This is a genomic window from Nonomuraea sp. SBT364, from assembly GCF_001083785.1.
GTDB lineage: Bacteria > Actinomycetota > Actinomycetes > Streptosporangiales > Streptosporangiaceae > Nonomuraea.
Genome location: NZ_LAVL01000019.1, coordinates 1 through 90,562 on the forward strand (window position 1 = coordinate 1; position 90,562 = coordinate 90,562).

A 90,562-nucleotide genomic window follows, 5' to 3' on the forward strand; every position below is an offset into this window, starting at 1 on the left:
CACCTTCTGATCGAGCACCCCGGCTCCCACCGCCCCCCGGTACGCGGTCAGCCGCCGCACCGCCTCCGTCGCGGACGCGTCCTCACGCAGCGGGTCCGGCCCCAGCGAGGCGAACAGGGCGGCCACGCCCCGCGAGTCGAGGGACTCGCAGCGGGAGGGCGCGATGAGGTCGTACGCGACCGTACCCGTGGCCAGCCGCAGCCGGGTGCCGCCCCGGGGCGCTGACGCCGGCTCGTCGTGGCGCAGGAAGAGGCCCCGCATGCCGAGGTGCACGTGGATCGCCGGAAGCCCGTCCTCGAAGTGGTAGAGCAGATGCTTGCCGACGGCCTCCACCCGGGCTAGCGTCCCCCCGTCGTAGGGCCGCGCGGGGAAGCGTCCCTGCGGGCTGGAGGCACGCACGACGTAACCGGCGAGGGCCTCGTGCTGCTCGCGGGCGTGGCGGTGGATCAGGTGGCCTTCGGGCATACTCCGGGCTTTACCCGCGAACCGGGCCGCCGCGCCGGTGAGCCGCAGGTCGAGCGCCGTCGGGTACGCGCTGTCGTTCACCCTGCCGACCAGCAGCGGCTCGGCGGGCGGATCCTCCGTACAGCCCCTAGCCGCGTGGCGCGTACATGATCACCAGGACGCCGGCCACGCAGATCAGCGCGCCGATGACGTCCCAGCGGTCGGGCCGGAATCCGTCGGCGACCATGCCCCACGCCAGGGACCCGGCGACGAAGACGCCCCCGTAGGCAGCCAGGATGCGACCGAAGTTGGCGTCCGGCTGCAACGTGGCGACGAAACCGTACAAGCCCAGCGCTACGACGCCGGCGCCGATCCAGAGCAGGCCGCGCTGCTCACGTACGCCTTGCCAGATCAGCCACGCGCCGCCGATCTCGGCGAGCGCGGCCAGGGCGAACAGCAGCAGGGAGCGGACGATCGTCATGACCGTCAGTACAGCGCATCACAGGCCACTCGCGAGCGGCGGGGTGAACCGGCCGGCCCGGCGGTAGAAGCCCGGACGGGAGCCTTCGGGAAGGGCAATCAGCAGCGTATACCGCCTCTATACCGTCGATGCCTATTTTCGGTAGCGCTTCGACGCGCACGACGGGAGTTTCTCCACCTGATAAGTCGTGTCACCCCTCCGAAATGGAATGACATGCTGAAAAAACGCTTAGCAAGCGCGGCTGTGCTCCTGACCGTCGTGGCCGGTGGTCTGGTCGCGACATCCGTTCCCGCCTCGGCGGCCCCTAACTACCAACTGCCCTTTCCCTGCGGTCAGAAGTGGCGGCTGAACACCTGGGACGCCTCGCACGCCCCCTCCCTGGACATGGTTCGCGAGCCGCAATCGGAAACCGAAGGTTCGTTGCTGGTCGCCCCGGCCTCCGGCACGGTGAACCAGTCGTACGAACACAGCGATGCCGGCCACATGGTTCAGATCGACCATGGCGGCGGTCACTTCACCACGTTCATCCACCTACAGTCGCGTGACGTGCGCGCGGGCGACAGAGTCACGCAGGGGCAGACCATCGGGCGGGTCGGGCACACCGGCCGCACCGCGAACGGAACGCCGCATCTGCACTACGAGCAGGGCTACGACGCCAACGGCGACGGGAGCGCTTCCTGGGGTTTCGAGGGCGCTGAGCGCGTCAAGGCCGTGTTCGACGGCAAGGCGTACGGGCCCGCTCCCGGCGGTGAGTGGCGCAACGTCGAGAGCCGGAACGGCTGCAAGCGAAGGGTCGGCAACAGTGTCACTGGTGACTCGTTCACCGATCTGCTGGCCGTGGATGCCGGTGGCACGATGCGGTTGTACAGCAACAACTTCGCGCGTGACGACGGTCAGCCGTGGGGCAGTGCGCCGCGTGAGGTGGGCCATGGCTGGGGCGGTTCGACTCGGATCATCCCGGCTGATGTGACCGGTGATGGGTTCACCGATCTGCTGGCCGTGGACGCTGCTGGCACGATGCGGCTGTATAGCAACAACTTCGTACGTGACGACGGTCAGCCGTGGGGCAGTGCGCCGCGTGAGGTGGGTCACGGCTGGGGCGGTTCGACTCGGATCATCCCGGCTGACGTCACTGGTGATGGGTTCACCGATCTGCTGGCCGTGGACGCTGCTGGCACGATGCGGCTGTACAGCAACAACTTCGCGCGTGACGACGGTCAGCCCTGGGCGAGTGCGCCGCGTGAGGTGGGCCATGGTTGGAGCGGTTCGACTCGGATCATCCCGGCTGATGTGACCGGTGATGGGTTCACCGATCTGCTGGCCGTGGATGCCGGTGGCACGATGCGGCTCTACAGCAACAACTTCGCGCGGGACGACGGTCAGCCGTGGGCAGCGCGCCGCGTGAGGTCGGCCACGGCTGGAGCAGTACGACTCGGATCATCCCGGCTGATGTGACCGGTGATGGGTTCACCGATCTGCTGGCCGTGGATGCCGGTGGCACGATGCGGTTGTACAGCAACAACTTCGTACGCGACGACGGTCAGCCGTGGGGCAGCGCGCCGCGTGAGGTGGGCCACGGCTGGGGCGGTTCGACTCGGATCATCCCGGCTGATGTGACCGGTGATGGGTTCACCGATCTGCTGGCCGTGGATGCCGGTGGCACGATGCGGCTCTACAGCAACAACTTCGTACGCGACGACGGTCAGCCCTGGGGCAGTGCCCCGCGCGAGGTCGGCCACGGCTGGGCCGACAACGTCCGCATCCTGGCTTGACCCCCATCACCGGGCCCTTCCTCATCGTTCATGGAGTAGCCATGCGACATGCCCTCACCCGATCCCTGACCGGATTACTCCTGTCCCTGTGCCTCTCGGTGCCCATCGCCGTGATGTCTTCGGCTCCCGCCCAGGCAGCGGACACCGTGCCATGCGACAAGAACGGAACCACCTCCGCCGATGCCGCCATCGCGACGCAGCTGAACAGGCAACTGACCGGTCGCATGCGGGACTCGATGACGGCTTATCGGGTGTCCTGCGCCCGCGTCATCATCGCCACCGTCAAGAGTCGTGGCCTGCCGATTCGGGCCGCACAGATCGCCATCACCACCACCATCGTCGAAACCACCATCCGCAACCTGACCTACGGCGCCGACGACAGCGTCGGGCTCTTCCAGCAGCGTCCCTCACAGGGCTGGGGAACGGTCGAGCAGATCCTGAACCCCGTCTACGCGACGAACAAGTTCCTCAGCAAGATGCTCCAGTTCGACTGGCGAGACGATCCCATCGGACAGATCTGCCAGCAGGTGCAGGTCTCCGCCTTTCCCGAGAAGTACGCCGAAGAGGCTGGGGACGGCGTGGCCATCGCGAACGCCGTTTGGTCCATGTCGGAACCTGCGGAACTCCCCAGCAACAGCGTGACGGGTGATTCGTTCACCGATCTGCTGGCCGTGGACGCCGGTGGCACGATGCGGCTCTACAGCAACAACTTCGCGCGTGACGACGGTCGGCCGTGGGCGAGTGCGCCGCGCGAGGTCGGTCACGGCTGGGGCGGTTCGACCAGGATCATCCCGGCTGACGTCACTGGTGACGGGTTCACCGATCTGCTGGCCGTGGATGCCGGTGGCACGATGCGGCTCTACAGCAACAACTTCGCCCGTGACGACGGCCAGCCGTGGGGCAGTGCGCCGCGTGAGGTGGGCCATGGCTGGAGTAGTACGACCAGGATCATCCCGGCTGACGTGACCGGTGACGGGTTCACCGATCTGCTGGCCGTGGACGCTGCTGGCACGATGCGGCTCTACAGCAACAACTTCGCCCGTGACGACGGCCAGCCGTGGGGCAGTGCGCCGCGTGAGGTGGGCCACGGTTGGAGCGGTACGACTCGGATCATCCCGGCTGATGTGACCGGTGACGGGTTCACGGATCTGCTGGCGGTGGATGCCGGTGGCACGATGCGGTTGTACAGCAACAACTTCATGCGGGACGACGGTCAGCCGTGGGGCAGTGCGCCGCGTGAGGTGGGCCACGGTTGGAGCAGTACGACTCGGATCATCCCGGCTGATGTGACCGGTGATGGGTTCACCGATCTGCTGGCCGTGGATGCCGGTGGCACGATGCGGCTCTACAGCAACAACTTCGTACGCGACGACGGTCAGCCGTGGGGCAGCGCGCCGCGTGAGGTCGGCCACGGCTGGAGCGGTTCGGTCCGCATCCTGGCTTGAGCTCACCCCCGCCGGTGCCGGCCGCCCACCACCGGGCGGCCGGCACCGGCGGGCCCACTACCAGCACAGCCGATGGAGGCCACGCCCACCATGCGGCGCGTGCGGATCGAGACCGACCGGCCCGTGGCCTTCCCTGCACCCCCGGCCGGCACGGCAGAAAGGACCCGCTGTCCGTGTCGGGGAGGCGTACGGCGTGGTCAGGGCCGGGCGCGGCGGGCCAGGGCCTGCCCCGCGGGCAGGTCGCCGACGAAGGCCCGCAGAAAGCCGAAGAGCTGTTCAAGATCGTGCCCTTCCGCCGCGGCGTCGAGCGACCGGTAGAGGTCTTCCTCGATCTCGATGATCTCCTGGTTCAGCCCTGCTCCTTCCGCGGTGAGCGACAACTCGATGTGGCGGCGGTCGTGGGCTGCCACATCGCGCTTGACCAGGCCGGCGGCGACCAGCCGGTCGACGAGCCGGCTCGGGCTGGTGCCGCTCTCGCAGACCAGCAGTTCGCCGAGGCCGTTGAGTGTCAGCGGGCCCCGCTGCTGCAGGACGCGGATGACCTCGGCCTGGGACGGCGTGATGCCGAGCGGCCGCAGGGCCTGGCCGAGCAGCCGGTTGCCTTCCCGTTGCGCGGCCAGGATCAGGTAGCGGAGTTCTTCAGCGGGCCGCAACGGCCACCGCCGGGTCGTCGACTCTTTCGGTCAGGAACGCCTCGACGGCGCGGGCGTAGGTTTCGGGGTGGGTGAAGCGGAACATGTGGCCGGTCCGTTCCAGCACGATCTCGCGGGCCTCGGGGATGCCGGCTCGCATGACCTGCGCCGCTTCCTCGCCGATGAGCTCGTCGTGTGACGGCGTGATGATCAGAGTGGGTACGCCGACCCTGTCGAGCTGTTCGGTGTAGTCGGCGGCCAGTGCCGCGGTGACCCGGGCGCCGAACGATGCGGCGGGGGTGTTGGCCAGGAACAGCCGGCGGCTGTCGGCCTCGCTCCAGGGGATCTGGCCCTCGCGGTCGTGGGGCGAGGCGAGCCGGTGGGCGTGCGCGCGCAGCACCAGGTGCCGGTAGAGGTCTCCCCGCAGCCTGCCCATGATCCGCATGGCGGACTTCCAGAGCGGCGAGGAGATCGGGTTGGCGGCGAAACCGCCGGACATCACCAGGCCGCGCAGCCCGGCCGGTCGGCGGACGGCCAGCGCCAGCGCGATGTTGGCCCCGAAGGAGTCGCCGACCAGCACGTACTCGTCCAGGTCCGCGACCTGGGCCGCGGCGGCGTCGGCGTAGGCCTCCATGTCGTCCACGCCTTCGGGGAGCCGGAAGGTGCGCCGGGGCCGGTGGGCCAGAGGAGTGAGCTGCTCAAGGTCCCACGGGGCACCGGAGAAGCAGGGGACGAAGACCAGCGTCGGTTCACTTGTCATGAGGATTAAATTACACGACATATATGTCGTGTCAACTAATCTGGCCGAGACTCGCGGTGCGGCAGCGGTGTCGGCTCGCCGGCGAGCGGGCGACTCGCCGCCGCGTCCTTCCGCGCCGCCGCGATGATGAGCGCCCCGGCGACGACCCCCGCGAAGAACGGGGACGGCACGAGAAGGACGCCGCCCAGCGCGCACCACGCGGCGAGGCCCCAGCCGGCCCAGGCCGGCACGGCCACCGCGCGTCCGGCCAGATGCCAGATCAGGCAGCCCAGCAGGATCAGAGGCACGCCGAAGCCTCCGGGGCCACCCCAGAACGTGACCTTGTTCTGCAGGGACTCGACAGTCGGGGCGGACCCCTCGGCGAGCACGAGCGGGACGGCTGCCCACATCCCCCGGCTCGCCCAGGCGGTGACGTCCCCCCAGGCGATGACGGCCAGCAGGATCAGATGCCCCGCGCCCAGCACGACCATGATCCCGCTCGCCCAGCGGAGCAGCGGCTTTCTGGAGTTCAACGAGACTTCCCCTTTCTGGCGAAACGCTGATCTATACGGTGCCGTACAAATCATGTGTACGGTAACGTACAACTTGAACGCGATCAACGGAGGTGGCCCGATTCCCGCCGTTCCCCGCACGACCCGAGCCCGCTGGATCGAGGCGGGCCTCGAAGCCCTCGCTCGCGGCGGGCCCGACGCGGTCCGCGTCGAGACGCTCGCCGCCACGCTCGGCGTGACCAAAGGCGGGTTCTACGGATACTTCGACGGCCGTCCCGCGTTGCTGGCGGAGATGCTCGACGAGTGGGAGCGCCGCTGCACCCGCGAGCTCATCGCCCAGGCCGACGCCGAGGGTGGCGACGCCGCGGCGCGGATCCGCCGCGTCGGTCAGCTCAGCTTCTCGGAGGACTTCCACCGGGTCGACCTCGCGGTCCGGGCCTGGGCGCACCACGACGAGGCCGTCGCGGCGCGCCTGCGGCGGATCGACAACGAACGCATGGACTTCCTGCGCACGATGTTCGGCGCCTTCGTCACCGACCCGGACGAGGTCGAGGCGCGCAGCATCCTGGCGTTCTCGCTGGCCATCGGCCGGAACTTCATGGTCGTGGACCACCCCGGGCGCACCAAGCGCGAAGCCGTCCAACTGGCGGGCGAATACCTCCTGCGCCCGTGACGTCCGGCGGACTCGCCGGAGCCGATTGTCGGAGCCGGTGGCTAGGGTTCGGGGCCATGATCGCTTGTATGTGCGAGGGGTCCCGATGAACCCCTGGCGGGAGGTCCTCGACCGCATCGAGGCGCGCGACGAAGAGCACCTGACGACCTTCCTGGACGGGCTGAACGACCTGGGGCGGAAGGCGGTCGCCGCACAGCTTCCCGCGCATCTGGCCGAGGAGCTCCGGGGCGGATTCGAGGCCCGATTAAAGATCGAGGCGCTGGCGGCCGGATACCGGCTGGCGGGGGCGGCCTGCCTGACGGGGGCCGAGCAGGTGGCGACCTGGCTGAACCGCCGGGAGCTGAGGGAGCCGCGCGACCCCGAGCGGGACGCCGGCCGCATCGTATCCCTGCTGCGGCGCCGGAGCCTGGAATGGCGGCGCGACCTGGCCGCCCGGCTGGCGGGCCGGCTGAGACCGCCGACCGGCAGGGCCTCACGGCGCAGCGACGGCCTGCCGGGCTGGGAGCTGGTCGCCGCACTGGTGTCCGAGACGGGCGCCGAGCCGCCGCTGAGCGACGCGTTCGTCGCTGGATGGGTCTGGCGGCAGGTATGGCGGCGGCGCGTCCACGGCAATCGCCTCGCGGCTGATCCGCTGCTCGACGCCCTGCTGCCGCGCCTGTTCGAGGCACAGGGCGTGGCCGCTCCCCTGGCCATGGAGCTGCGCTGGGACCTGGGGCGGAGCACCGTCGGCGAGCTGGCGGAACTGGCGGGCGGAGGCCGGGTGCCGCGAGAGACGCTCATCGCCGGCTGCGCCCGGCGGTTCATGACCGGCGGCCAGGCCGAGGACATCACCCCGTTCGTACGGTTGTGGCGGCTGCTGCGGCCGGCACCGGCGGACATCCCCGTCCTGGACTTCGTGCGCCTGCTGCCGTCGGCCGGCCCGTCACTGGCGCAGCTCGCGGTGGACGAGCTGCAGCGGGCCGAGGCCGCGGACCTGCTGGACGACGAGCTGTTCGCCGAGGCCGTCGGGGCGCTGGCGTACCGGCGGGAGAAGGGCCTCCTGCGTGCCGCCGTGCAGTGGCTGGCGCGCACTCCCGCGCCGAGGTGCGCCGGCGCGATGCCCGCGCTCGCCGCCGTGTTCGACGTGGACACCCCTGCCCTGCGCGAGCGCGCGGTACGGCTGGCGGTCAAGCTGGCCCCGTACGCGGACGCCTCCGGCCGCGAATCGATCCGCGAGGCCGCGACCAGGCTGCCCGGCGCCTTACGCGAACGCGTCGCCGCTGCCTACGGCCCGATCGACGAGCCGGAGACAGAGCCGGGGCGGCCGGTCGCCGCCGTTCTGCCGGTGCCCGCGCTGCCCGGGCTCGCACCGCCGTTCACCTCACCGGCCGAGCTGGTCGCGGAGCTGCGGGCGCTGGGCTGGATCGACGAGCCGCTGCGCTGCGAGCGCGTCCTGGCCGGGCTGGTCGAGCTGACCCATGGCGATCGCGACGCGATGACCTCGGCGCTGCGGCAGTGGTGGGAGGAGACCCGATCGCTGCCGGGCGACCCCGACGTTCGTGTGTTCGACCGCAGCGCTCATGACCGCGGGGCCCGTGCTCTGCTGGCCCGCTGCGCGCTGGCGATCGTGGCGCCCGAGCAGAGCCGGCGGGTGAGCGCGTCGCCAGCCGGGACGCGTACGCACCTCGGCTCCGAGGACTGGCCGCCCCAGCGTCTCCTCCGGCACCGTCTGGAGGAGGTGATCGCGCTCTTCGAGCGCGGGGAGACGATTCCCGCGCTGCTCGCCACGCCGACCGCCCCCACCGGTCAGGTGGATGCCGCGACCTTGGTGGCGCGCATGGAACGGCTGGCGGGCAACGAGCCGCTGCCCGCCGACTTCAAGCAGGCGCTGCTGCGCCTGCCCCGGAACACCGATCCCGATCTGCTGGCGCGAGCGGAGAAACTGCCCTCGCAGGCGGGCCGGGAGCTGGCCGCCTGGCTACGTGACGGCGGCCGGCCGGATCCCGTCGTGGACTGGGTGGTGGTGCAGAACAGGCAGGCGTACCACAGGCCCGACCGCCGGCTGCTGCCCAAGGTCGTGCCGCCTAAGGGCCTGCCGGACTGGCTGGAGGAGCTGTGGGTCCTCGACTCCCCTTACGTCTATCTGTCCTATCAGCACGACGTCCTGTGGTGGCCGGTGATGATGCCGTCTCACCGCGAGATCGTGGCCGCCTGGCTCCTACGTTCCTGGCCCGGCCTGTCCAGCTCGAACGACCCCAGGATGGAGACCCTGGCGGCCCTGGTCCACGGCGACGGTCCGGTCGGTGCGGCCACCGCGGTCGTGCTCGCGAGCGGGCTGGGCCATCGGCGGGACGAGCAGCGGGCGGCGGCGGCCGACGCGGCGCTCACCCTGGCCGCGCGCGGGCAGTTCCCCGCCGCCGCGTTCGGCGCGGCCGTCGTGAAGCTGATCCGGCTGGAGTTCGTCGTGCTCAAGCGGATCGCCGCGGCACTCGGCGAGCTGACGGAGGCCGGCGCGCACGCGGAGGTGTGGCAGGCGCTCGCCGTCGCCCTTCCTGACCTGATGCCCTCCGATGGCGAACGGCCGCGCGCCGGGCTGGGCGAGCTGCTGGGCGTCGCCGCGCGGGCGGCCACGCTCGCGGGCGCGAGAGGCGAGATCGCCGGGCTGGCGGGGATGGCCGCGCGCAAGGGCTCGAGCCTCGTGCTGCACGAGGCTCGCCGTCTGTACGAGGTGCTGTCCGGGTAGCGGCCCCCGCCGATCTCAGCCCGCCCGCAACGGCCCGTAGTGGGCGAACGCCTCACCGGTGGTGAACGCCCAGTACCGGTCGCCGGTGGACCAGTGCCACCACTCGGTGGGGTAGTTGACGAATCCGGCGCCGGCCATCGCGTCGCGCAGCCGCCCCCGGTTGGCGGCGGCCTCCGGCGAGATGTTGTCCGCGTCGGTGTAGCAGGCTTCCTGTGTGTCCTCCGGGGTGGCGTTGACCTCTGTGCCCATCCAGCACAGACGCCCGTCCGGGCCACGCAGCGTCAGGTCGACCGCGCCTCCCGTCGTATGCGGAGCCACCTCCGGCGGTGAGATGTACCGGCTCGCCTCACGGTGCGCCCGCGCCGCCGGCCAGTGCGGACACTGCTCGCGCAGGAAGGCGACCCGGTCCGCGAAGTAGGCCGCCTGCAGTTCCGGTGGCCGGTATCCCTCGACCACCACGAGCCGGTAACCCGGGGGCAGAGACGACTGGGCATGCCGCAATCGCCGCAGCACGCCGAGCCGTACCCGGGCGTACGCGCCTTCGGAGTCGGCCTGCCGGCCGTCCACCTCGATCTCGGCGGCCTCGCGCACGTCCGCCAGCGGCTCGTGGCATTCGCGCACCGGCAACGCCGAGATGCGTTCATCAGCCAGCAGCACGATGTCAGCCACGAGGTCCTCCAGCACGTTCAATTCGGGCACCGGCCAACACCTTGCTCCCCTGCCCTGCAGAATCCCTGTATTTCCGCTGTAACAGGGATCCTTACTGCGTTGATATAGGGGGCGCGATCCGGCCACACTGATTGTCAACTCGGTGTGGTGTACGCCTTGACGGGGAATGCGGGGATTTGCATGGAGTTTCGCCTGCTGGGGTCACCCGAGGTGTGGCTCGATGGTCGGCAGCTCGAACTGTCAGCCAACAAGCTGACGGCCCTTCTCGCGACCGGGCTGTTACAGGCCAACCGGGTGGTGTCGATCTCACATTTCGTCGACGCGCTGTGGGGCAACGCGCCACCGGCCACCGCTGGGGCGCTCGTCCACACGTACGTGTCGAACCTGCGCAAGGTGCTGCACGGCGGTGAACGCGAGATCATCGTCACCCGCCCGCCCGGCTACCTGTTCGAGGTCGATCGCGAGCGCATCGACGTCAACCGGTTCGAGGCGCTGGCGGCCCAGGGCCAGCGGGCCGCCGCCGCCGGACGCCACGAGGAGGCGGCGCGGCTGCTGCGGTCCGCCCTGGAGATCTGGCGTGGGCCCGCGCTGAACGGCCTGATGACACCCGTGCTGCGCCAGGCCGCCGACGGGCTGGAGGAACTGCGCCTCTACGTTCTCGAAGAACGCATCAAGGCGGAGTTACGGCACGGCCTGCCCGGCCCGCTGGCGGCCGAGCTGGCCACGCTCGTCAAGAAATACCCCCTGCGCGAGGGCCTGCGCGCCCAGCAGATGCTGGCCCTGTTCCGGCTGGGCCGGCAGGCCGACGCGCTCGACGTCTACCGGCAGGCCCGCGAGGCGCTGCAGTCGGAGCTGGGCATCGATCCCGGCCAGGAGCTGCGCCGGATGCACCAGGCGATCCTGACCGCCGACCCGGCGCTGGACGTGCCCGCTCCAGCGGAGCCCGTCGTCGTGACGGTGGACACCGAGCCCGCGGCCGTTCAGCCGCAGGACCCGATCGCGGCCGTTCCGCCGCAGGACCCGACCCCGGCCGCGCCCCAGGTGCCGCGTCAGTTGCCGCCGGCCATCGGCGGCCTGGTGGGCCGCGACGGCGAGCTGGACAGTCTGCGTGCCACCCTCATGAACGCGGTGACGGCCGGCCGGCAGGTCTGCTGCGCGATCTCCGGGAAGGCCGGCAGCGGCAAGACCACCCTGGCGATCGCCGCCGCGCACGCGGTGCGTGAGTCCTTCGTGGACGGGCAACTGTACGCCACCTTCCGCGGCGGCGGCCCCGAGGAGACCCGCGAGGTCCTCGGCGCGTTCCTGCGCGCGCTCGGCGAACCGGCATCCCGGCTGTCCGGCCCCGTGGAGGAGCTCAGCGGCCTGTTCCGCAGCCGGATCGCCGGGCGGCGCATCCTCATCCTGCTGGACAACGCCGGGCCGGAGGAGCAGGTCCGGCCGTTGCTGCCCGCCCACGGCGGCGTCGCCACGCTGCTGACCAGCCGGGCGGCCCTGGCCGGCCTGGACCTCGACGCGAACCTCGGACTGGACGTGCTGGAGCCGGACTCCGCGCTGCGACTGCTCGCCCAGCTCGTGGGCGGGGCACGGGTGGCGGCCGAGCCCGAGGCCGCCGCGGAGATCGTCCGGCTGACCGGTGGGCTGCCCCTGGCCGTGCGGGCGGTCGGCGCCCGGCTGGCGCTGCGGCAGCGGTGGCCGCTGAGCGTGCTGGCCGTCCGCCTGCGCGACGAGCGCCGCCGCCTGGACGAGCTGACTGCCGGCGACCTGGAGGTCCGGGCCAGCCTGCACCTCAGCTACGCGAACCTGCCCGACCCGCTCCGGCTGGCCTTTCGCCGGCTCGGCACGATCGCCGTGGGCGAGTTCCCGCCGTGGCTGCTGGCCCCGCTCCTCGACGCCACCGAGGCCAAAGCCGAGCATCTCGTCGAGCGGCTGGCCGACGCGCAGCTCGTGGACGCGACCGGCGTGGGTCCCGACGGGCGGGCGCGCTACGGCATGCACGATCTCATCCGGCTCTTCGCCAAGGAACGCGCCGACGCGGAGGAGCCGGTCGCCGAGCAGAGCCAGGCGATCGAACGGCTGGTGCGGTACCTGCTGGGCGTCATCGCCGACCTGGACTCCGGAGCGCCTGACCAGGCCGCCGACCTGCAGTCGTGGCTGGAGCAGGAGCGGTGGTTGCTGGTGCAGACCGTGGAGCGGGCCGGCCGGTTGGGCCTGCACCGGCCGGCCTGGCGGTTGAGCGCGGCGCTGCTGCCTTCGTTCCGGCTGCACAACACGTTCGACGCGTGGTGGCGGACCCATGCGGCCGCGCTCGACGCCGCCCGGTCGGCGGGTGACCGGGCGGGCGAGGCGAGCCTGCTGCGCGGTCTCGCCCTGCTCCGCTACGAGCAGGACCGTCTCGACGAGGCCGCCGAGTACCACGGCCAGGCGCTGGTGATCTTCCGGGAGCAGGACGATCTGCGGGGGCAGGCCGACTGCCTGCTCGGGATGGCCGCCGTGCACCGGGAGCGGGGCCGGTTCCGGCACGCGCTCGAACTCTTCGAGCAGGCCGGCGGCATGTGCGCCGAACTGGACGACCCGTCCGGTCTGGCCGAGTGCAAATACGGCATCGGGTATGTCAACCGGGAGGTGGGCGACTTCTCCGCCGCTGACGCGGCACTGGAGGAAGCGCTGGCGGCCTACCGCCGGATCGGCGACGCCCGCGGGGAGGGCCTCGTCCTTCGCTCGATGGCGATGGTGCACCGGGCGCGTGGCGACCTCGACCGGGCCGAGCCTCTCGCCGTGAAGGCGATCGCCGTGCTCCGGGAGAGCCAGGACCGGTTGCTCATCGCGTACGGGCTGCAGTGCCTGGCGAAGATCCAGGTCAGGCGGGGCGAGTTCGCGCCGGCGGCCGGAGCCCTGCGTGAGGCGCTCGCGGTGTGCGTCGCCTTCGGCGACCGCTTCGGCACGGCCCTGACCACCCGCACCATCGGCGAGTTGCACCTGGCCAGGGACGAGCTGGATCTGGCCGCGACCCACCTCGACGCGGCGCGTGAGCAGTGGGCCGCGATGGGCTTGGAGCTGTTCCGGGCTCGCACCGACCGGGACCGGGCAGAGGTCCACCGCCGGTGCGGCGAGCTCGGCCAGGCCGACGAACTGCGCGCGACGGCGGTCGAGACCTTCCGCCGCTACGGCAGCCGCGAGCAGGACGAACTGGCCGCGCCGCCCGGAGAGCCGGGTCGTGACCTCGAAGAACGCCACGTGAGGTCGCATCATTAGAGCCGGACCCCACCGCCCTACAGGCGTGCTGCAGCCAAGCTGAAGAGGCCGCATCGACCGTGGTCGGCAGGCGCGACAAGCGCCCGCTCACACCACGGAGGATCTGATGCGTCACCTCGCAGCCGGCTCGCCCGCCTCGCGCCCCGTTCCCACGCGCAAGCCTCGGCTTCGCGCAGCGGTCGTCGTCCTGACCGCCGGTGCCCTCACCGCACTCATGCCGGCGGGGGTCGCGGTCGCCGCCCCGACCGATCCGCCGGACTTATCCCCGCAGCAGATCGCCGCGCTGGCCGCGTTGCCCTGCGTGTCCGGCGGCCCGACGGCGGCCGACGGCGCCATGGCCGCCGCGCTCAACCCGCTGCTGAGCCGCAAGATGCGCGGCTACATGACGGCGTACAACACCTCCTGCGCGCGGGCCGTGGTGCAGGCGGTCCGCAACCGGGGGCTCAACCCGCGGGCCGCCGCCATCGCCATCGCCACCGTGATCGTCGAGACCAGCATCGCCAACCTCGACGGCGGCGACCTCGACTCGGTCGGGCTCTTCCAGCAGCGCGACACCTGGGGCAGCCACGCCGAACGGACCAATCCGATGACCGCCACCAACATGTTCCTCGACACGATGCAGCGCTTCTATCCCAACGGGTCGTGGAACAACGCGCCCATCGGCGAGGTCGCGGCGGATGTGCAGCGCCCGGCCGCCGAATACCGGGGCCGCTACGCCGAACAGGCCGGCGACGCGGTCATCATCGCCAACCGGCTGTGGTCGAAGACCGCCTCGGACACCGCGGGCGTCTATCGGCCGTCCAACGCCACTTTCTACCTGCGTGACAACAACTGGGCCGGTCCCGCCGACATCACGGTCCAGTTCGGCAACATCGATGACAAGCCTCTGGTGGGTGACTGGGACGGCAACGGCACCAGCACCGTCGGCGTCTACCGCCCGGACACCCGCTACTTCTACCTGCGCAACTCCAACACCCCCGGCGACGCCGAGATCGGCTTCCACTTCGGCAACCCCGGCGACATCCCCATCGCGGGCGACTGGGACGGCGACGGAGACGAGACCGTCGGCGTCTACCGGCCCAGCAACTCCACCTTCTACCTGCGCAACAACAACTGGGCCGGCCCCGCCGACCGCACCATCCACTTCGGCAACAACAACCAGGACCAGCCCGTCGTCGGCGACTGGGACGGCGACGGAGACGACTCCGTCAGCGTCTACCGCCCCGCCACCGCCAGCTTCTACCTCATCAACTCCGACGTCAGCACCGCCAACCCCCGCATCATCCAGTACGGCAGCCACGACGACCGGCCCCTGACCGGCAACTGGAACAGCGACCGCTACACCACCATCGGCGTCTACCGCCCCGACACCCGCTACTTCTACCTCCGCAACGACAACACCCCCGGCGACGCCGAAATCGGCTTCCACTTCGGCAACCCCGGCGACATCCCCATCGCCGGCAACTGGCGCTGACGCACTCCTGATTCTCAGTACGAAAGGGATTTCACCATGTCGACGACACACCTTCTCCGAACCCGCAGGACGGCGAGCCGCGTCGCCGCCGTCATGCTCAGCGTGGCCATGGCCCTGGGCGCCACCGCCGCACTGGATCTGGCCTTGCCCCAGGTGGCGGCGGCGAACGCCGCGCCGAGCCGCGGTGTCATCGCGGCCACCGCCGCTTCCCAGGTGGGCACCACCGGTACCAGCGCCCAGTGCCAGAAATATGGTCCGTTATGCGATGACTGGTGTGCGATGTTCGCCACCTGGGTGTGGGAGCAGGCCGGAGTGTCCGGCTCGCCACGCGGCATCTACGTGGCGACCGCGATCGGCCAGTGGGGCGTCGAGCGGAGCCTGTTCAAGCGCCGGCCCGCCGGCTCGCGCGGCACCCCGCTGCCCGGCGACATCGCGGTGTACGGCGAGCCCGGCTCGGGCACGGGCGGGCACGTCTCCATCGTCCACACGGTCAACGGCGACGGCACCATCACCACGATCGACGGCAACGACAACAACCGTGTGACCAGGAAGATCATCAACCCCGTCACCGCGAGAGCGGGCCGGCGCGACGTGCTGATCTCCGGCTACGTGACACCGCCCGGCGCCGTCTCGGCCGTCTCCGCCACCGCGGGCGTCTATCGGCCGTCCAACGCCACTTTCTACCTGCGTGACAACAACTGGGCCGGTCCCGCCGACATCACGGTCCAGTTCGGCAACATCGATGACAAGCCTCTGGTGGGTGACTGGGACGGCAACGGCACCAGCACCGTCGGCGTCTACCGCCCGGACACCCGCTACTTCTACCTGCGCAACTCCAACACCCCCGGCGACGCCGAGATCGGCTTCCACTTCGGCAACCCCGGCGACATCCCCATCGCGGGCGACTGGGACGGCGACGGAGACGAGACCGTCGGCGTCTACCGGCCCAGCAACTCCACCTTCTACCTGCGCAACAACAACTGGGCCGGCCCCGCCGACCGCACCATCCACTTCGGCAACAACAACCAGGACCAGCCCGTCGTCGGCGACTGGGACGGCGACGGAGACGACTCCGTCAGCGTCTACCGCCCCGCCACCGCCAGCTTCTACCTCATCAACTCCGACGTCAGCACCGCCAACCCCCGCATCATCCAGTACGGCAGCCACGACGACCGGCCCCTGACCGGCAACTGGAACAGCGACCGCTACACCACCATCGGCGTCTACCGCCCCGACACCCGCTACTTCTACCTCCGCAACGACAACACCCCCGGCGACGCCGAAATCGGCTTCCACTTCGGCAACCCCGGCGACATCCCCATCGCCGGCAACTGGCGCTGACCTGATCGAGCCGAGAGGGTCCCTCCGCAGGCGGCGGAGGGACCCTCTCGGCTCGGCGTCGTCAGCCGACGACAGGCTCGGGGCAGCGCGTCGAGGAGGTCAGGCTTCGAGGGGCTCCTGCCGCAGAACCATGAGCGAGCCTTCCAGGGCCGCGACCATGGCGAAGGGGAACCGGTCGACCTCGAGGCAGAGCGCGACGTCATCCGGATGGGACCCTTGACGCAGTCCCGCCGCCAGGTCGGAGGCGGCGCGCGAGTCGGCGGCGCGGCGGCCGAACTCGGCGACGTCCGCCCCCGGCTCGATGACCCTCCGGGCGATGTACTGAGCGCACGCCAGATCTTCCTCGGCCTGCCCGTCGTCGCCGGTGACCACGAAGGTGACGCTGTCCGCCTTGCGCGTCCGCAGGAGGCGAGCCGTCGCCTCCGCCACCACGAAGCCGGCGCACAGCACCAGCGGCGCGTCCTTGACGGCGAGGGCGCCGACCGTCCCCGCCGTGGTCTTCTGCACGACGGTCCGTCCGCTGAGGTCGATGGAGCGCAGCAGGCCCGGCGAGTTGACGGCGTCGAACCCGGGCGCGGGCGGACCGTCCTTGAGCGTCACCCAGTCCGGATGGCGTGCCTTGAGCGCCAGGGCCTCGTCCAGCGACGCGGCGAGAACGATCTTCTCCGCCCCCTGGCCGAAGGCCCACGCGGCCACGGTGAAAGCACGCATGACGTCGACGACGACCGCCACGGACGGGGTTCCGGTCAGATCGGCGATACCGAGAAAACGAGCGTCCATTCGGTCATGATCGCATATGACGGACCTGGTGAGATCCTCCCGGGCGGCGCATCAGGCCCAGCGCCCGGTGAACAACTCCTCACCCGGCGGGTCGCCGGGGAGCCGGCCCGGGGCGCCGGACCGCAGCCCGTCGAGCGTGATCGCGACCAGGCGCGCGCGTGCCCGCACGGCCACGGGGAGCAGGTCGTCCCTGCCCTGTTTGCGGAGCTGATCCACCAGCGGGGAACGGCCGAGCTGCTCGATCAGCAGCGAGATGTCGACGGCGGTGACGTCGGGACGCAGCACGCCGGCGTCGTGCGCGCGCCGCACCAGGGCGTCGAGCAGGTCGTCACCGCGGCGGGACTCCACGCACGCGCCGACGAACCCGGCCAGCCCCGCCCACGGGTCGGGGTCGGCCAGGCCCTGCTCGGCCGCCTCGTTCCAGTGTTCCAGGGACAGGACGAGGAGCCGCTGGAACAGCTCTTCCTTGGTCCGGTAGCGCCGGTAGAGGCTGCCGATGCCGACCCCCGCCCTGGCGGCGATGGCGGCGACGGAGGCATGCGCCCCGTCCTCGGCGAGGACGGCCCGGGCGGCTTCGAGGAGCGCGCGGTCGTTGCGTTCCGCGCGGCCGGTGCGTGTGGTCATCACCGCGCATCCTAGCAAGTTGCGGAGTGTTTCACTCCGGTGTAGCGTCCACCATACCGGAGCGAATCGCTCCGCAATGAAGGAGGACACATGGACGCGAACACCGAGACGGCGGCGATCGAGCAGGTCGTGCGTGACGCCGAGAAGCTGCAGAACGACGTGGACGGGTTCACCGGCCTGCTGACCGGGGACGTGTCACTCGTCAACTTCACCGGCATCCGGCTGCAGGGCCGCGACCAGGTGGGCGAAGTCATGGCCAAGGCGCTGGAGACCCCGCTGAAGGACGTCCTCACCAGGAACGAGCTGCTGGGCGTCACGTTCCCGCGGGAAGACGTGGCCGTCGCCAGCCTGGTCAAGCACGTCAACGACGGCCGGCGCGGGGCACTGACGTTCGTGCTCGTCAAGGACGACGGCAGGTGGCTGATCGCCCTGGCCCAGACGACGCCGATCAGCTAGCCCGCTGGACGGCGGCCGGGTCAGCGGTTGCGCAGCTCGGCCGCCACCGCGCGTTCCCGCAGCCGATCCGCCTCCGCCCGGGCCGCCTCCAGCTGGGCCCGCACGTCCTCCAGCCGCGCCCGCTCCAGGCGCAGGTCGAGCAGCACCTGGTCGCGCTCGCGCCCGGCCGCCGCCGTCTCCTCCCGGGCGCGCGCACTCTCCCGCCGCGCCCGCTCGGCGTCCTCCGCGGCCTGTACGGCCTGCGCGCGGGCCTCATCGGTACGCGCCTGAGCCGCCTCCACCCGCTCGGCCAGCTCCTGGACGGCCTGATCCCTGGCCCGCTCGGTCAGCTCGACGCGTCGTGCCGCCTCTTCGGCCCGCCGCTCGGCCAGCTCCGCGCGCCGCCCGGCCTCCTCGGCGGCCTGCAACGCCTGCCGCTCGGTGCTGGACGCCTCGCGCAGCGCGGCCAGCGCCTGCTCCCGGGCCCGTTCGGCGTCGGCCAGCGCGGTGTCGCGCTCCGCCTCGGCATCCTCCAGGCGCACCCGCATGTCGGCCGTCTGCCGCCGGGCGTGCTCGGTCGCCTCGCGCGCCAGGCGTACCTGCTCGAAGGCCTGTTCACGCTCGGTGCGCGCGATCGCCACCCGCGTGTAGGCCTCCGCCTGCACGGCGCTCAGCCGCGCCTCCACCCCCGCCGGGCTCAGCTCCTCGGCCAGTGCCCGCGCCAGCGGCTCGATGGCCGCCGCGAGCCCGTACTCCATCCGATCGTAGAGCTGCTCGGCCCGGGCCAGCGCCCCCTCCAGGCCGGGCGTCGCCCGCCGCAATTCCCGCTCGCGCTTGGCTCTGGCCTGGCAGTCGCCGTCGGGGCAGTACTCCTTGGGCCGGCCTCTCCCCCGCCGCTGCTCGATCGCCGCCCCGCACTGCTTGCAGGGGGTCACGGTGACGGCTTCGCCGGGGGTGTCGGGGAGGAGCACGAAGGCACTTTAACAATTTTCTGTTTTCTGGAAATAAAATTACGGAAAACTGCGGCTTGACCCTCACGCGACGTGAGTCCGTACGGTCGGGAGCATGAGAGACAAGAAGATCGGCTCCCCGCTCACCGCCGAGGAGAAGCGCGAGGTCTGGGGCGAGTGGGCCGACCACGAAGAGGAGTACCTGGACGAGGTGGCCCAGCGGTGGGGCGACTCGGAGGCGTACGCGCAGTCGGCGAAGCGGGTCGCCGCCTACGGCAAGGAGCACTGGGAGCGGATCAACCGTGACAACGCGGCGATCGAGGCGCGGATCCGCGAGCTGATGGACACCGGCACCGACCCGTCGGGCGAGGCCGCGATGGACGTGGCCGAGGCGCAGCGGCAGCACATCTCCCGCTGGTTCTACGACACCACGCACGACTTCCACGTGCTGAAGAGTCAGCTGTACGTGGACGATCCCCGGTTCCGCGCGGGCATCGAGGCCGGCACCCGGCCGGGCGCGGCGGAGTGGCTGCGGCAGGCGATCACGGCCAACGCCGCGCGTGCCGCGAAGGGATAGCCCTCAGGGGCGGCGCCAGCCTCGGCCGATCATCCGGATCAGCGCCGGGTCCACGACCAGATGACGGAAGGGCCGGATCGCGGCCATGTACGCCCTGCCGAACAGTCCGTTCGGCTTGACCAGCACGGCCATCTGCCCTCGGTGACCGCCCGATCCGTCCGGGACCCAGCCGATGTGCATGACCGTGTGCACCGTCCGGTTGGCCATCTCGGCCGCCCACTCGGTGCCGGTCAGGTAGACCGACGTGAGAGGCACCGCGCGCGGGTCCGGGCCGCGCGGGCCGTCACGCAGGTCGGCGGGCAGCCGGTGGCGCAGCGACTCCACCCGCGCGCCGACACGGGAGTCGGGCCCGTCCCAGCCGAACAGCTCGCCGAGCTTCCAGCGCAGGGCGAACAGCCCGCGGCTGAGCCCGGAGAAGCGGCCTTCGCCGCCGGCCATCTGGGCGACCAGCCGTGCGAGGTCGCCGGGGCCGCCGGGCGTCGGCAGCGCCCACACGTCCTCCAGCCGGAAGTCGTGGGCCACGGTGTGGATACGCCACGGGACCGAGGTGTGCGCGGTGTCGGGAAGTCTCATGAGCGGGCGGCCTCCCATTCGGCCATCAGGGCGAACAGCGCGAACCTGTCGAGTCCGGGCTGCCCGGGGTGGATCTCGCGGTAGCGCTGATAGACGTTGACCACGACCCGTTCGGCGTCCAGCCACCCGGCGTACTGCGCCAGGTCGATCCCGGACACCGCCTCCCGCAGGTCCAGGCCCTTGGCGTGGGCGGTGTCGGCCTGCTCCACGACGTGGGAGAGGTAGTCCCGTACGGCGCGGATGCCCGCGGCGTCGGTCACCGGGCCGTGGCCCGGCACGACCGTCGGCGCGTCCAGGGCGATCATCGTGTCGCAGGCGGCGATCCAGTTGGCGATGGGCCCGCTCCACACGATCGGTGTGCAGCCGGTGAACAGCAGGTCGCCGGCGAACAGCACGCCCGCGTCGGGAACGTGCACCACGGTGTCGGCCTCGGTGTGCGCGGGGCCGAGGTTGAGCAGGCGCACCTCGCGGCCGCCCACCTCGACGCTCAGCCGCCGGTCGAAGGTCTGATCGGGGGCGCGCAGGCGGATGCCGCCGAAGTCGTAGCCGCCGAAGCGCTCGCGCAGGTATCGCGTGAGCGTCGGCCCGAGGTCCATCACCTGCAGGGCGGCCGTCAGCTCCGGCGCCATCTCGGTGCGCATCTCGTGCGCGGTGCCCTCGGCGGCGATGACACGCACCGTGCCGGCCAGCAGTTGCCCGCCGTGCGTGTGGTCGCCGTTGGCGTGGGTGAGCACGGCGTGGCTCAGCGGATGCCGGTCGGTGACCGGCCGCATGCCGTCCAGCATCCCGGCGGTGAGCCGCAGGTCGTACAGCGTGTCGACCAGCAGCGACGCGCCGTCGCCGGCGACCAGCCCGGCGTTGCTGCGGCCGAAGCCGCCGTCGGGCAGGAGCCACGCCCAGACGCCGTCGCCGATCCGGTGCAGCCCCTCGGTGTACGGCACGGCGGAGCGGGCCGGGTTGACGCGCGGCGGGCGCGGGGTGGCGGCGGGGTCGGGCCTGAGCGCCAGCGGGTGCGGAGCGGTGCCGGCCCGCACGGTCTGGCGCACCTCCCCCAGCCCTTCGGCCTGCAGCCGCACCACGTCGCCGTCCTTGAGCCAGCCGCGGAACGCGCCGAGGTCGCCGAGGTCGAGGTGCTCGATCAGGCAGCAGCCGGGCACGGTGCCGGAGCCGAAGACGTCCCCGGGCAGCAGGTCCACGCCGCGGGAGGCGTACGAGACGACCTCGCCGAAGGACCAGTCCATGGTGTCCGTCCGGCCTTCACCGATGACCTCGCCGTTGACCTCCGCGCGGACGCGGAGCGCGAGCTTGCCGTCCGGGCCGAAGGGCAGCTCGTCGGGGGTGACCAGCCACGGCCCGAGCGTGGTCGCGCCGTCCTTGCCCTTGGCCTGGCCGATCTTGAGCTGGCTCTCCAGGCCCTGCAGGTCGCGGGCGCTCCAGTCGCACATCAGGGTGTAGCCGGCGATGTGGTCCGCGGCCCGTTCGGGGGTCAGGTCGCGGCCCGCGGTGCCGATCACCGCGGCGATCTCCAGCTCGAAGTCGAACCAGGCGCTGCCGGGCGAGACCGGCACGTCGTCGTGAGGGCCGATGACGGTGGCGGGTGCGGCGAAGTAGAAGGCCGGGATCTGGTACCAGGTCGGCTCCAGCTCGCCCGTGCCGCCCATGGCTCTGAGGCAGCCGCGCATGTGGTCGAGGAAGCACAGGCAGTCTCGGAAGGACGGGGGCCTGGGGATCGGCGCCTTGAGCGTGACGCCGGCCAGTGCCGTGACCTCGCCGGGCTCGGCCAGCGCCCGCTCCCCCGCCTGCCGCAGCCCGGGGCCGAGCAGTCCGGCCAGGGTGATGCCGGGCGGGAAGGCGTGGATGAGGTCACCGTCGAGGACACCGGCGCGATCGCCGTCAGCGGCGGCATAGGACACGAAACGCACATCGTCCTCCTGTGTTAGCTAACATAGAATACGATTGCTAGCACAGAAGGAGGGTGTGTGACAACACGACGAGAGCAGACCAGTCACGAGAGCCGTGAGCTGATCCTCGCCGCGGCCGCGCGGTTGTTCGCCGAGAAGGGCTACCGGCAGACGACCTTCGTCGACGTGGCGGAGCGCTCCGGGATCAGCAGGGGCTCGATCCCGTGGCACTTCGGCAGCAAGGAGGGCCTGCTGCTGGCCGTGCTCGAACGTTCGGTGGAGGCGATCCGCGCGGGTCTCTCCGACGAGGCGCCGGACGTGGCGGCCGGGTTCGAGCAGCTGACGCGCGGCGTGGGGGCCCTGTTCGGCGCGCCGACCACCAAGCTGTTCGTCACGCTCCTGGTCGAGGCGCTGGAGCCGGACTCCCCCATCCGGGGCCGCTACGCCGAGATCCACGCCGTGCTGCGTGAGCACTGCAGGCGGTCCCTGGAACGGCTGCCGCTGCCGCCGGGACTGTCGGCCGAGGCGCTGGCCGTCATGATCATCGGCGCGGGCATCGGCATCCACCAGCAGTGGCTGCTGGCGCCGGACCGGGTCGACGCCGACGCGGCGCTGGCCGCGCTGCGCACGCTGGTGGCCGGGCTGCTGCCACCCGGCGCCCCGGGGCGGTGATCGGCCACCTCGCGGATCAGCCGCCGGTCGTGCTCTCGCGGACGATCAGCCGGTGGGGCACCACGATCTCGGCGGGGTTGGCGGCCCGGCCGTTGATCGACTCCATCAGCGTCTCCACGGCGGCGCGCGCGATCTCGCCCTTGTCGGGGGCGACCGTGGTGAGGCTGGGCGTACTGTACTGGCCCTCCTCGATGTCGTCGAGGCCCACCACGGCGACGTCGCCGGGCACGCGCCGGCCCGCCCTGGTCAGGGCCCGCATGGCGCCGAGCGCCAGCAGGTCGTTGTAGCAGAACACGGCATCGGGCGGCTCCGGCAGCGCGAGCAGCCGCTCCATCGCCTGCGCGCCGAGCCGCCGGTGGAAGTGCGGCGTGGCGACGATGAGCTCCTCGTCCACCGGCAGGCCCGCGTGGGCGTGCGCCTGGCGGTAGCCGATGGTGCGCAGCTGGGCCGTCTCCCCCGTCGCGTACGGCTGGTCGCCGATCGCGGCCACCCGGCGCCGGCCCAGCCCCAGCAGGTGCGCGGTGGCCTCGCGGGCGGCGGCCACGTTGTCGATGGCCACGTGGTGGAAGCTGCCGTTGAAGATGTGCTCGCCGAGCAGCACGATCGGGATCCGGTTGGCGCGCCCGCGCAGTTCCTCGGCCGTGACGGCGAGCGGGCTGAGCAGCAGCCCGTCGAACAACGTGGCCCGTGAGTCCCGCCCGAGCAGCTCACGCTCCCGCTCGACGGCGCCGTCGGTCTGGTCGATCATGACCACGTAACCGTGCGCGCGGGCCGCCGTGATCACCTCGCGGGCGAGCTCGGCGAAGTACGGCACGTCCAGCTCCGGGACGACCAGGGCGATCATCCCGGTACGGCCCTGTTTGAGGTTGCGGGCGATCAGGTTGGGACGGTAGTCGAGCTCGTCCAGCACGGCCTGCACCCGGGTGCGCAACTCGTCGGAGACCGGCGCGTAACCGTTGACCACATTGGAGACGGTGCGGATCGATACGTTCGCCCGCTTGGCGACGTCACGCAAGGTAGGACCGGGCATGCGTCTCTTGTACCTCCCGCCGTGGGGACTGGGAAGATCCCAAACCCGCTCTTGCATCGTTGCAGACAAGTATGCATGATGTCTGCATCGTTGCAGAGCTGCCATGCCGAGGAGTCCCAAGATGTCCACACCCCCGCTCGCCCGTCGCGGCTTCCTCAAGGGAGCCCTCGGCATGGGCGCGCTCGCCGCCACCGGCTCGCTCGCGGCGTGCGCCCCGGGCGGCCCCGCCGCTCAGCCGAGCAAGCTGGCCGCGCCGACCGCCTCGGCGTCGTCGGCCAAGGGCGAGATCACGATCTGGAACCGCTCGGGCGACCTGTTCAAGGTGTTCGACGCGGCGATCGGCAAGTTCCGCGAGGCCCACCCGGGCGTCACGGTCCACCACCAGGCCGTGGACGTCGACGCCAAGCTGGCCAACACGCTGATCAGCGGTACCGGCGTGCCCGACGGCAGCTTCTGGGACGACGCCAAGATCGGCGGGCAGGCCGAGCACCTCTACGACCTGACCGACCTCATCGCCCCCTACCGCGACCGGGCCGCGCCGTACAAGCTGTCCGTCAACACCGTCGACGGCAAGATCTACGGCGTGCCGTGGGACCTGGATCCCGGGCTGCTCTGGTACCGCGAGGACATCCTGGAGGACGCGGGCGTCGACCCCGCGGGCCTGACCACGTACGACGAACTGCTGGCGGCGGCCAGGACCGTCAAGGAGAAGGACCCGAAGACCAGGCCCATCCACCTGGACAAGAACCCGTTCCTCGGCCAGCTCTGGCTGGAGATGCTCGCCAACCAGCAGGGCACCAGCCTCACCGACGCCCAGGGCAAGCTGCGGCTCGACTCCGAGGAGTACCGGCGGATCTTCACCTGGATCGGGACCGCGGTCGAGGACGGCCTGGTCACCCACGCCCCCTACCTCGAGCCCGCCGACGTCAACACCCTCGACAGCGGCCAGCAGGTGTTCGTGCCCTGGGCGATCTGGTGGTCGTTCGCGCCGCAGCAGTTGCTCAAGGCCACCAAGGGCAAGTGGCGGGCCGCGCCGCTGCCGGCCTGGACGCCCGGCGGCGCGCGCAGCGGCGCGATGGGCGGCAGCAGCTTCGTCATCCCCGCCAAGGCCAAGAACCCCGAGCTCGCCTGGCTGCTGTACGAGTTCCTGTGCTTCACCGAGCCCGGCATCTCCGCCGTGTACGGGCCCAACGACGTCTACCCCGGCGGCCTGTCCACCTCGGTGCCCAGCTTCAAGCCCGCGCTGGACCCGGCCAAGCCGCTGTTCGAGCCGATCGACGCGCTCGGCGGCCAGGACCTGTGGAAGGTCGCCGTCGACGCCGCCGCCACCATCCCGGCCGCCGCGCCGATCCCCTGGTGGTGGGCCCAGTCGGTGGACTACCTCGGCAACAACGTGCAGCGCCTGATGGAAGGCAAGATGTCGCCCGACCAGGTGATCGCCGAGTCGGCCGAGAAGATCCAGCGCAACCTGATCGACCGCTCATGAGGTCTGCGCGGCTGTCGCCGTACCTGTTCGTCGCCCCGTTCTTCGTGGTCTTCGCCGCGTTCGGCGTCTACCCGCTGATCTACGCGCTGCAGCTCAGCTTCATGCGCTGGCGGGGCGCGGGCGCGGCCCACTGGGTCGGCGCGGACAACTACCTGTACCTGCTGACCAGCCCCGAGTTCTGGTCGTCGCTCGGCAACAGCGCGATCATGTGGCTGCTCATCGTGCCCATCCAGGTCGTGGCCGGGCTGGGCGGCGCGGTGCTGCTGGCCAACGCCAGGCTGCGGCTGCGCGGGCTGTACCGGGTGGCGTTCATCGCGCCGTTCGTGACGCCGCTGGTGGCCATGGCGCAGGTGTGGATCGTGGTGTTCGACGAGGACTACGGCCTGGTCAACTACCTGTTCAACCTGGTCGGCCTGCCCGACGTGGGGTGGCTGACGACCACGCTCTGGTCCAAGCCGACGCTGGCGCTGCTGTTCCTGTGGAAGACCACCGGGTTCGCGATCATCATCCTGCTCGCGGGCCTGCAGGCCGTCCCCGGCGCCGTGTACGAGGCCGCCGCCCTCGACGGCGCGTCCCGGTGGCGGCAGTTCTGGTCGATCACCGTGCCGCTGGTGCGCAGGAGCATGGCGTTCCTGGTGGTCGTGCAGACGCTGGCCGTCTTCCAGATGTTCGCCGAGCCGTTCGTGACCACGGAGGGCGGCCCGTACGGCTCCACCACCACCGCGGGCCTCTACCTGTACGAGCACATCGCCGCCTCCGACCTGGGCACCGGCGCCGCGAACTCGTTCCTGCTGGTCCTGCTGGTCTTCGGCCTGTCGCTGGGCGCGGTCAGGCTGTTGCGGCCGAAAGACGAGGTGTCATGAACCGGACCAGACCGGGCGTCGCGCAGTACGTGCTGCTGACGGTGCTCGCCCTCGCGTTCCTGTATCCGATCTGGTGGGCGATCAGCTCCTCCTTCAAGCCGGCGGCCGAGATCATCAGCAGCCCGCTGTCGATCGGCGCGCTGACGCTGGACAACTACCGGGCGATGTTCGCCGACGTGCCGATCGGCACCGGGTTCGCCAACACGGCGCTGGTGCTGGCGGTCAAGGGGGCGATGACGATGTTCTTCTGCCCGCTGGCCGGCTACGCGTTCGCCAAGTACACATTTCCCGGCAAGAACGCGCTGTTCGGCGTGGTGATGCTGACCCTGATGCTGCCGACGCTGGTGCTGATCATCCCGCTGCTGCTGGAGATGAGCGCGCTCGGCTGGGTCAACACCTACCAGGCGCTGATCCTGCCGGGCAGCATCGACGCGTTCAGCATCTTCTGGATGCGGCAGACCATCGCCGCCATCCCGGACGAGCTCATCGACGCCGGGCGGGTGGACGGGGCCGGCGAGTTCGGCATCTTCGCCAAGGTCGTGCTCCCGGTGATCCGGCCGGGGCTGGCCGCGCTGGCCGTGCTCACCACCATGAACGTCTACAACGACTTCGTCTGGCCGGTGGTCGCCGTCAACGACACCTCGCACCAGACCCTCCAGGTGGTGCTGGCCACGCTGGCGCAGAACATCACCGGCAACCGGATCGGCGCCGACTTCGCCACCGTGTGGGGCGAGCTGCTGGCCGCCGGCAGCATCGCCATGCTGCCGCTGCTGGTGATCTTCGTCCTGCTGCAGCGCCACTTCATCAACGGCATCCTCGCGGGCAGCGTCAAGGGCTGACCCCGATCTGAAACGGAGCATCATGACGCCGCATGCGGAATATCCCCGGCCCCACTTCGACCGGTCGCACACCTGGTCGAGCCTGAACGGTGACTGGGACTTCCGGCCCGACACCGAGCGGGACTGGAACGCCACCATCACCGTGCCCTTCGCCTGGGAGACCCCGGCCTCGGGCATCGAGGCGCACTGGCTGCCCCTGGCCTGGTACCGGCGCCGGATCACCGTCCCGCCGGGCTGGGCGGGGCAGCGCGTGGTGCTGCACTTCGGCGCCGTGCACCACGAGGCCACCGTCTGGGTGAACGACGTCGAGGTGGCCACGCACCGGGGCGGCTACACGCCGTTCGAGGCCGACGTCACCGACGCGCTGCGCGAGGGCGAGCAGGAGGTCGTGGTACGTGTCTCCGCGCCGCTCGACAAGCGCGAACTCGCGCACGGCAAGCAGCGCAGCATCCCGCGCGACGACTTCGACGGCGTGTGCTTCACCCCGTCGTCGGGGATCTGGCAGAGCGTGTGGCTGGAGGCGCGGCCCGCCACGCACCTGGCCGCGCTGGCGCTGCGCCCCACCCCCGGACTGGACGGCATCGAGGTGACGGCCCGCGTCGAGGGCCCGTCGGAGGCGACGCTGCGGCTGACCGTCCGCGAGACGGGCGCGACGGCCGAGATCCCGGTCGCCGGTACGGGCCGGACCGTGCTTCCCGTGGCCGGGCCGCGGCTCTGGTCGCCCGAGGACCCGTACCTCTACCACGTGGACGCCGAGCTGGTCTCCGCCTGCGGCACCGACCGGGTCGCCGCCTACACCGGGCTGCGCCGCGTCGAGGCGATCGGCGAGGACCTCTACCTCAACGGCCGCCGCCTGTTCGTGCGCGGCGTGCTCGACCAGGGCTACTGGCCGCGCACCGGCATCACCGCCCCCGACGACGCCGCGCTGCGCCACGACCTCGAACTGGCCGCGGCGGCGGGTTACAACCTGGTGCGCAAGCACCTCAAGCTGGAGGATCCGCGCTTCGTCCACCACGCCGACCTGCTCGGCATGCTGGTGTGGGCGGAGCCCGCCGCGACGGGCCGTTTCTCCCCCGAGTCGGTGGCCGCGTTCGAGGAGCAGATCGCGCCCATGGTCGAACGCGACGGCAACTCCCCCGCGGTCGTCATCTGGGGCCTGTACAACGAGGAGTGGGGCCTGGACTGGGACATCCCGGGCGACCCGGCCAAGCAGGAGGCGACCGCGCGCGCGTACGACCTGCTCAAGGCGATCGACCCGACCAGGCCCGCCGTGGACAACTCGGGCTGGGCGCACGTCAAGACGGACCTGCTCGACTGGCACTACTACGACGAGTCCGCCGCCTCCTGGGGGCGCACGGTCGCCGCGCTGCTCGACGGCGAGCAGGACGACTTCCCCGTCCGGCTCGGTCCCGACTTCGTGGTGCGCAAGAAGCTGGCGGGCGTCCCGGCGCAGCCGCTGCGCGGCCTGCCGAACCTCAACAGCGAGTACGGCGGCGGCTTCACCTGTGTCGAACGCGCCTGGCACCTGCGCTGGCAGACCCAGGAACTGCGCCGCCACGACAGGCTGGCCGGCTACGTCTACACCGAGCTGTACGACGTCGAGCACGAGTCGGCGGGGCTGCTGGACTTCGAGCGACGGGCCAAGGACCTGGCCGGGGTGGACCCGGCGGACGTGAACGCCGTGACCGCGCTCGTCCTGGACGTCGTCCCCGTCGCACCGGGCCGTGACCTGCTCAGCGCGGAGCGGGAGGTCACCGTGCCCGTCCGCGTCTCGCACCACGGGACCGAGCCGGTCAGCGGGCATCTGCACGCGGCCTGGACCCCGGTGTTCGGCCGGGCCCCGGCGCTGCCCGGCGTCGAGGGCCCGCGGATCGAGGCCAAGCCGTTCCTGCTCAGCGGCCCCGCCGAGGTCCGCGCCGCGCTGCCGGCCGGCTGGACGAGCGGGCGGCTGCACCTCGCCCTGGTCAGCGGCGGCGCCGTGCTCGCCCGCTCGGCCGTGGACGTGGACACCCACACCGGGTTCGTCATCGGCGACGACCGCCCCTGACCCGTCAGGCGCCGCAGCAGTTGACGGCGGCGCGGCTTCGCTCCCGGCTCTCGGCCAGGTCGAGCAGCAGGGCGGCGGCGTCCGCGCGTGTCAGGGCCCGCGGGCGCGGCAGCAGGTCCGGGGTGCAGACGGTGCGGCCGGCCGGCGGCTTGTCGGTCAGCCGGTTGAGCCGGGCGACCGTCCAGTCCAGGCCGGTGGCCCGGACCTGCGCCTCCATCGCGCGCACGTCCGCGTAGGAGGTGGCGAACAGCCGGTTGAGCAGCCAGATCGCCACACGGGGACGGTCACCGACGATCGGGTAGGCGCTGGTGACGACCAGCCTGCGCACCCCGCCCGCCGCCATGGCCGTGGTGACCGCGCGCAGCACCTCCTCGGCCCGGTGCGGGTCCGCCCGATCGCCGCCGTTGACGATGGCGATCACCGCGTCGGCGCCGTCGATCACCTCGCCGGCGACGCGGGGATCGCGCCCGTCGCCGGTGACCGTCCGGCGCACCGGCACGCCGGCGGGCAGCGCGCCCGGCCTGCGGGTGGACGCCGTGATCTCGTGACCCCGCCGGGCGGCCTCGGCGAGCAGGTGAGCACCGGTCCGGCTGGTGGCCCCCACCACGGCGATCCTCATGGCGCGGCCTTCCCGTCGAGGTGGTGGAGCAGGGCGAGGAGATGGGAGCGCAGGTCGGCCACCTGGCCGGCGTCGAGCGGGGACAGGTGCTCCCGCTCCAGGTCGAGCACGGCCCGGCGGCCTGCGGCGACGGCCTCCGCGCCACGGGCGGTGAGGGTCAGCTGGAGGGCGCGGGTGTCGCCGGGATGGCCGGCGCGTTCGAGCAGCCCGGCCTGTTCCAGGGCGCGGACGAGCTTGGAGACGTGCATCGGCTCCAGCCCGGCGAAGTCGGCGAGCTGCCGTTGCGAGGGCTGCCGCCCGCCCTGCGACAGGCCGTACAGCGAGGCCAGCACGGCGTACTGGGTGTTGGTCAGGCCGTGCGGCTCCAGCGCCCGGTCGAGCGCGGCACGCATGCGCACCGCGACCTGCCAGACGAGCCAACCGGTCGAGGGTGTGGCTTCCATGACTCGATAGTAAACACAGATATTATAAACTTGGCAACTGTCCTCTGGAGGTTATCCGTAACGAACGCGGCGGGTTGCCACGATGATGTGGAGGCCGGGCTTCACTAGCTTCGACGGGTGCTCAAAACTGCCCTCATCGCCATGTTTCTCGCCCTGACCCCGAACGTTTCCACGTCGGTCGACGCCTATGTCGAGCAGTACCGCGCGGCCACGGGCCTGCCCGGGGTCGCGGTGGCGATCACCAAGGGGAACGAGATCGTCCACGCGCGCGGATACGGCCGTACCGCCGAGGGCGAGCCCGTCACGGCCGCGACCCCCATGGCGGTGGCCTCGGTCAGCAAGTCCTTCACCGCCCTGGCCGTCATGCGCCTGGCCGACGAGGGCAAGGTCGCCCTCGACCAGCCCGTGCGCCGCTACCTGCCCGAGTTCACGATGGCCGACCCGCGCGCCGCGAAGATCACCGTGCGGCAACTGCTCGACCAGACCTCGGGGATGGCCGACTCGGCCTTCCGCGAGAAGAGCCTGCCGCAGCCGGAAACGCTGCGGGGCGCCGTCGCCCGGCTCAGGACGGCCGAGCTCGCCACGGACCCCGGCACCGCCTACAGCTACCACAACACCAACTCCCAGGTCGCCGCGCGGCTCGTCGAAGTGGTCAGCGGCCGGCCCTTCGCGGCCTACCTCGACACGTACGTGTTCGAGCCCCTCGGCATGGACCACAGCACGACCATCGACACCGAGCGTGACCTGCCCGGCAGCGCCGGCGGCCATCTGTACGCCCTCGGCCGGGCCGTCGCCCTGCCCGAACCCGCCGGGTTCGGGAACGGCTCGGGCGGGGTGATCAGCACCGCCGGCGACATGGCCAGATGGCTCATCGCGCAGAACGCCGGCCTGCCGGGCCTGCTGTCCCCGCAGGCCGTCCGGGAGATGCGCACCCCGTCGAAGCCGAACGAGGACTACGCGCTCGGCTGGCAGATCAGCGAGACCGGACGCGGCACCCCCGTGCTGGAGCACGGCGGTGACCTGTTCACCTCCACCGCCCACCAGTTGCTGATGCCGGACTCCGGCTACGGCGTCGCCGTCATGGCCAACACCGGCATGGCCTTCTCCGACGCGCACACCCTCATGACCGGCATCGTCGCCATCATCGAAGGCGGCACCCCGGAGCAGCCCGGCGTGGGGTCCACGGTGCTCACCGACGCGCTGTTCGTCCTGCTCACCCTGGTGACCGTCGCGCTCGCCGCGCGTGGCGTCGTACGGGCCCCGCGGTGGGCCGCGCGCCGCACCGGACGGCGGCTGTGGCGGGCGGCGCCCTACCTGGCGCCGCTCGTGCTGTGCCTGACCATCGCGCCGATCCACCGGGTGCTGGCGCGCGGGCGCGATGCGGCCTGGATCCAGCTCGCCTACCTCTACCCGACGTTCATGCTCTGGCTGGTGACGGCCGCAGCCGCCGGCCTCCTGGTGGTCGCCGCACGCCTCTGGGGCGCCGTGCGTCAAAAGCGGAACGAAAGCGCGCCCGCGTAGCGTCCGGGACATTCGATCTCGCTCGATCTGGGGGTATTTTCATGAAGCCGACGATCAGACGCATCGCCGCGGGGGCCGCCGTGAGCGCGGTGATGCTGGCGGCGCTGTCCGTCCCCGCCGCCGCCGAACCGAACCCGAGCGGCTGCCCGAAGGGCAACTTCTGCCTCTGGTACGAGGGGCAGGACAAGCCGTTCTGGTCCAGTGCCGGCAACATGACCGAACCGGTCGGCACGTGGAACGGGGACACCGACATCAGGGCGTTCAACAACGGCAACCCGCAGACGGGCGTCGACCACGTGCGCATCTACTGGCACTACAAGTACTTCGGCACGCCGGATCGCGGGGGCGAGACCCTGAAGGTCACGTGCCTGCACTACAACCCCGGCCCCGGCACGTACAAGACCACGATCGGCACCGGCTCGTCCGAGAAGGTGGTCCACATCCACAAGGCGGTCTGGGGGCCTGAGTGCTGACCCGCTGATCCCGCCCATGCGGCGCCGAGGCGTAGCCTGAAGGTCGCACGATGTCACAAATCGGTCGGCTCGCTCGTCTTGTTGTAGGGGATTCATGGTTCCCCGGATCGGAAGGGAACTGCGATGACACGAGCGACGGAATTCGAGGAACTGCGGCCGCTGCTGTTCTCGATCTCGTACCGGATCCTGGGCAGCGTGACCGAGGCCGAGGACGCCGTCCAGGAGACCTGGCTGCGTTTCGAGACCTCCACCACCCGGCCCACGTCGACCAAGGCCTTCCTCTCCGCGACGATCACCAGGATCTCGATCGACGTGCTGCGCTCGGCCCGGATGAGCCGTGAGGAGTACATCGGCGACTGGTTCCCCGAGCCGCTGCTCACCGATCCCTACGAGGACCCGGAACGTTCCGTGGAGCTGGCCGACTCGGTGTCGATGGCGGCGCTGCTGCTGCTGGAGCGGCTCAGCCCGCTCGAACGCGCGGTCTTCGTGCTCCGGGAGGTGTTCCGGTTCGACTTCGCGGAGGTCGCCTCGGCGGTGGGCCGCTCGGAGGCGGCCTGCCGCCAGCTCGCGTCCCGGGCCCGCCGCCACATGCAGGACGGCCGGCCCCGGTTCGAGGCCGACCGCAGGAAGCGCGAGGAGCTCGCCGGGCGGTTCTTCCAGGCGCTCCAGAAGGGCGACGTCGACAGGCTGCGCGAGCTGCTGTCCGCCGACGCCCTCCTGGTCAACGACGACGGCGGCAAGATCGGCGGCAAGTTCCCCGTCTGCGGCGCCGAGAAGGTCGTCCAGCTCCTGGCCACCGCCGTGCACCCGTTCGCCTTGGTCGGCGCGGTGCTGGAGACGCACGAGGTCAACGGCCAGCCGGGGGCGATCCTCCGCGACCGCGAGGGCAACGTCATCAACGCCTGGGCGCTCGACATCCTCGACGGGCGTATCCAGACCATCCGTTCGGTGATGAACCCCGACAAGCTCGGGCACCTGGGCCCCGTCGCGGACGTATGGGCGGTCGTCCGCGAGAAGAACCGGGCCCGCCGCCGGCAGGCCTGACCCTCGAACCGGCGGCCAGGCCCACGGCGGTGACGCCGTGGGCCTGGCCTTTTCCGTGGGACATGGACCTTCAGCGGGTCAGGGACCGGTCGCGCTCCTCGTCCAGGGCGACCTTCTCCCCGCCGTACGCGGCGGACATCCGGACCCGCAGCCTGCCGAGCGGACCGCGCATGCGGGCGGGCGGGACGGCGGAGCCGTTGGGCGCGCTGAGCACCGGCACGGCCTCCTTGCCACGCAGGTGCGCCTCGATGTCCTCGTCCAGCGGCACGTGCGCTTCGGTGAACGCGCCGCCGGGCAGACGCTTGATCACGCCGGTGGGCACACCGTGCCCGACGAGTTCGGCGTCGGAGCGCTGCAGGCCGAGGCAGATCCGGTAGGTGATGACGTAGGCCAGCACCGGCCCGGCGATCACCAGGACGCGCCCGGCGTAAGTGGTGGTGTTCAGGCTGATGTGGAAGGTGGCGGCCAGCTCGTCGTTGGCCCCCAGCAGCCACAGCACGCCGTAGAAGACGACGGTGGTCATGCCGATCGAGGTGCGGTGCGGGTTGTTGCGCGGACGCTCCAGGACGTGGTGCTCACGCTTGTCGCCGGTGATCCACCGTTCGACGAACGGGTAGAGCACCATTCCGGTGAGGACGACGCCCAGCGGCACCAGCGCCGGGATGACCACGCTCAACGGCACCGTGCCCGATTCGGCGGTGCCGAAGAGGTTGACCTCCCAGGCGGGCATCAGGCGCAGCGCCCCCTCCAGGAAGCCCAGGTAGAAGTCGGGCTGGGAGCCGGCCGAGATGTCGGCCGGGCTGTAGGGGCCGTACAGCCACACGGGGTTGATCTGCGCGAAGGTGGCCAGCCCGGCCACCGCGGCCAGCGTGAACAGGAAGAACGCGCTGGTCTTGGCCATGAACGACGGGTAGAGCGGGGCGCCCATCACGTTCGTGCGCGTACGTCCCTTGCCTGGCATCTGGGTGTGCTTCTGCACCCACATCAGCACCAGGTGCACCGAGATCAGCGCCAGCAGCGCCCCCGGGATCAGCAGGACGTGCAGCGAGTAGAACCGGGAGACGACGTCCTCGCCCGGATACTCCCCGCCGAACAGCAGGAAGGTCGCGAACGTGCCGACCAGCGGCAGCGACATGAGCACGCCCTCGGTCACCCGCAGGCCGGCCCCCGACAGCAGGTCGTCCGGCAGCGAGTAGCCCGTCAGCCCCGCCAGCAGGGCCAGCGCGAGCATCGTGACGCCGATGATCCAGGTGAGCTCGCGCGGCTTGCGGTAGGCGCCGGTGAAGAACACCCGCAGCGCGTGCACCATCATGCCGCCGATGAACAGCAGCGCCGACCAGTGGTGGATCTGCCTGATGAGCAGCCCGCCGCGCACGTCGAAGCTGATCTCCAGCGTCGAGGCGTACGCCTGCGACATCTGCACGCCCTTCAGCGGCGCGTAGACGCCGTCGTAGACCACGTGGCCCATGCTCGGCTTGAACCAGAACGTCAGGAACGTGCCGGTGAGCAGCAGGATGACGAACGAGTAGAGCGCGATCTCGCCCAGCAGGAAGGACCAGTGATCGGGGAAGATCTTGCGTAGGTTGCGGTTCAGGAAACGGGCCGCTCCGAGGCGGTCGTCCAGGAACGATGATGTCCGGGCAATGCTGCCGGGGACCGCCTTCGGTCCGGTTTGCATGGGTGCGACTCCCTCTCTGTCCGCGTTCCCCACTAAGACGCCTGAAAGCGGTGGATTGTGACATTGCCGACGTCTCGGGCAGCGGACGGCATGTCACAACTGGTGAGGGTCAAGCGTCTTATGTGTGACTGACGCACGTCCGAACCACGGCGAGGTGAACCATGGCGACGCCCTCACACATCGGCCCCGGCTCCTGGCGAATCGTCCTGGAGGCGACCGAGGCGACGCTGACCACGAGCACGCGCAAGGGCCCCAGGCTCCTGTTCGCGCTGCCGCGCCTCGACGGCGCCTTCTACCTGCGACCCCACGCGGGTCTCGCGGGATTCGCGCTGCAGCTCCCCCTGCCGTCGCGCCGCGCCGAGCCGCCGGTGCTGCACTGGGAGTCGGCGGAGCTCGATCGCGACGGGCACGCCTGGCTGCGGTTCGGACGTCAGGAGGTGCGCTCGCCCGTCTCGGTCCTGTGCGCCGAGATCCCCGGTGAGCGCCCCTACGTGAAGATCGTCCTGGAGACGGTCTTCTCACCGTCGAGCCTGCGGCTGCCCGCCTGGTTCCTGCCACGGCCGGTGACGTTGCGGCTGTTCACCGAGATCCGCCCGGAGTGGTGAGACCACTCCCGGCCTGTCATCCAGAAAGAAACGGAAACACATCATGAGCAAGGTTTGGTTCGTCACCGGTTCGTCCCGCGGCCTGGGCCGCAACTTCGTCGAGGCGGCCCTGTCCCGCGGCGACCGGGTGGCCGCGACCGCCAGGAACACCGCCGGCTTCGACGACCTGGTCGCCGCCTACGGCGACGCGGTGCTCCCGCTGGAGATGGACGTCACCGACAAGGCCGCCGTCTTCGAGAGCGTCAAGCGGGCCGCCGAGCACTTCGGCCGCCTGGACGTCGTCGTGAACAACGCCGGCTACGCCCAGGTCGGCGCGATCGAGGAGTTGACCGAGCAGCAGCTGCGCGACCAGATGGAGACGAACGTGTTCGGCGCCGTCTGGGTGGTCCAGGCCGCGCTGCCCTACCTGCGTGAGCAGGGAGCCGGGCACATCATCCAGCTGTCCTCGGCCGCGGGCCTCATCGCGATGCCCCTCGGCGGCGCCTACCACGCCTCCAAGTGGGCTCTGGAGGGCCTGAACGAGGCCCTCGCCGGCGAGGTCGCCGAGTTCGGCGTCAAGGTGACCATCATCGAGCCCGGCGGCTTCGCCACCCGCTCCGGCAAGAACCCCGACCCGCTCAACAACGGCTTCATGGCCGAGCCCGACCCGGCCTACGACGGCCTGCGCCGGCGGCTCGGCGCGATGGCCGGCAAGCAGCCCGCCGGCGACCCGGCCGCGGCTGCCCAGGCGCTGCTCAAGCTGGTGGACTCCGACAACCCGCCGCTGCGGGTGCTCTTCGGCCAGGGCTTCTACCCGATGATCCAGAAGGCCTACGCCGACCGGCTCAAGACCTGGACCGACTGGCAGGACATCTCCAAGGAGGCGCACGGCAACCTCGGGCAGACCGCCTGAGCCACGTCCCGAACAGCTTTCGATCACCGAAAGGTCATCCATGACGAACAGCGTCGCCGACGAACTCGCCGATCTGGAGCTGCCGGTCGAGCGGGGCTGCCCGTTCGCCCCGCCCGACGCCTACGAGCGGTTGCGCGAGCAGGCGCCGATCAGCAAGGTCCGCCTGGTGAACGGCACCGAGGCATGGTGGGTGTCCGGGCACGAGGAGGCCCGCGCGATCCTCGCCGACCGCCGCTTCTCCTCCGACCGGCGCAAGGACGGCTTCCCGCTCTACAACCTCGACGCCGCGACCCTGCGGCAGCTCCGCGACCAGCCGCCGCTGATGCTCGGCATGGACGGCATGGAGCACGCGGCGGCCCGCCGCCCGGTGATCAGCGAGTTCACCGTGAAGCGGCTGGCCGCGCTGCGGCCGCAGGTGCAGGGCATCGTCGACCGGTTCGTGGACGACCTGCTCGCGACCGACGAGCGCCCGGTCGACCTCGTGCGGGCGTTGTCCCTGCCGGTCCCGTCGCTGGTGATCTGCGAGATGCTCGGCGTGCCCTACACCGACCACGACTTCTTCCAGAGTCGCACAGCCGTGGCGGTGCGGCGGGGCTCGTCGCCGGAGGAGCGCATGCGCGCCTTCGCCGAGCTGCGCGCCTACCTTGACGACCTGGTCACCCGCAAGGCGTCCGAGCCGGGTGACGACCTGTTCAGCCGGCAGATCGCCCGGCAGCGCGAGGAGGGCGGCGTCGACCACCAGGCCCTGGTGAGCCTGGCCTTCCTGCTGCTGACCGCCGGGCACGAGACCACCGCGAACATGATCTCGCTCGGCGTGCTCGCCCTGCTCAGCCACCCGGAGCAACTGGCTCTCATCAAGGCCGACCCGGGCAAGACGCCGATGGCCGTGGAGGAACTGCTGCGCTTCTTCGCCATCGCCGACGGGGTCACCGCCCGGGCGGCCACCGAGGACGTGGAGATCGGCGGGGCGAGCATCAAGGCCGGCGAGGGCGTCATCGTCTCCGGGCTGTCGGCCAGCTGGGACCCCTCCGTGTTCAAGAACCCGGGCGAACTGGACATCGAACGCGAGGCTCGCCATCACCTCGCCTTCGGGTTCGGCCCGCACCAGTGTCTCGGCCAGAACCTGGCCCGGATGGAGCTGCAGATCGTCTTCGACACGCTGTTCCGCCGCATCCCCACCCTGCGGCTCGCCGCCCCGGTCGACGACCTGCCGTTCAAGACGGACGCCATCATCTACGGCGCCGCCGAACTCCCGGTCACCTGGTGAGGGAGTGATCGGGAGCCCTCGGACAGGGCGAAGCCCGCGTCCCGGGGATGTCAAAGTGGCCGCGGCGGCTCCGACCTTCCCGTGACGGCAGCGGAGCGAAGGAGAGCCGGATGAGCAGAGTCGTGCTGGACGTGTCGGTGTCCCTGGACGGGTTCACGACCGGCCCGGACGTCGGTGAGGCGGAGCCGATGGGCATCGGCGGCGAACGACTGCACGAGTGGATGGGAGCGGGCGGGGCCGACGCCGGCGTCCGCGAAGCCGTGGACGCGTCGGTGGGAGCCGTCGTCATCGGACGGCGCACCTTCGACCTCGGCCTGCGCCCGTGGGACGGCACGCCCTGGCCCGGTGTGCCGAGTTTCGTGGTCACGCACCGGACCAGGGAGAACCTTCTCGCCGGCAACGGCGGGACGTTCGTCTTCGACGGGCTGGCGGCCGCTCCTCAGGGCGGGCCTGCTCGACGAGGTGCGCATCCACCTCGTCCCCGTGCTCCTGGGCGCGGGCACGCCGCTGTTCGCCGGCGAGCGGGCCGAGCTGGTCCCGGAGGGCGAGCCCGTCCAGGGGACGGTGACGCACCTGCGTTACCTCGTCGGCCGATGAGGCGTCACCACGCGATGGGGCCGAGGCGGTCGACGAAGATGCCGGTGGGCCCGTCGGGGCCGATCGTCGCGAGCCCGACGATCGAGTCGGTGCCCTCGGTGACGGTCAGCCGGCCGGTGTGGTTGTTCATGTCGGTGGCGGCGTAGGTGCGGTTCGCGACCTCTCCGGGCGTGGCGCAGTTGAACTTGATCTCGGGGAGCGCCTTGGCGTACCGGACGGTGATCATGTTCAGCGCCGTCTTGGACGTGCTGTAGGCGAGCTCGTGCAGCTTCGCGGAAGGCTGCTCAGGGTCCATCACCACCGCGAAGGAACCGACGGCGCTGGACACCATCACCACCCGCGGATGCTCGGCCGCCCGCAGCAGGGGCAGGAACGCGTGCGTGACCCTGATCGGCCCGTACACGTTGGTGTCGTAGACGGCGTGGATCTCGTCGGCCGTCGCGTCCGCCGGCGCGACCACGTTCCCGGGCGCGCCGGCGTTGTTGATCAGCACGTCCAGCCGGTCGGTGTGCTCCTTGACGAGCCGTACGGCGCCGGCCACCGACTCGTCGGAGGTCACGTCCAGCGGGACCATGACCACGTTGGCGCCTCCGGCCGTCAGCTTGCCGGCGGCGGCCCGTCCCCGGCCTTCGTCACGCGAGCCGAGGAAGATCGTCCACCCCAGTTCGCCGAGCCGCCGGGCGGCCTCGAAGCCGAGTCCCTTGTTGCCACCGGTGATCAACACCGACGTGGTACGGGCATCCATGGTGCACTCCTTTTACCGTTGTAGCTGGTCGAGCATGAGATGCCGGCGGCCCGGCCCCTGTGACAGGCCCGCCCGTATGACGTACGCCACACGCTGCGGTGTCACAAAGTCGCAGGGCCGGGCATCTTGTGGACGAGGCACTCGAATGCGAACAGACAGGAGTTATCCATGGCAGGCGTCGCGGACCACCCGGATCTCGCCACCGAGGTGTTCGTCGCCCACCGCAACCTGCTGTTCACGGTCGCCTACGAGATGCTCGGCTCGGCCGCCGACGCCGAGGACGTCCTGCAGGAGACCTGGCTGCGCTGGTCGGGCGTGGACCTCGACGGCGTGCTCGACCACCGCGCGTACCTGGTCAAGATCACCACCCGGCAGGCGCTCATGCGGCTGCGCGCGCTCGGCCGCCGCAAGGAGTCCTACGTCGGCCCCTGGTTGCCCGAGCCGCTGCTGACCGCGCCGGACGTGGCCGAGGACGTCGAGCTGGCCGAGAGCGTGTCGATGGCGATGCTGCTGGTGCTGGAGACGCTGACGCCGACCGAGCGGGCGGTGTTCGTGCTGCGCGAGGTGTTCGACCTGCACTACGACGAGATCGCCGACGCCGTCGGGAAGAGCTCCGCCGCGGTCCGCCAGATCGCCCACCGGGCGCGTTCCCACGTCGCCGCGCGCCGGCCTCGCGGGGTCACCTCCCCGGCCGAGACCCGGGGCGCGCTCGCGGCGTTCCAGCGGGCGGTCGAAACGGGCGATCTGCAGGGCCTGCTCGACATCCTCGCCCCCGACGTCGTCGCTCTGAGCGACGGCGGCGGGGTGAAGCAGGCCATGCCGCGGCCCGTCGAGGGGGCAGCCAGGCTGGGCCGCCGGCTCGTCAACGCCCTGACCAGATTCGGCGCCGCGATGTCGCTGGAGCCGGCGCAGATCAACGGCGGTCCCGCGCTGCTCGTGCGGCTCGACGGCGAGCTCGACGGCGTCCTGGCCGTCCAGGTCGAGGACGGCCTGATCACCAGCCTCTACTACGTGCGCAACCCCGAGAAGCTGTCGCGCGTGCAGCGGGAGACCGCCATGGGCCACTGACGCGCACGTACGGCCACCCTGCCCCGAAGCGCCTAGACGATCTCAAGGTTGGCCATCATGCCCATGTCCTCGTGTTCGGCGTTGTGGCAGTGGAACAGGTATCGGCCTCGGTAGCCGTCGAAACGGGTGATGATCTCCGCCGCTTCGCCCGGCCGCAGGGAGATGGTGTCCTTGAGGCCGGCGTCGTGGGGCAGCGGCGGGCGGCCGCTGCGCGAGAGCACTCGGAAGCCGACCAGGTGCAGGTGGATGGGATGGTGGACGTCGGCGATCAGCCGCCACACCTCGACGTCGCCGAACCTGGCGGTGACGTCGGTGCGGGCGGGGTCGAACGGCAGCCCGCCGATCAGCCAGCCGTGACCGCCGTGCATGCGCCCGGTGCGGAAGGAGAAGTCGCGCACCCGGACGGCGTCCGAGCGGCGCCAGTCAGGCAGATCGGACGACAGCACACGCGGGACGCGGCTGTCGTCGGTGACCTTGCGCCCCACTCGGAAGGCCATCACGTCGCGGGCGCGCCCGGAGCCGATCCGGTTCAGGAGCCTGACGCGGCCGCCGACCGGGACGCCGGAGAAGTCGACGATCACGTCGTATCGCTCGGCGGGCGCGATCGGCAGCAGCCGGTGGGTGACCGGCGCGGCGAGCAGCCCCTGGTCCGCGCCGACCTGGACGAGATCGAGCCGGCGGCCGTCGTCGGTGACCGCTTCGAGCTCGTAGTGCCGGGCGTTGGAGGCGTTGAGGACGCGCAGCCGGTAGCGGGCCGCGTCGACCTCGTGCACGGGCCACGGCGCACCGTTGACCAGGATCACGTCCCCGAGGACCCCGGCGAGATAGGGCTCGCGCACGCCCGGCCGCTCCCTCAGGGCGGGGTCGAGCGCCGGGTAGTCGAGGCCGCCGTCGGCGGCGAACGCCCGATCGGCGATCATCAGCGGCAGTTCGCGCGGCCCCGAGGGCAGGCCGAGCTCGTCCTCGGCGTCGTCGCGGACGATGTGCAGCCCGGCCAGGCCGCGCCAGATCGCCGGGGCGGTGAAGTCCATCCGGTGGTCGTGGTACCACAGCAGCGTCGGCCGCTGGTCCAGGGGGAAGGTGTAGTCGCGCGTCAGCCTGCTCACCAACGCCCGCGGATCGTGCATGCCGTGCCCTCCCGCGTGTGCGGCGGTCTCCGGCCAGCCTTCGGGCAGCACGAGGTCGGTCGGGTAGCCGTCGGAGGCCGCCGGGGTCCGGCCGCCGTGCAGGTGGACGACGGTCGGCAGGGGCAGTTCGTTGCGGTGCGTCACCGTGACCGGGCGGCCCCGGCGCGACTCGATCGTCGGCCCGGGGAAGGTGCCCTCGTACGTCCACAACGGCGTCCTGACGCCGGGCAGGATCTCCGCGCTCGCCTCACGCTGGGTGATCTCGTAACGGTCGGCGCCACCCGAGGTGCCGACCGGCTTCAGCACGGACGGGATCGGCAGCGGCACCCGGAACGGCGGCGGCAGCGGCAGGGCGCTGCGCAGCTCGGCACCCGTGACCGGCGGCCGCCGGGCCAGCGCGGCCGAGGCCGACAGCCCGGTGGCCGCCACCAGCCCGAGCGCCCCGCCGATGCCCAGCACCCGCCGCCTGCTCATGCCACGCTCACGCATCGCGGGCCTCCCCGCGCACGACGGGCCGGCGCCAGACGGCGACGAACTGCACGACGAGCGCGGCGACGGTCATCACGCCCAGCGGTACGTGCAGCCACAACGCGCCGTCCAGGCCGGCGAAATACTGCACCGTCTCGGCCGCCACCACCGCCGCCGTGCCCAGGAACGGCCAGACCTGACGCAACCGTACCCAGACCACGATCGCCACGATGAGCTGCGAATAGCCGATCGAGGTGACCACGTCGGCGCCGACGGCGTGCCAGTGCAGGCTGTCGTAGTCGCCGGTCAGATACACCCCGGCGAACACCGGCTGGCCGACGATCGCCACCAGGTGGGCGCTGACCACGGCCCGCAGCGTCCACCCCGAAGGTCTCGTCGCAGGCGTGGCCACGATCCCTGCTAGCTCAGTCTTCATTGCCGTGACATTATGGCTTCAAGGTTATCTTGTCTAAGATTTATATTGCTATGACGTTATGCTCATGGAGGCATGATGGAGCTGAACTCGCTCAGGCAGTTCCTGGTGGTGGCCCGGCTGGAGCACCTCAGCCGGGCGGCGGACGAGCTTCATGTCGCCCAGCCGTCGCTGAGCCGTACCATCAACCGGCTGGAGACCGAGCTCGGCACGCCGCTGTTCGACCGGAGCGGCCGGCTCCGGCTGAACGACCTGGGCAAGCTCTTCCGCGATCACGTCGAGCGTTCCCTCGGCGAGCTCGACGCGGGCCGGCGCGCCGTCGCCGAGGCGGCCGGCGAGGGCCTGGGCGCCGTGCGCCTGGCCTCGGAGACCTTCCTCACCCTCACCGGCCCGCTGGCGGCCTACAAGCGAGCCCATCCCGCCGTCGAGATCCAGCTCCACTGGTCGCCGGCCGAGGACATGGCCCGCCGCCTGCGGGCCCAGGACGTCGACCTGTGTGTCGCCTCGCAGCCGATCCACGCCGACGGCCTGGAGTCCGTCCAGTTGTTCGAGGAGGCCGTGGGGGTGGGCACGCCACTCGATCACCCGCTGGCGGGCCGTACTTCCGTCAGCATCGACGAGCTCGCCGGCCAGCCCTTCGTCACCGCCCGCAAGGGGCACTGGATACGCCGGCTGCATGATCGGCTCTTCGCCGCGAGGGGCCTCACACCGAAGATCGTCTGCGAGAGCGACGAACCCACCGCCATCGCGAGCCTGATCAGCGCCGGGCTCGGCATCGGTCTGGTCCCCGCCTTCGCCCGCCGCGGCACCGCCCGCGTCCCCGGCGCCTGGATCGCCGTCGACAGCCCCGACTGCCGCCGCACGGTCACCCTGTACTGGGGTGCCGGCAGCCACCTGACCCCGGCCGCCCGCCTGATGCGCACCACGATCACCGGCTGGGACTGGAGCGCCGGCTCCGACCTCACAGCCCTCCCGCCCACGCTCGGCTCGCCGTCCTCGGCAGCGGCTCCACCCGGCGCCTGAAGGGGACGCCCGGGAAGTCGCCGAAGGGCCTCGTTCCGGCGGGACTAGCGGTTGTAGAGCCTTCGCGCCCACAGGTAGCCGATCGCCGCGATGACCGCGCTCCAGGCGACCGCCTGCGCCAGGCTGGAGCCGGCCGGGCGGCCGTCGAGCAGGGCGCGCAGGGTCTCGATGACGGGGGTGAACGGCTGGTTCTCGGCGAACCACCGCAGCCCGGCCGGCATCGACTCGGTCGGGACGAAGCCGCTGCCCAGGAAGGGCAGCATCATCAGCGGCATCGGCAGGTTGCTGGCCGTGGCGACGCTCTTGGAGACCAGGGCGAGCGCGACCGACAGCCAGGTGATGGCGAAGGTGAACAGGGCCAGCACGCCGGCCACGCCGAGCCAGTCCAGCGGAGAGGCGGCCGGGCGGAAGCCGATCAGCAGGGCCGCCAGCGTCGCCACCGCGATCGCGATGAACGTCTGCACCATCGCGCCGAGCACGTGCCCGGTGAGGACCGAGACGCGGGCGATGGCCATGGTCTTGAACCTGGCGATGATGCCCTCGGTCATGTCGGTGGCCACCGAGATCGCGGTGCCCTGGGCGGCGGTCGCGACGGTCATGATCATGATGCCGGGGGTGAGGTAACCGACGTAGGCGGCGCGGTCGCCGCCGAGGCCCGCGCCCATGGTGCCGCCCAGGACGTAGACGAACAGCAGCAGGAACACCACGGGGAGGGCGGCGAACATGATGATCAGCGACGGGTAGCGCCAGATGTGCCTGACCTGGCGGCGCAGCATCGTCGCCGAGTCGGTGATCGCTCTCATCGGGAGGGCTCCTTGGTCAGGGTGAGGAAGACGTCGTCCAGGTCGGGGCCGTGCACGGTGAGCTCGGCTACCTCGACGGCCTGGCTGTCCAGCCGTTCCAGAAGGTTCTTCAGCGTCCTGACGCCGCCCGTGCCGGGGATCTGGACGGTCAGCGTCGCGTCGTTGCGCGAGGTGGCGCCGACGTGCGGGGCCGCCCTGCGATAGCCGTCGGCGTCGGCGAAGCGCACGGAGATGTGGCCGCCGGGGACCAGCCGCTTGAGCTCCTGCGGGGTGCCCTCGGCCACCAGTTCGCCCTGGCTGAGCAGGGCGATGCGGTCGGCGAGTTCGTCGGCCTCCTCCAGGTACTGGGTCGTCAGGAAGATGGTCACGCCGTCCTGCTCGACCAGGTCCCTGACGATCTGCCACATGGTGCGGCGGCTGCGCGGATCCAGTCCGGTGGTCGGCTCGTCGAGGAAGATGAGCCTGGGGGTGCCGACCATGGTCATGGCGAGGTCGAGCCGGCGGCGCATGCCACCCGAGTAGGCGGCGGCCGGCTTGCGCGCGGCGTCGGTGAGGTCGAAGCGCTCCAGCAGTTCGCGGATGCGCGCGCGGCCCGCCGTTCGGCCGAGGTGGAGCAGGTCGGCCATGAGCCGCAGGTTCTCCTCGCCGGTGAGCAGGGAGTCCACGGCGGAGAACTGGCCGGTGACGCCGATCGCGGCGCGTACCTTGTCGGGCTCCTCGGCCAGGTCGTGCCCGGCCACCCGGATCTCGCCGGCGTCGGCCTTGACCAGGGTGGACAGGATCTGCACGGTGGTCGTCTTGCCGGCGCCGTTGGGGCCGAGCAGGGAGAAGACCGTGCCCTGCGGGATGGTGAGGTCGATGCCGTCCAGGACGCGGTGCGAGCCGTACGACTTGCGCAGGCCGGTCACGGAGATGGCGGGGTTCGTGCCGGTCGGCATCGCGCTCAACCCCGGTCCCAGGTGACGGGCAGGGCGGTCACGCCGTAGACCAGCGTGGGGTCGGTGCGCAGCGGCACCTCGTCCGCCGGTACGGCGAGCCGCAGCGTCGGGAACCGGGCGAGCAGCGCGGGGAAGGCGACGCGCATCTCGACGCGGGCCAGTTGCTGGCCGAGGCACTGGTGGATGCCGTGGCCGAAGGCCAGGTGCCCGGTGGCCGAGCGGCGCAGGTCGAGCGTGTCGGGGTCGGGGAACTTCGCCGGGTCCCGGTTGGCGGCGTTGACCGCGACGATGACCGTGTCGCCGGCCTTGAGCCGCCTGCCGCCGAGCTCGACGTCCTCCAGGACCCCGCGCATGCCGAGCGAGGCGATGGACAGGTAGCGCAGCAGCTCCTCCACGGACTTGTCGGCCAGGCCGGGGTCGTGGCGCAGGGCGGCGAGCTGCGCCGGGTTCCGCAGCAGGGCGAAGGTGCCGAGCGCGAGCATGTTGGCGGTGGTGTCGAGCCCGGCGCCGAGCAGGAAGGCGGCCACGCCGCCGAGTTCCTCGTCGGTCAGGTCACCCCCCGTGGCCAGGTCGCTGAGCAGGTCGTCGGTCGGCTCGGCGCGCTTGGCGACGGCGAGGTCGCGCAGGTACGCGCTGAGCTGGGCGAAGGCCTCGTACTGCGCCTGGGCGGCCTCGCCTTCCGACAGCGTCCGCGTCTGCTCCTGGAACCGCTCGCGGTCCTCGTACGGCACGCCGAGCAGCTCGCAGATCATGAGGGCGGGGACGGGCTGGGCGAAGATCTGGACGAGGTCGGCGGGCGGCCCCTGCCGCTCCATCGCGTCGAGCCGCTCGCGGGTGATCTCGGCGACCCGTTCGGTGAGCAGGTTCATCCGCCGGACGGTGAACTTGCCCATCAGCAGCTTGCGGAACCGGGTGTGCTGGGGCGCGTCCATGCCGCTCAGGTCGCCGGCGGGCGCGGGCGGCAGGTGCCCGCCCATCTGCGGGTGGTACTGGGTCTCGTAGCGGGAGCTGAAGCGCGGGTCGGCGAGGATCTGCCGGACCAGCGCGTAATCGGTGATCAGCCAGACGCCGGGAGCGCCTTCGGGCGCGGCCAGGCGGGCGACCGGCTGCCCGGCGCGCAGGGCGGTGACCTCGGGGGCCGGGTCGAAGGGACAGCCGGGCGCGCGGTCCAGGGACGGGGAGACCGTGTCGCGATAGTACGTGTTTGACATGTCATGAAAGCTACGTTGCCTTCAAAATAATTGTCAATCAACTGCCTAATGAAATAGCAGGTCAGCGCCGCAATATTGATGCGTTGACGATGGAGCTGAATGCTCCGAAACGTTGCAACTGGTTGGCGGCGAACGCAATAATGCCGGCATGCCAGGAGGAAGGTTGACCCAGCAGGACCGTCAGCGCATCTCGGCCGGGCTCGCCCAGGGGCTCTCCTATGCCGAGATCGCCAAGCGGCTCGACCGTCCCACCTCGACGATCAGCCGGGAGGTGGGCCGCAACGGCGGCCCCGGCGACTACCGGCCCGACCGGGCGCACCGGGCGGCGGAGCGGCGGGCGCGACGTGGCTCGCCCACTCCCCCGCCCCGGCCGCCCGGCGACATGGCGGGCATGGGGGGCATGGTGGGGAAGGTGGAAGGCGATGTCATCGAGATGGCGGTCGGGATGGGACTGCCGAGGATGATGGCGCGGGTGCTCATCGCCCTGTGGGTGAGCGACGACGGCAGGCTCACCGCGGCCGAGCTGGCACGCCGGCTCGGCGTCAGCCCGGCCTCGGTCTCCACGGCCGTGGCCTATCTGACCCAGCAGGGGCTGATCAGGCGCGAGCGCGATCCGCGGCGGCGGCGCGACATCTACGTGGTCGACGAGGACGCCTGGTACCACTCGGTGGTGACCAGCGCCCGGCAGTCGCTGGAGGCCGCGGAGATCACCAAGGCGTCGGCGGAGACGTTCGGGCTCGGCACGCCCGTGGGGCGCAGGCTGGCCCGGGGCGCGGCGTTCCTGGAGCAGATCAGCCTCGAGATGCTGGAGTCGACCGAACGCTGGCGCCATCTCCTGTCGTGACCAGCCTGTCCCGCCGGGCCGGTCGGCCCGGCCCGGCGGGACGGCGCTTCTAGTCCGGGCCGCCGCGCGGCCGGAAGACCTGCCAGAGGAACCACAGGACGGTCCGGCCCTTGCTGCCGCGCGGGGTGTCCGCCTGCGGCTTCTTGCTGGCCGGGCTGTGGCCGGTGCCCTGGTCGGGGATCAGCTCCGACTCGCGGCGGGCGGCCTGACTGTACGACCTCAGCTCGTCGGGATCGTAGCGCCGCACTCCCATCTGCTCGTCGATCGAGCGTCTCTGCGCGTCGGACAGCCCCTTGCGCTGCTGGACCTGGTTGTTGTTCGACGGGTTGCGCTGGGCCTTGGGCGGGTTCGTCCGCTGTTGTGCCCGGCGTGTGGTGGGCCGGTGGTTCGGTCGCGCGCTGGCCGGTTTCGGCCGTCTGGTGACGGCTCGCCTGACCGCGGCCCTGGCCTTGGCGCGCGCCGCCGAGGCCCTGGCCCGCGCGGCGGCGGCTCTGGCCCGTGCCGCAGCCGCCCGCCGCTTGGCCGCCGCGGCGGCCGCCTTCTTGGCCTTCTCGATGGCCTTGCGCCTGGCCTCGGCCGCGGCCCGCTTCTTGGCCTGCGCGGCCGCCCGCTTCCTGGCCGCCTCCAGGGCCTTGCGCCGGGCGATCTCCGCCGCCTTGCGCCGCGCCGCCTCCAGGGCCTTGCGGCGGGCGATCTCGAGCGCCTTGCGCCGCGCCGCCGCGATGGCCGCCCGCCGGGCCGCCGCCTGCAAGGCGATCCGCAGCGCGATGCCGGCCGCGAACCAGAAGAGCTGCCCGTCTGGGTCGGTCATGGAGGCCGGGTTGTTGTTGGCGTAGGCGTACCCGTTCATCTGCTGCGGGTCGCCCTCGTCGATGACCGGGTCCACCGACAGGAACCGGCCGGTCGACGGGTCGTACTCGCGGGCGCCCAGATGCACGAGCTTGGTCGTCGGGTCCACGGTCCCGCCGACGAAGCCCCGTTCGCCCGGCCACCATGGCGGTGGCGCGCCCCGGTCGGTGCCGAACGGCGTCTGCCTGCGGATCGCCAGCGCGCCGCTGGCGGCGTCGACAGCGGCATGGGCGGTGCCGTGGTGGTCACCGGCGAAGAAGTACACCTTGCCCTCGGACGTACGGATCGCGACCGCGTCGCCGTTGACCGTGTAGTAGCGGGTGCCCGCCACGGTCTGGCCTGCGTGGTCGAGCCGCAGTTCCATGTCGTCGACGTACAGGGTGGTGTCCGTCGGCGTCTTGCGGATCAGCCGGTCGCCGTCGGCGTCGTAGACGAACGACGTGGTCTTGCCGGCCTCGGTCACCGACTCCAGGTTGCCCTCGGCGTCCCAGGTCAGCCGCTGCTCGGAGCCGCCGAGCCGGCGCACGGTCACGTTGCCCGCCGCGTCGTACTCGTAGGAGGACGCCGCCTCGGTCACCGCCCCGGTGGGCGTGACCGAGGCGAGCGCGTGCGGCCGGGCCCCGCCCGCCGCCGGGTAGGCGTAGTCGCGCACGCCTTCCGCGCGGCCGCCGAAGGCGTGGTGGGTCTCCTTCGTGCGGTTGCCGGTGGCGTCGTAGGCGTAGCTGGTGGCGTACGGCGCGGCGCCGCCGATCAGTTCGGAGCGCGGCTGCCCGGCGGCGCAGTCGTCGGTGGCCGTCCACGCCGAGGTCAGGCGGCGCAGGTGGTCGTAGGCGAAGCACTGGGTGTCGGCGTCGCGCCCCCGGTCGGCGATGCGGGTGACGTTGCCCGCGGCGTCGTAGGTGTAGCGCAGGTCCAGGTCGGAGGCGGTGGCGTTGTCCCGGTCCAGTTGCGACCTGATGAGCCTGCGGGTGCCCTCCTCGTGGGTGTAGGTCAGCCAGGTCTTGCGCGTGCCCGTGCTCAGCTCGTACTGCAGCGTCTCGCCCAGCTTGCCGTAGCGGGCGTCGGTGACGTACGAGGACAGGCCCTCGACCTGGCTGGGCTGGCGCAGCGCGTCGTAGCCGTAGGTGACGGTCTCTCCGGGGAGGCCGCCGGCCGCCGGGAACGTGATCGACTGGACCTGGTCGTCCTCGGTGTAGCGGGTGTTGAACGTGTACGTCCCGGCGAGCTTGCCCTCGCGCGCGGGGATCGTGACGCTCTGCCGCAGCGTGCGGTACTCACGGTCGATGGCCTCGATCCTGGCCGAGTACGCCTGGCCGTCCACGTACCGGACGGTCTCGGCCAGGTGCCCCTTGGCCAGGGCGTCGTGCCGCCACTCGGCCAGCAGCGGCCCGGTGGCCGAGCCCTCGCGGGTCGAGGTCTTGCGCCCGAGCGCGTCGTAGGCGTGCACCAGGGTGCGGCCGCGGGCGTCGGTGCTGGACACCTCCTCGCCGACGTCGTTGAACACGCGGGTGGTGACGCCCTTGTCCGGGTCCTCGGTCTTGAACTCGCGGCCCCGCAGGTCGTAGTGGTGGCGCCACACGTTGCCCGCGGAGTCGGTCACCGAGGTGAGCCGCCCCGCCCGGTCGTAGGCGTACCGGGTGGTGTCGTGCTCACCGGCCGGGGTGGCGCCCTTGTACTGGCGCAGCTCCACGATCCGGCCCTCGGCGTCGGAGCGGACGCTCGTGGCGGTCTCGCCGGGCGCCGGGGTCACGTGCGCGGCGTCGGCCGAGCGCCGGACGGAGGTCTTCCACTTCTCCGCGCCCTTGACGCGGAAGCTCTGGGAGACCAGCTCGCCGGTCCCGTCGTAGGCGGACACGACCTGCCCGGCGACGTCGTCGTCGGAGACCGCGAACACGTCCGTCCCCGGGTCGCCGGTGGCGTAGTAGCCCTCGTTGGCCTTGGCCACCTCGCCGATGGAGTTGTGGAAGGTGTCGGTGACGACCCGCCCGCCGCCGGGCGCGGGTTCCTGCGTCTGGCGCGGGCGCAGCAGGCCGTCGTAGAGCTCGTGGCTGACGATGTACTCGCCGTCGGCCGCGAACGTCCTGGTGGTGACGATGTTCGGGCCGTCGGTGCGGATCCGGTAGGCGTACTCGGTGCTGGGCGACTGCCCCGCCGACCTGCTGCGGTCGTGCTGCCACACCTTGGCCAGCCGGCCGAGCGGGTCGTGCTCCAGGTCGGTGCGGCGGCCGTTCTCGTCCTCCTCCGCGACCGGCTCGCCCCAGGCGGGTTCGACGTAGGTGACGTCGGCGTGCCCGAGCGGGTTGACGGTGCGTACCTCGGTCGCCTGCGCGCCCGACGCCGGCACGTACGACGTGGTGGTCGAGCCGCCCGACGCGTCGCTCTCCGCCGTCTCACGGCCGTACGCGTCGTAGGCGTGCGCCGTGGTCAGGACGTAGCGCGGGGTGCCCCCGTCGTAGCCGGCCAGCTCCTCCTCGCGGGTCACGTCGCCGCGCACCGGCGGCTGCCCGAACGCGCGGCCGTCGAAGTGGAAACGCTCGTCCTCCAGCACGTCGGCGGGCCGCTGGGGGGCGGCCGAGCACGGTCTGCCCACCTTCTCGACGCGGCTGGTGAAGTCCAGCATCCAGGCGGCCGGGTCGCGGGCGTAGGTGTAGCGGACGCAGGTGTCGTCGCCGGGGTCGGCCACGTCGCCCAGCTCGCTCACCTGGGTGACGAAGCCGTACTCGTCGTAGGCGCGCTCCTCGGCGGTGCGCCGCCAGGTGCCGTCCTCCTTCAGGTCGCGGGTGGTCATCTTCGCCGGCTGGAGCATGTAGGCCGTCTTGGTCACGCCCTCGAACGTGAACTCGGCCGTCTTGCGCCACCACGGCTCCTCGGCGGTCGCCGACAAGATCTTCCCGCCGTCGCCGTCGTGCACGATCGTCTCCAGGTCCGCGCCGGAGAGCTGGTCGTGGTCCTCGTACGCGCGGCCCTCGCTGTCGGTGACCTTGACGTCCTTGCGGGTCCCGTCGGCCAGCCGGTCGCCGTCCATGCCCCGGTGGAAGCGGTGCTCGGTCATCGTGCGCGGCCCGTCCTGGCCGTCGCCCTGCCGTACGCGGACGCGGGCGTAGCCGCGCCAGTCGGCCCAGGTGCGCTCCTTCGGCTTGACCAGCACGTTCTCGGCGTAGCGCCAGGCGGCTCCGTCGAGATACTCGTAGTCGGTGACCAGCCACGGTGACCGCGCGGTCCGGTCGACCTCCACCGTCTGCGCGACGACGTACTTGTGGAACCAGTCCAGGACCTCCATCTCGTCCTGCGGCGCCCACCGCTGCGGGTAGCAGCGCTTGGTGTTGCGGTCGGCCGCGGGCAGGCCGCCGGGCGCGCACTCCTCGGGCGCGTACGTGACCCGGGTCTCGCCGCCGGCCTCCGTGTTGATCGACTGGATGCGCCACCTGTACAGCGGCGCGCGGCCCTCGTCGGCGTCGACCCGGTTCTTCAGCTGCACCCCGGCGAACGTCACCGCCGGGAGCGTGACGGTGCCGCCGACGTGGCCGGTGTGCTGGATCGACGCCAGCCACAGCGCCGGGCTCAGCCCGTCGCCCGTGGCGGGGAAGGAGTGGGTCAGCGTCCAGGAGTCCACGTCCCGGTATCCGGTGCCGGAACGGACCTGCGTCGTCACCTTCGCCAGCCGCTTGCGCGTCCAGAACGTCGGCGACAGCCGGTCCTTGCACGTCTCGCCCGCGTTGCAGTTGCGGTCGAAGGGGACGTCCGGCCAGTGCTTGGCGGTGTCCTTGGTGAGCTGGCCGGGCTCACAGGTGACGCTGCCGCCGGGCACGCACCGCTCGGCCGTGGTGAACGCGACCCGCGCCGCCGGCGCGCCGGTGAACAGCTCGCCCGAGCGGTAGCCGTAGTCGACGCGGGTCAGGTGGCCGCCGCGCACGTACGGGGTCTCCAGGTCGGGTTTCTCGTTGCGGCCGTAGTGGTTGGTCTCGGTGGCGTACCAGTACGTGACGGCGTTGCCGTGCCGGTCCACCGCGTAGTCGAGGTTCCAGCGCCACGCCTGCTGGCACCAGGCGTTCGCGGGGGTGGCGTTGTGGCACGGCTCGCCCGACTCGTTGCCGAACACGGGCACCGTCCAGGCCGACTTCGTCTCCGCCTTGCCCGACGTCCAGCCGGGCAGCCGGTTCAGGCCGAAGTGGTACTGGGTGCCGTCGGTCGTGGTGAGGCGCCAGTGCTCGCCGTCGTTGTCGCCGTTGGCCGCGCCGGTGAGCAGCTCGATCCGGGTGCCGTCGTCACGCTTGGGCCGCCACTGCTTGGTCGCGGCGTCCTTGACCAGTTCCACGGCCGAGCCGTTCAGCATCAGCGTGGCGTTCTCGTGGTCCCAGCACAGGTCGCCGGTCTTGCGCCCGTCGGCCATGCACGACTTGTACCGCCGCTCGATGAAGCCGCCCGGGGTGAGGTCGAAGCCCTCCCCCGCCCACGACACCTGGTTGTTGGTGGCCGAGGTGCGCCCGTCCACGCTCTGCGCGGAGTAGTTCAGGCTGACCACGGGCTCCTCGCCGCCGATCGACGGCGGCACCCGCATCGGGTGGTTCCAGGTGAAGTCGCCCGACTGCGCGCCCACGCTCCAAGTCGCCGACGGCGACAGCGAGGTGGCGGAGTAGTCGCCGGAGCCTCCCGACGCGGTGGCGGTCAGCGCGAACAGTGACGTGCCGGACGCCGCGACGTCCACCTCGGCCCGCAGCACCCCGGCCTTGACGTCGTTCTCGGCCGGGAGAGGCTTCGGCTCGGGGCACGCCGCCGCCGGGCCGGCGGCTGTCAGCGCGCACTCCGGCAGCTCGACCAGCTTCAGCCGGGCGGCGTAGTCACCGCCGAACGCGTGCCGGAAGCCCGAATAGTCCAGCTCGACCCGGGCCGGGCCGCCGCGGGTCGCGCCCTTGCCCCGGGACAGGCGCAGCGCCACACCCGCCACGCCGGGGGTGCGGGCCCGGTCGAGCACCTCGACCTTGACCCGTTCCGGCGCGGGCTCGGCGCGCCGCGCCTCCGTGCCTGCCGGCGCGGAGATCCCCACCGGCAGCGCGCCGGCGGTGGCGCGGGCCTTGCCGCCCGGCGCCAGCTCGGCCACGCCGGGCTCCGGCCAGGACACGGCCGGGGCCGTCCTGAGCGCGCGCCCCGCCGTGGCGTCCTTGGCCGGGGGCAGCACGGGGACCGCGCGGCCGGGCACCGGCTCCTCCTCTTGCACGCCCGGCCGCTCCCGCGGAGCGGCCTGCGCGGGCATGGCGTACACCAGTGGCACCGTGACCGCCACCGCCATGGCCGCGCAGCCGCGCACGAACCAGCGGAACTTGCGCGGGAACCACTCGAAGATCAGGAAAGTCGAACGTTCGGGCTCCGGGAGCTCCTCGGGGTCGTACATCCTCACCGTCCAGGGTCGGGCATGGGAGTGCGGCCGGGGCCCGGCGGAGCCTGCGTACGGCTCCGCCGGAGAGGGGTCATTCGGCGGCGAGCCGGGCGACGGCCTCGTCGCTCAGCGCGCCCTGGTAGGTGCGTACGTCGTCGACGATCCCGGGCCAGTGCCCGCCGAACACCCCGCCGGCCGGGGCCCGGCCGAGCTGGAGCGGCCCGGTGGCGTTCCAGCCGCTGGAATGGCCGGTCTCGGTGCTGGTCACGAGCCGCCCGCCGACGTAGACGCGCAACTTCTTGGCCAGCGCGTCGTACACGCCCGCGACGTGGGTCCACTCCATCGCGTACGGGACGGCGTCGGAGCGGGTGCGGACCACGGCGGCTCCGTCGGCGTCGGCGTCCGCCATCCCGAACGTCCAGCGCGGGCCCTCGGCCGCGTACCCGAGCGAGAAGCCGCTCGCCCGGGTCCCGCTCTGGGCCACCGCGCTCGCGTCGGCGGCGGGCAGCGAGTCGAGCTGCACCCAGGCCGAGACGGTGAAGCTGTCGTCGGTGCGGACCGCCGCCCGCGCCGCCTGCGCGTGGCCGGAGGTTCCGTCGAGCGCGAGCGCGCCGTCGAGCCAGCCGCCCGTCCAGGCCGTCCCCGGACCGAGGGCGAGCGGGCCCGTCACGTTCGCCGTGTCGGCGGCGGCCGTGCCGGTCTCCTCGTCCAGCCGCCAGTGGCCGGTCAGCGTGGCGGCGTGGTTGACCAGTTTCACCACCTCGTCGGCGGCCAGCGCCCGGTCGTGCACCCGGACCTCGTCCACCTCGCCGGGCCACGGGTCGGTCTGCCTGCCCTGGTAGAGGGCCTGCCCGACCTGCACCGCCGTCGCCGGTCCCGCCCCGCCGTGGTATGGCACCGGCCCGGCGGCCGGCTGCCCGTTCACGTACAGGAACATCGAGCGGGACGCGGAGTCGTACACGCCGGCCAGGTGCGTCCACTCGCCCGCGACGGGGACGAACGCCGGGTTGCGCGCCCAGACGGTGAGCGACGTGCCCCCGGGGTGGTTCATCATGAACGCCCACGATCTGGTGCTGCCGTGATAGCCGAGCCAGACGCCGCTGTTGTCCTGCCCGCTCTGGCTGACGGCGGCCGCGTTGCCTGTGGGCAGTGACGACAGCCGCACCCACGCCGAGACGGCCAGGTTCGCCTCCGTCGGCGCGACGCCGGCGGAGGTGGTGGCGAACTGGCCCGCGCCGCCGAAGCGCAGCGCCTTGCCGGCCCTGCCCTCGCTCCACCCGGCGCCCGTCACGGCCGCCGGATGCGCGCCCGCCTCGTCACCGGCGGTCGCGCCGGAGCCCTCGTCGAGCCGCCAGTAGGCCGCCGGGCCGGTGCCGGCGCGCACGTTGAACACGTAGCTGCGGATCGGGCCCTGCTTGCCGGCGGCGTCCTTGCTGCGCACCGACAGCACGTTCGGCCCCTCCTCCAGCGGGGTGAGCCGGACCGTTGCCGAGCCGCCCGTCGCGTCGGCGGCCACCTCGGTGACCGGGCTGGTGTTCAGCCCGTACAGGAACGCGGTCACGTCGGGCACGCCGTCGGCGCCGAAGGTGAAGTCGCCGGCGCGGCCGAGCCCGTCGCCCCAGGCGTTCTCCGGGTACTGCGGCGAGCTCACCACGGGTTCGCGGCCCGGCGCGGTCATGTCCACGCCGATCTCGCACCAGGGGCTCCACGCGCTGCTGGCCCGCCCGTCCTCGCCGCGCACCCGCCACCGGATCACCGAGCCGTCGGCGTAGAGCCCGGCGGGCACCGTGGCGGTGAACGCGTTGCCCGACGAGGCTGCGGCCGTGACGAACTCGCCCAGCTTCGTCCCGGCGGCGTCGTACCACTCGAAGCGGCCCTTGACCGAGTTGTCGCCGTCGCGCAGCTTGGCCCACAGCTTCGGCGTCCCCGTCCCGACCAGCGGGCGGGCGTCCCCGGCGACGCAGCCGCCGCCCGGGTCCGACCAGGCGTCGGCGGCGACGGGCGCGGTGGGCACGGTGTTGTACTCGACGACCAGGGTGGGGTTGTTGCGGAACTTCTTCCAGCCGTACGTGTCGGTCTCGCTGGAGGCGCGCAGGCCCAGCGTGATGTTCGACCACTTCTTGGCCGAGGCCTGGACCGCAGCCTCGGTCGCGTCGAACTCCACGCCGCCCGCCGGGCAGGCGGTGCTCCAGCCCTTGGCGACCGTCTCGGTGTCGAGCTTCGTCGCCCAGGACGGCTGGTTGTTCCAGGTGGTCGACTTGCTGATCCCGCCGGTCAGCCAGAGCTCCACCGGCTTCTTCGTGCACGACCAGGCCCACGTCTCGTACGTGCGCAGGGTGGCCTTGATGATCTGCTTGCCGTGGATGGCGGTGCCGGTGTTCATCTGGAAGAACGACCGGTTCGTGCCGCCCGTCTGGTTCTCGTGCCCGACGCGCGCCACGTCGCTGGAGTTGAGGTAGTTGGTGGTCGGGTATCGCTTCCAGACCGCGGTCCAGGCACCGCGCGCCGCCGACACCGACGGGTCCAGGTAGACCGGGTAGCGCGTGGCCGGGTCGGCCAGCATGCGGCGGTCGGGGGTCAGGGTCAGCGCCCCGCCGCCCAGGTCCAGGCCCATCTTCTCGTGGCGGGAGCCGGGGTTCGGCCCCTCGCCCGGCCGGTTGGCCAGGGCCATCCGCCTGCCCTGCCGGTCGGCGGGCGAATCCCACATCAGCGGCGTCGGCGCGGCGAACACCTCCGCGCCCGACCGGTCCACGGCCGCCAGGCCGCCGCCGGGGCCCTGCCGCACCGAGACGCCTTCGGCCTTCAGCGCGAACCGCAGCCGGTCGAGGCGTCCGCTCAGCGCCGCCTGCCGGTTCTTCACGACCAGGACGTGCGAGAAGCCGTCCACGTCCGCCGTCACCTGGAGGTCGACGCCGGGCAGCACCTCGGCGTAGGTGGCGGTGGCGCCGTCCAGGGCGGGCTCGGGCAGCCGGTCGGGCCAGGTCAGCGCCAGCGACTTGGCCCCGCGGGCCACCCGGGCCATCGGGGCGTCGCCGCCGCCGGAGAAGCGCAGGTCCACGGCGGTGGCGCCGGGGGCGATGGAGCCGTCGGGCAGGCGGCGCAGGGTGGTGTCGACCGGCGCCCACCTGCCCTCCTGACGCACCCGGATCGGCCGGGCGTGCTGCTCCAGCACGAAACCGCCCTCCGGCGTGGCGTAGACGGTTCGGGTCTCGCCGCGCAGGGAGCCGACCTCGACGCGCTCCCCGCTCTGCCTGGCCGCCGCCAGGGCGCCCGGCTCGGTGGCGGTGTCCGGTGGCTCCTGCCGCTCCTGCCGCTCGGCGGCCGGCGTGCCGGCGTGCGCCGGGGGCACGACCACGGCGGACAAGAGAAAAGCAGCCGCTGCGGCGACTGCTTTGAACGATCTGCTGGTTAAGGGAATGGGGGGTGTACCGGCGAGTCGGCGGCGTGACGACGCACCTGCGCTCCTGACCCGAGCCATCATGCCTCCGAAGGCGCTCCGTAAAGCCGGGGATCAGCGCAAGTGTGTACGCGGCCGTACCGATGATCAAGAGGTTGATCACGGTATGTAAGGAATTTCCAGGAATGGCGGCTTTTTTGACAAATATCGCCAATCCTCCGCCTCGTCAGCCCAGCTTCTCCAGCTTGACGGCCTCTTTGAGGAAGACGATGCCGTCGATCGCACCGAGGTGTGCCGGGTTCAGGGGGAAGTAGGCGAAGTCGTGGGAGATGCGCGGGACGGGCTCCGCGACGGCTCCGGCCAGCCGGCGGGCGTCGACGATCGCGTGCTCCCACGGGAGCGTGGACAGGATGCCCTCGGCGGTGTCAGGCGGCGGGTTGTCGCCGCCGACCGTGCCGAAGGCCGAGGCCAGGAAGGCATACCGGTCGCCCAGGTGCGACGCGGCGATCGCCCCCGCGCTCCACCACTCCAGCACCTGGTCACCGAACGACATCAAGCTCTTGTGCCGCTGCAGATGGAGGTTGGCGGAGAAGACCAGGGCCGGGCCGTGCTCGGCGACGGCACGCAGGTTGGCGGCCATCATCGCGTCCCGCAGTGCCGACAGCCGGGTCCACCGGGCCGGGGACGCGTCGGCCATGCCGTGGTGGTAGCGGAGCAGGCCGAGGGCGGTGCGCCCGTACAGGGCCGCCCGTTCCCCGTCCCCGGCGCTCAGCCCCGGCGACTGCGTGTCGAGCAGCGCCAGCAGTTCGTCGGTGATCAGGCGCAGCCGCTGGGCGTCGGCGGAGCGGCCGATCGACAGCGACGGATCCATGGCGGTGGCCTCGTTCGACCACCGCTCGTCCGGGCCCAGCAGCGCGTCGAGGGTTTCCACCGTGCACGGGTGCGGGCTGTCCAGCAGGGCGTAGAGGGAGGTGAGCGCCTCGCGCGGGCTCGCCGCCCAATACTCCAGCGGGCCGTCGAAGCCGAAGAAGCGGATCTTGTCCTCATGTTCCTCGTTGTAGGCGCGCATCCAGCGCACGAGCTCGCGATTGGCCGCGAACTCGCCGAAGCCATGGCTGAAGCCGCGTTCCATGACGTCGTCGAGCGTGCCCGCCCCCGTCGAGACGTAGTCGTCCACCACGAGGCCCAGGAGACAGTCGCTCTCGGCGGCGAACGACCGGTAGCCCTCGTGCTCGACCAGATGCCGGAAGATCTCGTTGCGCACCTCCCCCAGCTCCCCCACGAAGTGCCTGGCCTCGCCCAGGCCGAGCAGCAGGGGCCGGGCGGGAAGCGACCGCAGGAACGCCGAGACGCCCGCGCCGTCCAGTGGCCGGGCCATGTCCTTGATGTCCATGTCATCAACGGTATCGTTGAACTTTCGGTGTAAACTTTCGCGCGGAAACCCCCACTTCCGGCGCGCCGGACCTTCAATCGGCGAGGTATCCATGAGGCCAGTGGACCTGGCGCGCGAGCACGGCCTGTCCACCCAGGCGATCAGGAACTACGAGGACGCCGGCATCCTGCCCGCCGCCGAACGCTCCGCCCACGGCTACCGCGCCTATTCGCCGCTGCACGCCCACGCACTGCGCGCGTTCCTCGCCCTCGTGCCCGGGCACGGCCACCGGACGGCCACGGCGATCATGCAGGCGGTCAACCGGGGCAACACAGCGGACGCGCTCGGGGTCATCGACGAGAGCCACGGCCGGCTCCTCGACGACCGGCGCACCCTCCAGGCCGTCGAAGCCGCGCTCCGCGACCTGGCGCCCGTCCCGCCGGAGCGCGGCGACACGTTCATCGGCCCCCTGGCCAGGAGGCTCGGCCTGCGCCCCGCCACCTTGCGCAAGTGGGAGCACGCCGGGCTCGTCCAGCCGCGCCGCGACCCGCGGACCGGCTACCGCGTCTACAGCGCGGCCGACGTACGGGACGTCCGGCTGGCCCACCAGCTCAGGCGGGGCGGCTACCTGCTGGAGCAGATCGCCCCGCTGATCGCCCAGGTCCGCTCCGCCGGAGGCGTCGGCCCCCTGGAGTCGACTCTGCGCGACTGGCAGGCCCGCCTGTCCGCCCGGGGCCGCGCCATGCTCACGGGCGCCGCCGGCCTGGACGCCTACCTCCACGTCCGCGACGGCCGGAAAACCGGTTGAGGCTTCCTGCCGCGTTCCCGTAGGTTTCCTGCGGCCTTTCCGCAGTGAAGACAGAGGACAACAACCGCGTGACCCCGCCTGCTCGCCAGATCTGACACCTTCTTCCGCTCTCCTTCAAGCCGGCGCCACCGCCGGCTCCGCCGGGCTGCCCGCGTGCGCCCGGTCCTTCAGCGATTGAGGCCGCGCGCGATCGGCCTCGTGTCAGATCTAGAGAGATCATGTCTTCACAACCTCATACCGTGCTGCCCTGGGTCGTCCGCCGGACCAGGCTGCCCCTGCTGTCGCTGCGGTGCGTGGACTGCCCCTCGGAGTCGGCCACCACCGGCGCCGGCAGGTTCCGCGTCAACGCCAACGGCAAGCTGCTGCACGTGTGGCTGCTGGTCCGCTGCGTGTCGTGCGATCGGACGAGCAAGCTCGCCGTGCACGAGCGGGTGCCGGTCAGAGCCATCGATCCGGCCACGCTCGACGGCTATCACGACAACGATCAGGAGCTGGTGGCGTCCAGGCTGCTGGATCCGCTGATCGCCCGCCGCAACCGCTTCAGCCTGGACTGGACGGGGGCCTGGGAGCTGCACACCCCGCAGGCACGGCTCGACGAGAGATGGCCGGTCCGGGTGGAGGTCGGCTTCGACGATCCGGTGCCGGTCCGCCCGGAGCGGCTCATCGCGCAAGGGCTCGGCTTCAGCAGGAACGAGGTGCTGCGCCGGATCAAGTGCGACGTTCCGCCGCGCCGCACGAGGAGCGCCGGGTTCACCTTCACGGTGATGGCCGTGGACTAGCGGGGACGCAACCCCCGGGTCAGCCGGGCGCCACGGCGATCAGGCATTGTTCGAGCGCCTGGGCGAGCCGGCAGAGATTGGGATTGTCGCGGGCGCTGCGCTGGATCCAGCGCAGCACCGCCAGCTCGTCGCCGGTCATCTCGGCGAACGGGAGGCGCAGGATCGGCTTGATCCGGGGGGAACGGGTCACCCGGGCATAGCGCGTCATCGCGCTGCCGAGACCCAGGACAGGCCCGAACGCGCCCAGCTCGGAGGCGTCGTGGCGCGCCAGGTGGGGCGCGAGCTCCAGCAGGTCGAGGACGGGCAGGCTGAGCAGGTAGGCATGCAGCCGGGGCCCGTCCCGCCACGCCGCCAGGGTCTGGACCACGAAGATCCGGTCCTGCTCGCGCTCGCGGCCGATGATCGCCGCCAGGTCGATGCCGCGCAGCGGGCGCAACGCCCGGCGCATCATGTCGCGCAGGCCCTCGCACCGGTAACAGGCGGCCAGTTGCTGCAGGTCCAGGCGGTTGTATCGGCCGGACAGCAGGTTGAAGAAGGCATGGCCGCGGATGCCGGGCGAGCGCCCGATCCGGGTGCGCAGCGGCTGCGGCAGGCGGGGCGAAAGCAGGGCTCGCACCAGCAGTTCCTGCGCGGTCCCGGCGATGATCTCCTCGGCGGTGTGCCCGGTGAGCGGGCCGCCTCGTGCCTGTAAGTGGTCGAGCAGGTCGTCGGCGGGGTCGGCGAGCCACAGCCGCCACCCGCACGCGCTCGCCTCGGGATCGAGGTCACCGGGGTTGCCGAGCAGCGCGGGCCAGGCCCGGCCGTCGGACAGTGCCTGCTCCCACAGCGCCGTCAGCTCCGCCCCGCGCGCGCCGCGGCATCGCCGCTCGGCCAGTTCCACGATCCCGGGGACCCGGCTGCGCAGGGCCGTCCGCACGACATCGGGCGGCCAGTCGGGTGAGTCCCCACGGGAGTTGGTCCAGGAGTGGAAGCGGCACAAGTACGCGTCGTCACGCTCCACGAGACGACGCAGGAACCACTCCTCCAGCTCCAGCGCCTTGAGGTGTTCGGCGACCCTGAGCGCCTTCCCGTCGGCGCCACGGTGCTGGGCCAGGAGCGCGCCGTCGGGATCGAGGCCCAGGTAGCCGTCACGGTCTCCCACGACCAGCAGGACCCGGGCCTTCAGCACGGGGTCGCCGGGGAGCAGGCCGCGAGCCGTCAGGTCGTGCAGCAGCACGACGGCCTCGGCGTCCGGGCGGTCCCAGCTCACCCTGAAGAGGCTGTCGATCTCCGCCGGGTCGCCCCGCGCGATGATGATCCTCATCGCGGCCGTGCGCACGGTGGCGTCGTACGAGAACGCCGCCGGGACCAGTTCCTCGCCGGCGGCTGGATCGGTGCCGCTCAGCTGGCCGGTACGCGCCAGCAGCTCCCACAGGACCGGGTCCCCGCGCCGGCGCCAGCCCCGCCACAGCCCTCGGATCGCGGCCCGGTTGCCGCGCCGGACCTGCCAGGCGATCCACCAGCGGGCGAATCGGGCCCCGGGGCCCTGACCGCAGGCGCGCGCGACGGTGTCATCGATCATCCGGGTCCAATCGCTCGCCGGTCGGCCACACCCTGATGATGATCCGGAACGATCCGGCAAGGCAACGGGGGCGGCCCGGAAGCCCGGCGACCGCCGCCTGCTGCGACGGTGGAAGGATGCAGGCATGCATGTCTTCGAGGCAGGTGATGCGCAGGCTCCTCCCCTCCTGTTGCTGCACGGTGGCGGCGTCGCGGGATGGATGTGGCGTCCGGCGACCGAGCGGCTCACGACGGACGTTCGCCTGATCATTCCTGACCTCCCCGGCCACGGCCGCAGCGCGGGCGAGGCGTACCGATCGCACGAGGAGACCGCTCGGGCCGTGGCGCGGCTTCTGGAGGAACGCGCGCCGCACGGCGCGAAGGTCGTGGGGTTCTCGCTGGGGGCGCAGCTCGCGATACTCCTCGCCGCCACCCGACCCGACCTGGTCACCAGCGCCGTCATCGTGAGCGCGCAGGCCCGGCCGCTCCGGTTCCCCCAGGCGACCCTCGGGCTCCTCGCCGCCACCGCACCGCTCGCACGACAGCGGTGGTTCGCGAGACTCCAGGCGAAGGAGCTGTTCATCCCGGACGACCTGCTGCCCGACTACCTTCGCGACAGCGCTCGTGTGAGCCGCGAGACCCTTCTCGCCGGCGTCAGCGAGAACATCCGCTTCACCCTCCCCCCGGGCTGGGCCCGTTTCGGGAAGCCGGCGCTGGTGATGGCGGGGAAGCGCGAGCGGAAGTTGATGCACGATTCCGCGCGCACCATCCACGACTCCCTGCCCGGCAGCCGGTTGACCATCGTGCCGGGATGCGGCCATGGCATCCCCCTGCAGCGCCCGGACCTGTTCGCCGGCATCCTGACCGGCGAGGTGTGAGAACGCCGGCCACGACGGCGCATCCTGCAACCCTGGGGTTGCGCCTCAGTAATCGACGTGCAACCATAGAGTTGCGTCCGATGACAGTAAAGGCGGGGGTTCTGATGAGCGAAGACCGGATCGAACGCGACACCTTGATCGAGGCGTCCCTGGAGCGGGTGTGGTCGCTGGTGTCCGTCCCGGGGTTCTGGGTGGCCGAGGAGGCGAGTGTGGCGGGCACCGTGGCCACGGAGGGAGCAACCCTTGTCGCGAAAAATCCCCATCTCGGGGAGGTCTCGGTGCGCGTGGAGAAGGTAGAGCCGCCGACCTACGTGGCCTACCGCTGGGCCAGCGCGTTCCCCGGGGAGGAGTTGCGCGCGGACAACAGCACCCTGGTGGAATTCACGCTGAGCACGGAAGGCGGCAAGACAAGGCTGCGCGTCGTCGAGAGCGGGTTCACGGCACTGCGCCTGCCCGATGACCAGCGCGACCAGACGGTGCGGTGCAACTCCGACGGCTGGCCCCAGGTGTTCGACGCCGTCAAGAACCGTGCCGAACAAGCCGGGTGACCGCAGAGGAACGCCGCGGTCCCGCCGAAGGGGTCGACAGCGTCCTGTCCGCGCTGGCCGACCCGACGCGACGTCAACTCCTTGATCTGCTCGCCGCGCAGGGCGAGGCGACCGCGACCACGCTCGCCGAAGGGCTGCCCGTCTCGCGGCAGGCGGTGGTCAAGCACCTCGCCGTCCTGGAGGCCGCCGGGCTCGTTTCCGGCGCCCGGGTGGGACGGGAGGTGCGCTACGCGGTGCGCCCCGCGGCGCTCGACGCGACGGCGCGGTGGATGTCCTCGCTCGCGGTCGAGTGGGATCGACGGTTGGCGATGATCAAGCGTCTCGCCGAGGCAGCCGAACGCGAAGAAGGCTGATCCCGCCGACCATGCCCCCTGCCGGCGCGTAGGCAGGTCTGGAAATGCGCTCATGGCACACCCCTGACCACAGGGGTGTGCTGAGCGTGCCATGAAGCCGAGCGGAGCACGGCGCGCGGCGCCGGCCTGTGCTGCCCGTCCCCATACCGGGTTCTCAAGAGAGGGGACCGTCCCTTGACCACCGTCACCACCCCGCCGCCGCGCTTCACCGGACGGCAGCGGTTGATCCTGCTGGTCCTGCTCGGCGCCGGATTCATGCTCTCCGTCGACTTCTCCATCCTGAACGTCGCGCTGCCCGAGGTGGGTGAGGGCGTCGGGCTCGAGCAGTCGAAGCTGCCCTGGATCGCCTCCGCCTACGCCTTGCCCGCGGCGGGCTTCACGCTCCTGTCCGGACGGCTGGCCGACCTGTTCGGCCGCCGCCGGCTCTTCCTCGCGGGCATGGTCCTGCTGGCCGTGGCCTCGCTGCTCGGCGGCTTCGCGACCAGTCCCGAGACCCTCCTGGCCGCCCGCGCCCTTCAGGGGTTGTCCACCGCCCTGTCCGTCCCGGCCTCGTTGTCCCTGCTCACCACCACGTTCCAGGAGGGCGCGGCGCGTGATCGGGTCCTGGGCCTGAACGGCGCGCTACTGTCCGGCGGTTTCACCATCGGCGCGCTCCTCGGCGGCACCCTGGTCAGCCTGCTGAGCTGGCGTACGGCGTTCTTCGTCAACGTGCCCGTGGCTGTGATCATCCTCGTCCTCACGCCGTTCCTGATCAGTGAGAGCAAGGCGCCCGGCCGGTTCAAGCTGGACGTGCCGGGCGCGATCACCGTGACCGGCGGCCTGCTGGCCGTCGTCTATGCCGTCGTCGAGCGGAGCGTGCCTGCCGGTGTCGCCGGCATCGTGCTGCTGGCCGCGTTCTGGCTGATCGAACTGCGTTCGGCCGCGCCGCTCGCCCCGCTCCGCATCCTCGGACGGCCGACCGTCAAGTGGGGGAACTACGCCGGTCTCGTGGTGTTCACCATGGAGACAGCGATGATCTTCCTGATGACGCTGTACCTCCAGAACGTCCTCGCCTTCGACCCGCTCGTCACCGGTCTGGTCTTCGGTGTCCCGGGCCTGGCGGCGGTGCTGGCGGGCCCCGTCGCCGGTCGCCTCATCAGCCGGTACGGCTACCGCACGGTGCTGCCGGCCGGCCTGGCCGTCCAAGGGCTGGCCACGGTCCCGCTGATCTTCGTCGGCTCCGACCGTCTGGGCCTGGCCCTGCTGATCCCCGCCCTGTTCATCGGCTTCTTCGGGCACGTGACGTCCATCGTGGCCTACACCGTCACCGCCACGTCCGGCCTGCCGGACGAGGAGCAGGGCCTGGCCACCGGCCTCACCACCATGACGCAGAACGTCGCCATCACGATCGGCATCCCGATCCTCAGTGCTGTCGCCGCCACGCGATCCGCGGAACTGACCGGGATCCATCTGGCGCTGTCCGTGAACGTGATCATCACGTTCGTCAGCGTCGTCCTCATCTGGGTCGGCCTGCGGCCACGCGCCGAGCAACCACCCACCCGTACCGCGGCGCCCGCTGCGGCAGTGAATCACTAGGAGAACATGCCATGGATCTGCAACTGGCCGGCAAGACGGCCGTCGTGACCGGCGGCAGCAAGGGCATCGGCCTGGCTCTCGTCCGCGTCCTGCTCGCCGAGGGGATGCGCGTGGTCACCGGCTCGCGCACGATCACGGCGGAGCTGAAGGAGACCGAGGCGGTGCCCGTGGCCGTCGATCTCTCCACCAGCCACGGGCCGGCCGAGCTCATCGGCAAGGCCGCCCTCGTGCTCGGCGGCATCGACCTGCTGGTCAACAACGTGGGAGTGGGCGATACCGACGACTTCGCCAAGGGCGCCCGGCTGAACTTGCTCGAACTGCCGGACGATGCCTGGGAACACACCTTCGACCTGCACTTCTACAGCGCGCTGCGGGCCAGCCGCGCCGCGCTTCCGTACCTGATCGAGCGCAGGGGCACGATCGTCAACGTCTCCTCGGTCGGGGCGCGGGCCGCCTCCGCCGGTCCCGCCGACTACAACGTCTCCAAGGCGGCGCTCGGCGCCCTGACCAAGCTGATCTCCGAGCAGTTCGGCGGGCAGGGCGTACGTGCCATCACCGTGTCACCCGGGCCGGTGGGCACCGGGGTGTGGACCGACCCGGACGGCTTCGTCGGCCGCCTCGCGAAGGCGCGGGGGCTCCCCCAGGACGTGCTCACGGAGCAGCTGATCAAGGAAAGCGGCGTGACCACCGGCCTCCTCACCGCACCCGAGGAGGTGGCGCGGCTGATCGCCTTCCTGGCCTCGCCCGTCAACATCACCGGCAGCGAACATCTCATCGACGGAGGCATGATCAAGCACGTGTGACCAAAGCCGGCAGTCCGATCGTCCCGCCCTCGTGCTCCCGGTCACCAGGTGACCGGGAGTACGGTCAGGCCGCCGGCCCCGGGGTTGTCAGAGTGAGGCGAGGCCCAGCAGGAGCGGGGCGGTGGAGGCGGCGGTCAGGACCGTGGGCATCACGGTCCCCTTGACGTCCTTGGCCAGCAGGTGCGTGACGGTCGCGCCCGCGAAGTACAGCACGACGCCGACGGCGGCGGCGATGCCCAGGGGACGGTAGAAGATCCCGGCCAGCAGCCCGAGCGCCCCCGCGATCTTCAGCACGGCCAGGAGAGGGAACCAGCGCAACGGCACCCCCAGCTGGGTCATGGTCGCCGTCACCCCCTTCTCCTTGGCCAGCAGGAGACCTGCCGAGGCGATCAGCAGCGGCGACAGCACGGAGACGACGACGAGATAGGCGATGAACATGGGGTTTCCTTCAACGGAGTCATGCATGGGAAGGCGGCGCGGCGCCGCCGGATTCATGCCTGCCACCCTGGCCGGACGGGCGACTCGCAGGGAGTCCGAGCTGAGGATGGCACTGACAGGGCCACGATGAGCGGCCACGCACCCCGCGGCAATCGGTGCCGTCGCCGTTCTGTCCGGACGCCCGTGGTCAGGAGCAGGTGGCCAGGACGATGGAGACGACGGTGCAGGTGGCCGAGGCGCGGTCGTTGGCCGGGTCGGGGTCGGCCGGGGCGCTGCCGGTGCGCGTGGCGGTGACGGTGACCTGGCCCAGCGACAGCAGCGACAGCGGCACCCGGAAGGTCTTGCCGGCGCCGGCTCCCACGGGGATGGCGCCGTAGACGCAGGTGATCGTGGTGCCCGCCGCGGTGCAGCCGGATGACAGGTTGGTCGCCGACGCGCCTGGCGGCAGGATCGCCTGCACCGTGGCGGAGGTGACCGCGTCCGGACCGATGTCGCGGGCGGTCAGCGTGTATCGCAGGTACGGCACCAGGACGTCCAGACGGGGCTGGGCGGCCAGGTCGACGTCGATGTCGGCGCCGGGCGGGGTGACGATGGTGGAGTTCTCGTCGTCGGTGTTGTTGGCCGGGGTGAGGTCGGGCTCGGCGGCGGCGACCGTGGAGGTGGCGGTCAGCGTGCCTGCCGAGGCCGGCGTCACGTTGATCCTGATCGTCGCCGTGGCGTCGGCGGCCAGGTTGCCGAGGGCGCAGGTCACCGTGGGCGGGGCGATCGCGCACGAGCCCTGCGACGGGGTGGCCGCATTGATGGCGCGGGTGACGCCGGACAAGGTGGTCGACGCGCTGACCTCGGTGGCCTGGCCGGGGCCGTTGTTGGTGACGGTCGCCGCGTAGTCGAACGCGGTGCCGGCGGGGACCGGGTCGGCCGAAACGGCCAGCCCCACGAGCAGGTCGGCGGTGGCCGGGGCGCCTGCGGCGGCGACGCCTTGCGCGTGGTCGCCGGCGGCCACGGTGGCGCGTACGGGCGTGACCCACCAGCCGGCCGAGGTCGTGACGGCCAGGAGCAGCGCCAGCGGAGCCGACAGGGCGCGGCGGGCGCGTGAGGTGCGGACGACGGAGTTCACCAGAACCCTTTCCCGGCCTCGGGAACAACTGATCGGTGGTTGAGGCTCCCGCGAAGCGAGAGGCATCCGGACAGGGGTGAACTACGTCACGTAACGGATATTGACCTTATGTAATCACGCCCGGTAGTGGCCTGGTCACTATCGACCGGGTGACAGCCTTCTGCTCAGCTCAGGCGGGTTCGCAGGAGGCAGAACTCGTTGCCTTCCGGGTCGGCCAGGACGTGCCAGGACTCCTCGCCGGTCTGCCCGACGTCGGCCGGGCGCGCCCCGAGCTCCAGGAGGCGTTCGAGTTCGGCGTCCTGGTCGCGGTCGGTGGCGTTGACGTCGATGTGCAGCCGCAGCTTGCCCGTCTTGGGCTCGGCCGTGGGACTGAAGACCAGGGTGGGCTGCAGTCCGCCGAACCCTTCCCGGGGCCCGATCGCCACCGCGCCGTCGTCTTCGATGTCGAGCACGACGAAGCCCAGCACCTCGCACCAGAACGCCGCCAGCCGCTGCGGGTCACGAGAATCGATCACCAGTTCGGAAATACGACAAGCCATAACCCGTACCCTAGCCGCCACGACGGCACGGCGGCATGATCACAGGCGAGCGGTCCACTCGTGGCCCGTGAGGACGTCGGCGCCCCTGGCCGGGAAGACGCGGTTGATCAGGAAGTCGTGCACGTCCGGCTCCCCGTCGGCGCAGGCGTCGCTGAGCACGGTCACGTGGTAGTCGCGGTCGGCGGCGTCGTAGAGCGTGGCGGCGACCATCGCCCCGGTCGCGACGCCGGTCAGCACGATCGAGTCGATGTGCTGGGCGCGCAGGAGGCGATCAAGGTCGGTCGCCGCGAACGCGCTGGCCCTGCGCTTGAGGACGACGGACTCGCCCGGCAACGGCTCGATGCGCGAATGCACGAGCGTCTCGGGAGACTCTTCGTGGAACAGCGTCCCGGCCCCATGCAGGCCCCTGATCAACTGGTTTCCCGCTGCCACGTCAAGTCCTGAGCTCCGGAGCCCGAAACGGATGAAGATCACCGGGATTCCAGCGGCCCTGGCCGCGGGAAGAACCTCTTCCACGACGGGGATCACCTTGGCGGCGAAGGGATAGTTGTCCACGATGCCCGCCTGCAGGTCGCCGACAATGAGCGCGGTGCTGGTCATAAGGTTTCCTTGTCTGTACGGCGCGCCACCGGCCATCCCCCATGGTCGTGCCGGTGGCGCTGTGTCGTCCATCTGGAGTGGCCGGTTCAGCCGGCGAGGCCGCCTTTCACGCCGACCTGACGTCCGATGTCGTCGATCTCGGCGGCAGTCAGGACCACGTGCATCAGCCCGGGAAAGCGCGCCTGCAGATCCTCTCGGCGCAAGGCCACGTAGCAGCGGGTCCCCTCCTGCCGGGTGCGCGTCAGGCCGGCGTCGCGCAGAACCCGCAGGTGATGGCTGAGCGTCGACTTGGCCACCGGCGCCCGCAGCTCTCCCCAGCCGCGTTCGTGTCCGTCGGCCAGCACCCGCACCAGCCCGACCCGGATCGGGTCGCTGAGGGCGGCCATCACCTCCGTCAAGGTGATCTCGGCCTGTTCGGGATGATGCGCCTGCCTCATCCCGCCATGTTACCTTATTCGATGTTTCACGAACATCGAACGTAGGAGTGCGCCTGTGACCGACCAATCCACCAGCCGCCTGCAGGGCAAGGCCGTGATCGTGACCGGAGCCGGCTCCGGGATCGGCCGCGCCACCGCGCTCGCCTGCGCCTCATGGCGCGCAGCCCCCGGCTCCCGGTGATCGGCAAGGCCTTGCGCTCCCTGCGAAACAGCAGCAAGTCCATCCGTGAACGGGAACGGGACATCGCCCACGCCCCGGCACCGAGCGGACGCACCTGACGCCGCAGGCTGTGCGCGGAGTTTCGACGGGGATCGGGTGGCTCCGATCCAGGGTGTTCTACCAGGGGATGGAGCCGAGGCGATCGATGAAGGTCCCGGTCGGCCCGTCGGGGGCGAGCGTCGCGAGCTCGATGATCGGATCGCTGCCCTCGGTGACCGTCAGCTCGCCTGTGTGGATGTTCATGTCGGTGGCGGTGAACTTGCCGTTGGCCACCTCGCCGGGGGTCACGGCGTTGAACTTGATGTCCGGCAGCGCCTGGGCGTACCGGACGGTGATCATGTTCAGCGCCGCCTTCGACGAGGTGTAGGCGAGTTCGTACATCTTCGAGACGGCTTGCGCGGGGTCGGTCACGACGGCGATGGATCCCCCGGCGCCGGTGACCATCACCACCCGCGGGTGGTCGGCCGCCTGCAGCAGCGGCAGGAACGCGTGCGTGACCCGGACCGGGCCGTACACATTGGTGTCGTAGACGGCGTGGATGTCCTTGGCCGTCGCCTCCGCCGGGTTGACACCGCCGCCTGGCGTGCCGGCGTTGTTGATCAGCACGTCGATCCGGTCGGTGTGCTCCCGGACCAGCCGCACGGCCCCGGCCACCGACTCCTCCGAGGTCACGTCCAGCGGAACCATGATGACGTGTGCGCCGTCGGCGGCCAGCTTCTGCGCGGCGGCCCTTCCCCGGCCCGTGTCGCGTGAGCCGAGGAAGACCGTCCAGCCCAGCTCCGCGAGCCTGCGCGCGGTCTCGTAGCCGAGGCCCTTGTTCGCTCCAGTGATCAATGCTGAGGTCATGTTCTCTCCTGACGTGGTTGCACTCATGGCCATGTGACGGTGCCGGCTGCCTTCGCTCGCGGCGGCCGGCGTCCTGACCATGCGGCGTCGGCACCCCGGCCTCTGTGACAGTGCGGCCCTATGACGTGTGTCACTGACCACGGGTGTCACACAACGGTGGGCGCCGGCGCCTTCTGCATGGAGGCTCGTGCCGCGGCCCAGGCACTCCTCAAGATCGTCGACTCCGACGACCCGCCCCCGCGCCGAGCCGGCTCACCACGAGACAGGAGCACTACATGAAGCACCGCATCGTCGTCCTCGGCGCCGGGTATGCCGGGGCCTACGTGGCCGGGAACCTGGCCCGCCGGCTGTCCCCGAAGGACACCGAGATCACTGTCGTCAACGCTGAGCCGGACCTCATCCAACGGCTGAGGCTGCACCAGCTCGCGGCGGGTCACGTGATCGAGGCGCCGAAGCTCGCCGACGTGTTCGCGGGCACGGGCATCCGGTTGCGCCTGGCCCGTGTCACCGCCGTCGACCCCGAGCGCCAGATCGTCACTTTCACCGACACCGGCGAGCTCGGCTACGACACGCTCGTGTACGCGCTCGGCAGCCACGTCGCCGACCACGGCGTCCCCGGTGTGGCCGAGCACGCCTTCCATGTCACCGCCCGGCCCGCGGCGCTGCGCCTGCGCGAGCGTCTGGACAGCCTGGAGGCTGAGCGTGGGCGTGTGGTGGTCGTGGGTGACGGGTTGACGGGCATCGAGACCGCCACCGAGATCGCCGAGGCCCGGCCGGGCCTGTCGGTGGCGCTGATCGCCCGCGGTGAGCTGGGCGCGCGGTTGTCCGCCGGAGCCCGCGGTCATCTGCGCCGGGCCTGCGACCGGCTGGGCGTCACCGTCCTGGAACACACCAGCGTGGAGGCCGTGGAAGCGACGCGGGTGCTGTGTGCCGGCGGCACCGCCCTGGCGTCCGACGCGACCGTGTGGACGGCCGGGTTCGCGGTCGACCCCATCGCCGCCGCCGGCGGGATGAAAGTCACCCAGAACGGTCAGATCATCGTCGATGACACCATGCGCTCGGTCTCACACCCGGACGTCTACGCCGCAGGCGACAGCGCCTACGCCATCGGCGACAACGGCCGGCCACTGCCGATGTCCTGCGCGTCGGCCGGCTCCACCGGCCGGCAGGCCACGGACGCGATCGTGGGCCGCCTGACCGGCCGCAAAATCGCCAAGAGCAAGCTGGACTACCCGGGCAACCACATCAGCCTCGGGCGGCGGGACGGGATCCTGCAGCCGGTCGACGACCAGGCGCTAGCGAGGCCCAAGTACGTGGGCGGCCGCAAGGCGGCGCGGATCAAGACGGGCATCCTCCAGATCTCGCTGTGGGCCACCTCGCACCCGACCTTCGGCCTGCCCACGCGCAGGCGCCGCCTGGCCGACACGCCGAATGCGTCCGCCAAGAAGGCGCTCGCGTAACCGTCCCTCCAGCTCGAAGCACTTCATCGTCAGCGTCCTCGGGGGTTGCCTTGCTCACCCGCACCGCCTTATCTTGGACCGGCCGTTCCAAGATAAGGGGTGAAGTGATGCCCGACGTCAAGCATTTCGAGCCCGACGCCGTGCTGGATCAGGTGGTGCGCCTGTTCTGGGAGCGTGGCGCCGAAGTCACCGGCATCGCCGAGATCGTGCGGGCCACCGGGCTGAGCCGCTCCAGCCTGTATGCGACCTTCGGCGGCAAGGAGCGGCTGCAGGCCGCCGCGCTGCGCCGCTACCTGGAACGGCAGTCCCGGCCGGTCTTCGACGCGCTGGCCGCCGACCAGCGGGGCCTGCCCGCCGTCGACGGCTTCTTCGAGCGGCTCGTGGCGGCACGCTGCACCGGTAAGCACGCCCGCTGGGGCTGCCTGGTCACCAACGCCCACACGGGTGCGGCCCGTGAGGTTCCCGAGATCCGGGAGGTCCTGGACGCGCACCACGGCGCGCTGCGCGCCGCGATGCGCGCCGCACTGCGAAGTGCGCGGGAGCTCGGCCAGACGCGTCCCGGCCTGGACCTGGACGCGTGCTCCGAGAACCTGGCCCTGCTGGCCTACGGCGTCAACCTGCGCTCGCGCGCCGGAGCCGAACCGGCCGAGCTGCTGGCCGGGGTGCGTGCCGTACTGGATGGATTCGCCCACACCGAGGAGAGATGATGATGGATTTCCGTGTGTACGACGAGAGCGACGCCCCCGAGGCGGCCCGCCCCATGCTGGAGGCGGCCAAGAAGCGCATGGGGTTCGTGACCACCCTGAACGGAGTGATGGCCGAGTCGCCCGAGTTGCTGGCCGGGTACAACGCGCTGGCCGAGCAGTTCGCCAAGTCTTCGCTGCCCGGGCCGGCCAAGCACGTCGTGTGGATCACCGCGAGCGTGGAGAACGGCTGCGAGTACTGCGTGGCCGCGCACTCGACCCTCGCGCTGCGCTCACGCGTCCCCGTGGAAGTGGTCGAAGCCCTGCGCGCCGGTGAGCCTTTGCGGGACGAGGCGCTGGAAGCCGCCCGCCGCCTCACCCTGGCCATGGTCGCCGGGCGCGGCTGGGTGGACGACGCCGAGATCGAGGCGTTCCTCGCCGCCGGCCACACCCGCCGCCACGTGCTGGACATCGTGCTCGGCGTCGGGATGAAGACGCTGTCGAACTACACCAACCACATCGCGCACACGCCGCTGGATCCCGCGTGGCAGGGGCAGGAGTGGACCCGCGAGCCCGCCGGCGCCTGAGCACACGCCCAGCAGCCTGCTGATCACCCGGCGGTCATGGACGAGCTGGAGAGCGCCCGGTCGAGGGCGTCCAGTGTGAGGTCGTCCAGCAGCCCGGCACGACCGCCGACGAGATGGCGTTCCACGATCTCGACCACCACCGTCTCGCTCCGGCGGACCTTTTCCATGATGCGCTCCCGCGGGGCGTCACCGCGCAGGTAGGTGACGTCGGCGAAGTACGGCAGCACCCACGGCAGCGAGTTGCGGGTGAAGGAGTCGCCGATGAGCAGGGTCCGGGGCCTGTACAGCGGCGCCCGGTCCGAGGTGTTGGCGGTGCCGAACGACACGGGTGACTCGCGGTCGTCCTGCCGGACCCGCCGCACTCCGTCCCGTACCAGCCGCCACCGGTCGATGGTCTCCTCGACAGGGATGCCCAGCAACCCGCCCAGGTCGCCGTTTCGCGGCACTTGCCCGACTTTCTCCAGCCGGGTGTCGCGGGACAGGCCGGGCTGGAGCGCCAGGGCCAGCTCGGTGCCGTACAGCCCGGCGGAGTGCTCGTCCCAGTGGCTGTCGGTCCGCCAGTACGCGGGCGCGCCGGAGCGCTCCAGCGGGCCCCGCAGGTCTACGTACCCGGGCAGCCGCGCCGCCCGCAGCGCGGCCCAGAACTCCCGCTTGCGCGTGAAGAGGCAGGTCCGGCCGGGGAAACGCGCCGGCAGCCGGTCCGGGCGAATCGTGGTCTTGTCCGGGGCCACGGTGAGCACGAACCGCCTGCCGGACCCCCGCACGATCCCGGCCAGCCGGTGCAGCCGTTCCAGCGTTTCGGCGATGGACCGGCGCGGACGGCACGCCTCGGTCACGTCGTCGCCGAAGTAGAGCCAGCCGTCACGTCCCTGGATCACCCGCGGATAGTCCGTGGCGCCCGCCGTGCCGTAGGACGGCGCCTCCTTGAACAGGAACTCCGACAGGGCGGCGTTCCCCCGGACCGCGTACTGCCGGAACGGCAGGTGAGCCGTCGCCCACGCTTCCACCTCCGGGACGATCTCCCAGCCGCGTGACACCGCCGGGAACTCCGGCAGGCGCCGGTTCTCGATCGCCGCCGCCCGCACGCCCGCGGTGTAGGCCAGCGCGGGCCCGGCGAAGAACAGCATCGCGGCCAGCAAGGTGGTGGGTGTCCTCATGAGTGACCTCGTCAGAACTGGTAGTAGAGGAAAGGGCTGAAGGTGCCGGCGGCGACGAGCAGTGCCGCGTAGGGAGCGGCCACCCACGTCACCGCGGCACGCCCCAGTCGTGCGAGCGCGGGTCGCCGCCCCTGTCGCGTGGCCGGCAGCAGCACCACGGTCAGCGCCAGCGCGAAGACGAGCAGCCGCTGGCCGGTGGCGGCGTACGCGGCGAACTCGTCCAGCGGGCCCGGCCGCCAGGTGAACATCGCCCGCAGCATGTCCCCCGCCTCGGCCATGCTCTTGGCCCGGAAGAACACCCAGCCCACCACGACCAGCAGGAACGTGACGCCGCGGCGCAGTGCCATACCCCAGGCGGTGCCGGGCGGACGATCCCAGCCCAGCAGCCGCTCCGCAACCAGCAGGGCCCCGTGGTACAGGCCCCACACCAGGAACGTCCACCCGGCGCCGTGCCACAGACCGCAGAGCACGAAGATGATCAGCAGGTTGCGGTAGGTCCTCGGCGCGCCGCCGCGGTTGCCGCCCAGGGGGATGTAGACGTAGTCACGGAACCAGCGGGACAGCGACATGTGCCAGCGCCGCCAGAAGTCGGTGACCGAGTACGACGAGTAAGGCCGGTCGAAGTTCTCCGGAAGCCGGAACCCGAACATCGTCCCCAGCCCGACGGCCATGTCCGAGTAGCCGGAGAAGTCGAAGTAGATCTGCAGCGTGTAGGCGAGCGCTCCCAGCCAGGCGGTCGGCGTGTTGATCTCGCCACCGGCGTGCGCGAAGGCGGCGTCCGCCACGGGCGCCAGCGAGTCGGCGACGATCACCTTCTTGGCCAGGCCCAGAGCGAAGCGGGGAAAGCCGGCGGCGAGGTCGCCCGATCGGTCCCGGGGCGCGGCCCCGAGCTGCCCGGCGAGCTCGTGGTAGCGGACGATCGGCCCGGCGATGAGCTGGGGAAACATGGCGATGTAGGTGATGAACCGGACAGGGTTGCGCTGAGCCGGGGTGCTGCGGCGGTAGACGTCCACCACGTACGACAGGTGATGGAAGGTGTAGAACGAGATCCCGATCGGCAGGGCCAGGCTCACGATCGGGCTGCGGCCCAGCCCCAGCGCGTCGGTCAGGGCGTCGATCTGCACGCTGGCGAAACCCGCGTACTTCCACACCGCGAGCACCGACAGATCCCAGCCGGCGGTCGCCAGCAGCACCGCGCGGCGCGCTCCCGGCCGATCCCGCAGCCGCGCCGAGTCGAGCGCGAGTCCGGCGCCGTAGTTGACGGCGATCGCCGACAGCAGCAGCAGCGTGGACGGCCCGGCTCCCCAGGCGTAGAAGAGCAGGCTCGCGCCGGCGACGACCGCGTCGCGGTGGCGCCGGGGCAGAATCCAGTAGATCAGCAGCACGGCAGGCATGAAGAGCCACAGGAACAATGGAGAAGCGAACGACATCGGTGTCCCGAGGATTTCCAGGAGTCATGAAGGACACGACGCAGTGCAGCAACCGGCCCATAAGGCGGTCGCCACCGGATGTGGTTATGCCGGTATTACCTCGCCGCTGTCAGGCTGCGGCGGGTGCGAACCCCGAAAGGACATGGGAGGCAGCGATGCGGATCCTGGTCGCAGAGGACGAGCGCGTGCTCGCCGACTCGATCGCGGCCGGCCTTCGCAAAGAGGCGCTGGCCGTGGACGTCGCCTACAACGGCGCGGCGGCCCTGGAACGCCTCGCCGGCCACGACTACGACGTCCTCGTCCTGGACCGCGACCTTCCCGGGCTGCACGGCGACGAGGTCTGCAGGAGGACGGTCGAGGCGGGCGGGCTGGTCCGGATCCTCATGCTGACCGCCGCCGGCACCGTGCGGGATCGCGTGGCGGGCCTGTCCCTCGGCGCCGACGACTACCTGCCCAAGCCGTTCGCCTTCGCGGAACTGCTGGCCCGGGTGCGCGCGCTCAGCCGCCGGGCGACCCCCGCCGAGCCGCCGATCCTGCACCACGCGGGCATCAGCCTCGACTCGACGCACCAGCAGGTCTTCCGCGGCGGCCGTTACGTCCCGCTGGCTCCCAAGGAGTACGGCGTGCTCGCCGTCCTGCTGCGGGCCCGCGGCACCGTGGTGTCGGCCGAGGACCTGCTGGACAAGGTGTGGGACGAGCGGATCGACCCGTTCACCAACACGGTCAGGACCACGATGGTGAAACTGCGCAGGAAACTCGGCGAGCCCGAGGTCATCAAGACCGTCCTGGGGGTTGGGTACCGGATCCCATGAGAACGACGATGCGGATGAGGTTCGCCCTGCTGTGCGGCGTCATGGCGTTCCTGATCGGCGCCTTGCTGCTGGCGGTGATCATGCTCATCGTCGGTCAGCGGCTGCAGGCGCCGGATCTGGGTGCCCCGGTGGTCGAAACCGGCGCCGGCGAGTTCGTGGTGATGATGGACCGGCGCCTGGTGGCCCGCGAATCGGCGCGGGTGAAGGGCTACCTGCACGACACCGTGCGCGACCTGCGTGGCTGGGGAGCGCTCGCCCTGCTCGGACCGACCGCGATCGCCACCGGAGCGGGGTGGTGGGCGGCCGGGCTGGTGCTTCGCCCCGCCAGGAAGGTGACGTTCGCCGCCCGGCGCGTGGCGCAGAGTCACGACCTGACCGACCGGATCGGCTACGACGGCCCGCCCGACGAGATCAAGGAGCTGGCCGACATCATCGACGGCATGCTCGCACGGCAGGCCCGCGTGCTGGACGGGCAGCGCCGCTTCATCGCCAACGCCTCGCACGAGCTGCGCACCCCGCTCGCCGTCAACCGCACGCTGGTGGACGTGGCGATGCACGGCTCCGACGTCACCCCGGAGCTCAGAGGTCTGGGCGAGTCGCTGCTCCTGGTCAACGCCAGACACCAGCGGCTGATCGACGGCCTGCTCGCGCTGGCCGAGGGTGAGCAGCGGATCCCCGATCCGAGCCGGTTCGACCTGGCCGACGTGGTGGAGCATGTCGTGAACCAGACAGGGCCGGAGGCCGCGGACCGGGGCGTCACCCTGCACCGCGCGCCGCACAGCGCGCCGACCGCGGGTGAACCGGCGCTGGTGGAACGGCTGGTGCAGAACCTCGTCGAGAACGCGATCAGGCACAACGTCCCTGATGGAGAGGTGTGGGTGTCCAGCCGGCGGTCCGCTGACACGGTGGAGCTGACGGTCGCGAACACCGGCCCCGTCGTGCCGCCGTACGAGATCGAGACGATCTTCCAGCCGTTCCGGCGGCTGAACGGCGATCGGCTGGACTCCGCGCACGGCAGTGGGCTCGGCCTGTCGATCGTCCGGGCCATCGCCGTCGCGCACGACGGCACCGTCGCCGCCCGGCCACGCGACCAAGGCGGCCTCACGGTCACGGTGCGCCTGCCGTACGAGGACGCGCCCGGGCCGCAGTCGCCCGCCTAGACATCAATGCGACGCCACGCGACGTCACGGCTAACTCCCAGGTCGCAGCGGACGCTACAGCCATGGCGTCGAGCCGAGCTTGTCGTGACGCCATAGTGATGCCATAGTGGCGTCATGGACCTTTCGCCATACGTCGATCAGCTCCGCCGCGAGCTCGCCCTTGCCGCCGGGGCGGGCGGCGAGGAAGCTCGCGCGCTGGCCGAGCGCCTGGCCGCGACGCTGGAGTCGGCCGCCCGGCTCGCCCTGCTGGAGGCCCTGTCCGCCGCCGCGGACGAGATCACCCAGGAGCTCGCACCCGGCTCGGTCGAGGTACGCCTGCGCGGCCGCGACCCCGGCTTCGTCGTGACGCCACCGGCCGGCCGGCCGTTCGGGGAAGAGGGCGAGATCGAGCGCTACGAGCGGCCGCCCGCCCCTCCCCCACCCCCGGACGTCGACGAGGGCGGGACCTCCCGGATCTCGCTCCGGGTCCCCGAGCACCTCAAGCCGCGCATCGAGGAGGCGGCCGCCCGGGACGGGCTGTCGGTCAACGCCTGGCTGGTCCGCGCCGTCGCCGCCGCGCTCGACCCGGGTGACGCCGCCCGCCGCCCCGCCCGGCGCGCCACCCAGCAGACCGGTAATCGCTACAGCGGCTGGGTGCGCTGATGGCCACGCCAACTCGTAAGAAGAGGACCGCAATGCCGACCTTCGACAGTCCGGAACCGATTCTCGCCCTCGTCGACGTGGCGGTCGCGCACATCTGGATCAACGCGAGCGACCGCGCCGACACCGTCGTCGAGATCCGGCCGGGCGACCAGCACAACGAGGCCGACGTGGAGGCCGCCGAGCACATCCACGTCGAGTACACCGACGGCAGGCTCGTGGTGCGGGCGGCCACGGACCGGACCGCTTCGGCGTCCGCCTGGGGCCTCTCGCTGGACAAACTGGTGGAGTCGCCCTCCAACTGGGCGCGCTCACTGCTGCACGGCTGGAGTGGTTCGGTCGACGTGTCGATCGACCTGCCGACCGGCTCCCGCGTCGACGCGAGGACGGCGGCGGGGCTCCGCTGCCGGGGCGCGCTCGCCGAGGTGAGCTTCACCACCTCCTACGGCGACATCCAGGTGGAGCAGGCCCGCCGGCTACGGCTGAAATCCACCCACGGCGACATCTCGGTCACCCGCTCGACCGGGCATGCCGAGGTCACCAACACCAACGGTGACATCCGCATCGGCGAGATCGACGGCACGGCGGTGGTCAAGACGGCGCACGGCGAGATCCGGCTGCGCGAGGTGACCGGCGAGCTGCGCCTGAGCTCAGCCCACGGCGACAGCGTCGTCGATCGCGCCCTGGGCGACATCGCCGTCAAGACCGCCTACGGCAGCGTCCGGATCGGCGACGTGGCGTCCGGCTCGGTCGTCATGGAGACCACCGGCGGCGGGCTGGAGCTCGGGGTCCGGGAGGGCTCCGCCGCATGGCTGGACCTGAGCTCGAAGTACGGCACCGTCGACGTCTCCCTGGACCCCGCGGACGACCCCGGTCCATCCGGTCCGGTCGTCGAGGTGCGGGCGCACACCGTCCACGGCGACATCGACATCCACCGTTCCTGACAACCGAAGGAGTTCCCATGGCAGACGCGATCGTGGCCTAGGGACTGGTCAAGAAGTACGGCGACGTGGTGGCCCTCGACGGGATGGAGCTGGCCGTCCCCGAAGGGACGGTGTTCGGGCTCCTCGGCCCGAACGGGGCCGGCAAGACCACCACCGTGCGCATCCTGACCACGCTGCTGAAGCCCGACGCCGGGCACGCCAGGGTGGCCGGGCTGGACGTCGTCCGCGACGCGCACCGGCTGCGCGCCCACATCGGGGCGTCGGGCCAGTACGCCGCCGTCGACGACCACCTCACCGGCGCCGAGAACCTGGAGATGGTCGGCCGCCTCTACCACCTGGGCATCAAACGCGCCAAGCAGCGCGCCCGGGAACTGCTGGAGCGCTTCGACCTGACGGAGGCGGCCGACCGCCCGGTGCAGGGCTACTCCGGAGGCATGCGACGGCGGCTCGACCTGGCCGGCGCGCTGGTCGTCAACCCGCCGGTGCTGTTCCTCGACGAGCCCACGACCGGTCTCGACCCACGGGCCAGGGCGAGCCTGTGGGACGTCATCGCCGAGCTCGTCACGACGGGCACGACGGTGCTCCTCACCACTCAATACATGGAGGAGGCCGACCGGCTCGCCGACCGCATCGGAGTGGTCGACCACGGCCACGTGATCGCGCTCGGCACCGCCGACGAGCTCAAGGACCAGGTGGGCGGCGACCGGATCGAGCTGTCGGTGACGAGCGCGACCGACCTGGAGACGGCCAGGCGGACGCTGGCGCCCCTGGCCGTCGGCGACATGCAGATCGACGCCACCGCCCTGCGGGTCACGGTCCCGGTCACCAGCGGCGCCGCCGCGCTGACCACGGCCCTCGGCCACCTGGCAGCCGAGCGGATCACCGTACGCGACGCCGGGCTGCGCCGGCCGACCCTGGACGACGTGTTCCTGACCCTCACGGGACGTGAGGCCGACGAGAAGACCCAGGAGACCGTGCGATGAACACCCTGCAGATGGCAGTCGCTGACGGCCTGACCATCACCAAGCGCAACGCGCTGAAGATCAAGCGAGCACCCGACATGCTCGGCGGCGTGGTGCTGCTGCCGATCGTGCTCGTGCTGCTGTTCGCGTACGTCTTCGGCAGCATGATCGAACTGCCCGGCCTGTCCTACACGGAGTACCTGCTCCCGGGCATCTTCGTCATGACGATCACCACCAGTGCGCAGATCACCGGCTACACCCTCACGCTGGACCTGCAGAAGGGCGTCTTCGACCGGTTCCGCACCCTGCCGATGTCGCCTTCGGCGGTGCTGACCGGCCAGACCTTCAGCGACCTCATCACGAACGTGACCAGCATCGTGACCATGGCGCTCGTCGGGCTGCTCGTCGGATGGCGCATCCACACCTCGCCGCTCGAAGCGGCCCTGGGGTTCCTGGTGCTGCTGCTGTTCGCGTACGCCTTCTCCTGGGTGACGGCGACGGTCGCGCTGGCCCTGCGCACGCCGGAGGTCTTCAACAACGTGGCCACCATCGTGTCGCTGCCGCTGATCTTCCTGTCCAACGCCTTCGTCGACAGCGCGCGCCTGCCCGGGCCGCTGAAGGTGGTCGCCGAGTGGAGCCCGATCTCCACGCTCATCCAGGGCACGCGCGAGCTGTTCGGCAACACCAGCCCGGCCATGCCCGTGCCCGGCGCCTGGCCGCTGCAGCACGCGGTGGCCGCGTCGATCCTGTGGTCGCTGGTGCTCCTCGTCGTGTTCGTGCCGCTGGCCACGCGGCTGTACAAGAGGGCCGTCAGTCAGTGAGCACGCGCCAGGCGGGGGCGGCACGCGTCTCCGACGACGATCGCGACACGTCCGTCCAACTGCTGCAGGACAGTTTCGCCGACGGCCGCCTCACCGCCGCTGAGCTGGAGCGGCGACTCGAAGGCGCGCTCACCGCGCGCTCCCGCGACGACCTGCTCGCGATGGTCTCCGACCTGCCGGTCGACGTGGTCCACCTGACGCCCGGAAGCGGACGTATCCGGAGAGAGGGCGACTGGCGGGTCCCCCGCCTGCTGCGGATCGACTCCGTGTACGACAGGGTACGCCTCGACCTGTCCCGCGCCCTCGTCCGCCACTCCCAGGTGGACATCGAGCTCCGGCTCACCTACGGCTCCGCCACGATCGTCCTGCCGGCCGGCGCGAGCGCGGACGTCGACGGGGTGCGGACCGAATGGGGCGGCATGACCAGCAAGGCAGCCGCTTACGCACGGCCCGGCGAGCTGCACGTCCGCGTCGCCGGGGAGCTCACCCACGGCCGCCTGACCGTCCGCAACTCCCGCAGGTAGACGGCCGTCAGAACCAGAGCCCGCAGTGGTGGGCGACCTTCATGTTGATCGGTCGTACGGCCTCCGGAGCGAGTACGAGCGCGCGGTCGGCGGGGCCGAGACGCGGCCAGGCGGCGCTGCCCGCCCCGTTGGGGTCGCCGGTCCGGACGAACCGGGTCCAGTAGCCGGCCATCCGATCGGCCAGGCGGCGCTGGCCGGCGCTGAGCCCCGGGCTGTCGGGGAAGTCGAACAGGTAGAAGGTCTCGGCCCCGTGCGCGGTGGCGGGCCGGACGTGGGCGGGCAGGGGCTGTCCGCCCGGGGTGGGCGCCGACGGGTCGGCGAAGACGTAGGCGTAGGTGGGCGCCTTCCGGGCGTGTTCGCGGCCCGACTTCCACGAGGGGCAGATCCAGCCGCTGTCGGTGAAGACCCGGCCGGCCGCCGCGGTGGGCGAGGGGAACCGCCGGGCCCGGTAGTGCCGTCCGACGCGGGGCGCGGCCGCGCCGAAGGCGGTCTTCAGCAGGGCCGCGTACCGGGCGGCGGTGACACCCTGCGGGTAGACGGCCAGGGTGAACTCCACGTGCTCGTCACGGGTGTTGCCCTGCAGCAGCGGCACGGCGGCCTGCCGGCCGGCGGCGAACACCCGGGCCGGCTCGTGCGGGACGAGCTCGGTCCCGTAGGCGAGCAGCGGGAACCGGGCGGTGTACGGCAGCAGCTCCGCCGCGCTCTTCCGTCGCAGGCACGCCACGTCGGCGCAGGCCAGCTGCCCGGCCAGCGCCTTGCCGGCCCCCTGGATCGTCTCGATCGGATGCCAGGACGAGATCGCCGGCATGCCCTCGCCCATCGCCCCGGCGGGGTGGCTGGTCCGGCACGATCCGCTCTGCACGATCGCCCGGTGGAACAGGCCCCGGGCGGCCGGTGAGGTCATGAGCGTGCAGGCGCTCATCGCGCCGGCCGAGGCCCCGGCGAGCGTGACCTCGCCGGGGTCGCCGCCGAACGCGGCGATGTTGGCGCGCACCCAGCGCAGCGCCGCCACCTGGTCCCGCAGGCCGAAGTTGCTGCTGTGGCCGAGCTCGGGGTGGGCGAAGAAGCCGAACACGCCGAGCCGGTAGCTGACCGTCACGACCACGATGTCCCCGTCCCTGACCAGCCGTGCCGGGTCGTAGATCGAGCCCGCGCCGGTGATGAAGCCGCCGCCGGGGACCCAGACCATGACCGGCCGCTTCTTGCCGGGCCTGGCGGGCGTGGTCACCTCCAGGGTCAGGCAGTCCTCGCTTTGCGGGATGCCCGCCGGCATGTCGGGCGCCTCCGGCTGGACGCACGCCGGCCCGGCCTTCGTCGCGTCGCGGATGCCGGTCCAGGGGGTCGCGGGCCGGGGCGGCCGCCAGCGCCACTCCCCCGTCGGCGGGGCGGCGTACGGGATGCCGCGAAAGCGGTGGACGCCGTCCTGGTCCATGCCCCGCACCTGCCCCGACGCCGTCTCGTCGACCGGGCCGGAGATCTCCCGGGCATGGGCGGGTGGGCTGCCCATCATGAGCATCGATACCGCGAGAAGGGTGCAGGCGGCCTTCATGTGTCTCCCGTCGCCAAGTTTATGGTGCGATCGAACCATAACACTCGTATTGGTTCGATCGCACCACGTTCCTCAGGGCCTGGGCGCCTAGATGGGATAGCCGTAGTTGCCGCCGAAAATCGGGCGGATATCGCTGGGCGGCCGGTTGGCCGTGCCGATCAAGTGCTCGCCTGGAGCATGGCGAAGTCGGCATGGGCCTGCTCCACGGCCTCGGGATACGCCTGCCGCTTCTGGTGCTCGGCCAGCGCCCGGTAGATGCTCGCCAAGCTAGGGTGCTGTCCCTTGCGCTTGCCGGTGGGGATGATCAGGTCCGGGCGGATGTCTTTCACCGACTCGCCGTTCGCGTGGCGGCGCAGCACGGTGTGCAGCATGTCGTCGGTGATCACCGACGGGCGTCCACCGTGGTTTCCCTTGCGCGCGGCGGCATTCAAGCCTTCCAGGGTGGCCTCGCGGATGTTCTCGCGTTCGGTCTCGGCCATCGCGGCGAAGAATGCGAACAGCACCCGCCCGGTGCCGGACGGGTCGTAGATCCCGGTCAGCGGCCCGGCGAGCAGCTCCAGGGCGATGCCGTGCGCGGTGAGATGGTCGGCCGGCGCGGTCAGCTCGGCCGAGTCCCGGCCCAGCCGCTTCATCTCGTACACGGTTCGTACACGGTGAGGATGACCCGGCAGTGCGGGGCGTGCGCCTTGATCTCGCGGCAGGCCTCCAGGGCGGCTTCGAACTTCGGGCGGACCCGCACGCGGGTGGATACCTTCTCGGCGAAGATCTTCTCGCGCGGGATGCCGTGTGCGGCCAGCGCGTCCAGCTGAAACTGAAGTTCCTGGGTGAGGTGGGAGCAGCGGGCGTAGGCGACGCGGATGTCCGTGGCCGGGGTGTCCGGCCGCCACAGCCGCCCCGGCCCGCGGTCGGTCGGGGTCGGCACGCACAGTAGCTTCGCCAGCCGGGGGACTTTGGTGAACCGCCCGGTGTGGTAGGTCGCGGCAACGGTGCCGGAGCGCGATCGACACGGCGAGCCGGGCTCGACCAGGCAGCGCGGGCACGGGTGCCGCTCGATCTCATCGGCGTCGGACGTGGCGGTGATTTCCCGGCTTACTCACCCTGGAATCGTCTCACGAACATCTCGCAGAACACCCTGTACCTCGGTTCACGTGAGAACGGGTTCCGAGATGAAATCGGGCCTCGTCGTTCCCCGTCAACGCCTTGTTGATCTTGATCTCAGAATGGATCGTTTCTGCGAGCCGCAGTCCCGTCACCGCTGTCACGCAGAGCTGCTTTGCGGCTGGCGGTGCGGGCCGAGTTGACGAAGATCGTGGGCCGATAATACCCTTTTACTATTCTACTAGGAAAAGGGTATTGCGGTGATCAAGCTTCGCCTCGACCCAAGCTCTGGTGTGGCGACATATCTGCAACTGGTGCATCAGGTCAAACACGCCTTGCGGCTCGGTGTGCTCATGCCGGGCGATCGGCTGCCGACGATCAAAGAGGTCGTCAGCGACCTCGCGATCAACCCGAACACAGTGGCCAAGGCCTACCGCGAACTGGAGCACGAGGGCCTCGTCGTCGGTCGGCCCGGGCTGGGCACGTTCGTGCAGCGGTCCCTGGGCGGCGGATCCACGGCCGATCACACCCGGCTCTGCCGCGACCTCGCCCGGTGGGTACACGACTGCCGCGAAGCGGGGCTCGACCAAGGAGATATGGAGGCGCTGTTCGCCTCGGTGCTCGCCGACTCCGCCCAGGAGGGGATCGCATGACAGCGGATCGGACAGTGAGGATGTTCGGCGGATCCGGTGAGCTCACCGCCCCCGAACAGAGCCCGACAGCTCTGGAGGCCATAGGGCTCGCCAAGCGGTATCGGGGCACATGGGCGTTGCGCGACTGCACGATGTCCGTCCCCGCCGGCCGGGTCATCGCACTCGTCGGACCGAACGGCGCGGGCAAGTCCACGTTCCTGCACCTGGTCGCCGGGCTGATCACCCCCACCCGGGGCAGCGTGCGCGTCTTCGGCGAACCGGTCGGCCAGCGGGCGGAGGCCCTCGCGCGGGTGGCGTTCCTGGCCCAGGACAAACCCCTCTACGACAGCTTCACCGTCGCCGAGATGCTCCGCTTCGGACACCATCTCAATCCGGGATGGGACGACGCCCTGGCCCGACAGCGGCTGGCGGAACTGGACATCCCGCTGAACCGCAAGGTCGGCAAGCTTTCCGGAGGCCAGCAGGCACAGGTCGCGCTGACCATCGCCGTGGCCAAGCAGCCGGATCTGCTGGTCATGGACGAGCCGCTGGCCAACCTCGACCCCGTGGCCCGGCACGACGTCATGCGCTCCCTGATGGCGGCGGTGGCCGAGACTCAGATGACCGTGGTGCTGTCCTCCCATGTGGTGTCCGACCTGACCAACGCCTGCGACTGGCTGGTGGTGCTCAACCGCGGCCAGGTCCAGATCAGCGGCGAGGTCGACGAACTGCTCGCCACCCACCGGATGCTGTCCGGTCCGGCCGAACTGGCCGACGGGGTGGCGGCCCGGATGCCGATGATCAGCGACAGCCGCAGCGAACGGCAGGCCGACCTGCTGGCCCGCACCGGCCCGGGAACGCCGTTGCTCGACCCGCGGTGGAAAGCGTCCAGCGTGAGCCTGGAAGAGCTGGTGCTGGCCTACCTGCGCCGCCCCGACACCACCTCACTGCCTCATCCGACCTTGACCATTTCTGACCGCTAAGGAGACCTGGAAGTGTTGTGGCTTACCTGGCGGCAGCACCGTATGCAGGTGCTCGTCACCACGGCGCTGCTGGCCGTCCTCGGCGCGGTTCTGCTCATCAGCGGTCTGGGCGCGGCCGATTTCGCCGCCCAGAGCGCTCCGGCGGCCGACTGCGTGGCGGACACGCCCGAGTGCGGCGCTTACCGCGGGGAGATGAACGAGCGCATACGGCTGGTGGGTGAACTCCTCGGCTGGCTTCCGCTGCTGGCCCCGGCGATGATCGGCGCCTTCTGGGGCGCTCCGCTCCTGGCCCGGGAGTTCGAGCAGGGCACGCACCAGCTGACCTGGACCCAGTCGGTGACGCGGCGGCGCTGGTTGGCGGCCAAGATCGTCGGGCTCGGTGCCGCGGTCACGCTCGGCGGGCTGGTGCTGGCCGGCATCGTGGAGCCGTGGCTGGCCGCCTTCGACGTCCCCCCCTACAACGTTGACCGCTTCGACATGAGTTGGTTCCGCCTTGTCGGCATCATGCCGGCGGCGTGGTGGCTGTCCGCGTTCGTGCTCGGCATGGCCGCCGGCGCGCTGTTCCGGCGGACTCTGCCGGCGATGGCGGTGACCCTGGCGGTGTGCGCGTTGGCATTCTTCGGACTCCTCAGGTCGCCGTCCTCCTACGCGCCGCCGGAACGAGCCGTGCAGGCCGAGGTCATCGACGAACTCGAACCGGAAGGCTCCCTACATGTGACCAGCTACTGGATCGACAGGAGCGGCGTGAAGTACACCTCTCAGGAGGCAGAGCTCGCGCTCGCCGGCCCCTGCGGGACAGACGAGACGACCAAGAAGTACGCCAAGTGCTCTTTCAGCCACGGCTATCGACGAGTGGCAGAATTCCACCGCGCGAGCAGGTTCTGGCAGTTCCAATGGACCGAAGCGGGAATCCTGCTCATCCCCGCTCTCGCATTGGGCGGTGTCGCCGTCCGGCGCACCCTTCGGCCCCGCATCTGAAACCAATTATCGCCTCATCACGGTGACGGGACGGCCTGGCGCAGGACCGTCACCGCCTTCTGCAAGGCGTCCAGTAGAGGGCGAGCAGTGGATCATGTAGGACCGAGAGCAACGAGTTCTGCGTGGCGCAGGTCGGCCCGCTGCCTGCCCGTCCTGATCAAACTGCCCGACTTCTCCGTCAAGGGCCTCCGCTCCCGAACGTGTCCCCAACCGCCAGGTAGAGGTCGTGGTCATATTCCAACGAGACTTCTCGATAAGCGCTGATCCGCAGGTCAGCGGGGTTCGTCTCGGGTGGTCCAGCTGTGTTTGGTGATGAGCTCGGCCCGGGCGGTCTGCTGATCGCCGATGAGACCGGCTTCGTCAAGAAAGGCACCCGCTCGGCCGGGGCGCAGCGGCAATACAACGGCACCGCGGGTCGGATCGAGAACCACCAGATCGGGGTGTTCCTGGCCTACACCACCCCACGTGGCCGGGCCCTGCTGGATCGGCGGCTCTACCTGCCCGAGCACCGCAGATCCGAACCATGATCGCGAAGTGCCACTGGAGTACTAAGAGGCGCTCCAGCGGGGGTCGCGGCCGAGGTAACGCAGGAGGACCGCCACGTCGTCGTCGCCCTGCTCGAGGGCCAGGGCGGCGGCGTACGCGCCGCGGGGGCGCAGCGGCTCGACGATCTCCCTGGCGACCTTGAGGAGGGGGCGGACCAACTCGGGCGTGAGCGGCGACGGCCGGCCCGTTGCCAGGGCGATGTCCCAGGCGTGGACCGCTGCGTCCAGCCCGCACGCCGCCGAGCCGGACCACGGGGACATCTTGTGCGGCGGTGCCCGTGATCACGCGGCAGCCGGGGCTTGCCCTGTTCACGTGCCGACCGCAGGCGCGGCCAGCCGATCCGCTCGCCCCGGATCAGGCCACCGATCTGCTCATCGTCGAGGCCCAGGTCGAAGATGATGTCCAGCAGGTCGTCCAGCAGCGCCTGCCGGTCCTCCCCGGCCTTGCCTCGCTCGGCCAGCGCGTCCCGCATCTTGCGTTCAGCCTTGCTCTCCCGCGCCGAGACCGCCTGATCGAACAGCTGCACGACCTCGTCGAGCACATCGGTCGCCGACTGCGCCGGTAGCGTGAGCAGGATCGGATAGCGGCGCTGCGGATCGCGCCGCTCCAGCGCCTGCGCGGTCAACCGGCGCCCGACCGTGGCCAGGAACCGGCGCCGCTCAGCGGGCAGCACCGACAGATCTAGGCTGTCCGCATCCGTCGAGCGCAGGAATTCCAGCTTGGCGACCTCGGCCTTCACCGCGGCTGGGGACGTCTCGACCGGGCCGGTGGACAGCCACCGCAGCCGGGTCGTGCGGATCTCGGGGTCGGTCACCAGCAGCCCGTCCAGCGTGGTGCACCGCTGCTCGGTGAACTCATGCGCGAGCCGGTCGAACGTCTCCCGCTGCGCCTCGGCGCGGGCGTGGGCGACCCTCTCGACCGCGGTCACCGGGCCGGGGCGGATCACCCGCGCCGAGATCAGGTACTCGCACGCCAGTCGGAACAGCAGCGTCGGCGAGTCGTGCTTCAACGCCCGCGCCAGCAGGAACTCGTCCAGCTCCTTGAGCTCCAGCGTGGTCGGCAGCCGCCACCCCAGGTACTTCGCCACCAGCCGCAGATGCTCGGTTCGCGTCTTCGCCCGCCGCCCGTAGGACCGCAGTTCGGCTGGGTCGACGGCAAGCTGGTCGGCCAGCCTGGCCACCGCCACCGGCGGCGCCGCCGACACTTTGTCCGGCACGAATCCGAACCACGGCAACGTGGACAGGGCTACGGCCAGCCCCGCCGATCGGCCGGACCTCGGCCCCGGCCGGGATCGACGAACGCGACATCAGCTGATGTCAGGGGTGAAGAGCCGGAATAGCTCGTCTCGACCGATCTCCGGGAATCCCCGCAGCCGCTCCAGCTCCTCATCCGCGAACACCTGCGTCGCCAAGAACGACCTCCAGCCAGCCCCACAGACACCAAGCTCAGAAGCCTACTCAGCTATATCCGCCCGAATTTCGGCCTTTACTACTGGGACCCCTAGATGTGTGCCGCTCCGGTGTCCCGGGTGATCCCTAGGAACGAACACGCCGACGAAACCCCAGCTCAGGCATGGTTCGGCGGCTCGTCGCGCGCGTCCCGACCGGCGCTCCCGCTTGCTCGTCGCGCCCTAGGGAGTGGCCCGACACGGTCACACATAGGGATTTTTCCCAATGTGTGACCGTGCGGTCGGCGCATACGGTCGCTGTCATGAGTTCGCGCCCGGACCGAGCCGGGCGCTGTCGAGGGGAATCGGTGAACGACTCGTGACGCTGGGCGATGCCCGCCGGCCGTCTTGGTGGTGATGAACAGCCGGCCGGTCACCAGCCGCCGGGATCGGCCCGCCTGGCCGCCGGTCAAGCTCGGCTCCGCGTCCGGCGAACTCCACTGTCGCCAACGGGTCGCGCATCCGCCTGCCGATCAGATTTTCCACTAAGGAGCCGACTGTGATCACCTTGTGCGCTGCCTCGATCAGGGCGGAGGCATCGTGAAGGAGGAACGCCGGACCCCGGACGGTTCGCATCTGGCCCCCCGGTCGATGTTCTCCCGGCGGCTGGAGGACCGGCTCACCCATTGGTCGTCGCGGACGGGCATCGCCGTGGAGGTGTGGGCCCTGCCCAGTCAGCCGCTGCCCGGCGAGGTCGCCGATCTCGTCCAGGCCGTCATCGTGGACACCCTTGATCACGTGGAGCGGCACGTGCCGACCGCGCGTTCCCTCAGCGTCGCACTCACCGTGGCGCCCAGCGGGCTACGGCTGACGCTCGGCGTCGAGCACGCCGCGACCGCCGGCACCAGGCTCGACGCGGTGCTGCTCCGGCGGCGGGTCATGGTGGCCGAGCTGGGCGGCTCCCTCGCCGTCAACACCGTAGACCCTCCCGCCTTCCTGCCCGGCGAGCCCCTGGGCGGCACCACGGTCGGCGCCTGGCTTCCCGCCGAAGCCCTCCGCCGATGAGGGCGGCAGGTCCCGAGCACCACGCGGGATACTCAAGGAGAACTGAGTAGCCGGGCTCTCGCGGCACGCGCCGCCCGGGCAGCAGGCTGAAACGCATGAAATGGTGGCTGCTTCTCGCATCCCTGCTCGTCACGCTGCTCACCGCCTGGCTGGTCCTGTACGCGGACGTGCCCCTGTCCACGTTGCTGTCGCTGGGCGCCGGGGCGATCGCCCTGCTCTGGCTGGTCGTCGTGCTGACCGTCCCCTGGAACCTGCTCTTCGCGGCCCGCCAGGTGGTCCACGACATCGAGGTGTCCAGGGAGGCCGGCATCGACGTGACCCAGCGGCGCGAGGACGAGGCCAGGAGCATCGCCCGGCGCATGCTCGTGCTCGCGATCTCCGGCCACGTCGTGTCCGCAGTGGTGATCGCGGTCGTCACGTACTTCTCCGGGGCCCAGGTGGGCTACTACTTCGCCGGGTTCTACCTGCTGGCGACCTGTTTCCGGCCGGCCGGGGCGTACACGTCGCACCTGCGCGACCGGGTCAGGACGCTGGGGGTGGAGGTCCGCTACCCGCGCGTGGACGTGCTCGCCCTGCGCGAGCAGGTGAAGGCGCTGGACACCGCGGCGGAGCGGCTGCGGCGGGACGTCGACGAGGTCGCGGCCGGCCTGGCCGGCGCCCGCCGGGAGCTGGAGACGGCCGACCACGACCTGGGCCGCAGGATCACGCTGATGGCCCGCCGCTTCGACGAGACGGTGGACGGGCTGGCCGACAACCAGGAAGTGATCACCGGCCTGAAGGCGTTCCTGCGGCTGGTCAGGTCCGACCCCGCGTAGCACGATGGCGTCCAGGGTTCAGGATCGGCCGCAGGTCCCGGCGCAGAACTCGACCTCCGGGTGGAGCGGCGACGGCTCGTCCAGCAGCGGCTGCCGCTTGCCCCGCAGGTGCTGATCGAGGAAGGCCGCCACGTACGCGCGGGTGAGCTCGGTGGAGCGCGCCGCGGGCAGGACGCCGCGGACGGGCCTGATGCCGAGGGCGCCCGCCAGCACCGGGGCGTCGGTGAAGGACTGGTGCTCCGCGCCCGTCAGCACGATCCAGCGTTTCCACCCGGTGAGCAGCTTCCAGTCCCGGTCCCACGAACCGTCGCGGCCGCCCGGCAGGTGCTCCGGCGTGCCGAGGAACATGAACGGCCGGGAGAACCCGCTCCTGGGGATCCTGGCGTAGGTGGTGCCGTCCATGTCGATCCCGGCGCGTACCCGGGGGTCCTTCACCATGGCCGCCATGGCCGCGGCCCCGCCGATCGACTGGCCCACCATCGCGATCCTGGCGCGGTCGGCCAGGCCGGCGTCTTCCAGGTGGTCGAGCACGAAGGAGACGTCGGCGGCCCGGCCACGGACCACGGCGGTGCCGAAGCCCGGGTCCGTGTCGCTGTCGCAGGCCAGGCACTCCGCCACCCGCCCGCCGGGGAAGGTCGTGGCGTAGCTCTCGTGGGTGTGGTCGATCCCCGCCACCAGGTACCCCCGGCTGGCCAGGTCCTCCGCCAGCGACGTGAGCATGCTGACCGGCTTGGTGAAACCGGGTGACAGCACCACCAGCGGCAGCTTCCGCCCCGAGGGCTCGGCGTCCGCGACGGCGTTCGTCCGCGTCCTGCTCAGCGTGTCGTACGGCACGCCCGCGATCCTGCCGCCCTTCAGGTTGAGCTCCGACTCCTTCGGTGTCATGTACGGCGCCCGCTCCCCGTCCCGCTGCTTCGTGGGATACCACAGGGTGACCTTGAGCTCCCGGGCTTCGGCGCCGGAGTCCCAGGGATCGGGGCGGGAGGCGTCCTTCAGATGCAGGGCGGTGGTGCCGACCGGGTGGGGGCCTGTCTCTTATACACATTCTCCGAGCCCACTAGTCTTGATTAGATCTTGTATTCCGTCTTCTGCTTGAAAAAAAAAAATAAAAAATTACAGAGATAGA

The 90,562-nt window shown here is 71.2% G+C and carries 86 protein-coding genes and 3 pseudogenes; 49 read left to right on the plus strand and 40 right to left on the minus strand.

What is annotated here, in order from left to right; translation table 11 throughout:
- Together ADY59_RS12050 and ADY59_RS12055 are read right to left on the minus strand one after the other, a co-directional pair.
- Positions 1–546 (minus strand): Fpg/Nei family DNA glycosylase (locus tag ADY59_RS12050; RefSeq protein ID WP_331459482.1); only part of this gene is annotated, 546 nt, incomplete at its 3' end.
- A gap of 46 nt (positions 547–592) precedes the next feature.
- A complete protein-coding gene (locus ADY59_RS12055; protein WP_049561532.1) occupies positions 593–925 on the minus strand; it encodes a YnfA family protein in 333 nt (110 codons plus the stop codon).
- A gap of 213 nt (positions 926–1,138) precedes the next feature.
- On the opposite strand from ADY59_RS12055, the gene ADY59_RS47485 reads away from it, so the two are divergent.
- Genes ADY59_RS47485 through ADY59_RS47495 form a run of 3 tightly spaced genes read left to right on the plus strand, consistent with a single transcriptional unit; the run spans position 1,139 to position 4,142 of the window.
- Positions 1,139–2,380, plus strand: a complete 1,242-nt coding sequence (locus ADY59_RS47485; protein WP_082310041.1) for a peptidoglycan DD-metalloendopeptidase family protein — start codon at positions 1,139–1,141, stop codon at positions 2,378–2,380.
- Positions 2,377–2,697: an FG-GAP-like repeat-containing protein gene (locus ADY59_RS47490; RefSeq protein ID WP_053174683.1), complete on the plus strand. Its 321-nt coding sequence runs from the start codon at positions 2,377–2,379 to the stop codon at positions 2,695–2,697. Before ADY59_RS47485 ends, ADY59_RS47490 begins: the two co-directional genes overlap by 4 nt.
- A 41-nt stretch (positions 2,698–2,738) precedes the next feature.
- A complete protein-coding gene (locus tag ADY59_RS47495; RefSeq protein WP_053174686.1) occupies positions 2,739–4,142 on the plus strand; it encodes an FG-GAP-like repeat-containing protein in 1,404 nt (467 codons plus the stop codon).
- A gap of 197 nt (positions 4,143–4,339) precedes the next feature.
- Here the strand turns inward: ADY59_RS47495 and ADY59_RS12070 are convergent, their stop codons facing one another.
- The 3 genes from ADY59_RS12070 to ADY59_RS12080 are packed head-to-tail and all read right to left on the minus strand — an operon-like array spanning position 4,340 to position 6,046.
- Entirely contained in the window at positions 4,340–4,795 is a 456-nt protein-coding gene (locus ADY59_RS12070) for a MarR family winged helix-turn-helix transcriptional regulator (RefSeq protein WP_049561535.1), read from the minus strand.
- Entirely contained in the window at positions 4,782–5,534 is a 753-nt protein-coding gene (locus ADY59_RS12075) for an alpha/beta fold hydrolase (protein ID WP_063780637.1), read from the minus strand. Before ADY59_RS12075 ends, ADY59_RS12070 begins: the two co-directional genes overlap by 14 nt.
- Positions 5,535–5,569: 35 nt before the next feature.
- On the minus strand, positions 5,570–6,046 hold the full coding sequence (locus ADY59_RS12080; protein ID WP_197093566.1) for a DUF6463 family protein: 477 nt from the start codon (positions 6,044–6,046) through the stop codon (positions 5,570–5,572).
- Positions 6,047–6,119: 73 nt separating this feature from the next.
- Between ADY59_RS12080 and ADY59_RS12085 the strand changes: the two genes are divergently transcribed.
- Entirely contained in the window at positions 6,120–6,698 is a 579-nt protein-coding gene (locus tag ADY59_RS12085) for a TetR/AcrR family transcriptional regulator (RefSeq protein ID WP_231618673.1), read from the plus strand.
- 85 nt (positions 6,699–6,783) lie between these two features.
- Positions 6,784–9,420 carry a DUF7825 domain-containing protein gene (locus ADY59_RS12090; protein WP_049561542.1) on the plus strand — a complete coding sequence of 879 codons (2,637 nt, stop codon included), beginning with the start codon at positions 6,784–6,786 and terminating at the stop codon, positions 9,418–9,420.
- 15 nt (positions 9,421–9,435) lie between these two features.
- Here ADY59_RS12090 and ADY59_RS12095 read toward each other — a convergent pair whose 3' ends face one another.
- On the minus strand, positions 9,436–10,119 hold the full coding sequence (locus tag ADY59_RS12095) for a M15 family metallopeptidase (RefSeq protein WP_231618674.1): 684 nt from the start codon (positions 10,117–10,119) through the stop codon (positions 9,436–9,438).
- A gap of 150 nt (positions 10,120–10,269) precedes the next feature.
- Between ADY59_RS12095 and ADY59_RS12100 the strand changes: the two genes are divergently transcribed.
- From ADY59_RS12100 to ADY59_RS53305, 3 genes are all read left to right on the plus strand, one after another.
- Complete coding sequence (locus tag ADY59_RS12100; RefSeq protein WP_049561544.1) at positions 10,270–13,341, plus strand: AfsR/SARP family transcriptional regulator; 3,072 nt, start codon at positions 10,270–10,272, stop codon at positions 13,339–13,341.
- 106 nt (positions 13,342–13,447) lie between these two features.
- Complete coding sequence (locus ADY59_RS51250; RefSeq protein WP_197093567.1) at positions 13,448–14,815, plus strand: hypothetical protein; 1,368 nt, start codon at positions 13,448–13,450, stop codon at positions 14,813–14,815.
- Positions 14,816–14,851: 36 nt separating this feature from the next.
- Complete coding sequence (locus ADY59_RS53305) at positions 14,852–16,156, plus strand: CHAP domain-containing protein (protein ID WP_082310042.1); 1,305 nt, start codon at positions 14,852–14,854, stop codon at positions 16,154–16,156.
- 99 nt (positions 16,157–16,255) lie between these two features.
- On the opposite strand, the gene ADY59_RS12120 is transcribed toward ADY59_RS53305, so the two are convergent.
- Together ADY59_RS12120 and ADY59_RS12125 are read right to left on the minus strand one after the other, a co-directional pair.
- The gene (locus ADY59_RS12120; RefSeq protein ID WP_049561552.1) at positions 16,256–16,936 is read right to left on the minus strand and encodes a 2-phosphosulfolactate phosphatase; all 681 of its coding nucleotides are present in this window, start codon (positions 16,934–16,936) and stop codon (positions 16,256–16,258) included.
- Between the two features lie 51 nt (positions 16,937–16,987).
- Positions 16,988–17,560 (minus strand): TetR/AcrR family transcriptional regulator, encoded by a 573-nt coding sequence (locus tag ADY59_RS12125; protein ID WP_049561553.1) that lies wholly within the window; start codon positions 17,558–17,560, stop codon positions 16,988–16,990.
- A gap of 90 nt (positions 17,561–17,650) precedes the next feature.
- Between ADY59_RS12125 and ADY59_RS12130 the strand changes: the two genes are divergently transcribed.
- A complete protein-coding gene (locus ADY59_RS12130) occupies positions 17,651–18,016 on the plus strand; it encodes an SgcJ/EcaC family oxidoreductase (RefSeq protein WP_049561556.1) in 366 nt (121 codons plus the stop codon).
- Between the two features lie 20 nt (positions 18,017–18,036).
- On the opposite strand, the gene ADY59_RS12135 is transcribed toward ADY59_RS12130, so the two are convergent.
- Complete coding sequence (locus tag ADY59_RS12135; RefSeq protein ID WP_049561559.1) at positions 18,037–18,966, minus strand: hypothetical protein; 930 nt, start codon at positions 18,964–18,966, stop codon at positions 18,037–18,039.
- A gap of 94 nt (positions 18,967–19,060) precedes the next feature.
- Between ADY59_RS12135 and ADY59_RS12140 the strand changes: the two genes are divergently transcribed.
- Positions 19,061–19,522, plus strand: coding sequence for a TipAS antibiotic-recognition domain-containing protein (locus tag ADY59_RS12140; RefSeq protein ID WP_049561561.1), 462 nt, complete (start codon positions 19,061–19,063; stop codon positions 19,520–19,522).
- 3 nt (positions 19,523–19,525) lie between these two features.
- On the opposite strand, the gene ADY59_RS12145 is transcribed toward ADY59_RS12140, so the two are convergent.
- Both ADY59_RS12145 and ADY59_RS12150 read right to left on the minus strand, forming a co-directional pair.
- The gene (locus ADY59_RS12145; RefSeq protein WP_049561708.1) at positions 19,526–20,095 is read right to left on the minus strand and encodes a DUF2867 domain-containing protein; all 570 of its coding nucleotides are present in this window, start codon (positions 20,093–20,095) and stop codon (positions 19,526–19,528) included.
- Positions 20,092–22,017 carry a fumarylacetoacetate hydrolase family protein gene (locus ADY59_RS12150; RefSeq protein ID WP_049561564.1) on the minus strand — a complete coding sequence of 642 codons (1,926 nt, stop codon included), beginning with the start codon at positions 22,015–22,017 and terminating at the stop codon, positions 20,092–20,094. Before ADY59_RS12150 ends, ADY59_RS12145 begins: the two co-directional genes overlap by 4 nt.
- Before the next feature lie 57 nt (positions 22,018–22,074).
- On the opposite strand from ADY59_RS12150, the gene ADY59_RS12155 reads away from it, so the two are divergent.
- Positions 22,075–22,668: a TetR/AcrR family transcriptional regulator gene (locus ADY59_RS12155; protein WP_049561567.1), complete on the plus strand. Its 594-nt coding sequence runs from the start codon at positions 22,075–22,077 to the stop codon at positions 22,666–22,668.
- A 16-nt stretch (positions 22,669–22,684) separates the two neighbouring features.
- Here the strand turns inward: ADY59_RS12155 and ADY59_RS12160 are convergent, their stop codons facing one another.
- Positions 22,685–23,698 (minus strand): LacI family DNA-binding transcriptional regulator, encoded by a 1,014-nt coding sequence (locus tag ADY59_RS12160; protein WP_049561569.1) that lies wholly within the window; start codon positions 23,696–23,698, stop codon positions 22,685–22,687.
- A 121-nt stretch (positions 23,699–23,819) separates the two neighbouring features.
- Here ADY59_RS12160 and ADY59_RS12165 point away from each other — a divergent pair, with 121 nt between their 5' ends.
- The 4 genes from ADY59_RS12165 to ADY59_RS12180 are packed head-to-tail and all read left to right on the plus strand — an operon-like array spanning position 23,820 to position 28,933.
- Positions 23,820–25,184 (plus strand): ABC transporter substrate-binding protein, encoded by a 1,365-nt coding sequence (locus tag ADY59_RS12165; RefSeq protein WP_049561571.1) that lies wholly within the window; start codon positions 23,820–23,822, stop codon positions 25,182–25,184.
- Positions 25,181–26,047: a carbohydrate ABC transporter permease gene (locus tag ADY59_RS12170; protein WP_049561577.1), complete on the plus strand. Its 867-nt coding sequence runs from the start codon at positions 25,181–25,183 to the stop codon at positions 26,045–26,047. The genes ADY59_RS12165 and ADY59_RS12170 overlap by 4 nt, the downstream gene beginning before the upstream one ends.
- The gene (locus ADY59_RS12175) at positions 26,044–26,886 is read left to right on the plus strand and encodes a carbohydrate ABC transporter permease (protein ID WP_049561580.1); all 843 of its coding nucleotides are present in this window, start codon (positions 26,044–26,046) and stop codon (positions 26,884–26,886) included. The genes ADY59_RS12170 and ADY59_RS12175 overlap by 4 nt, the downstream gene beginning before the upstream one ends.
- 22 nt (positions 26,887–26,908) lie before the next feature.
- A complete protein-coding gene (locus tag ADY59_RS12180; RefSeq protein ID WP_049561583.1) occupies positions 26,909–28,933 on the plus strand; it encodes a glycoside hydrolase family 2 protein in 2,025 nt (674 codons plus the stop codon).
- A 4-nt stretch (positions 28,934–28,937) separates the two neighbouring features.
- On the opposite strand, the gene ADY59_RS12185 is transcribed toward ADY59_RS12180, so the two are convergent.
- Both ADY59_RS12185 and ADY59_RS12190 read right to left on the minus strand, forming a co-directional pair.
- Complete coding sequence (locus ADY59_RS12185) at positions 28,938–29,552, minus strand: NAD(P)-dependent oxidoreductase (protein WP_049561586.1); 615 nt, start codon at positions 29,550–29,552, stop codon at positions 28,938–28,940.
- Entirely contained in the window at positions 29,549–29,995 is a 447-nt protein-coding gene (locus ADY59_RS12190) for a MarR family winged helix-turn-helix transcriptional regulator (protein WP_049561589.1), read from the minus strand. The genes ADY59_RS12185 and ADY59_RS12190 overlap by 4 nt, the downstream gene beginning before the upstream one ends.
- A gap of 117 nt (positions 29,996–30,112) precedes the next feature.
- Here ADY59_RS12190 and ADY59_RS12195 point away from each other — a divergent pair, with 117 nt between their 5' ends.
- The 3 genes from ADY59_RS12195 to ADY59_RS12205 all read left to right on the plus strand — a co-directional run bounded on the left by ADY59_RS12195 (position 30,113) and on the right by ADY59_RS12205 (position 33,033).
- On the plus strand, positions 30,113–31,516 hold the full coding sequence (locus tag ADY59_RS12195) for a serine hydrolase domain-containing protein (protein ID WP_063780639.1): 1,404 nt from the start codon (positions 30,113–30,115) through the stop codon (positions 31,514–31,516).
- A 41-nt stretch (positions 31,517–31,557) separates the two neighbouring features.
- Positions 31,558–31,989, plus strand: a complete 432-nt coding sequence (locus tag ADY59_RS12200; RefSeq protein ID WP_049561591.1) for a peptidase inhibitor family I36 protein — start codon at positions 31,558–31,560, stop codon at positions 31,987–31,989.
- 123 nt (positions 31,990–32,112) lie between these two features.
- On the plus strand, positions 32,113–33,033 hold the full coding sequence (locus tag ADY59_RS12205; RefSeq protein WP_049561594.1) for an RNA polymerase sigma-70 factor: 921 nt from the start codon (positions 32,113–32,115) through the stop codon (positions 33,031–33,033).
- 70 nt (positions 33,034–33,103) lie between these two features.
- On the opposite strand, the gene qcrB is transcribed toward ADY59_RS12205, so the two are convergent.
- Entirely contained in the window at positions 33,104–34,711 is a 1,608-nt protein-coding gene (gene qcrB, locus ADY59_RS12210; RefSeq protein WP_049561596.1) for a cytochrome bc1 complex cytochrome b subunit, read from the minus strand.
- 161 nt (positions 34,712–34,872) lie between these two features.
- On the opposite strand from qcrB, the gene ADY59_RS12215 reads away from it, so the two are divergent.
- The 4 genes from ADY59_RS12215 (at position 34,873) to ADY59_RS53310 (ending at position 38,072) form a co-directional block, all read left to right on the plus strand.
- On the plus strand, positions 34,873–35,316 hold the full coding sequence (locus ADY59_RS12215; protein WP_049561599.1) for a hypothetical protein: 444 nt from the start codon (positions 34,873–34,875) through the stop codon (positions 35,314–35,316).
- A 43-nt stretch (positions 35,317–35,359) separates the two neighbouring features.
- Positions 35,360–36,208 carry an SDR family NAD(P)-dependent oxidoreductase gene (locus tag ADY59_RS12220; protein WP_049561601.1) on the plus strand — a complete coding sequence of 283 codons (849 nt, stop codon included), beginning with the start codon at positions 35,360–35,362 and terminating at the stop codon, positions 36,206–36,208.
- A 40-nt stretch (positions 36,209–36,248) separates the two neighbouring features.
- Positions 36,249–37,475 (plus strand): cytochrome P450, encoded by a 1,227-nt coding sequence (locus ADY59_RS12225; RefSeq protein ID WP_049561603.1) that lies wholly within the window; start codon positions 36,249–36,251, stop codon positions 37,473–37,475.
- Positions 37,476–37,820: 345 nt separating this feature from the next.
- Positions 37,821–38,072, plus strand: a complete 252-nt coding sequence (locus tag ADY59_RS53310) for a dihydrofolate reductase family protein (protein ID WP_269433580.1) — start codon at positions 37,821–37,823, stop codon at positions 38,070–38,072.
- A gap of 4 nt (positions 38,073–38,076) precedes the next feature.
- Here the strand turns inward: ADY59_RS53310 and ADY59_RS12235 are convergent, their stop codons facing one another.
- Positions 38,077–38,817 carry an SDR family oxidoreductase gene (locus ADY59_RS12235; protein WP_049561605.1) on the minus strand — a complete coding sequence of 247 codons (741 nt, stop codon included), beginning with the start codon at positions 38,815–38,817 and terminating at the stop codon, positions 38,077–38,079.
- Between the two features lie 168 nt (positions 38,818–38,985).
- On the opposite strand from ADY59_RS12235, the gene ADY59_RS12240 reads away from it, so the two are divergent.
- Positions 38,986–39,885, plus strand: a complete 900-nt coding sequence (locus tag ADY59_RS12240) for an RNA polymerase sigma-70 factor (RefSeq protein WP_049561606.1) — start codon at positions 38,986–38,988, stop codon at positions 39,883–39,885.
- A gap of 32 nt (positions 39,886–39,917) precedes the next feature.
- Here the strand turns inward: ADY59_RS12240 and ADY59_RS12245 are convergent, their stop codons facing one another.
- The gene (locus tag ADY59_RS12245; RefSeq protein WP_049561609.1) at positions 39,918–41,501 is read right to left on the minus strand and encodes a multicopper oxidase family protein; all 1,584 of its coding nucleotides are present in this window, start codon (positions 41,499–41,501) and stop codon (positions 39,918–39,920) included.
- Positions 41,494–41,916: a hypothetical protein gene (locus ADY59_RS12250; RefSeq protein WP_063780640.1), complete on the minus strand. Its 423-nt coding sequence runs from the start codon at positions 41,914–41,916 to the stop codon at positions 41,494–41,496. The genes ADY59_RS12245 and ADY59_RS12250 overlap by 8 nt, the downstream gene beginning before the upstream one ends.
- Positions 41,917–41,988: 72 nt before the next feature.
- Here ADY59_RS12250 and ADY59_RS12255 point away from each other — a divergent pair, with 72 nt between their 5' ends.
- On the plus strand, positions 41,989–42,936 hold the full coding sequence (locus tag ADY59_RS12255) for a LysR family transcriptional regulator (RefSeq protein WP_231618675.1): 948 nt from the start codon (positions 41,989–41,991) through the stop codon (positions 42,934–42,936).
- Positions 42,937–42,980: 44 nt separating this feature from the next.
- On the opposite strand, the gene ADY59_RS12260 is transcribed toward ADY59_RS12255, so the two are convergent.
- The 3 genes from ADY59_RS12260 to ADY59_RS12270 are packed head-to-tail and all read right to left on the minus strand — an operon-like array spanning position 42,981 to position 45,888.
- Complete coding sequence (locus tag ADY59_RS12260; RefSeq protein WP_049561612.1) at positions 42,981–43,739, minus strand: ABC transporter permease; 759 nt, start codon at positions 43,737–43,739, stop codon at positions 42,981–42,983.
- Positions 43,736–44,677 carry an ATP-binding cassette domain-containing protein gene (locus tag ADY59_RS12265; protein WP_049561615.1) on the minus strand — a complete coding sequence of 314 codons (942 nt, stop codon included), beginning with the start codon at positions 44,675–44,677 and terminating at the stop codon, positions 43,736–43,738. The genes ADY59_RS12260 and ADY59_RS12265 overlap by 4 nt, the downstream gene beginning before the upstream one ends.
- A 5-nt stretch (positions 44,678–44,682) precedes the next feature.
- Positions 44,683–45,888 carry a cytochrome P450 gene (locus tag ADY59_RS12270; RefSeq protein ID WP_049561616.1) on the minus strand — a complete coding sequence of 402 codons (1,206 nt, stop codon included), beginning with the start codon at positions 45,886–45,888 and terminating at the stop codon, positions 44,683–44,685.
- Between the two features lie 148 nt (positions 45,889–46,036).
- Between ADY59_RS12270 and ADY59_RS12275 the strand changes: the two genes are divergently transcribed.
- Positions 46,037–46,732: a helix-turn-helix domain-containing protein gene (locus ADY59_RS12275; protein ID WP_049561619.1), complete on the plus strand. Its 696-nt coding sequence runs from the start codon at positions 46,037–46,039 to the stop codon at positions 46,730–46,732.
- A 49-nt stretch (positions 46,733–46,781) separates the two neighbouring features.
- Here ADY59_RS12275 and ADY59_RS12280 read toward each other — a convergent pair whose 3' ends face one another.
- The 3 genes from ADY59_RS12280 to ADY59_RS12290 all read right to left on the minus strand — a co-directional run bounded on the left by ADY59_RS12280 (position 46,782) and on the right by ADY59_RS12290 (position 57,745).
- A complete protein-coding gene (locus ADY59_RS12280; protein WP_049561621.1) occupies positions 46,782–52,970 on the minus strand; it encodes an RHS repeat domain-containing protein in 6,189 nt (2,062 codons plus the stop codon).
- A gap of 76 nt (positions 52,971–53,046) precedes the next feature.
- Positions 53,047–56,310, minus strand: a complete 3,264-nt coding sequence (locus tag ADY59_RS12285) for a LamG-like jellyroll fold domain-containing protein (protein WP_231618677.1) — start codon at positions 56,308–56,310, stop codon at positions 53,047–53,049.
- A 268-nt stretch (positions 56,311–56,578) separates the two neighbouring features.
- The gene (locus ADY59_RS12290) at positions 56,579–57,745 is read right to left on the minus strand and encodes an erythromycin esterase family protein (protein WP_049561626.1); all 1,167 of its coding nucleotides are present in this window, start codon (positions 57,743–57,745) and stop codon (positions 56,579–56,581) included.
- A 91-nt stretch (positions 57,746–57,836) separates the two neighbouring features.
- Between ADY59_RS12290 and ADY59_RS12295 the strand changes: the two genes are divergently transcribed.
- Positions 57,837–58,532 (plus strand): TioE family transcriptional regulator, encoded by a 696-nt coding sequence (locus ADY59_RS12295; RefSeq protein ID WP_049561628.1) that lies wholly within the window; start codon positions 57,837–57,839, stop codon positions 58,530–58,532.
- A gap of 239 nt (positions 58,533–58,771) precedes the next feature.
- A complete protein-coding gene (locus ADY59_RS12300; protein WP_231618678.1) occupies positions 58,772–59,311 on the plus strand; it encodes a DUF1062 domain-containing protein in 540 nt (179 codons plus the stop codon).
- Between the two features lie 19 nt (positions 59,312–59,330).
- Here ADY59_RS12300 and ADY59_RS12305 read toward each other — a convergent pair whose 3' ends face one another.
- Positions 59,331–60,872: a hypothetical protein gene (locus ADY59_RS12305; RefSeq protein ID WP_049561632.1), complete on the minus strand. Its 1,542-nt coding sequence runs from the start codon at positions 60,870–60,872 to the stop codon at positions 59,331–59,333.
- 124 nt (positions 60,873–60,996) lie between these two features.
- On the opposite strand from ADY59_RS12305, the gene ADY59_RS12310 reads away from it, so the two are divergent.
- The 5 genes from ADY59_RS12310 to ADY59_RS12330 all read left to right on the plus strand — a co-directional run bounded on the left by ADY59_RS12310 (position 60,997) and on the right by ADY59_RS12330 (position 65,007).
- On the plus strand, positions 60,997–61,728 hold the full coding sequence (locus ADY59_RS12310; RefSeq protein ID WP_049561634.1) for an alpha/beta fold hydrolase: 732 nt from the start codon (positions 60,997–60,999) through the stop codon (positions 61,726–61,728).
- 104 nt (positions 61,729–61,832) lie between these two features.
- Positions 61,833–62,276 carry an SRPBCC domain-containing protein gene (locus tag ADY59_RS12315; RefSeq protein WP_049561635.1) on the plus strand — a complete coding sequence of 148 codons (444 nt, stop codon included), beginning with the start codon at positions 61,833–61,835 and terminating at the stop codon, positions 62,274–62,276.
- Positions 62,273–62,629: an ArsR/SmtB family transcription factor gene (locus ADY59_RS12320; RefSeq protein ID WP_049561638.1), complete on the plus strand. Its 357-nt coding sequence runs from the start codon at positions 62,273–62,275 to the stop codon at positions 62,627–62,629. The genes ADY59_RS12315 and ADY59_RS12320 overlap by 4 nt, the downstream gene beginning before the upstream one ends.
- Before the next feature lie 174 nt (positions 62,630–62,803).
- On the plus strand, positions 62,804–64,204 hold the full coding sequence (locus ADY59_RS12325) for an MFS transporter (protein WP_049561640.1): 1,401 nt from the start codon (positions 62,804–62,806) through the stop codon (positions 64,202–64,204).
- 11 nt (positions 64,205–64,215) lie between these two features.
- Entirely contained in the window at positions 64,216–65,007 is a 792-nt protein-coding gene (locus ADY59_RS12330) for an SDR family NAD(P)-dependent oxidoreductase (RefSeq protein ID WP_049561642.1), read from the plus strand.
- An 87-nt stretch (positions 65,008–65,094) separates the two neighbouring features.
- Here ADY59_RS12330 and ADY59_RS12335 read toward each other — a convergent pair whose 3' ends face one another.
- The 5 genes from ADY59_RS12335 to ADY59_RS12355 all read right to left on the minus strand — a co-directional run bounded on the left by ADY59_RS12335 (position 65,095) and on the right by ADY59_RS12355 (position 68,138).
- Positions 65,095–65,445 carry a DoxX family protein gene (locus ADY59_RS12335; RefSeq protein ID WP_053174689.1) on the minus strand — a complete coding sequence of 117 codons (351 nt, stop codon included), beginning with the start codon at positions 65,443–65,445 and terminating at the stop codon, positions 65,095–65,097.
- 187 nt (positions 65,446–65,632) lie between these two features.
- Positions 65,633–66,562 carry a DUF11 domain-containing protein gene (locus ADY59_RS12340; RefSeq protein WP_053174691.1) on the minus strand — a complete coding sequence of 310 codons (930 nt, stop codon included), beginning with the start codon at positions 66,560–66,562 and terminating at the stop codon, positions 65,633–65,635.
- Positions 66,563–66,726: 164 nt separating this feature from the next.
- On the minus strand, positions 66,727–67,101 hold the full coding sequence (locus tag ADY59_RS12345) for a VOC family protein (RefSeq protein ID WP_082310045.1): 375 nt from the start codon (positions 67,099–67,101) through the stop codon (positions 66,727–66,729).
- Positions 67,102–67,140: 39 nt separating this feature from the next.
- Positions 67,141–67,701, minus strand: coding sequence for a cysteine hydrolase (locus ADY59_RS12350; protein ID WP_049561649.1), 561 nt, complete (start codon positions 67,699–67,701; stop codon positions 67,141–67,143).
- A gap of 86 nt (positions 67,702–67,787) precedes the next feature.
- Complete coding sequence (locus ADY59_RS12355; protein WP_049561651.1) at positions 67,788–68,138, minus strand: ArsR/SmtB family transcription factor; 351 nt, start codon at positions 68,136–68,138, stop codon at positions 67,788–67,790.
- A 55-nt stretch (positions 68,139–68,193) separates the two neighbouring features.
- Here ADY59_RS12355 and ADY59_RS53315 point away from each other — a divergent pair, with 55 nt between their 5' ends.
- Positions 68,194–68,319, plus strand: a complete 126-nt coding sequence (locus ADY59_RS53315) for a hypothetical protein (RefSeq protein ID WP_269433581.1) — start codon at positions 68,194–68,196, stop codon at positions 68,317–68,319.
- Positions 68,320–68,475: 156 nt separating this feature from the next.
- Here the strand turns inward: ADY59_RS53315 and ADY59_RS12360 are convergent, their stop codons facing one another.
- Positions 68,476–69,204, minus strand: coding sequence for an SDR family NAD(P)-dependent oxidoreductase (locus ADY59_RS12360; RefSeq protein WP_049561654.1), 729 nt, complete (start codon positions 69,202–69,204; stop codon positions 68,476–68,478).
- 275 nt (positions 69,205–69,479) lie between these two features.
- Between ADY59_RS12360 and ADY59_RS12365 the strand changes: the two genes are divergently transcribed.
- The 3 genes from ADY59_RS12365 to ADY59_RS12375 all read left to right on the plus strand — a co-directional run bounded on the left by ADY59_RS12365 (position 69,480) and on the right by ADY59_RS12375 (position 71,934).
- Positions 69,480–70,664 (plus strand): NAD(P)/FAD-dependent oxidoreductase, encoded by a 1,185-nt coding sequence (locus ADY59_RS12365; protein WP_049561655.1) that lies wholly within the window; start codon positions 69,480–69,482, stop codon positions 70,662–70,664.
- A 107-nt stretch (positions 70,665–70,771) separates the two neighbouring features.
- Positions 70,772–71,371, plus strand: coding sequence for a TetR/AcrR family transcriptional regulator (locus ADY59_RS12370; protein ID WP_049561657.1), 600 nt, complete (start codon positions 70,772–70,774; stop codon positions 71,369–71,371).
- Positions 71,371–71,934, plus strand: a complete 564-nt coding sequence (locus tag ADY59_RS12375; RefSeq protein WP_049561659.1) for a carboxymuconolactone decarboxylase family protein — start codon at positions 71,371–71,373, stop codon at positions 71,932–71,934. The genes ADY59_RS12370 and ADY59_RS12375 overlap by 1 nt, the downstream gene beginning before the upstream one ends.
- Positions 71,935–71,957: 23 nt before the next feature.
- On the opposite strand, the gene ADY59_RS12380 is transcribed toward ADY59_RS12375, so the two are convergent.
- Both ADY59_RS12380 and ADY59_RS12385 read right to left on the minus strand, forming a co-directional pair.
- On the minus strand, positions 71,958–73,091 hold the full coding sequence (locus ADY59_RS12380) for an alginate O-acetyltransferase AlgX-related protein (RefSeq protein WP_082310047.1): 1,134 nt from the start codon (positions 73,089–73,091) through the stop codon (positions 71,958–71,960).
- An 11-nt stretch (positions 73,092–73,102) separates the two neighbouring features.
- Positions 73,103–74,485, minus strand: a complete 1,383-nt coding sequence (locus tag ADY59_RS12385) for an MBOAT family O-acyltransferase (protein WP_231618679.1) — start codon at positions 74,483–74,485, stop codon at positions 73,103–73,105.
- A gap of 191 nt (positions 74,486–74,676) precedes the next feature.
- Here ADY59_RS12385 and ADY59_RS12390 point away from each other — a divergent pair, with 191 nt between their 5' ends.
- The 7 genes from ADY59_RS12390 (at position 74,677) to ADY59_RS12420 (ending at position 80,383) form a co-directional block, all read left to right on the plus strand.
- Positions 74,677–75,333, plus strand: coding sequence for a response regulator transcription factor (locus tag ADY59_RS12390; RefSeq protein WP_049561666.1), 657 nt, complete (start codon positions 74,677–74,679; stop codon positions 75,331–75,333).
- Between the two features lie 8 nt (positions 75,334–75,341).
- Positions 75,342–76,493 carry a sensor histidine kinase gene (locus tag ADY59_RS12395; RefSeq protein WP_053174694.1) on the plus strand — a complete coding sequence of 384 codons (1,152 nt, stop codon included), beginning with the start codon at positions 75,342–75,344 and terminating at the stop codon, positions 76,491–76,493.
- Between the two features lie 114 nt (positions 76,494–76,607).
- Positions 76,608–77,135, plus strand: a complete 528-nt coding sequence (locus ADY59_RS12400; RefSeq protein WP_049561669.1) for a toxin-antitoxin system HicB family antitoxin — start codon at positions 76,608–76,610, stop codon at positions 77,133–77,135.
- Positions 77,136–77,167: 32 nt separating this feature from the next.
- Positions 77,168–78,076, plus strand: coding sequence for a DUF4097 family beta strand repeat-containing protein (locus ADY59_RS12405; RefSeq protein ID WP_049561671.1), 909 nt, complete (start codon positions 77,168–77,170; stop codon positions 78,074–78,076).
- Between the two features lie 44 nt (positions 78,077–78,120).
- Positions 78,121–79,059 carry an ATP-binding cassette domain-containing protein gene (locus ADY59_RS12410; RefSeq protein WP_269433584.1) on the plus strand — a complete coding sequence of 313 codons (939 nt, stop codon included), beginning with the start codon at positions 78,121–78,123 and terminating at the stop codon, positions 79,057–79,059.
- A complete protein-coding gene (locus ADY59_RS12415; RefSeq protein ID WP_049561673.1) occupies positions 79,056–79,859 on the plus strand; it encodes an ABC transporter permease in 804 nt (267 codons plus the stop codon). Before ADY59_RS12410 ends, ADY59_RS12415 begins: the two co-directional genes overlap by 4 nt.
- Positions 79,856–80,383 (plus strand): DUF1707 SHOCT-like domain-containing protein, encoded by a 528-nt coding sequence (locus ADY59_RS12420; protein WP_049561676.1) that lies wholly within the window; start codon positions 79,856–79,858, stop codon positions 80,381–80,383. The genes ADY59_RS12415 and ADY59_RS12420 overlap by 4 nt, the downstream gene beginning before the upstream one ends.
- A 7-nt stretch (positions 80,384–80,390) precedes the next feature.
- Here ADY59_RS12420 and ADY59_RS12425 read toward each other — a convergent pair whose 3' ends face one another.
- The 4 genes and pseudogenes from ADY59_RS12425 to ADY59_RS53960 form a co-directional block, all read right to left on the minus strand.
- Positions 80,391–81,932, minus strand: coding sequence for a carboxylesterase/lipase family protein (locus tag ADY59_RS12425; protein ID WP_063780642.1), 1,542 nt, complete (start codon positions 81,930–81,932; stop codon positions 80,391–80,393).
- A gap of 158 nt (positions 81,933–82,090) precedes the next feature.
- Entirely contained in the window at positions 82,091–82,564 is a 474-nt protein-coding gene (locus ADY59_RS53320; protein WP_197093571.1) for a recombinase family protein, read from the minus strand.
- Positions 82,561–82,854: a recombinase family protein gene (locus ADY59_RS53325; RefSeq protein ID WP_197093572.1), complete on the minus strand. Its 294-nt coding sequence runs from the start codon at positions 82,852–82,854 to the stop codon at positions 82,561–82,563. Before ADY59_RS53325 ends, ADY59_RS53320 begins: the two co-directional genes overlap by 4 nt.
- Positions 82,855–83,013: pseudogene (locus ADY59_RS53960) on the minus strand (zinc finger domain-containing protein); the annotation flags it as partial.
- Between the two features lie 277 nt (positions 83,014–83,290).
- Between ADY59_RS53960 and ADY59_RS12435 the strand changes: the two are divergent.
- The 4 genes and pseudogenes from ADY59_RS12435 to ADY59_RS12450 form a co-directional block, all read left to right on the plus strand.
- The gene (locus ADY59_RS12435; protein WP_049561683.1) at positions 83,291–83,683 is read left to right on the plus strand and encodes a GntR family transcriptional regulator; all 393 of its coding nucleotides are present in this window, start codon (positions 83,291–83,293) and stop codon (positions 83,681–83,683) included.
- The gene (locus tag ADY59_RS12440; protein ID WP_231618680.1) at positions 83,680–84,645 is read left to right on the plus strand and encodes an ABC transporter ATP-binding protein; all 966 of its coding nucleotides are present in this window, start codon (positions 83,680–83,682) and stop codon (positions 84,643–84,645) included. The genes ADY59_RS12435 and ADY59_RS12440 overlap by 4 nt, the downstream gene beginning before the upstream one ends.
- 48 nt (positions 84,646–84,693) lie before the next feature.
- The gene (locus ADY59_RS12445; protein WP_197093573.1) at positions 84,694–85,623 is read left to right on the plus strand and encodes an ABC transporter permease; all 930 of its coding nucleotides are present in this window, start codon (positions 84,694–84,696) and stop codon (positions 85,621–85,623) included.
- A gap of 329 nt (positions 85,624–85,952) precedes the next feature.
- Positions 85,953–86,126: pseudogene (locus ADY59_RS12450) on the plus strand (transposase); the annotation flags it as partial.
- Here the strand turns inward: ADY59_RS12450 and ADY59_RS48620 are convergent.
- Positions 86,117–87,424: a DUF4158 domain-containing protein gene (locus tag ADY59_RS48620; RefSeq protein ID WP_269433585.1), complete on the minus strand. Its 1,308-nt coding sequence runs from the start codon at positions 87,422–87,424 to the stop codon at positions 86,117–86,119. The pseudogene ADY59_RS12450 and the gene ADY59_RS48620 overlap by 10 nt on opposite strands.
- A 732-nt stretch (positions 87,425–88,156) precedes the next feature.
- Between ADY59_RS48620 and ADY59_RS12460 the strand changes: the two genes are divergently transcribed.
- Both ADY59_RS12460 and ADY59_RS12465 read left to right on the plus strand, forming a co-directional pair.
- Positions 88,157–88,621 (plus strand): hypothetical protein, encoded by a 465-nt coding sequence (locus ADY59_RS12460; protein ID WP_156325441.1) that lies wholly within the window; start codon positions 88,157–88,159, stop codon positions 88,619–88,621.
- Between the two features lie 95 nt (positions 88,622–88,716).
- A complete protein-coding gene (locus ADY59_RS12465; RefSeq protein ID WP_049561693.1) occupies positions 88,717–89,436 on the plus strand; it encodes a hypothetical protein in 720 nt (239 codons plus the stop codon).
- A gap of 18 nt (positions 89,437–89,454) precedes the next feature.
- Here ADY59_RS12465 and ADY59_RS53330 read toward each other — a convergent pair whose 3' ends face one another.
- A complete protein-coding gene (locus tag ADY59_RS53330; protein ID WP_269433586.1) occupies positions 89,455–90,054 on the minus strand; it encodes an alpha/beta hydrolase in 600 nt (199 codons plus the stop codon).
- A 24-nt stretch (positions 90,055–90,078) separates the two neighbouring features.
- Positions 90,079–90,453, minus strand: a pseudogene (locus ADY59_RS53335) (alpha/beta hydrolase); the annotation flags it as partial.
- Positions 90,454–90,562 lie beyond the last annotated feature (109 nt).

What these genes read in the sequence shown, in the direction of transcription:
- ADY59_RS12125 (WP_049561553.1), bottom strand. Translation starts at nt 17,560, where the DNA reads ATGACCACACGCACCGGCCGCGCGGAACGCAACGACCGCGCGCTCCTC.
- ADY59_RS12275 (WP_049561619.1), top strand. Translation starts at nt 46,037, where the DNA reads ATGCCAGGAGGAAGGTTGACCCAGCAGGACCGTCAGCGCATCTCGGCC.
- ADY59_RS12205 (WP_049561594.1), top strand. Translation starts at nt 32,113, where the DNA reads ATGACACGAGCGACGGAATTCGAGGAACTGCGGCCGCTGCTGTTCTCG.
- ADY59_RS12265 (WP_049561615.1), bottom strand. Translation starts at nt 44,677, where the DNA reads ATGCCGACCGGCACGAACCCCGCCATCTCCGTGACCGGCCTGCGCAAG.
- ADY59_RS12315 (WP_049561635.1), top strand. Translation starts at nt 61,833, where the DNA reads ATGAGCGAAGACCGGATCGAACGCGACACCTTGATCGAGGCGTCCCTG.
- ADY59_RS12305 (WP_049561632.1), bottom strand. Translation starts at nt 60,872, where the DNA reads ATGATCGATGACACCGTCGCGCGCGCCTGCGGTCAGGGCCCCGGGGCC.
- ADY59_RS12280 (WP_049561621.1), bottom strand. Translation starts at nt 52,970, where the DNA reads ATGTACGACCCCGAGGAGCTCCCGGAGCCCGAACGTTCGACTTTCCTG.
- ADY59_RS12220 (WP_049561601.1), top strand. Translation starts at nt 35,360, where the DNA reads ATGAGCAAGGTTTGGTTCGTCACCGGTTCGTCCCGCGGCCTGGGCCGC.
- ADY59_RS12335 (WP_053174689.1), bottom strand. Translation starts at nt 65,445, where the DNA reads ATGTTCATCGCCTATCTCGTCGTCGTCTCCGTGCTGTCGCCGCTGCTG.
- ADY59_RS12200 (WP_049561591.1), top strand. Translation starts at nt 31,558, where the DNA reads ATGAAGCCGACGATCAGACGCATCGCCGCGGGGGCCGCCGTGAGCGCG.
- ADY59_RS12385 (WP_231618679.1), bottom strand. Translation starts at nt 74,485, where the DNA reads ATGCCTGCCGTGCTGCTGATCTACTGGATTCTGCCCCGGCGCCACCGC.
- ADY59_RS12465 (WP_049561693.1), top strand. Translation starts at nt 88,717, where the DNA reads ATGAAATGGTGGCTGCTTCTCGCATCCCTGCTCGTCACGCTGCTCACC.
- ADY59_RS12055 (WP_049561532.1), bottom strand. Translation starts at nt 925, where the DNA reads ATGACGATCGTCCGCTCCCTGCTGCTGTTCGCCCTGGCCGCGCTCGCC.
- ADY59_RS12295 (WP_049561628.1), top strand. Translation starts at nt 57,837, where the DNA reads ATGAGGCCAGTGGACCTGGCGCGCGAGCACGGCCTGTCCACCCAGGCG.
- ADY59_RS12310 (WP_049561634.1), top strand. Translation starts at nt 60,997, where the DNA reads ATGCATGTCTTCGAGGCAGGTGATGCGCAGGCTCCTCCCCTCCTGTTG.
- ADY59_RS12175 (WP_049561580.1), top strand. Translation starts at nt 26,044, where the DNA reads ATGAACCGGACCAGACCGGGCGTCGCGCAGTACGTGCTGCTGACGGTG.
- ADY59_RS12225 (WP_049561603.1), top strand. Translation starts at nt 36,249, where the DNA reads ATGACGAACAGCGTCGCCGACGAACTCGCCGATCTGGAGCTGCCGGTC.
- ADY59_RS12400 (WP_049561669.1), top strand. Translation starts at nt 76,608, where the DNA reads ATGGACCTTTCGCCATACGTCGATCAGCTCCGCCGCGAGCTCGCCCTT.
- ADY59_RS12350 (WP_049561649.1), bottom strand. Translation starts at nt 67,701, where the DNA reads ATGACCAGCACCGCGCTCATTGTCGGCGACCTGCAGGCGGGCATCGTG.
- ADY59_RS12240 (WP_049561606.1), top strand. Translation starts at nt 38,986, where the DNA reads ATGGCAGGCGTCGCGGACCACCCGGATCTCGCCACCGAGGTGTTCGTC.
- ADY59_RS12180 (WP_049561583.1), top strand. Translation starts at nt 26,909, where the DNA reads ATGACGCCGCATGCGGAATATCCCCGGCCCCACTTCGACCGGTCGCAC.
- ADY59_RS12100 (WP_049561544.1), top strand. Translation starts at nt 10,270, where the DNA reads ATGGAGTTTCGCCTGCTGGGGTCACCCGAGGTGTGGCTCGATGGTCGG.
- ADY59_RS12215 (WP_049561599.1), top strand. Translation starts at nt 34,873, where the DNA reads ATGGCGACGCCCTCACACATCGGCCCCGGCTCCTGGCGAATCGTCCTG.
- ADY59_RS12440 (WP_231618680.1), top strand. Translation starts at nt 83,680, where the DNA reads ATGACAGCGGATCGGACAGTGAGGATGTTCGGCGGATCCGGTGAGCTC.
- qcrB (WP_049561596.1), bottom strand. Translation starts at nt 34,711, where the DNA reads ATGCAAACCGGACCGAAGGCGGTCCCCGGCAGCATTGCCCGGACATCA.
- ADY59_RS12415 (WP_049561673.1), top strand. Translation starts at nt 79,056, where the DNA reads ATGAACACCCTGCAGATGGCAGTCGCTGACGGCCTGACCATCACCAAG.
- ADY59_RS51250 (WP_197093567.1), top strand. Translation starts at nt 13,448, where the DNA reads ATGCGTCACCTCGCAGCCGGCTCGCCCGCCTCGCGCCCCGTTCCCACG.
- ADY59_RS12375 (WP_049561659.1), top strand. Translation starts at nt 71,371, where the DNA reads ATGATGGATTTCCGTGTGTACGACGAGAGCGACGCCCCCGAGGCGGCC.
- ADY59_RS12395 (WP_053174694.1), top strand. Translation starts at nt 75,342, where the DNA reads ATGCGGATGAGGTTCGCCCTGCTGTGCGGCGTCATGGCGTTCCTGATC.
- ADY59_RS47495 (WP_053174686.1), top strand. Translation starts at nt 2,739, where the DNA reads ATGCGACATGCCCTCACCCGATCCCTGACCGGATTACTCCTGTCCCTG.
- ADY59_RS12380 (WP_082310047.1), bottom strand. Translation starts at nt 73,091, where the DNA reads ATGAGGACACCCACCACCTTGCTGGCCGCGATGCTGTTCTTCGCCGGG.
- ADY59_RS12255 (WP_231618675.1), top strand. Translation starts at nt 41,989, where the DNA reads ATGATGGAGCTGAACTCGCTCAGGCAGTTCCTGGTGGTGGCCCGGCTG.
- ADY59_RS12170 (WP_049561577.1), top strand. Translation starts at nt 25,181, where the DNA reads ATGAGGTCTGCGCGGCTGTCGCCGTACCTGTTCGTCGCCCCGTTCTTC.
- ADY59_RS53320 (WP_197093571.1), bottom strand. Translation starts at nt 82,564, where the DNA reads ATGAAGCGGCTGGGCCGGGACTCGGCCGAGCTGACCGCGCCGGCCGAC.
- ADY59_RS12160 (WP_049561569.1), bottom strand. Translation starts at nt 23,698, where the DNA reads ATGCCCGGTCCTACCTTGCGTGACGTCGCCAAGCGGGCGAACGTATCG.
- ADY59_RS47485 (WP_082310041.1), top strand. Translation starts at nt 1,139, where the DNA reads ATGCTGAAAAAACGCTTAGCAAGCGCGGCTGTGCTCCTGACCGTCGTG.
- ADY59_RS12370 (WP_049561657.1), top strand. Translation starts at nt 70,772, where the DNA reads ATGCCCGACGTCAAGCATTTCGAGCCCGACGCCGTGCTGGATCAGGTG.
- ADY59_RS12250 (WP_063780640.1), bottom strand. Translation starts at nt 41,916, where the DNA reads ATGAAGACTGAGCTAGCAGGGATCGTGGCCACGCCTGCGACGAGACCT.
- ADY59_RS12245 (WP_049561609.1), bottom strand. Translation starts at nt 41,501, where the DNA reads ATGCGTGAGCGTGGCATGAGCAGGCGGCGGGTGCTGGGCATCGGCGGG.
- ADY59_RS12425 (WP_063780642.1), bottom strand. Translation starts at nt 81,932, where the DNA reads ATGAAGGCCGCCTGCACCCTTCTCGCGGTATCGATGCTCATGATGGGC.
- ADY59_RS12330 (WP_049561642.1), top strand. Translation starts at nt 64,216, where the DNA reads ATGGATCTGCAACTGGCCGGCAAGACGGCCGTCGTGACCGGCGGCAGC.
- ADY59_RS12165 (WP_049561571.1), top strand. Translation starts at nt 23,820, where the DNA reads ATGTCCACACCCCCGCTCGCCCGTCGCGGCTTCCTCAAGGGAGCCCTC.
- ADY59_RS12120 (WP_049561552.1), bottom strand. Translation starts at nt 16,936, where the DNA reads ATGGACGCTCGTTTTCTCGGTATCGCCGATCTGACCGGAACCCCGTCC.
- ADY59_RS12290 (WP_049561626.1), bottom strand. Translation starts at nt 57,745, where the DNA reads ATGGACATCAAGGACATGGCCCGGCCACTGGACGGCGCGGGCGTCTCG.
- ADY59_RS12360 (WP_049561654.1), bottom strand. Translation starts at nt 69,204, where the DNA reads ATGACCTCAGCATTGATCACTGGAGCGAACAAGGGCCTCGGCTACGAG.
- ADY59_RS12190 (WP_049561589.1), bottom strand. Translation starts at nt 29,995, where the DNA reads ATGGAAGCCACACCCTCGACCGGTTGGCTCGTCTGGCAGGTCGCGGTG.
- ADY59_RS12130 (WP_049561556.1), top strand. Translation starts at nt 17,651, where the DNA reads ATGGACGCGAACACCGAGACGGCGGCGATCGAGCAGGTCGTGCGTGAC.
- ADY59_RS12345 (WP_082310045.1), bottom strand. Translation starts at nt 67,101, where the DNA reads ATGGCTTGTCGTATTTCCGAACTGGTGATCGATTCTCGTGACCCGCAG.
- ADY59_RS12390 (WP_049561666.1), top strand. Translation starts at nt 74,677, where the DNA reads ATGCGGATCCTGGTCGCAGAGGACGAGCGCGTGCTCGCCGACTCGATC.
- ADY59_RS53305 (WP_082310042.1), top strand. Translation starts at nt 14,852, where the DNA reads ATGTCGACGACACACCTTCTCCGAACCCGCAGGACGGCGAGCCGCGTC.
- ADY59_RS12075 (WP_063780637.1), bottom strand. Translation starts at nt 5,534, where the DNA reads ATGACAAGTGAACCGACGCTGGTCTTCGTCCCCTGCTTCTCCGGTGCC.
- ADY59_RS12355 (WP_049561651.1), bottom strand. Translation starts at nt 68,138, where the DNA reads ATGAGGCAGGCGCATCATCCCGAACAGGCCGAGATCACCTTGACGGAG.
- ADY59_RS12235 (WP_049561605.1), bottom strand. Translation starts at nt 38,817, where the DNA reads ATGGATGCCCGTACCACGTCGGTGTTGATCACCGGTGGCAACAAGGGA.
- ADY59_RS12405 (WP_049561671.1), top strand. Translation starts at nt 77,168, where the DNA reads ATGCCGACCTTCGACAGTCCGGAACCGATTCTCGCCCTCGTCGACGTG.
- ADY59_RS12140 (WP_049561561.1), top strand. Translation starts at nt 19,061, where the DNA reads ATGAGAGACAAGAAGATCGGCTCCCCGCTCACCGCCGAGGAGAAGCGC.
- ADY59_RS12260 (WP_049561612.1), bottom strand. Translation starts at nt 43,739, where the DNA reads ATGAGAGCGATCACCGACTCGGCGACGATGCTGCGCCGCCAGGTCAGG.
- ADY59_RS12185 (WP_049561586.1), bottom strand. Translation starts at nt 29,552, where the DNA reads ATGAGGATCGCCGTGGTGGGGGCCACCAGCCGGACCGGTGCTCACCTG.
- ADY59_RS12090 (WP_049561542.1), top strand. Translation starts at nt 6,784, where the DNA reads ATGAACCCCTGGCGGGAGGTCCTCGACCGCATCGAGGCGCGCGACGAA.
- ADY59_RS12365 (WP_049561655.1), top strand. Translation starts at nt 69,480, where the DNA reads ATGAAGCACCGCATCGTCGTCCTCGGCGCCGGGTATGCCGGGGCCTAC.
- ADY59_RS12270 (WP_049561616.1), bottom strand. Translation starts at nt 45,888, where the DNA reads ATGTCAAACACGTACTATCGCGACACGGTCTCCCCGTCCCTGGACCGC.
- ADY59_RS12145 (WP_049561708.1), bottom strand. Translation starts at nt 20,095, where the DNA reads ATGAGACTTCCCGACACCGCGCACACCTCGGTCCCGTGGCGTATCCAC.